Origin of the sequence: Enterobacter cloacae complex sp. 302F9 (genome assembly GCF_050030335.1) — a bacterium.
Classification (GTDB): domain Bacteria; phylum Pseudomonadota; class Gammaproteobacteria; order Enterobacterales; family Enterobacteriaceae; genus Enterobacter; species Enterobacter hormaechei_C.
On sequence record NZ_JBLGUC010000001.1, the window covers coordinates 4,225,455 to 4,340,797 of the forward strand.

The 115,343-nt window shown below is 54.4% G+C and carries 107 protein-coding genes, 2 tRNA genes, 4 rRNA genes and 4 pseudogenes (2 of these 117 cut by a window edge); 51 read left to right on the top strand and 66 right to left on the bottom strand.

What is annotated here, in order from left to right; genetic code table 11:
• The 4 genes in view from mlaC to mlaF are tightly spaced (at most 18 nt apart) and all read right to left on the bottom strand, a layout consistent with a single transcriptional unit that may run on beyond the window.
• A protein-coding gene (gene mlaC / locus ACQG0T_RS20510; protein WP_003861845.1) for a phospholipid-binding protein MlaC crosses the window boundary here: on the bottom strand, positions 1-386 show its 5' portion. Its footprint begins 250 nt before the window's first position; only the first 386 of its 636 coding nucleotides appear in the window; its start codon is at positions 384-386; the stop codon falls past the left edge of the window.
• Positions 387-404: 18 nt separating this feature from the next.
• Positions 405-953, bottom strand: coding sequence for an outer membrane lipid asymmetry maintenance protein MlaD (gene mlaD / locus ACQG0T_RS20515; RefSeq protein WP_006812131.1), 549 nt, complete (start codon positions 951-953; stop codon positions 405-407).
• Positions 954-957: 4 nt separating this feature from the next.
• A complete protein-coding gene (gene mlaE / locus ACQG0T_RS20520; RefSeq protein WP_003861848.1) occupies positions 958-1,740 on the bottom strand; it encodes a lipid asymmetry maintenance ABC transporter permease subunit MlaE in 783 nt (260 codons plus the stop codon).
• 7 nt (positions 1,741-1,747) lie between these two features.
• The gene (mlaF, locus tag ACQG0T_RS20525; protein WP_017382730.1) at positions 1,748-2,560 is read right to left on the bottom strand and encodes a phospholipid ABC transporter ATP-binding protein MlaF; all 813 of its coding nucleotides are present in this window, start codon (positions 2,558-2,560) and stop codon (positions 1,748-1,750) included.
• A gap of 227 nt (positions 2,561-2,787) precedes the next feature.
• Here mlaF and ACQG0T_RS20530 point away from each other — a divergent pair, with 227 nt between their 5' ends.
• From ACQG0T_RS20530 to npr, 11 genes are all read left to right on the top strand, one after another.
• The gene (locus ACQG0T_RS20530; protein WP_003861852.1) at positions 2,788-3,765 is read left to right on the top strand and encodes a calcium/sodium antiporter; all 978 of its coding nucleotides are present in this window, start codon (positions 2,788-2,790) and stop codon (positions 3,763-3,765) included.
• A 13-nt stretch (positions 3,766-3,778) separates the two neighbouring features.
• Positions 3,779-4,765 carry an arabinose-5-phosphate isomerase KdsD gene (gene kdsD, locus ACQG0T_RS20535; RefSeq protein WP_003861853.1) on the top strand — a complete coding sequence of 329 codons (987 nt, stop codon included), beginning with the start codon at positions 3,779-3,781 and terminating at the stop codon, positions 4,763-4,765.
• 14 nt (positions 4,766-4,779) lie between these two features.
• Complete coding sequence (gene kdsC / locus ACQG0T_RS20540; protein WP_017693909.1) at positions 4,780-5,346, top strand: 3-deoxy-manno-octulosonate-8-phosphatase KdsC; 567 nt, start codon at positions 4,780-4,782, stop codon at positions 5,344-5,346.
• The gene (gene lptC / locus ACQG0T_RS20545) at positions 5,343-5,918 is read left to right on the top strand and encodes an LPS export ABC transporter periplasmic protein LptC (RefSeq protein WP_032103286.1); all 576 of its coding nucleotides are present in this window, start codon (positions 5,343-5,345) and stop codon (positions 5,916-5,918) included. Before kdsC ends, lptC begins: the two co-directional genes overlap by 4 nt.
• A complete protein-coding gene (lptA, locus tag ACQG0T_RS20550; protein ID WP_006812136.1) occupies positions 5,887-6,441 on the top strand; it encodes a lipopolysaccharide ABC transporter substrate-binding protein LptA in 555 nt (184 codons plus the stop codon). Before lptC ends, lptA begins: the two co-directional genes overlap by 32 nt.
• A 6-nt stretch (positions 6,442-6,447) precedes the next feature.
• The gene (gene lptB, locus ACQG0T_RS20555; protein WP_023304493.1) at positions 6,448-7,173 is read left to right on the top strand and encodes an LPS export ABC transporter ATP-binding protein; all 726 of its coding nucleotides are present in this window, start codon (positions 6,448-6,450) and stop codon (positions 7,171-7,173) included.
• Between the two features lie 47 nt (positions 7,174-7,220).
• Positions 7,221-8,654, top strand: coding sequence for an RNA polymerase factor sigma-54 (gene rpoN / locus ACQG0T_RS20560; protein ID WP_003861864.1), 1,434 nt, complete (start codon positions 7,221-7,223; stop codon positions 8,652-8,654).
• 22 nt (positions 8,655-8,676) lie between these two features.
• Positions 8,677-8,964 (top strand): ribosome hibernation promoting factor, encoded by a 288-nt coding sequence (gene hpf / locus ACQG0T_RS20565; RefSeq protein ID WP_003861866.1) that lies wholly within the window; start codon positions 8,677-8,679, stop codon positions 8,962-8,964.
• Positions 8,965-9,046: 82 nt separating this feature from the next.
• The gene (gene ptsN, locus ACQG0T_RS20570; protein ID WP_003861869.1) at positions 9,047-9,538 is read left to right on the top strand and encodes a PTS IIA-like nitrogen regulatory protein PtsN; all 492 of its coding nucleotides are present in this window, start codon (positions 9,047-9,049) and stop codon (positions 9,536-9,538) included.
• Between the two features lie 45 nt (positions 9,539-9,583).
• On the top strand, positions 9,584-10,438 hold the full coding sequence (gene rapZ, locus ACQG0T_RS20575) for an RNase adapter RapZ (RefSeq protein WP_003861870.1): 855 nt from the start codon (positions 9,584-9,586) through the stop codon (positions 10,436-10,438).
• Positions 10,435-10,707 carry a PTS phosphocarrier protein NPr gene (npr, locus tag ACQG0T_RS20580; protein ID WP_003861872.1) on the top strand — a complete coding sequence of 91 codons (273 nt, stop codon included), beginning with the start codon at positions 10,435-10,437 and terminating at the stop codon, positions 10,705-10,707. Before rapZ ends, npr begins: the two co-directional genes overlap by 4 nt.
• Positions 10,708-10,746: 39 nt before the next feature.
• On the opposite strand, the gene mtgA is transcribed toward npr, so the two are convergent.
• From mtgA to lptF, 5 genes are all read right to left on the bottom strand, one after another.
• Positions 10,747-11,472 (bottom strand): monofunctional biosynthetic peptidoglycan transglycosylase, encoded by a 726-nt coding sequence (mtgA, locus tag ACQG0T_RS20585; protein WP_015571986.1) that lies wholly within the window; start codon positions 11,470-11,472, stop codon positions 10,747-10,749.
• Positions 11,469-12,122 carry an isoprenoid biosynthesis glyoxalase ElbB gene (gene elbB / locus ACQG0T_RS20590; protein WP_015571987.1) on the bottom strand — a complete coding sequence of 218 codons (654 nt, stop codon included), beginning with the start codon at positions 12,120-12,122 and terminating at the stop codon, positions 11,469-11,471. The genes mtgA and elbB overlap by 4 nt, the downstream gene beginning before the upstream one ends.
• Positions 12,123-12,354: 232 nt before the next feature.
• Entirely contained in the window at positions 12,355-14,688 is a 2,334-nt protein-coding gene (gene arcB / locus ACQG0T_RS20595; RefSeq protein ID WP_017382727.1) for an aerobic respiration two-component sensor histidine kinase ArcB, read from the bottom strand.
• Positions 14,689-14,825: 137 nt separating this feature from the next.
• The gene (gene lptG, locus ACQG0T_RS20600; protein ID WP_001147540.1) at positions 14,826-15,908 is read right to left on the bottom strand and encodes an LPS export ABC transporter permease LptG; all 1,083 of its coding nucleotides are present in this window, start codon (positions 15,906-15,908) and stop codon (positions 14,826-14,828) included.
• Positions 15,908-17,008: an LPS export ABC transporter permease LptF gene (gene lptF, locus ACQG0T_RS20605; RefSeq protein ID WP_003861881.1), complete on the bottom strand. Its 1,101-nt coding sequence runs from the start codon at positions 17,006-17,008 to the stop codon at positions 15,908-15,910. The genes lptG and lptF overlap by 1 nt, the downstream gene beginning before the upstream one ends.
• A 265-nt stretch (positions 17,009-17,273) precedes the next feature.
• On the opposite strand from lptF, the gene pepA reads away from it, so the two are divergent.
• From pepA to ahr, 5 genes are all read left to right on the top strand, one after another.
• Positions 17,274-18,785: a leucyl aminopeptidase gene (gene pepA, locus ACQG0T_RS20610; protein ID WP_003861882.1), complete on the top strand. Its 1,512-nt coding sequence runs from the start codon at positions 17,274-17,276 to the stop codon at positions 18,783-18,785.
• A gap of 117 nt (positions 18,786-18,902) precedes the next feature.
• The gene (gene holC / locus ACQG0T_RS20615) at positions 18,903-19,346 is read left to right on the top strand and encodes a DNA polymerase III subunit chi (protein ID WP_003861884.1); all 444 of its coding nucleotides are present in this window, start codon (positions 18,903-18,905) and stop codon (positions 19,344-19,346) included.
• On the top strand, positions 19,346-22,201 hold the full coding sequence (locus ACQG0T_RS20620; protein ID WP_017382726.1) for a valine--tRNA ligase: 2,856 nt from the start codon (positions 19,346-19,348) through the stop codon (positions 22,199-22,201). Before holC ends, ACQG0T_RS20620 begins: the two co-directional genes overlap by 1 nt.
• 123 nt (positions 22,202-22,324) lie before the next feature.
• Positions 22,325-22,828 (top strand): GNAT family N-acetyltransferase, encoded by a 504-nt coding sequence (locus ACQG0T_RS20625; protein ID WP_003861887.1) that lies wholly within the window; start codon positions 22,325-22,327, stop codon positions 22,826-22,828.
• 83 nt (positions 22,829-22,911) lie between these two features.
• On the top strand, positions 22,912-23,931 hold the full coding sequence (gene ahr / locus ACQG0T_RS20630) for an NADPH-dependent aldehyde reductase Ahr (protein ID WP_015571992.1): 1,020 nt from the start codon (positions 22,912-22,914) through the stop codon (positions 23,929-23,931).
• A 92-nt stretch (positions 23,932-24,023) separates the two neighbouring features.
• Here ahr and ACQG0T_RS20635 read toward each other — a convergent pair whose 3' ends face one another.
• Complete coding sequence (locus ACQG0T_RS20635; protein WP_023304495.1) at positions 24,024-25,670, bottom strand: dihydroxyacetone kinase subunit DhaK; 1,647 nt, start codon at positions 25,668-25,670, stop codon at positions 24,024-24,026.
• 137 nt (positions 25,671-25,807) lie between these two features.
• Here ACQG0T_RS20635 and ACQG0T_RS20640 point away from each other — a divergent pair, with 137 nt between their 5' ends.
• A complete protein-coding gene (locus tag ACQG0T_RS20640; RefSeq protein ID WP_017693906.1) occupies positions 25,808-27,310 on the top strand; it encodes a helicase HerA-like C-terminal domain-containing protein in 1,503 nt (500 codons plus the stop codon).
• Here ACQG0T_RS20640 and ACQG0T_RS20645 read toward each other — a convergent pair.
• A complete protein-coding gene (locus tag ACQG0T_RS20645) occupies positions 27,290-28,231 on the bottom strand; it encodes a TIGR01212 family radical SAM protein (protein ID WP_096152317.1) in 942 nt (313 codons plus the stop codon). The two genes, ACQG0T_RS20640 and ACQG0T_RS20645, sit on opposite strands and share 21 nt — an antisense overlap.
• Positions 28,232-28,918: 687 nt before the next feature.
• On the opposite strand from ACQG0T_RS20645, the gene gltB reads away from it, so the two are divergent.
• From gltB to ACQG0T_RS20665, 4 genes are all read left to right on the top strand, one after another.
• The gene (gene gltB, locus ACQG0T_RS20650) at positions 28,919-33,379 is read left to right on the top strand and encodes a glutamate synthase large subunit (protein ID WP_017382722.1); all 4,461 of its coding nucleotides are present in this window, start codon (positions 28,919-28,921) and stop codon (positions 33,377-33,379) included.
• Between the two features lie 9 nt (positions 33,380-33,388).
• Positions 33,389-34,807, top strand: a complete 1,419-nt coding sequence (gltD, locus tag ACQG0T_RS20655) for a glutamate synthase subunit GltD (protein ID WP_017382721.1) — start codon at positions 33,389-33,391, stop codon at positions 34,805-34,807.
• A 187-nt stretch (positions 34,808-34,994) separates the two neighbouring features.
• A complete protein-coding gene (codB, locus tag ACQG0T_RS20660; RefSeq protein WP_017693905.1) occupies positions 34,995-36,245 on the top strand; it encodes a cytosine permease in 1,251 nt (416 codons plus the stop codon).
• Entirely contained in the window at positions 36,235-37,527 is a 1,293-nt protein-coding gene (locus ACQG0T_RS20665) for a cytosine deaminase (protein WP_015571997.1), read from the top strand. Before codB ends, ACQG0T_RS20665 begins: the two co-directional genes overlap by 11 nt.
• A gap of 89 nt (positions 37,528-37,616) precedes the next feature.
• On the opposite strand, the gene nanQ is transcribed toward ACQG0T_RS20665, so the two are convergent.
• The 10 genes from nanQ to zapE form a co-directional block, all read right to left on the bottom strand.
• Positions 37,617-38,084, bottom strand: coding sequence for an N-acetylneuraminate anomerase (nanQ, locus tag ACQG0T_RS20670; RefSeq protein ID WP_023295505.1), 468 nt, complete (start codon positions 38,082-38,084; stop codon positions 37,617-37,619).
• Complete coding sequence (nanK, locus tag ACQG0T_RS20675; protein WP_015571999.1) at positions 38,084-38,956, bottom strand: N-acetylmannosamine kinase; 873 nt, start codon at positions 38,954-38,956, stop codon at positions 38,084-38,086. The genes nanQ and nanK overlap by 1 nt, the downstream gene beginning before the upstream one ends.
• Positions 38,957-39,044: 88 nt before the next feature.
• Positions 39,045-40,535, bottom strand: a complete 1,491-nt coding sequence (locus tag ACQG0T_RS20680; protein WP_047719139.1) for an MFS transporter — start codon at positions 40,533-40,535, stop codon at positions 39,045-39,047.
• 62 nt (positions 40,536-40,597) lie between these two features.
• Positions 40,598-41,491: an N-acetylneuraminate lyase gene (gene nanA, locus ACQG0T_RS20685; RefSeq protein ID WP_047719140.1), complete on the bottom strand. Its 894-nt coding sequence runs from the start codon at positions 41,489-41,491 to the stop codon at positions 40,598-40,600.
• 122 nt (positions 41,492-41,613) lie between these two features.
• A complete protein-coding gene (gene nanR, locus ACQG0T_RS20690) occupies positions 41,614-42,396 on the bottom strand; it encodes a transcriptional regulator NanR (protein ID WP_017382717.1) in 783 nt (260 codons plus the stop codon).
• Positions 42,397-42,498: 102 nt separating this feature from the next.
• Positions 42,499-42,996 (bottom strand): ClpXP protease specificity-enhancing factor, encoded by a 498-nt coding sequence (gene sspB, locus ACQG0T_RS20695; protein ID WP_026080566.1) that lies wholly within the window; start codon positions 42,994-42,996, stop codon positions 42,499-42,501.
• 5 nt (positions 42,997-43,001) lie between these two features.
• Positions 43,002-43,640 (bottom strand): stringent starvation protein SspA, encoded by a 639-nt coding sequence (gene sspA, locus ACQG0T_RS20700; protein WP_003860438.1) that lies wholly within the window; start codon positions 43,638-43,640, stop codon positions 43,002-43,004.
• Between the two features lie 307 nt (positions 43,641-43,947).
• Positions 43,948-44,340, bottom strand: a complete 393-nt coding sequence (gene rpsI / locus ACQG0T_RS20705; protein ID WP_003860436.1) for a 30S ribosomal protein S9 — start codon at positions 44,338-44,340, stop codon at positions 43,948-43,950.
• Positions 44,341-44,355: 15 nt separating this feature from the next.
• Positions 44,356-44,784: a 50S ribosomal protein L13 gene (rplM, locus tag ACQG0T_RS20710; protein ID WP_003860434.1), complete on the bottom strand. Its 429-nt coding sequence runs from the start codon at positions 44,782-44,784 to the stop codon at positions 44,356-44,358.
• Positions 44,785-45,076: 292 nt separating this feature from the next.
• The gene (gene zapE / locus ACQG0T_RS20715) at positions 45,077-46,201 is read right to left on the bottom strand and encodes a cell division protein ZapE (protein WP_017693899.1); all 1,125 of its coding nucleotides are present in this window, start codon (positions 46,199-46,201) and stop codon (positions 45,077-45,079) included.
• A gap of 189 nt (positions 46,202-46,390) precedes the next feature.
• On the opposite strand from zapE, the gene zapG reads away from it, so the two are divergent.
• The 3 genes from zapG (at position 46,391) to degS (ending at position 49,487) form a co-directional block, all read left to right on the top strand.
• Positions 46,391-46,789: a Z-ring associated protein ZapG gene (zapG, locus tag ACQG0T_RS20720; RefSeq protein WP_003860432.1), complete on the top strand. Its 399-nt coding sequence runs from the start codon at positions 46,391-46,393 to the stop codon at positions 46,787-46,789.
• 170 nt (positions 46,790-46,959) lie between these two features.
• Positions 46,960-48,327, top strand: coding sequence for a serine endoprotease DegQ (gene degQ, locus ACQG0T_RS20725; RefSeq protein ID WP_015572006.1), 1,368 nt, complete (start codon positions 46,960-46,962; stop codon positions 48,325-48,327).
• Between the two features lie 92 nt (positions 48,328-48,419).
• Positions 48,420-49,487, top strand: a complete 1,068-nt coding sequence (degS, locus tag ACQG0T_RS20730; RefSeq protein ID WP_003860430.1) for an outer membrane-stress sensor serine endopeptidase DegS — start codon at positions 48,420-48,422, stop codon at positions 49,485-49,487.
• A gap of 51 nt (positions 49,488-49,538) precedes the next feature.
• Here degS and mdh read toward each other — a convergent pair whose 3' ends face one another.
• Entirely contained in the window at positions 49,539-50,477 is a 939-nt protein-coding gene (gene mdh, locus ACQG0T_RS20735; protein ID WP_003860429.1) for a malate dehydrogenase, read from the bottom strand.
• Between the two features lie 397 nt (positions 50,478-50,874).
• Between mdh and argR the strand changes: the two genes are divergently transcribed.
• Both argR and yhcN read left to right on the top strand, forming a co-directional pair.
• Positions 50,875-51,345, top strand: a complete 471-nt coding sequence (argR, locus tag ACQG0T_RS20740) for a transcriptional regulator ArgR (protein ID WP_003860428.1) — start codon at positions 50,875-50,877, stop codon at positions 51,343-51,345.
• A 378-nt stretch (positions 51,346-51,723) separates the two neighbouring features.
• Positions 51,724-51,987, top strand: coding sequence for a peroxide/acid stress response protein YhcN (gene yhcN / locus ACQG0T_RS20745; protein ID WP_006812160.1), 264 nt, complete (start codon positions 51,724-51,726; stop codon positions 51,985-51,987).
• 59 nt (positions 51,988-52,046) lie between these two features.
• Here the strand turns inward: yhcN and ACQG0T_RS20750 are convergent, their stop codons facing one another.
• From ACQG0T_RS20750 to aaeX, 5 genes are all read right to left on the bottom strand, one after another.
• Complete coding sequence (locus tag ACQG0T_RS20750; protein ID WP_003860424.1) at positions 52,047-52,319, bottom strand: barstar family protein; 273 nt, start codon at positions 52,317-52,319, stop codon at positions 52,047-52,049.
• A gap of 45 nt (positions 52,320-52,364) precedes the next feature.
• Positions 52,365-53,819 carry an NAD-dependent succinate-semialdehyde dehydrogenase gene (locus ACQG0T_RS20755; RefSeq protein ID WP_017382714.1) on the bottom strand — a complete coding sequence of 485 codons (1,455 nt, stop codon included), beginning with the start codon at positions 53,817-53,819 and terminating at the stop codon, positions 52,365-52,367.
• 86 nt (positions 53,820-53,905) lie between these two features.
• On the bottom strand, positions 53,906-55,873 hold the full coding sequence (gene aaeB / locus ACQG0T_RS20760) for a p-hydroxybenzoic acid efflux pump subunit AaeB (RefSeq protein ID WP_015572008.1): 1,968 nt from the start codon (positions 55,871-55,873) through the stop codon (positions 53,906-53,908).
• A 5-nt stretch (positions 55,874-55,878) separates the two neighbouring features.
• Positions 55,879-56,811 carry a p-hydroxybenzoic acid efflux pump subunit AaeA gene (aaeA, locus tag ACQG0T_RS20765; RefSeq protein ID WP_017382713.1) on the bottom strand — a complete coding sequence of 311 codons (933 nt, stop codon included), beginning with the start codon at positions 56,809-56,811 and terminating at the stop codon, positions 55,879-55,881.
• A 7-nt stretch (positions 56,812-56,818) separates the two neighbouring features.
• On the bottom strand, positions 56,819-57,022 hold the full coding sequence (gene aaeX / locus ACQG0T_RS20770; protein WP_003860416.1) for a p-hydroxybenzoic acid efflux pump operon protein AaeX: 204 nt from the start codon (positions 57,020-57,022) through the stop codon (positions 56,819-56,821).
• Between the two features lie 179 nt (positions 57,023-57,201).
• On the opposite strand from aaeX, the gene aaeR reads away from it, so the two are divergent.
• Together aaeR and ACQG0T_RS20780 are read left to right on the top strand one after the other, a co-directional pair.
• Positions 57,202-58,128 carry an HTH-type transcriptional activator AaeR gene (gene aaeR, locus ACQG0T_RS20775; protein ID WP_017382712.1) on the top strand — a complete coding sequence of 309 codons (927 nt, stop codon included), beginning with the start codon at positions 57,202-57,204 and terminating at the stop codon, positions 58,126-58,128.
• Between the two features lie 219 nt (positions 58,129-58,347).
• Positions 58,348-58,962 carry a YagU family protein gene (locus tag ACQG0T_RS20780; protein WP_017382711.1) on the top strand — a complete coding sequence of 205 codons (615 nt, stop codon included), beginning with the start codon at positions 58,348-58,350 and terminating at the stop codon, positions 58,960-58,962.
• Between the two features lie 45 nt (positions 58,963-59,007).
• Here ACQG0T_RS20780 and tldD read toward each other — a convergent pair whose 3' ends face one another.
• The 8 genes from tldD to csrD all read right to left on the bottom strand — a co-directional run bounded on the left by tldD (position 59,008) and on the right by csrD (position 71,281).
• Entirely contained in the window at positions 59,008-60,453 is a 1,446-nt protein-coding gene (gene tldD, locus ACQG0T_RS20785; RefSeq protein ID WP_252051954.1) for a metalloprotease TldD, read from the bottom strand.
• A gap of 83 nt (positions 60,454-60,536) precedes the next feature.
• Entirely contained in the window at positions 60,537-64,343 is a 3,807-nt protein-coding gene (gene yhdP, locus ACQG0T_RS20790; RefSeq protein ID WP_400211476.1) for an AsmA2 domain-containing protein YhdP, read from the bottom strand.
• A gap of 42 nt (positions 64,344-64,385) precedes the next feature.
• Positions 64,386-65,855, bottom strand: a complete 1,470-nt coding sequence (rng, locus tag ACQG0T_RS20795) for a ribonuclease G (protein ID WP_003860405.1) — start codon at positions 65,853-65,855, stop codon at positions 64,386-64,388.
• Positions 65,845-66,438, bottom strand: coding sequence for a Maf family protein (locus ACQG0T_RS20800; protein WP_003860403.1), 594 nt, complete (start codon positions 66,436-66,438; stop codon positions 65,845-65,847). The genes rng and ACQG0T_RS20800 overlap by 11 nt, the downstream gene beginning before the upstream one ends.
• Positions 66,439-66,447: 9 nt before the next feature.
• Entirely contained in the window at positions 66,448-66,936 is a 489-nt protein-coding gene (gene mreD, locus ACQG0T_RS20805) for a rod shape-determining protein MreD (protein ID WP_003860402.1), read from the bottom strand.
• Positions 66,936-67,952 (bottom strand): rod shape-determining protein MreC, encoded by a 1,017-nt coding sequence (gene mreC, locus ACQG0T_RS20810; RefSeq protein ID WP_003860400.1) that lies wholly within the window; start codon positions 67,950-67,952, stop codon positions 66,936-66,938. Before mreC ends, mreD begins: the two co-directional genes overlap by 1 nt.
• A gap of 62 nt (positions 67,953-68,014) precedes the next feature.
• Complete coding sequence (mreB, locus tag ACQG0T_RS20815) at positions 68,015-69,058, bottom strand: rod shape-determining protein MreB (RefSeq protein WP_000913396.1); 1,044 nt, start codon at positions 69,056-69,058, stop codon at positions 68,015-68,017.
• 282 nt (positions 69,059-69,340) lie between these two features.
• On the bottom strand, positions 69,341-71,281 hold the full coding sequence (gene csrD, locus ACQG0T_RS20820) for an RNase E specificity factor CsrD (protein WP_017693893.1): 1,941 nt from the start codon (positions 71,279-71,281) through the stop codon (positions 69,341-69,343).
• A 184-nt stretch (positions 71,282-71,465) separates the two neighbouring features.
• Here csrD and ACQG0T_RS20825 point away from each other — a divergent pair, with 184 nt between their 5' ends.
• The 14 genes from ACQG0T_RS20825 to ACQG0T_RS20890 all read left to right on the top strand — a co-directional run bounded on the left by ACQG0T_RS20825 (position 71,466) and on the right by ACQG0T_RS20890 (position 83,888).
• Positions 71,466-72,440, top strand: coding sequence for an MDR family oxidoreductase (locus ACQG0T_RS20825; RefSeq protein ID WP_017382706.1), 975 nt, complete (start codon positions 71,466-71,468; stop codon positions 72,438-72,440).
• Positions 72,441-72,517: 77 nt separating this feature from the next.
• Positions 72,518-73,519 (top strand): protein-methionine-sulfoxide reductase catalytic subunit MsrP, encoded by a 1,002-nt coding sequence (msrP, locus tag ACQG0T_RS20830; protein ID WP_015572016.1) that lies wholly within the window; start codon positions 72,518-72,520, stop codon positions 73,517-73,519.
• Complete coding sequence (msrQ, locus tag ACQG0T_RS20835) at positions 73,520-74,119, top strand: protein-methionine-sulfoxide reductase heme-binding subunit MsrQ (RefSeq protein WP_003860393.1); 600 nt, start codon at positions 73,520-73,522, stop codon at positions 74,117-74,119.
• Between the two features lie 234 nt (positions 74,120-74,353).
• Positions 74,354-74,806: a type II 3-dehydroquinate dehydratase gene (aroQ, locus tag ACQG0T_RS20840; protein ID WP_003860391.1), complete on the top strand. Its 453-nt coding sequence runs from the start codon at positions 74,354-74,356 to the stop codon at positions 74,804-74,806.
• Between the two features lie 21 nt (positions 74,807-74,827).
• Entirely contained in the window at positions 74,828-75,292 is a 465-nt protein-coding gene (gene accB, locus ACQG0T_RS20845) for an acetyl-CoA carboxylase biotin carboxyl carrier protein (RefSeq protein ID WP_015572018.1), read from the top strand.
• A gap of 10 nt (positions 75,293-75,302) precedes the next feature.
• On the top strand, positions 75,303-76,652 hold the full coding sequence (accC, locus tag ACQG0T_RS20850) for an acetyl-CoA carboxylase biotin carboxylase subunit (RefSeq protein WP_003860388.1): 1,350 nt from the start codon (positions 75,303-75,305) through the stop codon (positions 76,650-76,652).
• Positions 76,653-76,760: 108 nt separating this feature from the next.
• Positions 76,761-77,003, top strand: coding sequence for a YhdT family protein (locus tag ACQG0T_RS20855; protein ID WP_003860385.1), 243 nt, complete (start codon positions 76,761-76,763; stop codon positions 77,001-77,003).
• The gene (panF, locus tag ACQG0T_RS20860) at positions 76,993-78,444 is read left to right on the top strand and encodes a sodium/pantothenate symporter (protein ID WP_032104509.1); all 1,452 of its coding nucleotides are present in this window, start codon (positions 76,993-76,995) and stop codon (positions 78,442-78,444) included. Before ACQG0T_RS20855 ends, panF begins: the two co-directional genes overlap by 11 nt.
• Positions 78,445-78,455: 11 nt before the next feature.
• Positions 78,456-79,337, top strand: coding sequence for a 50S ribosomal protein L11 methyltransferase (gene prmA, locus ACQG0T_RS20865; RefSeq protein ID WP_047732326.1), 882 nt, complete (start codon positions 78,456-78,458; stop codon positions 79,335-79,337).
• Between the two features lie 137 nt (positions 79,338-79,474).
• Positions 79,475-80,215, top strand: coding sequence for a carbonic anhydrase (locus tag ACQG0T_RS20870; protein ID WP_040118165.1), 741 nt, complete (start codon positions 79,475-79,477; stop codon positions 80,213-80,215).
• 329 nt (positions 80,216-80,544) lie between these two features.
• Positions 80,545-81,510, top strand: coding sequence for a tRNA dihydrouridine synthase DusB (gene dusB, locus ACQG0T_RS20875; protein WP_426723868.1), 966 nt, complete (start codon positions 80,545-80,547; stop codon positions 81,508-81,510).
• A gap of 23 nt (positions 81,511-81,533) precedes the next feature.
• Positions 81,534-81,830, top strand: a complete 297-nt coding sequence (gene fis, locus ACQG0T_RS20880) for a DNA-binding transcriptional regulator Fis (RefSeq protein WP_000462905.1) — start codon at positions 81,534-81,536, stop codon at positions 81,828-81,830.
• 620 nt (positions 81,831-82,450) lie between these two features.
• Positions 82,451-82,780, top strand: a complete 330-nt coding sequence (locus ACQG0T_RS20885) for a type II toxin-antitoxin system RelE/ParE family toxin (protein WP_063613760.1) — start codon at positions 82,451-82,453, stop codon at positions 82,778-82,780.
• The gene (locus ACQG0T_RS20890; protein ID WP_271040472.1) at positions 82,773-83,888 is read left to right on the top strand and encodes a helix-turn-helix domain-containing protein; all 1,116 of its coding nucleotides are present in this window, start codon (positions 82,773-82,775) and stop codon (positions 83,886-83,888) included. The genes ACQG0T_RS20885 and ACQG0T_RS20890 overlap by 8 nt, the downstream gene beginning before the upstream one ends.
• 108 nt (positions 83,889-83,996) lie before the next feature.
• On the opposite strand, the pseudogene ACQG0T_RS20895 reads toward ACQG0T_RS20890, so the two are convergent.
• The 8 genes and pseudogenes from ACQG0T_RS20895 to ACQG0T_RS20930 all read right to left on the bottom strand — a co-directional run.
• Positions 83,997-84,227: pseudogene (locus ACQG0T_RS20895) on the bottom strand (terminase TerL endonuclease subunit); the annotation flags it as partial.
• A gap of 89 nt (positions 84,228-84,316) precedes the next feature.
• Positions 84,317-84,931, bottom strand: a complete 615-nt coding sequence (locus ACQG0T_RS20900; protein WP_039273152.1) for a tail assembly protein — start codon at positions 84,929-84,931, stop codon at positions 84,317-84,319.
• 11 nt (positions 84,932-84,942) lie between these two features.
• A complete protein-coding gene (locus ACQG0T_RS20905; RefSeq protein ID WP_271040473.1) occupies positions 84,943-86,604 on the bottom strand; it encodes a terminase large subunit in 1,662 nt (553 codons plus the stop codon).
• Positions 86,588-86,944 (bottom strand): phage terminase small subunit P27 family, encoded by a 357-nt coding sequence (locus ACQG0T_RS20910; protein ID WP_000113647.1) that lies wholly within the window; start codon positions 86,942-86,944, stop codon positions 86,588-86,590. Before ACQG0T_RS20910 ends, ACQG0T_RS20905 begins: the two co-directional genes overlap by 17 nt.
• A 111-nt stretch (positions 86,945-87,055) precedes the next feature.
• Positions 87,056-87,208 (bottom strand): annotated as a pseudogene (locus tag ACQG0T_RS20915) (phage head closure protein); the annotation flags it as partial.
• Complete coding sequence (locus ACQG0T_RS20920) at positions 87,205-88,440, bottom strand: phage portal protein (RefSeq protein WP_271040474.1); 1,236 nt, start codon at positions 88,438-88,440, stop codon at positions 87,205-87,207. The pseudogene ACQG0T_RS20915 and the gene ACQG0T_RS20920, both read right to left, overlap by 4 nt.
• A 1-nt stretch (position 88,441) precedes the next feature.
• The gene (locus tag ACQG0T_RS20925) at positions 88,442-89,002 is read right to left on the bottom strand and encodes an HK97 family phage prohead protease (protein WP_019077813.1); all 561 of its coding nucleotides are present in this window, start codon (positions 89,000-89,002) and stop codon (positions 88,442-88,444) included.
• 51 nt (positions 89,003-89,053) lie between these two features.
• Positions 89,054-89,962, bottom strand: a pseudogene (locus ACQG0T_RS20930) (phage major capsid protein); the annotation flags it as partial.
• Here ACQG0T_RS20930 and ACQG0T_RS20935 point away from each other — a divergent pair.
• The 3 genes and pseudogenes from ACQG0T_RS20935 to ACQG0T_RS20945 all read left to right on the top strand — a co-directional run.
• Positions 89,961-90,527: pseudogene (locus ACQG0T_RS20935) on the top strand (efflux RND transporter periplasmic adaptor subunit); the annotation flags it as partial. The pseudogenes ACQG0T_RS20930 and ACQG0T_RS20935 overlap by 2 nt on opposite strands.
• Before the next feature lie 11 nt (positions 90,528-90,538).
• Complete coding sequence (locus ACQG0T_RS20940; RefSeq protein ID WP_017693888.1) at positions 90,539-93,652, top strand: efflux RND transporter permease subunit; 3,114 nt, start codon at positions 90,539-90,541, stop codon at positions 93,650-93,652.
• Positions 93,653-93,900: 248 nt separating this feature from the next.
• A complete protein-coding gene (locus ACQG0T_RS20945) occupies positions 93,901-94,122 on the top strand; it encodes a lipoprotein (RefSeq protein WP_003860364.1) in 222 nt (73 codons plus the stop codon).
• A 335-nt stretch (positions 94,123-94,457) separates the two neighbouring features.
• Here ACQG0T_RS20945 and rrf (ACQG0T_RS20950) read toward each other — a convergent pair.
• The 6 genes from rrf (ACQG0T_RS20950) to ACQG0T_RS20975 all read right to left on the bottom strand — a co-directional run bounded on the left by rrf (ACQG0T_RS20950) (position 94,458) and on the right by ACQG0T_RS20975 (position 99,804).
• Positions 94,458-94,573: ribosomal RNA gene (gene rrf / locus ACQG0T_RS20950) — 5S ribosomal RNA — on the bottom strand.
• 43 nt (positions 94,574-94,616) lie between these two features.
• Positions 94,617-94,692: transfer RNA gene (locus ACQG0T_RS20955), tRNA-Thr, on the bottom strand.
• A 14-nt stretch (positions 94,693-94,706) separates the two neighbouring features.
• A 5S ribosomal RNA gene (gene rrf / locus ACQG0T_RS20960) occupies positions 94,707-94,822 on the bottom strand.
• 192 nt (positions 94,823-95,014) lie between these two features.
• Positions 95,015-97,919 (bottom strand): 23S ribosomal RNA (locus ACQG0T_RS20965).
• 183 nt (positions 97,920-98,102) lie between these two features.
• Positions 98,103-98,178, bottom strand: a tRNA-Glu gene (locus ACQG0T_RS20970).
• A gap of 84 nt (positions 98,179-98,262) precedes the next feature.
• Positions 98,263-99,804, bottom strand: a 16S ribosomal RNA gene (locus tag ACQG0T_RS20975).
• The 16S, 23S and 5S rRNA genes sit together here with 2 tRNA genes alongside, the layout of an rRNA operon.
• 477 nt (positions 99,805-100,281) lie before the next feature.
• On the opposite strand from ACQG0T_RS20975, the gene ACQG0T_RS20980 reads away from it, so the two are divergent.
• Positions 100,282-100,836 (top strand): gamma carbonic anhydrase family protein, encoded by a 555-nt coding sequence (locus tag ACQG0T_RS20980; protein ID WP_003863357.1) that lies wholly within the window; start codon positions 100,282-100,284, stop codon positions 100,834-100,836.
• Here ACQG0T_RS20980 and ACQG0T_RS20985 read toward each other — a convergent pair.
• From ACQG0T_RS20985 to dprA, 6 genes are read right to left on the bottom strand one after another with little or no spacing between them, the layout of a single operon-like run.
• Positions 100,812-101,060, bottom strand: coding sequence for a DUF1488 domain-containing protein (locus tag ACQG0T_RS20985; protein WP_015571398.1), 249 nt, complete (start codon positions 101,058-101,060; stop codon positions 100,812-100,814). The genes ACQG0T_RS20980 and ACQG0T_RS20985 overlap by 25 nt on opposite strands.
• On the bottom strand, positions 101,057-101,875 hold the full coding sequence (aroE, locus tag ACQG0T_RS20990) for a shikimate dehydrogenase (RefSeq protein ID WP_015571399.1): 819 nt from the start codon (positions 101,873-101,875) through the stop codon (positions 101,057-101,059). The genes ACQG0T_RS20985 and aroE overlap by 4 nt, the downstream gene beginning before the upstream one ends.
• A gap of 4 nt (positions 101,876-101,879) precedes the next feature.
• The gene (tsaC, locus tag ACQG0T_RS20995) at positions 101,880-102,452 is read right to left on the bottom strand and encodes an L-threonylcarbamoyladenylate synthase type 1 TsaC (RefSeq protein ID WP_017693886.1); all 573 of its coding nucleotides are present in this window, start codon (positions 102,450-102,452) and stop codon (positions 101,880-101,882) included.
• Positions 102,445-102,999 (bottom strand): DNA topoisomerase family protein, encoded by a 555-nt coding sequence (locus tag ACQG0T_RS21000; protein WP_252051793.1) that lies wholly within the window; start codon positions 102,997-102,999, stop codon positions 102,445-102,447. Before ACQG0T_RS21000 ends, tsaC begins: the two co-directional genes overlap by 8 nt.
• Positions 103,000-103,025: 26 nt before the next feature.
• The gene (smg, locus tag ACQG0T_RS21005) at positions 103,026-103,499 is read right to left on the bottom strand and encodes a DUF494 family protein Smg (RefSeq protein ID WP_000460665.1); all 474 of its coding nucleotides are present in this window, start codon (positions 103,497-103,499) and stop codon (positions 103,026-103,028) included.
• Positions 103,471-104,595, bottom strand: a complete 1,125-nt coding sequence (gene dprA / locus ACQG0T_RS21010) for a DNA-protecting protein DprA (protein WP_017693885.1) — start codon at positions 104,593-104,595, stop codon at positions 103,471-103,473. Before dprA ends, smg begins: the two co-directional genes overlap by 29 nt.
• A gap of 127 nt (positions 104,596-104,722) precedes the next feature.
• Here dprA and def point away from each other — a divergent pair, with 127 nt between their 5' ends.
• The 5 genes from def (at position 104,723) to mscL (ending at position 109,502) form a co-directional block, all read left to right on the top strand.
• Positions 104,723-105,232, top strand: coding sequence for a peptide deformylase (gene def / locus ACQG0T_RS21015; RefSeq protein WP_015571402.1), 510 nt, complete (start codon positions 104,723-104,725; stop codon positions 105,230-105,232).
• A gap of 24 nt (positions 105,233-105,256) precedes the next feature.
• Entirely contained in the window at positions 105,257-106,204 is a 948-nt protein-coding gene (fmt, locus tag ACQG0T_RS21020) for a methionyl-tRNA formyltransferase (protein WP_271040475.1), read from the top strand.
• Between the two features lie 52 nt (positions 106,205-106,256).
• Positions 106,257-107,543, top strand: a complete 1,287-nt coding sequence (gene rsmB / locus ACQG0T_RS21025) for a 16S rRNA (cytosine(967)-C(5))-methyltransferase RsmB (RefSeq protein WP_045907658.1) — start codon at positions 106,257-106,259, stop codon at positions 107,541-107,543.
• A gap of 22 nt (positions 107,544-107,565) precedes the next feature.
• Positions 107,566-108,942 (top strand): Trk system potassium transporter TrkA, encoded by a 1,377-nt coding sequence (gene trkA, locus ACQG0T_RS21030; protein WP_003863337.1) that lies wholly within the window; start codon positions 107,566-107,568, stop codon positions 108,940-108,942.
• A gap of 146 nt (positions 108,943-109,088) precedes the next feature.
• The gene (mscL, locus tag ACQG0T_RS21035) at positions 109,089-109,502 is read left to right on the top strand and encodes a large-conductance mechanosensitive channel protein MscL (RefSeq protein WP_003863335.1); all 414 of its coding nucleotides are present in this window, start codon (positions 109,089-109,091) and stop codon (positions 109,500-109,502) included.
• On the opposite strand, the gene ACQG0T_RS21040 is transcribed toward mscL, so the two are convergent.
• The 11 genes from ACQG0T_RS21040 to rplO all read right to left on the bottom strand — a co-directional run.
• A complete protein-coding gene (locus ACQG0T_RS21040) occupies positions 109,503-109,718 on the bottom strand; it encodes an alternative ribosome-rescue factor A (protein WP_017383729.1) in 216 nt (71 codons plus the stop codon).
• A gap of 57 nt (positions 109,719-109,775) precedes the next feature.
• Complete coding sequence (gene zntR, locus ACQG0T_RS21045; RefSeq protein ID WP_003863328.1) at positions 109,776-110,201, bottom strand: Zn(2+)-responsive transcriptional regulator; 426 nt, start codon at positions 110,199-110,201, stop codon at positions 109,776-109,778.
• A 2-nt stretch (positions 110,202-110,203) separates the two neighbouring features.
• Positions 110,204-110,572, bottom strand: a complete 369-nt coding sequence (locus ACQG0T_RS21050) for a DUF1992 domain-containing protein (RefSeq protein WP_023295520.1) — start codon at positions 110,570-110,572, stop codon at positions 110,204-110,206.
• A 107-nt stretch (positions 110,573-110,679) separates the two neighbouring features.
• On the bottom strand, positions 110,680-111,063 hold the full coding sequence (rplQ, locus tag ACQG0T_RS21055) for a 50S ribosomal protein L17 (RefSeq protein WP_001216368.1): 384 nt from the start codon (positions 111,061-111,063) through the stop codon (positions 110,680-110,682).
• A gap of 40 nt (positions 111,064-111,103) precedes the next feature.
• The gene (locus ACQG0T_RS21060; RefSeq protein ID WP_002919219.1) at positions 111,104-112,093 is read right to left on the bottom strand and encodes a DNA-directed RNA polymerase subunit alpha; all 990 of its coding nucleotides are present in this window, start codon (positions 112,091-112,093) and stop codon (positions 111,104-111,106) included.
• Positions 112,094-112,118: 25 nt separating this feature from the next.
• Complete coding sequence (gene rpsD, locus ACQG0T_RS21065; RefSeq protein ID WP_003863314.1) at positions 112,119-112,739, bottom strand: 30S ribosomal protein S4; 621 nt, start codon at positions 112,737-112,739, stop codon at positions 112,119-112,121.
• Between the two features lie 32 nt (positions 112,740-112,771).
• Positions 112,772-113,161 (bottom strand): 30S ribosomal protein S11, encoded by a 390-nt coding sequence (gene rpsK, locus ACQG0T_RS21070; RefSeq protein ID WP_003863312.1) that lies wholly within the window; start codon positions 113,159-113,161, stop codon positions 112,772-112,774.
• A 16-nt stretch (positions 113,162-113,177) separates the two neighbouring features.
• The gene (gene rpsM / locus ACQG0T_RS21075) at positions 113,178-113,534 is read right to left on the bottom strand and encodes a 30S ribosomal protein S13 (protein WP_003863308.1); all 357 of its coding nucleotides are present in this window, start codon (positions 113,532-113,534) and stop codon (positions 113,178-113,180) included.
• Between the two features lie 146 nt (positions 113,535-113,680).
• Positions 113,681-113,797, bottom strand: a complete 117-nt coding sequence (rpmJ, locus tag ACQG0T_RS21080) for a 50S ribosomal protein L36 (RefSeq protein ID WP_000868187.1) — start codon at positions 113,795-113,797, stop codon at positions 113,681-113,683.
• Positions 113,798-113,828: 31 nt separating this feature from the next.
• Entirely contained in the window at positions 113,829-115,160 is a 1,332-nt protein-coding gene (gene secY / locus ACQG0T_RS21085) for a preprotein translocase subunit SecY (RefSeq protein WP_003863305.1), read from the bottom strand.
• Between the two features lie 7 nt (positions 115,161-115,167).
• Positions 115,168-115,343, bottom strand: partial view of a 50S ribosomal protein L15 gene (gene rplO / locus ACQG0T_RS21090; RefSeq protein ID WP_003863304.1) — the 3' end only. The gene runs 259 nt beyond the window's last position; the window shows 176 of its 435 coding nt (coding positions 260-435); its start codon lies beyond the right edge, outside the window — the gene reads right to left on this strand; the stop codon is at positions 115,168-115,170.

The following is a 115,343-nucleotide window of genomic DNA, read 5'->3' on the forward strand; positions in this document are numbered from 1 at the left end:
GTGGCATCGCCCAGCGGCTGTTCAGGGGCAATCTGATAGGTCTGCCCGTGGTACATCGCCAGCGCCTGGCCGTAAGCCTGTTTCAGGTATTCACGGAACGCCGCAAAGTAAGCCTCGCGCTGCGCCGGGGTCGCGTCTTTGTAGTAACGGCCCAGCACCAGTGCGCCCGCATACTTGATCTGCACATACGGCAGCAGTTCCTGATCCACCACATCACGCAGATAATCCGGGTTAGAACGGATTTTTGGCTGTTCGTTTTTAAGACGGTCGAAGGTTTTCTTCGCGGCCTCATTCATCAGTTTGTACGGGTTACTCTGATCCGCAGCGTGCGCCGCGGTAAGAGGGGCAATGACCAGCATGGCAACCATTAACAGTCGTTTAAACATGAATAACTTCTCCTGAAATTAATTCGTCGCGCCTGGCGTCGGTTCGACGTTGGTGTGGTCTTCACTCTGCGCAGGGGCATCGTCAGACTTTTTATCATCCCCTTTACTGTTGTAAAGGAACTGACCAATCATATCTTCCAGCACCATCGCTGACTTGGTATCCTGGATTACGCTACCGTCTTTAAGGATAGTCGTTCCCAGCTCAGGATCTTCAAAACCAACGTTAAGGGCCAGATATTGCTCCCCCAGCAGGCCAGAGGTGCGGATAGAAAGCGAGCTGGTGTCCGGAATGTGGTTATAGCGCTCTTCGATATCCATCGCGACGCGCGGCAGATAGGTTTTCTCATCAAGCGTAATGTCAGCGACACGTCCGATAACGACGCCACCAATACGCACCGGTGAGCGCGCTTTCAGGCCGCCGATGTTATCGAAAGTCGCGTAGACACGATACGTCGGCTCGGCGCGAACAGAGGTGATGTCCGCCGCTCGCAGGCAGATGAACAGCGCGGCCAGCAGCGCCAGAAGCAGAAACACGCCAACCCAAATTTCATTTTTTCTCGTTTGCATGAACTCAATTCCCAAACATCAGTGCGGTGAGCACAAAATCCAGACCTAAAACGGCCAGCGACGAATGTACGACAGTACGCGTCGTTGCACGGCTAATGCCCGCCGACGTCGGAATGGCATCGTAACCATTAAACAACGCAATCCAGGTAACCGTCACAGCGAAAACCACGCTCTTGATCAGACAGTTCACCAGATCCATCCGCAGATCGATGGCGTCCTGCATGGCAGACCAGAAGAATCCGGCATCAATGCCTTTCCAGTTAACGCCAACCAGCGCGCCTCCCCAGATACCTACCGCCACAAAGAGGATAGTCAGTAACGGCAAGGAGATAACCCCGGCCCAGAAGCGCGGCGAGATTACCCGGCGCAGCGGATCGACTGCCATCATCTCCATACTGGAGAGCTGCTCGGTGGCGCGCATCAGGCCAATTTCCGCCGTCAACGCTGACCCGGCACGCCCGGCGAACAGCAGCGCGGCAACCACCGGCCCGAGTTCACGCAGCAGCGAGAGCGCCACCAGCATGCCAAGGCTGGTTTCCGCGCTGTAGGTTGTCAGCACCAGATACCCCTGCAACCCCAGCACCATGCCAATAAACAGACCCGACACGATGATGATAAGCATCGACAGCACGCCGACGTTATAAAGCTGCCGTACCAATAACGGCGCATGCTTGCGGAACTCCGGTTTGCCGACCAGCGCGTTGAACAACATTAATCCGGCACGCCCGAACGTACTGATGGTTTTTAGGCCACGGTGTCCAAGACCCGCCAACGCATTTAACAGCATGAGTGGCTTAACTCCCTATTCCGAGTAAATCGTCATGATAGTCGCCCGCCGGATAGCGGAAAGGCACCGGCCCATCTGCGATACCGTCCAGGAACTGCCGCACGCGCGGATCGCCATTCTCCTGCAACGCCTGCGCGCTGCCGTGGGCGACGATCTTTTTGTCAGCCACAATATAGGCGTAATCAGCGATACTCAGCACTTCCGGCACGTCGTGGGAAACCACCACGCAGGTGACGCCAAGGGCGCTGTTCAGCTCCGAAATTAACTTCACCAGCACGCCCATGGTGATGGGGTCCTGCCCGACGAACGGTTCATCGAACATGATTAAATCGGGTTCCAGGGCAATAGCACGCGCCAGCGCGGCGCGGCGCGCCATCCCACCCGAGAGTTCGGACGGCATGAGTTTCGCAGCCCCCCGCAGCCCCACGGCTTCAAGCTTCATCATCACCGTACTGTGCAACAGCTCAGGAGGAAGATGGGTGTGCTCACGCAACGGATAGGCCACGTTGTCAAAAACGTTCATATCCGTGAACAGCGCGCCCGACTGAAAGAGCATGCTCATCCGTTTGCGAACCGTGTAGAGGCGCGAGCGAGACATCGCCGGGACATTTTCGCCGTCGAAGAGAATTTCGCCGCTGTCAGGGGGGATTTGCCCGCCGATAAGACGCAGCAACGTGGTTTTACCGATCCCTGACGGCCCCATGATGGCGGTGATTTTACCGCGCGGCACGGTCAGCGAAATATCATCAAATATTAACCGGTTGCCGCGAGAAAAACTGACGCCCCGGACATCGACTATATTCGCCATCGTTTGGCTCATTTATGGTTCCTTACTTACCTTGCTTCACGGCTGGCATGAAGCGTAAATCAGCCCTAAACCCCGCATTTTTACAGAATATTCACTATTGGGGTTAGCGAAAGCTGGCATTTGTTTTACTTTTCCGGCGCATAAAGTCAAAATTAGGAATTCGTTACGTCTCAGACTTCATCTGGCGCCAACATTCGTGCGCAGTGGACCAGCGAGTATACCTGAAGAAAGGACTTTTGATGCTTTTAGCAACAGCACTGTTAATAATTGGTTTACTGTTGGTGGTCTACAGTGCTGACCGTTTGGTCTTTGCCGCATCCATTCTCTGTCGACTCATTGGCATGCCGCCCATCATTATCGGCATGACGGTGGTCAGTGTAGGCACATCGCTTCCTGAAATCATCGTTTCTGTTTCAGCCTCGCTGCATGGGCAAGTCGACCTCGCTATCGGCACCGCGATTGGCTCTAACATCGTCAATATCTTACTGATTTTAGGCTTAGCCGCATTACTGCATCCATTTCGCGTGCATTCTGATGTTTTGCGCCGGGAATTGCCGTTAATGTTAGTCGTCAGTCTGCTGGCAGGCTACGTACTTTATGACGGGGTGCTGAGCGTCGGTGACGGTATATTCCTGCTCGCCCTGGCCGTGATCTGGTTGCTTTACAGCGTGAAGATCGCACGTCTGGCGGAAAAACAGGGTAACGATAGCCTTACGCGTGAGCATCTCGCCGAGCTGCCCCGGGAAGGGACCTTACCCGTCGCCCTGCTGTGGCTGGGCGTCGCGCTGATCATCATGCCAATGGCCACGCGGATGGTGGTCGATAACGCGACGGTGCTGGCGAACGCGTTTGCGATGAGCGAACTGACAATCGGTCTGACGGTAATCGCCATCGGCACCAGCCTGCCAGAGCTGGCCACCGCCATCGCCGGGGCGCGTAAAGGGGAAGATGATATCGCCATCGGCAATATCATTGGCTCGAATATTTTCAATATCGCAATCGTGACAGGGCTGCCGGCGCTAATCTCGCCGGGGCCGTTTAACCCTATGGTTTTCACGCGCGATTACGGTGTGATGCTGCTGGTCAGCGTGATTTTCGCCCTGCTCTGCTGGCGGCGAAAAGAGCAGATCGGCAAAGGCGCAGGCGCGCTGCTGACGGGTGGATTTATCGTATGGCTGGCGATGCTGTACTGGCTTTCGCCTCTTCTCTCTGGGTAAACGGAAACGCATTATGTCGCAAATAGAATTGCAGCCGGGTTTTGACTTTCAGAAAGCAGGCAAAGACGTTCTGGAGATTGAACGTGAAGGTCTGGCGCAGTTAGATCAGTACATTAATCAGGATTTTAGTCTGGCCTGTGAGAAGATGTTTTACTGTGCCGGCAAAGTCGTGGTGATGGGGATGGGCAAATCCGGCCATATCGGACGCAAAATGGCGGCGACCTTTGCCAGTACCGGCACGTCGTCATTCTTCGTCCATCCCGGTGAAGCCGCGCACGGTGACCTCGGCATGGTTACGCCGCAGGACGTGGTTATTGCGCTGTCCAACTCCGGGGAATCGAATGAAATCCTGGCGTTGATCCCGGTGCTGAAGCGTCTGCACGTACCGCTGATTTGCATGACCAGCCGCCCGGAAAGCAGTATGGCGCGTGCGGCGGATATTCACCTGTGCGTGAAGGTGCCTAAAGAAGCCTGCCCGCTGGGGCTGGCGCCGACCTCCAGCACAACCGCCGCGCTGGTGATGGGCGATGCCCTTGCCGTTGCGCTGCTGGAAGCCCGCGGTTTTACGCCTGAAGATTTCGCCCTGTCTCACCCCGGCGGCGCGCTCGGGCGTAAACTGCTGCTGCGGGTTAACGATATTATGCACACTGGAGATGAGATCCCGCACGTGAGCAAAGAGGCCTCTTTGCGCGACGCGTTACTGGAGATCACCCGTAAAAACCTGGGCATGACGGTTATCTGCGACGATCTGATGAAGATTCAGGGCATTTTCACCGACGGCGACCTGCGCCGGGTATTCGATATGGGTGTGGATGTCCGAACGCTGGGCATTGCTGATGTTATGACGCCAGGCGGGATCCGCGTCCGTCCGGGCACGCTGGCGGTAGATGTGCTGAACCTGATGCAGTCCCGTCATATTACCTCAGTGATGGTTGCCGATGGCGACCAACTGCTGGGTGTGGTACATATGCATGATCTGCTGCGCGCTGGCGTAGTGTAATGAAGGATAAGACAATGAGTAATGCGGGTGCATCCCTTGCAACCTGTTATGGCCCGGTGAGCGCCCACATGATGGCAAAGGCGGAAAATATCCGCCTGCTGATCCTCGATGTGGATGGTGTGCTCTCCGACGGTCTGATTTATATGGGCAATAACGGCGAAGAGCTGAAAGCCTTTAACGTTCGCGACGGTTACGGTATCCGCTGTGCGCTCACGTCCGGTATTGAAGTTGCTATCATCACCGGGCGGAAAGCTAAACTGGTAGAAGATCGGTGTGAAACGCTGGGCATTACCCATCTCTATCAGGGGCAGTCTGATAAGATGGTAGCTTTCCGGGATCTGCTGGGAAAACTGGCCATTGCACCAGAGAATGTGGCATACGTCGGGGATGATTTGATCGACTGGCCAGTGATGGCGGAGGTGGGTCTGAGCATCGCCGTGGCTGACGCGCACCCGCTGCTGATCCCGCGTGCTGATTACGTTACCCATATTCACGGTGGCCGCGGCGCCGTCCGTGAAGTCTGCGATCTGCTTCTGCTGTCGCAGGGCAAGCTTGATGAGGCGAAAGGGCAATCGATATGAGTAAAACCAGACGTTGGGTTATCATTCTGCTTGCGCTTGCCGCCCTGGTACTGATTGGCGTCAACCTCGCTGACCGCGATGATACGCAAGCGGAAGTGGTTAACACGAGCGACCCGACCTACAAAAGCGATCACAGCGACACCGTGGTCTATAGCCCGGAAGGCGCGCTGAACTATCGCCTCGTTGCTCAGCATGTAGAATATTTTTCAGATGACGGTACCTCGTGGTTTACCCAACCGGTCATGACCACCTTTGATACGGACAAAGTGCCGACGTGGTCTATCAAGTCTGACCGGGCAAAACTGACAAATGACCGTATGCTTTACCTGTATGGTCACGTTGAAGTCAACGCCCTGACCGCTGACGCGCAACTGCGAAAAATTACGACGGATAACGCCCAGATCAACCTGGTCACCCAGGATGTCACGTCGCAGGATCTAGTCACCCTGTATGGCACAACATTTAATTCCAGCGGTTTAAGAATGCGCGGGAACTTACGCAGCAAAAACGCCGAGCTGATTGAAAAGGTTAGAACCTCCTATGAAATTCAAAACAAACAAACTCAGCCTTAAAGTTGTTATCGCCAGCGCGCTGCTGGCGGCCAGTCTTCCCGCGCTTGCTGTGACTGGCGACACCGAACAGCCGATTCATATTGAATCCGATACCCAGTCTCTGGATATGCAGGGTAACGTCGTCACCTTTACCGGCAACGTCGTCATGACCCAGGGCACCATTAAAATCAACGCCGACAAAGTGGTCGTTACCCGTCCGGGCGGCGAGCAGGGCAAAGAGATTATCGATGGTTATGGCAACCCGGCCACCTTCTACCAGATGCAGGACAACGGCAAGCCGGTGAAAGGCCATGCCTCGCATATGCACTATGAACTGGCGAAGGATCTGGTCATCCTGACCGGTAATGCTTACCTGGAACAGCTGGACAGCAATATCAAAGGCGACAAGATCACCTATCTGGTGAAAGAGCAGAAAATGCAGGCCTCCAGCGAAAAAGGCAAACGCGTCACGACCGTGCTTGTGCCTTCGCAGTTGCAGGACAAGAACAACGGTCAGGCTCCGGCACAGAAAAAGAGTAACTAATTCGTTATGGCAACTTTAACTGCAAAAAACCTCGCGAAAGCGTATAAGGGCCGCCGCGTCGTCGAAGATGTCAGTCTGACCGTCAACTCCGGCGAAATCGTGGGTTTGCTTGGCCCTAACGGGGCGGGTAAAACCACGACCTTCTACATGGTGGTGGGCATCGTCCCGCGTGACGCCGGCAACATCATCATCGATGATGAAGATATCAGCCTGCTGCCGCTGCATGCCCGCGCGCGTCGTGGCATCGGCTATTTGCCGCAGGAAGCGTCTATTTTCCGCCGCTTAAGCGTGTTCGACAACCTGATGGCCGTGCTCCAGATCCGTGACGATCTGACCAGCGAGCAGCGCTCTGACCGTGCGAACGAGCTGATGGAAGAGTTTCATATCGAACATCTGCGTGACAGCCTCGGCCAGGCGCTGTCCGGTGGTGAACGCCGCCGCGTTGAGATTGCGCGCGCGCTGGCAGCAAACCCAAAATTCATCCTGCTGGATGAACCGTTTGCGGGCGTTGACCCCATCTCCGTTATCGATATCAAACGTATCATTGAGCACCTGCGCGACAGCGGGCTTGGCGTACTGATCACGGACCACAACGTTCGTGAAACGCTGGCCGTGTGTGAGCGCGCCTACATAGTGAGCCAGGGCCATCTGATTGCCCACGGTACGCCGCAGCAAATCCTCGAAGATGAGCATGTTAAGCGCGTGTACCTTGGGGAAGACTTCAGACTCTGATAGGGTAGAGGTTAAGTCACGCCGAACCGGAGAAAAACGCTCTGAACATGAAGCAAGGTTTGCAATTACGGCTCAGCCAGCAACTGGCCATGACGCCGCAGCTACAGCAGGCAATCCGTCTGTTGCAGCTGTCCACGTTAGAACTCCAGCAGGAGCTCCAGCAGGCGCTGGACAGCAATCCGCTGCTGGAGCAAACCGATCTTCATGACGAGGTAGACGCCCAGCAGACGCAGGACACAGAAACGCTCGACTCCGTAGATGCGCTCGAACAGAAAGAGATGCCGGACGAACTGCCGCTGGATGCCAGCTGGGATGAAATCTACACCGCGGGTACCCCTTCCGGGACGCGTGCAGACTACCAGGACGATGAACTCCCGGTCTACCAGGGCGAAACCACCCAGTCGCTTCAGGACTACCTGATGTGGCAGGTAGAGCTGACTCCTTTCTCCGATACCGATCGCGCCATTGCCACCTCGATTGTCGATGCCGTTGACGACACGGGCTATTTGACCGTGACGCTGGACGAGATTCTTGAAAGCATCGGCGATGACGAGATTGAACTGGAAGAGATCGAAGCCGTTCTGAAACGCGTTCAGCGTTTCGACCCGATAGGTGTCGCCGCGAAAGATCTGCGCGACTGCCTTCTGATCCAGCTTTCGCAGTTTGCCAAAGAGACACCGTGGATTGACGAAGCCCGGCTCATCATCAGCGATCATCTGGATCTGCTGGCGAATCACGACTTCCGCACCCTGATGCGCGTCACACGCCTGAAAGAAGAGGTGCTGAAGGAAGCGGTGAATCTGATCCAGTCGCTCGATCCGCGTCCGGGGCAGTCGATCCAGACCAGCGAACCGGAATATGTCATCCCCGATGTGCTGGTGAGAAAACACAATGGCCGCTGGGTCGTTGAACTGAACGCCGACAGCATTCCTCGCCTGCAAATCAACCAGCAATACGCCTCCATGTGCACCAGCGCCCGTAACGACGCTGATAATCAATACATTCGCAGCAACCTTCAGGAAGCACGCTGGTTGATCAAGAGCCTGGAGAGCCGTAATGACACGCTGCTGCGCGTCAGCCGCTGTATTGTCGAACAGCAGCAGGCGTTCTTTGAGCAGGGCGAAGAGTTTATGAAACCGATGGTGCTGGCGGACATCGCCCAGGCCGTCGAGATGCATGAATCAACCATTTCCCGCGTGACCACGCAGAAATATCTGCACAGCCCACGCGGTATTTTTGAGCTTAAGTATTTCTTCTCCAGCCACGTGAACACCGAAGGCGGCGGCGAAGCCTCGTCAACGGCTATTCGCGCACTGGTGAAGAAGTTGATCGCCGCGGAGAACCCCGCGAAGCCACTCAGTGACAGTAAGTTAACCACCATGCTGTCCGATCAGGGTATTATGGTGGCACGTCGTACTGTCGCGAAGTATCGAGAGTCTTTATCCATTCCGCCGTCTAACCAGCGTAAACAACTGGTTTGACACAACCGATAAGGAAGACACTATGCAGCTCAATATCACCGGACATAACGTCGAGATTACTGAGGCTTTACGCGATTTTGTAAACACTAAGTTTGCGAAACTCGAGCAGTATTTCGAGAGGATCAACCAGGTCTATGTTGTGTTGAAAGTGGAGAAAGTGACGCATATCTCGGATGCGACCCTGCACGTCAACGGAGGGGAACTCCATGCCAGTGCGGAAGGGCAAGACATGTACGCGGCTATCGACGGCTTGATTGATAAGCTTGCGAGACAGCTCAATAAACATAAAGATAAACTGAAACAACACTAATTGTCCGGGCAGTTAACGGGTGCAGGACGGCCTGTTGTGAAACACAACAGGCCATTTGTACAGTTAGCGCTTAGGTGAAATTATGATAAACAACGATTCCGCTCTTCAACTGAGCAATGTCCTTAACCAGGATTGTACCCGCAGTGGCGTTCACTGCCAGAGCAAAAAACGTGCGCTGGAAATCATCAGTGAGCTGGCCGCAAAACAGCTGGGTCTGCCGCCGCAGATCGTGTTTGAAGCCATTCTGACCCGTGAAAAAATGGGCAGTACCGGCATCGGCAATGGCATTGCGATCCCGCATGGCAAGCTGGAAGAAGATACGCTGCGTGCCGTGGGGGTGTTTGTGCAACTGGAAACGCCTATCGCTTTTGACGCCATCGATAACCAGCCTGTGGATCTGCTTTTCGCGCTGCTGGTTCCTGCCGATCAGACCAAAACCCACCTGCACACGCTGTCGCTGGTTGCCAAACGTCTGGCGGATAAAACCATTTGTCGTCGACTGCGCTCAGCCCAAAGTGATGAAGAGCTTTATCAAATTATCACTGAAGCAGAAGGCAATCAGGATGAGGCATAATCGGGAAAGGGCCTTCAGTACGGCTGCCCTGAGGAGAAACGGAACATGGTGCTGATGATCGTCAGCGGTCGTTCGGGGTCCGGGAAGTCCGTGGCCCTGCGCGCGCTGGAAGACATGGGATTTTACTGTGTAGATAACCTGCCGGTAGTGTTGTTACCCGATCTGGCGCGGACGCTGGCGGACAGGCAAATCTCTGCCGCCGTCAGTATCGACGTGCGTAACATGCCGGAATCGCCGGAAATCTTCGAGCAGGCAATGAACAGCCTGCCGGAATGCTTCTCGCCTCAGCTCTTGTTCCTGGATGCTGACCGCAACACGCTGATCCGTCGCTACAGCGATACACGTCGTTTGCATCCGCTCTCCAGTAAAAATCTTTCGCTGGAAAGCGCCATCGATAAAGAGAGCGATCTGCTTGAGCCGCTGCGTTCCCGGGCCGACCTGATTGTCGACACTTCCGAAATGTCCGTCCACGAGCTGGCGGAAATGCTGCGTACGCGCTTACTCGGCAAGCGCGAGCGCGAACTGACGATGGTGTTTGAATCCTTCGGCTTTAAGCACGGCATACCTATTGATGCGGATTACGTTTTTGATGTGCGTTTCCTGCCGAACCCACACTGGGATCCGAAACTGCGTCCGATGACCGGTCTGGATAAGCCGGTGGCAGCGTTCCTCGACAGACACACAGAAGTACACAATTTTATCTACCAGACGCGAAGCTACCTTGAGCTATGGTTACCTATGCTGGAAACAAACAATCGCAGCTACCTGACGGTGGCGATTGGCTGTACCGGCGGTAAACATCGTTCGGTCTACATTGCCGAACAGCTGGCCGATTACTTCCGCTCACGCGGGAAGAACGTTCAGTCCCGTCATCGCACGCTGGAAAAACGCAAAACATGACCGTAAAACAGACCGTCGAAATCACCAACAAGCTGGGCATGCATGCGCGCCCGGCGATGAAGCTGTTTGAACTGATGCAGGGTTTTGATGCTGAGGTGCTGCTGCGCAACGACGAGGGAACCGAGGCAGAAGCCAACAGCGTGATTGCGCTACTGATGCTGGATTCTGCCAAAGGCCGTCAGATTGAAGTTGAAGCCACCGGCCCGCAGGAAGAAGAAGCGCTGGCGGCAGTGATTGCCCTGTTCAACGCCGGGTTTGACGAAGACTAACGTTCGCCATGTCGGCGGGTAGCGCTGCGCTTACCCGCCCTACCTAAGATTATTTCGCTCCATAAACCCTTCCCCACCCAGCTGACGCATCTGGCGCATAATCCACGCCTGGCGGCTTCGCACGTAGCCTGACGGGGCGCTGGCCTTAAAACGCAGCGGGTTCGGCAGCACGGCGGCAAGCAGTGCCGCTTCGGACATAGTCAGCCTGCTGGCGGGCTTGCCAAAATAGCGCTGCGATGCCGCTTCGACACCAAATACGCCGTCACCAAATTCCGCGATATTCAGGTAGACGGTTAAAATGCGTTTTTTGCTCCACACCGTCTCGACGCCCAGCGTCAGCCCGGCCTCCAGCCCTTTTCTCACCCAGCTGCGACCGTCCCATAAGAACAGGTTTTTTACCGTCTGCTGAGAAAGCGTCGATGCGCCGCGGACGCGGTTTTCATGACGTTCATTATGATCCAGCGCCTTCTCGATAGCCGCCACGTCAAAACCCCAGTGCTCCGGGAATTTCTGATCTTCTGCCGCAATGACCGCCAGCCCCATCCACGGCGAGATTGCATCCATGCTGACCCAGTCAGAATGGGCAACATAGCCAAAATCCCCAGAGAGCCAGGCGCTAATCTGCCGCTCTGCCATCACGGCCGAGAACGGGACGGGCAGGATGCTGAACAGCGCAATACCGCCGCCCCAGAACACAGCCAGGACCAGCACAATACGCAGCAGGATCCGTTTTAACCACCCGCCGGGGGAGAATTTACGACTCATTCGGTCAGGACCAGCACTCTGTCCACCAGCTTTTCAATGCCTGCGGCAGCCTCGGCGATGTTCTGCGCCAGCATATACGCTGGCGTGGTGATGATCTTGTTGTCCTCGTCCACCACAATGTCGTCTACCGGACATGGCACGTGTTCGCCGCCCATATCCTCGACAATCTCAGCGGTATCAATGTCGGTTCCGATCGTGAGCCGCAGCGGGAAATCAAAAATCTTCGGCAGCATGGCCGGCGCAATGCAGATAAAGCCCTGCGGCTTACCTGCCGCATGCATCGCCAGCGATAGCGCTTTCAAATCGGGATCGACATGACACGCCGTGCCTTCCGTTGCAAACGTGCTCAGGTTTTTCGCCGCGCCAAAACCGCCCGGCACGATGAGCGCATCAAGTTCAGCGGCATCGGCCTGTGCCAGCGGGTGAATATCGCCGCGCACAATACGCGCCGCTTCAATCAGCACGTTACGGCTTTCCGCCATTGGCTCGCCGGTGAGATGATTAATCACGTCTGCCTGGGTTTTATCCGGGGCGAAGCAGATAACGTCTGCCCCCTGGCGCGATAATGCCAGCAGCGTTAATACGGTTTCATGTATCTCTGAACCATCGTAAACACCACATCCGCTCAGCACGACACCAATCTTTTTCATTCTGACGATCCTTCTATGCAACTCGCTGAAGCACATTAAAAATTCTGATTAAAACGCTATGCTTCACACATTTCACTGATTCATGTAACAAACTGTTTAAGATTTGCTATCTTATCTGCGTGCGGCCTCAATTTTCAGGCGGCGTCCATGCGAAAACAACCCATAAAAATCAGGCGCAGCCACGATTTCCCTGGTGTTGGCGCAGTATTCGCGCACCCCGGTATAGCCGGGGTCATTTTTTTCTGGCGTCCACCCAGGCTTTCAGCACTGCCACATCGTTTTGCCACTCTTGTTTCATCTCTTCGACCCAATCACCTACGTTATCTTCCCAGGCAGGTAAATCAGGAGACTGAATCTGTTGGCCCAGCTGCTGGAGATGGCGTAACCCGACAGATCCTGCCGCGCCTTTGATTTTATGTCCCTCTTCGACGATGCCCTTCTGGTCACGCGCCGTCAGGTTGGATTCGAGCACGTTCAGATAGCCCGGCATCATTTTTTCGAACACGGCGAGGCCATCGGTGATCAGTTTTGGTCCCACCAGATCGATATACTGCTCCAGCATGGCGGTATCCAGTATCGTTTGGGCTTTAGCGCTATCAACAGACGTCATGGTGCTCTCCTCTTCATCACAGGTATCCCAGAACTTCTTGATCATCGCCGTCAGGGCGGGTACCGCCAGCGGCTTGCTGAGCACATCGTCCATACCGGCCTCGAGATACTCTTTTTTATCTTTCAACACGTTTGCGGTCAACGCCACCAGCGGCGGCAGCTCGTCAGGAGCATATTTGCGCGTCAGCTCGCGGGAGATATCCAGCCCGGTCATGTCCGGTAGCTGAATATCGAGCAGCACCAGGTCATACTCGCCCGGCGTGAACATCTCCAGCGCGGCTTTCCCGGTCATCGCCACATCCACGCTGTTACCGAGTTTTTCCAGTACCGACCGAGCGACAATGACGTTCAGCTCAATATCTTCCACCAGCAGAACGTGCAGGGCTGGCAGCGGCATATCGTCGTTCTCAAACGTATCTTCCACCTCTTCCGCCACGGCAGGCGCGTGGACGGTAAGCGTAAAGGTGGAGCCTTTACCCGGCTGGCTGGCAACGGTGATATCCCCGCCCATACTTTTCGCCAGACGTTTCGACACCGCCAGTCCAATGCCCGTACCGGTCGCCGGTTTACCGCCGTGGCTGTCTTTAACCTGATAATACATGGCGAAGATCTTATCCTGCTCCTCCTGAGGAATGCCGATACCCGAGTCCTCAACTTCAAAGTGCAGCATGTCGCCTTCGTCATAGCGAATGCGCACCGCAACCTGCCCCTTCTGGGTAAACTTCACGGCGTTGCTGATGAGGTTCCACAGGATCTGCCGCAGACGTGTGCCGTCCGTCACCACTTTATGCGGCAACGGCAGCGTTGGCTCCATCACAAAGCTCAACCCTTTTTGCTGAGCCTGTAAACCTGACAGGTTTTCCAGGTCCGCGAGGAAACCGGTAAAATCAACCGGCTGGTTGTCGAGCTGAACTTTACGGCGCTCCATCTTATCCATGTCGATAATATCATTGAAGATATTACCCAGCGTGACCGCCGAGACGTGGATCGTTTTCAGGTATTTTTCCTGCTCGCTGGTCAGCTCGGTATCCAGCAGAATGCGGCTCAGCCCCACAATGCCATTCAGCGGGGTGCGCAGTTCATGGCTGATGGTGGAGATGAAGGTTGTTTTATCCCGGCTGGCGCGCTCCAGCGCATCCTGATAGCGCTTACGCTCGGTGATATCGCGGCCAAAGCCCATCAGACCATGACGTTTCCCCACCCGGTCGTAATAAGGCACTTTGCGGATCTCAAAGCAGGCTTTGCGCCCGTCAGGATAGTCCAGCCACTGCTCATAGGTCAGCGAAACGTTATGGCGGAAGACCTTTTCATCCGTCTCCATCACTTTTGCTGCCGCCTCTTCGGAATAGACATCCTGAGGTTTCAGGTGGATCAGCTGCTTTTCGCTTTTCCCGGTCAACAGTTCCATGGCCCGGTTACAGCCGGAGAACTCTTTATCTTCATTACGGTAGAACACCAGATCCGGCGACGCATCGAGGAACGAGCGCAGGAAAGAGGATTGCTGTTCAAGCTGGATCTGCGTCACTTCACGCTCTTTCATCTCAACTTTTAGCTGCTCAAGCGTGGTCTGACGCTCGGCTTCCGCCTTCTCACGGTCTGAAATTTCCTGATTCAGCTGGGCAATGTTGTCCTTGAGCTGGACGTTGAGTTTGAGATCGCGCTCGCGCATCTCTTCCAGCTTATCCACCAGTTTCGATAAACGCTGTCGGGACTCTTCCAGTTGCTCAACCACCACGGAGAGAAAATAGACCGCCCATGGGGTAATCAGCAGGCCAAAGAAAATAGAGCGGATCACGTCGATGCTCTCGACCTGACCATGCAGAACCATGGTCACGGCCATTTGCACGACGATGGCCAGAACGACCAGCGCCAGCGCCAGCAGCATGGAAAAACGCACCAGCCCGAGCTTCATCATCAGGTCGACGTAGTACTGGGCCAGCATTCGAATTTGCTTCATAGAGGATCCCTTCACGACTTTATCGCTCAATAATACTCAAATTCACGGCGAGGCGTTGAAGGTTGTGAGAAAAAGTGCGGGGTGAAACAGGAGATTAGCCTCGCCCCCGGGCAACCGGGAGCGAGGAAGAAGGTTTATCAGGAGCGTTTTAGCAGCATCCAGAGGCTGATCAGGAAGAAACTGGCGCTCGGCAACAGCGCGCCGATAATTGGAGGAATGCCATACACCAGCGTCAGCGGACCGAAAATCTGATCGAGGACGTAGAACACGAAACCAAAGCTGATACCGGTTACCACGCGAACCCCCATCGGCACGCTACGCAGCGGTCCAAAGATGAACGATAGCGCCATCAGCATCATCACGGCCACGGACAGCGGCTGGAAGATTTTGCTCCACATGTTGAGTTGGTAACGCCCCGCATCCTGTCCGCTCGATTTCAGATACTTCACGTAATTATGCAGACCGCTGATGGAGAGCGCATCGGGATCGAGCGCTACCACCCCAAGCTTGTCCGGCGTCAGGTTGGTTTTCCAGGTACCGCTAACGGTCTGCGAACCGGTGATCTGTTTCGGGTTCGTCAGGTCAGATTCATCAACCTGGGATAACCGCCACAGCTTGTTGTTCGCATCAAATTTAGCGGAGGCGGCATAACGCACCGACTGTAAACGACGATCGTTATTGAAGGCATAGATACTCACGCCGCCCAGTTCATCGTCCCCTTTCACGCGTTCGATATAGACAAAGTTCTGACCATCTTTCGCCCATAATCCCTGCTGCGTGGAGAGCAGTGAACCGCCGTACATAGCCTGAGCACGGTAGTTACGCGCCATCTGTTCGCCCTGCGGCGCGACCCATTCGCCAATCGCCATGGTCAACAGCACCAGCGGGATCGCGGTTTTCATCACCGACAGCGCAACCTGCATACGGGTAAAACCCGATGCCTGCATCACCACCAGCTCGCTACGCTGAGCCAGCATCCCCAGGCCCAGCAGCGCCCCCAACAGGGCCGCCATCGGGAAGAAGATCTGCACATCTTTTGGTACGCTGAGCAGGGTATACATCCCGGCGCCCAACGCGTCGTAACTCCCCTGCCCGGCTTTTTTCAGCTGGTCGACAAATTTGATAATGCCCGAGAGCGACACCAGCATGAACAGGGTCATCATGATGGTGGTGAAAATCGTTTTACCGATATAGCGGTCAAGTACGCCAAACGCCTGCATTAGATGGCTCCTTTACGCGTAAACCGGGCACGAAGACGACGCACAGGCACCGTGTCCCACAAGTTGAGTCCGACTGCCAGCAGCAGATACAAACCATTCACGACCCAGGTCCAGATCATCGGGTCAATTTTTCCTTTCCCGCCGTTAGACTTGATTGAGGTTTGCAGCAGGAAGAACACCAGATACAGCAGCATCGCTGGCAGCATCGACAGCACGCGGCCCTGGCGCGGGTTTACCACGCTCAGCGGAACCACCATCAGCGCCATCATAAATACGGTGAATACCAGCGTGATACGCCAGTGCAGTTCAGCACGCGCACGATCGGTATCGGTATTCATTAAGGTGCGCATATCCATCTGCTCAGTATCCGTGGGATCGAGCGCGACGGCCTGATGGCCAATGATGGCCTGGTAGTTCTGAAAATCGGTAATACGGAAGTCGCGCAGCATAGCCGTGCCTTCGAAACGCGTTCCTTTGTTCAGCGTGACAACCTGAGAGCCGTCTTTACGCTGAGACAGCTGACCGGAGTCCGCCACCACCACAGAAGGCCGAGCGTTACCTTTCGGGCGCAGTTGAGCAAGAAACACGTCATTGAAGCGGTTGCCATCGACGCTTTCGATAAACAGTACGGAGTTACCGTCGGTAGCCTGCTGGAACTGCCCCTGCGCCAGCGCCGCCAGCCCTGGGTTAGCTTTTGCTTCCGCCAGCACCTCATCCTGATGACGAGAGGAGGTCGGCCCCGCCCACATGACGTTAACCGCGGCAACAATGCCCGTAAACAGCGCCAGCACCATGGCTGCTTTTACCAGTACGGCTTTACTGAGGCCGCAGGCATGCATCACGGTGATTTCACTTTCGGTATAGAGCTTACCCAGGGTCATCAGCAGACCAAGGAACAGGCTTAACGGCAGGATAAGCTGCGCCATTTCCGGCACGCCAAGCCCGAGCAGGGAAAGCACCAGATTCGTTGGGATTTCGCCATCAACCGCCGCGCCGAGGATCCTGACCAGCTTCTGACAGAAAAAGATCAGAAGGAGGATAAAGAGGATCGCCAGTTGGCTCTTCAGCGTCTCCCGAACCAGATATCTTATGATTATCACTTTAAATACGCCCGTTAAAACTCGTCTTATGCAGGAATTTAGCTTGTTTCATGGCTTAAACGTCATTTATTCTCTTGAGTCGTCGAAATCATCGCTAAGATTAAAAAACCCGGCGGATTCGCGCTTCATGACATTTATTGACGTGTCGAAACCGTAGTAACGTAAGATTAACACGAAGTCACCACAACGGCGGACATGAGTTACGAAAGGTTTCAATTCTATCCGTAGCCGCCGCCGTTGTCTTTAAGATTCAGGAGCGTAGTGCATGGAGTTCAGTGTAAAAAGCGGTAGCCCGGAGAAACAGCGGAGTGCCTGCATCGTTGTGGGCGTCTTTGAACCACGCCGACTCTCCCCGATCGCCGAGCAACTCGATAAAATCAGCGACGGTTATATCAGCGCCCTGCTGCGCCGTGGCGAACTGGAAGGCAAACCAGGGCAGACCTTGTTGCTGCACCATGTTCCGAACGTCCTGTCCGAGCGTATTCTGCTGATTGGCTGTGGTAAAGAACGTGAGCTTGATGAGCGCCAGTACAAGCAGGTTATTCAGAAAACCATTAATACACTGAATGATACTGGTTCGATGGAAGCCGTCTGCTTCCTGACGGAGCTGCACGTTAAGGGCCGCAACACGTACTGGAAAGTGCGCCAGGCCGTCGAAACCGCAAAAGAGAGCCTCTACAGCTTTGATCAGCTGAAAACCACCAAAAGCGAGCCGCGTCGCCCGCTGCGTAAAATGGTCTTTAACGTGCCGACCCGTCGCGAGCTGACCAGCGGCGAGCGCGCCATTCAGCACGGTCTGGCCATTGCCGCCGGTATTAAAGCGGCAAAAGATCTTGGCAATATGCCGCCAAACATCTGTAACGCCGCGTACCTGGCGTCTCAGGCGCGCCAGCTGGCTGACGCCTACAGCAAGAACGTCATCACCCGCGTTATCGGCGAACAGCAGATGAAAGAGCTGGGGATGCACTCTTATCTGGCGGTCGGTAACGGTTCCCAGAACGAATCCCTGATGTCGGTCATTGAGTACAAGGGTAATCCGTCTGAAGATGCGCGTCCCATCGTGCTCGTCGGTAAAGGGCTGACCTTCGACTCCGGCGGTATCTCCATCAAGCCTTCAGAAGGCATGGATGAGATGAAATACGACATGTGCGGCGCGGCGGCGGTTTACGGCGTCATGCGCATGGTCGCGGAACTTCAGTTGCCCATCAACGTGATCGGCGTGCTGGCGGGCTGCGAAAACATGCCTGGCGGCCGCGCTTATCGTCCGGGTGATGTGCTGACCACCATGTCCGGCCAGACCGTTGAGGTGCTGAACACCGACGCCGAAGGCCGTCTGGTGTTGTGTGACGTGCTGACCTACGTTGAGCGTTTCGAACCTGAAGCGGTTATCGACGTGGCTACCCTGACCGGCGCCTGCGTGATCGCGCTGGGCCATCACATCACCGGCCTGATGTCGAACCACAACCCGCTGGCGCATGAGCTGATCGGCGCGTCCGAGCAGGCCGGCGACCGCGCGTGGCGTCTGCCGCTGGGGGACGAGTTCCAGGAACAGCTGGAGTCTAACTTCGCAGACATGGCGAACATCGGCGGTCGTCCTGGCGGAGCTATTACCGCGGGCTGCTTCCTGGCGCGCTTTACCCGCAAGTACAACTGGGCGCACCTGGACATCGCGGGGACCGCATGGCGCTCCGGTAAAGCCAAAGGCGCGACCGGACGTCCGGTGGCGCTGCTGTCGCAGTTCCTGCTCAATCGTGCGGGTTTTAACGGCGACGAGTGATGTAAAACGCCGGGTGGCGGCTACGCCTTACCCGGCCTACACGCCACTCAACCGTAGGCCGGGTAAGCGAAGCGCCACTCGGCTTTGCATTTAAATCCACGACAAGAAGCCCCATATATGAAGAATGCAACGTTCTACCTTCTGGACAATGACACCCATCAGGATGGCCTCAGCGCCGTTGAACAGCTGGTGTGTGAAATTGCCGCAGAACGTTGGCGCGCAGGTAAACGCGTCCTGATTGCCTGTGAAGATGAGCAGCAGGCGATTCGCCTGGATGAAGCGCTATGGGCGCGCCCGCCGGAGAGTTTTGTTCCGCATAACCTGTCGGGCGAAGGTCCACGCGGCGGGGCACCGGTGGAGATTGCCTGGCCGCAAAAACGCAACAGCAGCGCGCGCGACATTCTCATTAGCCTGCGGACAGACTTTGCAGATTTTGCCACCGCTTTCACAGAAGTGGTAGACTTTGTCCCTTACGAAGAATCCTTGAAACAACTGGCGCGCGAACGCTACAAAGCGTACCGCCTGGCCGGTTTTAACCTGAATACGGCAACCTGGAAATAATGGAAAAGACATATAACCCACGCGATATCGAACAGCCGCTTTACGAGCACTGGGAACAGCAGGGCTATTTCAAGCCTAACGGCGACGAAAGCAAAGAGTCCTTCTGCATCATGATCCCGCCGCCGAACGTCACCGGCAGTTTGCATATGGGGCATGCTTTCCAGCAGACCATCATGGATACCATGATCCGCTACCAGCGCATGCAGGGCAAAAATACCCTGTGGCAGGCGGGGACTGACCACGCGGGTATCGCGACCCAGATGGTGGTTGAGCGTAAAATTGCCGCTGAAGAGGGTAAAACCCGCCACGACTACGGTCGCGACGCGTTCATCGACAAAATCTGGCAGTGGAAGGCAGAATCCGGCGGCACCATTACCCGTCAGATGCGCCGTCTCGGCAACTCCGTAGACTGGGAGCGCGAGCGCTTCACCATGGATGAAGGCCTGTCCAACGCCGTGAAAGAAGTCTTTGTGCGCCTGTACAAAGAAGACCTGATTTATCGTGGCAAGCGCCTGGTCAACTGGGACCCGAAACTGCGCACCGCCATCTCTGACCTGGAAGTGGAAAACCGCGAGTCTAAAGGCTCCATGTGGCACATCCGCTATCCGCTGGCCGACGGCGCAAAAACCGCCGACGGTAAAGATTACCTGGTGGTGGCGACCACCCGTCCGGAAACCCTGCTGGGCGATACCGGCGTGGCCGTTAACCCGGAAGATCCGCGTTATAAAGATCTGATCGGCAAATTCGTGGTGCTGCCGCTGGTGAACCGCCGTATTCCGATTGTGGGCGACGAACACGCCGACATGGAAAAAGGCACCGGCTGCGTGAAAATCACCCCGGCGCATGACTTCAACGACTATGAAGTCGGTCGTCGTCATCAACTTCCGATGATCAACATTCTGACCTTCGACGGCGATATCCGCGAAAGCGCAGAAGTGTATGACACCAAAGGCAACGAATCCGACGTTTATTCCAGCGACATCCCGGCTGAGTTCCAGAAGCTGGAGCGCTTTGCCGCGCGTAAAGCCATCGTAGCCGCCGTTGACGCACTCGGCCTGCTGGAAGAGATTAAACCTCACGATCTGACCGTGCCGTACGGCGACCGTGGCGGCGTGGTTATCGAGCCAATGCTGACCGACCAGTGGTACGTGCGTGCCGACGTGCTGGCGAAACCGGCTGTTGAAGCGGTTGAGAACGGCAGCATCCAGTTCGTGCCGAAGCAGTACGAAAACATGTACTTCTCCTGGATGCGCGATATTCAGGACTGGTGTATTTCCCGTCAGCTGTGGTGGGGTCACCGTATCCCGGCGTGGTACGACAACGAAGGCAATGTCTACGTTGGCCGCACCGAAGAGGAAGTGCGTCAGGAAAACAACCTGGGCGCTGACGTTGCCCTGCGCCAGGACGAAGACGTGCTGGATACCTGGTTCTCCTCCGCACTGTGGACCTTCTCTACCCTCGGCTGGCCGGAAAACACCGACGCGCTGCGTCAGTTCCATCCAACCAGCGTGATGGTATCCGGCTTCGACATCATCTTCTTCTGGATCGCCCGCATGATCATGATGACCATGCACTTCATCAAAGACGAAGACGGCAAGCCGCAGGTTCCGTTCCATACCGTCTACATGACCGGCCTGATCCGCGACGACGAAGGCCAGAAGATGTCCAAATCCAAGGGTAACGTTATCGACCCGCTGGATATGGTGGACGGTATCTCTCTGGAAGAGCTGCTGGAAAAACGTACCGGCAACATGATGCAGCCGCAGCTGGCAGAGAAAATCCGCAAGCGTACCGAGAAGCAGTTCCCGAACGGGATCGAATCTCACGGTACCGACGCCCTGCGCTTCACCCTGGCGGCGCTGGCCTCCACCGGTCGTGACATCAACTGGGATATGAAGCGTCTGGAAGGTTACCGTAACTTCTGTAACAAGCTGTGGAACGCCAGCCGCTTCGTGCTGATGAACACCGAAGATCAGGATTGCGGCTTTAACGGCGGCGAAATGACCCTGTCTCTGGCAGACCGCTGGATCCTGGCGGAATTTAACCAGACGGTGAAAGCATTCCGCGACGCGCTGGACAGCTACCGCTTCGACATCGCGGCAGGCATCCTGTACGAATTCACCTGGAACCAGTTCTGCGACTGGTACCTGGAGCTGGCGAAGCCGGTCATGAACGGCGGTTCTGAAGCGGAACTGCGCGGCACGCGTAATACGCTGATTACCGTTCTGGAAGGTCTGCTGCGCCTTGCGCACCCGATCATTCCATTCATCACCGAAACCATCTGGCAGCGCGTGAAGGTGATTGCCGGTATTAATGCCGATACCATCATGCTCCAGCCGTTCCCGGCATTCGACGCCGCGAAAGTGGATGAAGCCGCATCTGCGGATACCGAGTGGCTGAAACAGGCGATCGTTGCGGTACGTAACATCCGCGCGGAAATGAACATCGCTCCGGGTAAACCACTGGAGCTGCTGCTGCGCGGTTGCAGCGAAGCTGCCGTTCGTCGCGTCACCGAGAACAACACCTTCCTGAAAACCATGGCGCGTCTGGAAAGCATCACCGTGCTGCCTGCCGATGACAAAGGTCCGGTTTCCGTGACCAAAATCATCGACGGCGCGGAGCTGCTGATCCCGATGGCGGGCCTGATCGACAAAGATGCGGAGCTGGCGCGTCTGGCGAAAGAAGTGGCGAAAGTCGACGTGGAAATTGGCAAAATCGAAAGCAAACTGGCGAACGAGGGCTTTGTGGCCCGCGCGCCGGAAGCGGTCATCGCCAAAGAGCGTGAGCGTCTGGTTGCCTTCGCCGATGCGAAGACCAAACTGATCGAGCAGCAGGCGGTTATCGCGGCGCTGTAATGCTTTTACCCCTTACGCTTCAGGGCGTAAGGGGTATCCTTCCTGAAAACTCCTCGCTTGCACTCCCCTTTCTGCGGTGCTATTAACAGCAGTTGTGTGTCAATTTTTGTCATGAGTAATGCTATGAGCGTGATTACCCCCGTCGCGACGACAATGCGTCGGATCACTGAGCAGGACAACCCGGCTATCGCCGCCGTTATCCGCACGGTTTCTGCCGAATATGGCCTGACCGCCGACAAAGGCTACACCGTGGCCGACCCAAATCTGGACGAACTTTTTCAGCTGTACAGCCAGCCGGGTCATGCCTACTGGGTCATCGAGCAGGACGGCCAGGTCGTGGGCGGCGGCGGCATTGCCCCACTGCTTTGCAGCGAGCCGGATATCTGTGAACTCCAGAAAATGTATTTCCTGCCAACGATACGCGGACAAGGCCTGGCGAAAAAGCTGGCGCTGGTCGCCCTGGAACATGCACGCTCACAGGGCTTTAAACGTTGCTACCTTGAAACCACCGCTTTCCTTAAAGAGGCCATTGGCCTGTATGAACATCTCGGCTTTGAGCATATCGATGCGCCACTGGGCTGCACGGGCCACGTGGACTGCGAAGTCAGGATGCTGAAAAGTCTGTAAGTTTTGTTCCTGCCGTCTTCTGTTAAGCGTCTGTAAACTGAATGCTCTACACTCACAGTTCACACCAAAACAGGGGAAATGCGATGTCGAAGATAAAAAGCTACGCCGCACCGCAGGCGGGTGCAGAACTTGAGCTGTACGAGTACGATGCGGGCGAACTAAAAGCGGAAGACGTCGAAGTACAGGTTGATTACTGCGGGATCTGCCACTCAGATCTCTCGATGATCGACAATGAATGGGGCTTCTCCAGCTATCCGCTGGTGGCCGGGCACGAAGTCATTGGCCGCGTCGTGGCGCTCGGCAGCGCCGCGCAGGACAAAGGGCTGAAAGTGGGCCAGCGCGTGGGTATCGGCTGGACGGCACGCAGCTGCGGCCACTGCGACGCCTGTATCAGCGGCAATCAGATCAACTGCCTTGAGGGCGCTACGCCGACCATCCTGAACAAGGGCGGTTTCGCCGATAAGCTGCGCGCCGACTGGCAATGGGTTATCCCGCTGCCGGACAGCATTGATATCGAATCCGCCGGTCCGCTGCTGTGTGGCGGTATCACCGTCTTTAAACCGCTGCTGATGCATCACGTCACCGCCACCAGCCGCGTGGGCGTGATCGGGATTGGCGGTCTGGGCCATATCGCCATCAAGCTGCTGCACGCGATGGGCTGTGAAGTGACGGCGTTCAGCTCTAACCCGGCGAAAGAGCAGGAAGTGCTGGCGATGGGTGCGGATAAAGTGGTGAACAGTCGCGATCCCCAGGCGCTCACCGCTCTGGCAGGCCAGTTTGACCTGATCATCAACACCGTCAACGTCGATCTCGACTGGCAGCCGTACTTTGAAGCCCTGGCCTACGGCGGTAACTTCCACACCGTGGGTGCGGTGATGAAGCCGCTGCCGGTTCCGGCGTTTACCCTGATCGGCGGCGATCGCAGCATATCCGGCTCTGCTACCGGCACACCATATGAGTTACGCAAGCTGATGAAGTTTGCCGGACGCACAAAAGTGGCGCCAACCACCGAGCTGTATCCGATGTCAAAAATCAACGAAGCGATCCAGCACGTGCGCGACGGCAAAGCCCGCTACCGCGTGGTGTTGAAAGCGGATTTCTGATGTGAGATTGCCGGGGAATGTGCGGCCTGATGCCCTCACCCCAACCCTCTCCCACAGGGAGAGGGCGCAAACACTAAAAACGGTAACGGTTGTTACCGTTTTGCATCTACCATGGTCTTAAACACTTCCGCCACCGCGACCGCCCCCGGATCCATCACCCCGTCCAGATTCTCTTTATTCACGTACGACGAGCGTCCCGCGCCGGCTTTCGCCATTTTCGCCGTTGCTTCAGCCCCTTGCTGCGCGGCCTGCGCTGCCGCCTGAATATTGCCTTTCTGTAACGCCTCCAGCGCCGGTTGCAGGGCATCGATCAGCGTACGATCGCCGAGATCTGCACCGCCATACTGCTTCATCTGCGCCAGTCCGCTCAGCAATGCTTCAGGTAGCGACTGTCCATCGTGAAGCTTTTGTCCTGCCGCAGTGAAGAAGATCGACATCAATACGCCGCTCGATCCGCCCATTACCGTTGCCAGCCGCTCGCCAACCAGCAGGAGTAATGTCGGCACGTCGTTAAGGGGCAGGTTGTTCTCCTCAAGTCGCTGCGCAATATCCCGCGCCCCTTGCGCAAAGGTGGAGCCCGTATCGCCATCGCCTACTTTGGCATCCAGCGCGTTAAGGCGATTTTCCAGCTGGATCAATGTTTTCGTTACCGAGGCGACGGCCTCGCTCACCTGCGGATTGTCCGACGGGGTATATTCCACGCGATCATGAAGGGCGCTATGGGGGACGGTACGCAGGGGCGCGAACGCGACGGGCTTCTGCCAGCCCAGCGTCTCGACCTCGGCGTGAATCGCCTTCTCGAAGAAATCGTTGAGCTTTAACAGCGTTAGCGAAAAGCCTTTCATATCCAGAGCACTCACCAGCGGCGCCGGGCCAATCAGATACGCAATGTTCTCTTTCAACGCCGAATGCGCCAGCTCTTTGGTGAGCAGAGCCATCTCCAGCGCTGACACGCCGCCGAGGTTGTTGATCAGCACCGCAAAGCGCCCGTCACCCGCCTGGGCTTTTAGCGGCATCACCAGCGTATCGATAATCGCCCTGCTGTTCTGCGTATCCACCACCGATGCCCCCGGCTCGCCGTGAATCCCCAGCCCCAGCTCCACGTGGCCTTGCCTGATGCGCCCTTCTTCATCATCGCTACCCGGCAGGTTACAGGTTTGCATCGCAACCCCCAGGCTCCAGAGGTTATCGCAGGCCTGTTGCGCAATATCCCGCACGTCGTTCAGCGATTTCCCCTGTTCTGCCGCATATCCCGCAATCTTATGCACCAGCGCCGTTCCCGCGATACCACGCGGCTGCTTGTTATCCGGTAGGGCGATATCATCCGCCACGATAACCATCTCGACCTTCAGGCCGTAGCGTTTGGCTTTTTCCGCCGCCAGGCCAAAGTTAAGCCGGTCACCGGTGTAGTTTTTCACAATCAGCAGGCAGCCACGATCGCCCGTCACCGCCACAATGGCATTGAGGACCGCATCGACGCTTGGGGAAGCGAACAGATCGCCACACACCGCTGCGGTAAGCATGCCTTTACCGACGAACCCGGCATGTGCCGGTTCATGGCCGGAGCCGCCACCGGAGATCACCGCCACGCGGCTTTTATCCCAGTCGCCGCGTGCCACCACGCGGATGGCCGGATCGATATCCAGTTTGACGAGATTACCGTGCGGCGCCGAGAGAAGTATGCCTTCAATGGCATCGTTGACAAGCTGTTTGCGGTCGTTAAAAAAGAATCTGGACATAGTTTCCCAAAATTTTGTTTACCGTATGCAAAAGCATAGTCCGCACTGGATAATGCGCCGCAAAGTGAGGAATTTACGCAGACATTTTGCCGTCAGGTTGCCTATACTCCACCCAGGACTACGAGAGGACGTGCATCATGAGTACACCATTGTTAATCGCCAGGACGCTGGAAAAAGAGCTGTTTTTACTGCCCGCGATGGCGAACCGTCATGGCCTGATCACCGGCGCGACCGGGACGGGAAAAACCGTCACCCTGCAAAAGCTGGCTGAGTCGTTGTCAGAGACTGGCGTGCCGGTTTTTATGGCTGACGTGAAGGGCGATTTAACCGGGGTGGCTCAGGAAGGTGCAGCGTCAGAAAAACTCCTCGAGCGCCTGAAAAATATCGGCATCACCGACTGGACGCCGCACGGTAATCCGGTGGTGGCCTGGGATATCTTCGGCGAAAAAGGCCATCCGGTGCGCGCCACCGTCTCCGACCTCGGCCCGCTGCTGCTGGCCCGTCTGCTTAACCTCAACGACGTGCAGTCCGGGGTACTGAACATTATCTTCCGTATCGCCGACGATCAGGGGCTACTGCTGCTCGACTTCAAAGATCTGCGCGCCATCACCCAGTACATTGGCGATAACGCCAAATCCTTCCAGAACCAGTACGGCAATATCAGCAGCGCCTCGGTGGGCGCCATTCAGCGCGGGCTCCTGACGCTGGAGCAACAGGGTGCCGAACACTTCTTCGGCGAGCCAATGCTGGATATCAAAGACTGGATGCGTACCGACAGCAGCGGCAAAGGCATCATCAACATTCTGAGCGCAGAGAAGCTCTACCAGATGCCGAAGCTTTACGCCGCCAGCCTGCTGTGGATGCTCTCTGAACTGTACGAACAACTGCCGGAAGCAGGCGATCTGGAAAAACCCAAACTGGTGTTCTTCTTTGACGAAGCGCACCTGTTGTTTAACGACGCGCCGCAGGTGCTGCTGGATAAAATTGAACAGGTTATCCGCCTGATCCGCTCCAAGGGTGTCGGGGTCTGGTTTGTGTCGCAAAACCCGTCGGATATTCCGGACAACGTACTGGGGCAGCTGGGTAACCGCGTGCAGCACGCCCTGCGCGCCTTTACGCCGAGAGATCAGAAAGCGGTGAAAGCCGCGGCGCAAACCATGCGTGCCAATCCGGCCTTTGATACCGAAACCGCCATTCAGGCGCTGGGTACCGGTGAAGCGCTGATTTCGTTCCTCGATGCAAAAGGCAGCCCGACAGTTGTCGAGCGTGCGATGGTGATTGCGCCCTGCTCGCGCATGGGGCCGGTAACGGACGATGAACGCAACGGCCTGATTAATCACTCCCCGGTGTACGGGAAGTATGAAGACGAGGTGGATCGCGAATCCGCGTTCGAGATGCTGCAAAAAGGGGTGCAGGCGACTGCCGAATCGCAGGATGCCCCTGCCGCAAAAGGGCAATCTGTTGCCGTGGACGACGGCATTCTCGGCGGGCTGAAAGATATTCTGTTCGGCAGCACCGGGCCACGCGGCGGCAAACGCGATGGCGTGGTTCAGACCATGGCAAAAAGCGCGACGCGTCAGATTACCAACCAGATAATACGCGGCATGCTGGGAAGTCTGCTAGGCGGCCGTCGCCGGTAGCGGGGGAACCCACGGGCGGCCAAGCGCCGACCCCTGTACGCCGTTCTCCTGTAGATAGCGGTCGATTTCCAGCATCCCCGTCCAGCGGTTCTCACACCAGAGCGGTGCCAGAAGCGTTGGGCGGCGGGCGCTGGCCGAGATGCGGTGGTAAACAATCTCCGGAGGCGTGTGGCGAATCATCTCCCCCGCCGTCACCGTATAGTCGTCGAGTTCGATACCACTTAACCGCCCCGCTTCCCAGGCTTTCGCCATTATGCTGCCCTTCACGATATGCAGCGGATGCAGCTTAATGCCATCCACGCCGGTCTCGACGACTTTTTCCAGCGTTTCCAGCCCGTGCTGCTGCCCTTCTCCTGGCAAGCCGACAATCAGATGCGAGCAGACTTTTAATCCACGCTCACGGGCGAGACGCGTGGTGCGCTGGTAGCAGGCGAAATCATGCCCGCGATTGATACGGTGCAGGGTTTTGTCATGCGCGGTCTGCAAGCCCAGCTCCAGCCAGATCTCGTAGCCCTTCTCTTTGTACTCACTAAGTAAATCCAGCACGGCCTCCGGCACGCAGTCCGGACGCGTCCCCACGCACAGCCCGACAATGTTCGCTTGAGCAACCGCCTGCTGATACATCGAGCGCAGCACCTGCACCTCAGCCCACGTGCTGGTGTAGGCCTGGAAATAGGCCAGATACTGCTTCGCGCGATTCACCAGACTCGCCTGATGGGCGAGCTGTTCAGCGATAGATTTATGCTGCTGGGCCTCGTCAGCAAACGAGGCCACGTTACAGAAAGTGCAGCCACCACGCCCGATGGTGCCATCGCGATTCGGGCAGCTAAAGCCGCCGTGCAGCGTCAGTTTGTGAACCTTTTGCCCATAGCGCTGCAAAAGATCCCCACCAAACATATTGACTAATTTCTGTAACTGCATAATCTGATAGACCGTCCCGAAGAAAGGGGACAAGCCTGCCATTTTTAGCCTCTGTCGGCGATGACCTGGATCAATCGCCCTGGACGGCCTTTATCTGTTTGAATAAATAATCACGATTACCGAGATTTCATTCACCCTGTACGTAATTACTTTTCCTTATGTTCTGATGGTTTTTTTCATTTATAGCGCCAGGACTGAAAAACAGTGATTTTATGCGGGTTTGAATGCAACACCAGATTAATATTCTGCTATAAATCTGCATTTCAGCACGCTGCATCGATAATACCGCTTTCATATAGTGAGTCAGATCACACTCCCCTGCACCTCCCCGGTGCTTTAAGTGGTTGTAAAAATAGTTAAATACATATTAAAAACAAAAAGATAACTACGCTTTAGCACATTTTTGTATAAATAAGATTGCCATTTGACCTGTGTACCAATTCCCGATAAGTTGGAAATCCGCTGGAAGCTTTCTGGATGAGCGGCCTGCTCATCATATTTATGCAGTAATTGAGATTCCCTCTGAAGCAAGTCCTCAAACTTGTTTACCTGCGCGAAAGGATGAAAAAGAGGGCGAATGCGAGGTCCGCGTATGAAACGCTAACCCCGTCGCCATGCTCTTTCTGCGCCTGTGCGCCACGGTAAAGTTCAGTGGGAAGCCCGACGAGCCTGGGGAGGTTCACTGATATGTTGTACGATAAATCCCTTGAGAAGGATAACTGTGGTTTCGGCCTGATCGCCCACATAGAAGGCGAACCTAGCCACAAGGTAGTGCGTACTGCTATTCACGCACTGGCCCGTATGCAGCACCGTGGCGCCATCCTTGCCGATGGTAAAACCGGCGACGGTTGCGGCCTGCTGCTGCAAAAACCGGATCGTTTCTTCCGTATCGTAGCGGAAGAGCGCGGCTGGCGTTTAGCCAAAAACTACGCTGTCGGTATGCTGTTCCTGAATCAGGATCCTGAAAAAGCTGCCGCCTCACGCCGCATCGTTGAAGAAGAACTTCAGCGTGAAACCCTGTCGATCGTCGGCTGGCGCGATGTGCCAACCAACGAAGGGGTGCTCGGTGAAATCGCCCTCTCCTCGCTGCCTCGTATTGAACAGATTTTTGTCAATGCGCCTGCGGGCTGGCGTCCGCGTGATATGGAACGCCGTCTGTTTATCGCCCGCCGCCGCATTGAAAAACGTCTTCAGGATGATAAAGAGTTCTACGTCTGTAGCCTCTCTAACCTTGTGAACATCTATAAAGGTCTGTGTATGCCGGCTGACCTGCCGCGCTTCTACCTGGACCTGGCGGACCTGCGTCTGGAATCGGCCATTTGCCTGTTCCACCAGCGCTTCTCCACCAACACCGTTCCACGCTGGCCGCTGGCGCAGCCGTTCCGCTACCTGGCGCATAACGGCGAGATCAACACCATCACCGGCAACCGCCAGTGGGCCCGCGCCCGTACCTATAAATTCCAGACGCCGCTGATCCCGGACCTGCACGATGCCGCGCCGTTCGTGAACGAAACCGGCTCGGACTCCAGCTCCATGGATAACATGCTGGAACTGCTGCTGGCGGGCGGGATGGACATCGTGCGCGCCATGCGTCTGCTCGTGCCACCGGCCTGGCAGAACAACCCGGATATGGACCCTGAGCTGCGCGCGTTCTTCGACTTTAACTCCATGCACATGGAGCCGTGGGACGGCCCGGCGGGCATCGTTATGTCCGACGGTCGTTTTGCCGCCTGTAACCTGGACCGTAATGGTCTGCGTCCGGCGCGCTACGTTATTACCAAAGACAAGCTCATCACCTGTGCCTCTGAAGTCGGGATCTGGGATTACCAGCCAGACGAAGTGGTCGAGAAAGGCCGCGTCGGACCGGGCGAGCTGATGGTGATCGACACCCGCGGTGGGCGTATTCTGCATTCCGCCGAAACCGACAACGATCTGAAGAGCCGCCATCCGTACAAAGAGTGGATGGAGAAAAACGTGCGTCGTCTGGTGCCGTTTGAAGATCTGTCGGACGAAGAAGTGGGCAGCCGCGAGCTGGACGATGACACCCTCGCGAGCTTCCAGAAGCAGTTTAACTACAGCGCGGAAGAGCTGGACTCGGTTATCCGCGTGCTCGGTGAAAACGGCCAGGAAGCGGTCGGCTCAATGGGTGACGATACCCCGTTTGCCGTGCTCTCCAGCCAGCCACGCATTATTTATGACTACTTCCGTCAGCAGTTTGCGCAGGTCACTAACCCGCCAATCGATCCGCTGCGCGAAGCCCACGTCATGTCGCTGGCCACCAGCATCGGCCGTGAGATGAACGTCTTCTGTGAAGCTGAAGGCCAGGCGCACCGTCTGACCTTTAAATCACCGATCCTGCTGTACTCCGATTTCAAACAGCTCACCACCATGACCGAGGAGCACTATCGCGCCGACACGCTCGATATCACCTTCGACGTGACCGAAACGAGCCTCGAAGAGACGGTGAACGCGCTGTGCGATAAAGCCGAGCAGATGGTGCGTAACGGCACCGTTCTGCTGGTGCTGTCTGACCGCAACATCGCGAAAAACCGTCTGCCGGTGCCTGCACCCATGGCGGTGGGGGCTATCCAGACGCGTCTGGTGGACAAGAGCCTGCGCTGCGACGCCAACATCATCGTTGAAACCGCGAGCGCGCGCGACCCGCACCACTTTGCGGTGCTGTTAGGCTTTGGCGCCACGGCAATCTACCCGTATCTGGCCTACGAAACGCTGGCCCGCCTGGTAGATACCCGCGCGATCGACAAAGACTACCGCGCCGTGATGCTGAACTACCGTAACGGCATCAACAAAGGTCTGTACAAAATCATGTCCAAAATGGGCATCTCGACCATCGCCTCTTACCGCTGCTCGAAGCTGTTTGAAGCGGTCGGCCTGCATGACGACGTCGCCAACCTCTGCTTCCAGGGCGTGATCAGCCGTATCGGCGGCGCCGGTTTTGCTGACTTCCAGCAGGATCTGGTGAACCTGTCGAAACGCGCCTGGCTGGCACGTAAGCCTCTGGAACAGGGCGGCCTGCTGAAATATGTCCACGGGGGTGAGTATCACGCTTATAACCCGGACGTGGTGCGCACGCTGCAACAGGCGGTGCAGAGCGGCGAGTACAGCGATTATCAGCAGTATGCAGAGCTGGTGAACAACCGTCCGGCAGCGACGCTGCGCGATCTCATTGCCCTCAATCCGGGTGATGAAGCGGTCAGCATTGACGAGGTTGAACCCGCGTCTGAGCTGTTCAAACGTTTCGACACCGCGGCGATGTCTATCGGCGCGCTGAGCCCGGAAGCCCACGAAGCGCTGGCGGAAGCCATGAACAGCATCGGCGGCAACTCCAACTCCGGCGAAGGCGGTGAAGATCCGGCCCGCTATGGCACCAATAAAGTGTCCCGTATTAAGCAGGTGGCGTCTGGTCGCTTTGGCGTAACGCCTGCGTACCTGGTTAACGCCGACGTGATTCAGATTAAAGTCGCGCAGGGTGCGAAACCGGGTGAAGGCGGTCAGCTGCCGGGTGATAAAGTCACCCCATACATCGCTAAGCTTCGCTATTCAGTGCCGGGCGTGACGCTGATCTCCCCGCCGCCGCACCACGATATCTACTCTATCGAGGATCTGGCGCAGCTGATTTTCGACCTGAAACAGGTCAACCCGAAAGCGATGATCTCCGTGAAGCTGGTTTCCGAACCGGGCGTTGGCACCATTGCCACCGGCGTGGCGAAAGCCTATGCGGATCTGATCACCATCGCCGGTTACGACGGCGGCACCGGCGCAAGCCCGCTCTCCTCCGTGAAATACGCGGGTTGTCCGTGGGAGCTTGGCCTGGTGGAAACCCAGCAGGCGCTGGTCGCTAACGGCCTGCGTCACAAGATCCGTTTGCAGGTGGACGGCGGACTGAAAACTGGCCTCGACATCATCAAAGCGGCGATTCTGGGAGCGGAAAGCTTCGGCTTTGGTACCGGCCCGATGGTTGCGCTCGGCTGTAAATACCTGCGTATTTGCCACCTGAACAACTGTGCAACGGGCGTTGCTACCCAGGACGAAAAGCTGCGTAAAAATCACTACCACGGCCTGCCGTTCAAAGTGACCAACTACTTTGACTTCATCGCCCGTGAAACCCGCGAGCTGATGGCGCAGCTGGGCGTGAAGCGTCTGGTAGACCTGATTGGCCGTACCGACCTGCTGAAAGAGCTTGAGGGCTTCACGGCCAAGCAGCAGAAGCTGGAGCTGTCTAAGCTGCTGGAAACCGCTCAGCCGCATCCTGGCAAAGCGGTTTACTGTACCGAGAACAACCCGCCGTTCGACAACGGCGTGCTGAACGCACAGCTGCTGCAACAGGCGAAGCCGTATGTGGATGAGAAGCAGAGCAAAACGTTCTGGTTTGATATCCGCAACACCGACCGTTCCGTGGGTGCGTCCCTCTCCGGTTATATCGCGCAAACGCACGGTGACCAGGGTCTGGCGTCGGATCCGATTACCGCGCACTTCAGCGGTACCGCGGGTCAGAGCTTCGGCGTGTGGAACGCAGGCGGAGTTGAGTTATACCTGACCGGCGATGCCAACGACTACGTCGGAAAAGGCATGGCGGGCGGTCTGCTGGCGGTGCGTCCTCCGGTTGGTTCAGCCTTCCGCAGCCATGAAGCGAGCATCATCGGCAATACCTGTCTGTACGGCGCAACCGGCGGTCGTCTGTTTGCCGCGGGCCGTGCGGGCGAACGTTTTGCGGTGCGTAACTCCGGCGCCATCACCGTGGTGGAAGGCATCGGCGATAACGGCTGTGAATACATGACGGGCGGAATTGTGTGCGTCCTGGGTAAAACCGGCGTGAACTTTGGCGCGGGCATGACGGGCGGTTTTGCCTACGTCCTGGATGAAGACGGTGAGTTCCGCAAACGTGTGAACCCGGAGCTGGTGGAAGTGCTGGACGTTGATACGCTGGCCATCCACGAAGAACACCTGCGCGGTTTAATTACCGAACACGTGCAGCATACCGGTTCTTCGCGCGGCGAAGAGATCCTGGCCAACTGGCCGGCGTTCTCTGCGAAATTCGCGCTGGTGAAGCCGAAGTCCAGCGATGTTAAAGCCCTGTTGGGTCACCGTAGTCGTAGCGCAGCAGAGCTGCGCGTGCAGGCGCAGTAAGGAATTCAGATGAGCCAGAACGTTTACCAGTTTATCGACCTTCAGCGTGTTGATCCGCCAAAGAAACCGCTGAAGATCCGTAAAATTGAATTTGTTGAAATCTATGAGCCGTTTTCAGAAGGCCAGGCCAAAGCACAGGCAGACCGCTGCCTGTCCTGCGGTAACCCTTACTGCGAATGGAAGTGTCCGGTCCATAACTACATCCCGAACTGGCTGAAGCTGGCCAACGAAGGGCGTATTTTTGAAGCCGCCGAGCTGTCTCATCAGACCAACACCCTGCCGGAAGTGTGCGGCCGCGTGTGCCCTCAGGATCGTCTGTGTGAAGGCTCCTGTACGCTGAACGACGAGTTTGGCGCGGTAACCATCGGCAACATCGAACGCTATATCAACGATAAAGCGTTCGAGATGGGCTGGCGCCCGGATATGACCGGTGTGCGTCAAACCGACAAGCGCGTAGCGATTATCGGCGCGGGCCCGGCAGGCCTGGCCTGTGCGGACGTGCTGACCCGTAACGGCGTGAAGGCGGTGGTCTTTGATCGCCACCCGGAGATTGGCGGCCTGCTGACCTTCGGTATCCCGGCCTTCAAGCTGGAGAAAGAGGTGATGACCCGCCGCCGCGAAATCTTCACCGGCATGGGCATTGAGTTCAAACTCAACACCGAAGTGGGCCGCGACGTGCAGCTCGACGACCTGCTGAAAGATTACGACGCCGTGTTCCTGGGCGTAGGCACTTATCAGTCCATGCGCGGTGGTCTGGAGAACGAAGATGCGCCAGGCGTGTACGACGCGCTGCCGTTCCTGATTGCGAATACCAAACAGCTAATGGGCTACGGCGAGACCGCCGATGAGCCGTTCGTCAGCATGGAAGGCAAACGCGTGGTGGTGCTGGGCGGCGGTGATACCGCGATGGACTGCGTGCGTACCTCCATTCGCCAGAATGCGGCGCATGTCATCTGTGCCTACCGTCGTGACGAAGAGAACATGCCGGGCTCTAAGCGCGAAGTGAAAAACGCACGTGAAGAGGGCGTCGAGTTCCAGTTCAACATCCAGCCTCTGGGTATTGAAGTGAATGCCAACGGTAAAGTGAGCGGCGTGAAGATGGCGCGCACGGAGATGGGTGCGCCAGATGCGAAAGGCCGTCGTCGCGCGGAGATCGTGGCCGGTTCTGAACACGTGATCCCGGCTGACGCCGTGGTGATGGCGTTTGGTTTCCGTCCTCACAGCATGGAGTGGCTGGCGAAGCACAGCGTAGAGCTGGACTCTCAAGGCCGCATCATTGCGCCAGAAGGCAGCGATAACGCGTTCCAGACCAGCAACCCGAAAATCTTCGCCGGTGGCGACATCGTTCGCGGCTCTGACCTGGTGGTCACGGCGATTGCCGAAGGCCGTAAAGCGGCTGACGGGATCATGAACTTCCTGGAAGTGTAAGCCCCTCTGACTCCCCGGCAGAAGCATAAAGCGGAACGCTGGGGAGCCTGTTTTCAGTAGCCTACCCTTAAGTTAATGGTGCCTTTTTAAGCAAAAAAGCAGCGTAAATCCCGACGTAAACGTTTGCTTTCGTGAAAAAAATGTATATTATGCGGCGGATTTTTTGGCCAAAATTCAAGGAGGCATTGTGTCGCAAGATAACAATTATAGCCAGGGCCCCGTCCCTCTGGCGGCGCGGAAAGGCGTGGTTCCACTCACTTTTGTGATGTTAGGGTTAACGTTTTTTTCCGCCAGTATGTGGACCGGAGGCACGCTCGGTACCGGTCTTTCCTATAATGATTTCTTCCTCGCAGTTCTCTTCGGCAATCTCCTCCTCGGTATTTACACTGCTTTTCTTGGCTACATTGGCGCAAAAACCGGCCTCTCAACCCATCTTCTTGCGCGTTACTCGTTCGGTATAAAAGGTTCCTGGCTTCCCTCCATGCTTTTAGGCGGTACGCAGGTAGGGTGGTTTGGCGTCGGCGTAGCGATGTTTGCCATCCCGGTGAGTAAAGCCACGGGCATCGACGTGAACATCCTGATTGCAGTTTCCGGCCTGTTGATGACGTTAACCATTTTTTTTGGCATCTCGGCACTGACGATTTTATCCATCATCGCCGTACCCGCTATCGTCATCCTGGGTAGCTACTCCGTGTGGCTGGCGGTGGACGGCGTGGGAGGATTGGACCACCTCAAATCCATTGTGCCGCAGACGCCGCTCAACTTTTCCAGCGCGCTGGCGCTGGTCGTAGGCTCGTTTATCAGCGCAGGCACGCTGACCGCCGACTTCGTCCGCTTTGGCCGCAATGCCAAAGGTGCCGTTCTGGTGGCGATGGTGGCATTTTTCCTTGGCAACTCGCTGATGTTTATCTTCGGTGCGGCAGGCGCTGCCGCCGTAGGACAGGCCGATATTTCTGACGTGATGATCGCCCAGGGACTGCTGCTGCCGGCCATTGTCGTTCTTGGCCTGAATATCTGGACCACCAATGACAACGCGTTGTACGCCTCTGGTCTGGGTTTCGCCAATATTACTGGTCTTTCCAGCCGTACGCTGTCGGTGGTTAATGGCATTATCGGTACGCTGTGCGCGCTGTGGCTATACAACAACTTCGTTGGCTGGCTGACCTTTTTGTCGGCAGCGATTCCGCCGGTTGGCGGGGTGATTATCGCCGACTACCTGATTAATCGCCGCCGCTATGCCAGCTTCGACCACGCAAAATTTGTGTCCGTTAACTGGATTGCCATTTTCTCGGTCGCCCTGGGTGTTGCTGCCGGGCACTACATTCCGGGAATTGTCCCCGTTAACGCAGTATTGGGTGGCGTCTTCAGCTATTTGGTGTTAAACCCATTCGCCAAACGTACCCTTGCTAATCCTTCGGAGGTTTCCCATGCAGAATAATTCCCTCACTATCCGTCAGGCCCGTTTGCAGGGGCAAGAGGGTTTATGGCAAATCACGATTGAGGACGGACGCTTCAGCCGTATCGATCCTCAGGAAACCGCCTCTGCGCCAGTCGGTCAGGTGCTGGACGCCGAATGCGGGCTGGTTATCCCTCCTTTCATCGAGCCGCATATCCATCTGGATACAACGCAAACGGCGGGTGAACCGAACTGGAACCAGTCCGGCACGCTTTTCGAGGGAATCGAGCGCTGGGCCGAACGCAAGGCGATGCTTACCCACGAAGACGTTAAAACTCGCGCGATGCAGACCCTGAAGTGGCAAATCGCCAACGGCATTCAGTACGTACGTACACACGTTGACGTCTCGGACCCCACCCTTACGGCACTGAAAGCCATGCTGGAGGTGAAGCAGGAAGTCGCCCCGTGGGTCGATATGCAAATTGTGGCATTCCCGCAGGAAGGCATTCTTTCTTATCCGAACGGTGAAGAACTGCTTGAGGAAGCCGTGCGTTTAGGGGCGGATGTCATCGGCGCAATCCCCCACTTTGAATTTACGCGTGAATATGGCGTTGAGTCGCTGCATAAAACGTTTTCCCTGGCCAGAAAGTACGACCGACTGATCGATGTCCACTGTGATGAAATTGATGATGAACAATCGCGCTTCGTTGAAACCGTTGCCGCACTGGCACATCGTGACGGAATGGGTTCACGCGTGACCGCCAGCCATACCACGGCGATGCACTCCTATAATGGCGCGTATACGTCCCGACTGTTCCGCCTGTTAAAAATGTCAGGCATTAACTTCGTGGCAAACCCGCTGGTTAACACGCATTTGCAGGGCCGTTTCGATACCTATCCCAAACGCCGAGGCATCACACGCGTCAAAGAAATGCTGGAAGCGGAGATCAACGTCTGCTTTGGTCATGACGACGTTTTCGATCCGTGGTATCCGCTGGGAACCGCGAATATGCTTCAGGTTCTGCATATGGGGCTGCACGTTTGCCAACTGATGGGTTACGGGCAAATAAATGATGGGCTTAACCTGATCACTACCCACAGCGCGAAAACGCTCGATTTGCAGGACTATGGCGTGCGCGTTGGGAATACAGCAAACCTGGTGATTCTCCCGGCAGAGAATGGGTTTGATGCAGTTCGTCGCCAGACGCCGGCACGATACTCTGTTCGCCACGGCAAGGTGATTGCCGAGACGGTGCCCAGCCAGACAACCTTGCACCTGACGCAGCCGGAAGCGGTGACGTTTAAGCGCCAGAATATCGAATAACATTGCCGGATGGCGGCTGCGCCTTATCCGGCCTGCAAATTACGTTATGCCCGCAGGCCTGATAAGCGAAGCGCCATCAGGCCTATAAACTACGTATCCAGCAAGCGGGCGCGTACCTTCACCACGACTTTCTTTATCTCGCCTGGCTCAAGGATTGCGCATCCTGGCTTATGTGGCTCTCCCGGCATAAATACGGCGCACATCCCCGGCCGGAGGGTGACACACTGTTCACCTGCAATCTCACTGCACAACTGATAATCTTCTTCAGGATGAAAATCTTCACGCTGGCGTGCCGAGCCCGTCACGCCAAAGAGGATGCGCTCTTCTCCCGTCAATAACACCTGGATATCAATATATTGCTCATGCAGTTCCGCTTTCTTCTGGTCTGGAAACTGCGTGGCAAACGTCATCACGTTCATGAAGATATCCTCACCGCGAAGCTCATAACGTCCTGCCGCTTTTTCCAGCGGACGGGCAGCCAGCGCGAGGGTTAGCGCCTCCAGAAGAACGGGATGCAACCCCGTGGAGGGAAGCGTCCGAATCTCACCAAAAAACATCATCTTTCTCCCTGAGCCAACAGCGCCGCGCCCAGTAAGCCCGCATCGTGTCGATAGTGCGCGGCGGTTAATTCAACGTGATAAACAGAAGGATGCTCCTCAAGATACGCGCGGACCCGCGCCAGATACCCTCCTGCCAGCCCGATGCTGCCGCCAATCACCACGCGCTGGCAGTCCATCACCGCTTTCGTGTCGGCAATAAGCCGCGCCAGTACCTGTGCAGAACGTTGGACCAGTTCCGCCGCCTGTTTATTTCCCTCTGCCGCGCGCGCAAAAATCGTTTTTGCATCGCATCCTGCAAGCTCTCCCCTGGCTGCGGCGGCAATACCGCGACCAGACGCGATGGCTTCCACGCACCCCACGCGACCACAGCCGCATTGCGGGCCGTTTGGATCGGCGAGCGTATGCCCAAGATGCCCAGCCAGTCCGCCGCTTCCGGTCACGAGTTTCCCGTTACTGACTACGCCGCCCCCCACGCCCGTTGAAACAGTCAGGAATACCATGTCTTTAATTTCCTTCGCACTAACGTGATATTCCGCCCATGCCGCAGCCTGAGCATCATTGATCGCCAGGGTCGGCAAACCAGCAATGTCTTCGAGCGTCTGCACCAGCGGAAAATGGTGCAATCCTCCGAGATTTTGCGGGTTAATCGCCAGCAGATTGCCGTCCTGAATGATTCCGGTTGAGGCAATGGCCGCACGCGTTGCCTGGGTCTGTAACGGCTTGACCAGCTCAGCCAGCGCCTCACGCAGTGCGTCAGGCGTCTTACTGGCGGGCGTAGGGCATTCGCGTCGCGCGTGGATCTGTAAACCGTCATCCACCAGGGCGGCGGCAAGTTTAGTTCCACCTATGTCTATCGCCAGTGTCGTCATAGCACCGCCCCGCTCGGAAATGTTTTTATCCCGTTGTGACATACCTCATCCCTTACGAATGTGCCCGGTACAGGTCCGGGCAAGCGGATTAACTTTTGCTTTTCGCTAAAGCGCTTTTATCGCCGCCAAACGGGACGGCTCCGCTGAAAGGTTTACCGTCAATAGCGTCATGCGTACGCAGGGCTTCTGGCCTGATCCAGCGCTGAACGCGGGAGGGCATATCCAGACCAATAAGCAAGATCACCACAAACGTCAGGCCAAAAGAGAGCGATCCCAGGGCCGTGCCCAGCGCCATATCCTGCGACAGCAGCGCGCCAATCACCGGGGCAATCGCGCCGCCCAACGCGCCAACGTTGTAGGTAAAGCCCAGACCCGCCGCACGCTGGTCGGTATCGAAATAGCCGCCGATGAGTTTGGGTAAGATCCCGGAGATCCCCTGCCCCAGCATCTGCTGGAAAAAGAGTAACAAGCCCAACACCCAGACATTGGCGCCGCCGATCGCAAAGACGGGAACAATCAGGAGCTGTGAGGCCAACAGGCTACAGACATAGGCCTTGCGGGTGCCAAGCCAGTCACCGAGAAAACCACCCACGCAGCAGCCTACCGCCGCACCGAAGCCGCTAAAGAACAGCACCTTCGCCACCGTTGACGGATCATAGGCCAGGTCGGTTTTCAGATAAGTGGGTAATAGCGCCTGAATCGGCCAGGAGTAGAGAAAGGCGAAGAGCACGACAACCATCAACGTGACGCCCGTCGGCCAGCGTTTACCGCTGCTTTGCACCATAAAGCTGATAAAGACGATGGCGCAAAGCAGGCCGAGAATAACGACCAGCCCCGCGTTGTTGAGTTCGCCTGCAAAACAGAACCACAGCGCCGTACCGGCAAACAGCGTCATCGCCATATTGATGACGCGGTATTTGCCGCGATACAGAATATCAACCATGGTGCGCACCGGGACTTTGCCTTCGTGCTTCGCTTTCCAGTCCTCAGCTTCCGGAATATTTTTCCGCAGCCACAGGGCAAAGACGATGGGCAGAATGCCGATAAAGAACAGCGCCCGCCAGCCCCAGACGGGCACGACAAGGCTGTAGACCTGGGCCGCAACCACGGCGCCGACGGAGAAACCGGAAATCAGAAAACCACTCGCCTTGTTGCGCAGGTGCTTTGGCCAGCTTTCAATCACATAGGTTGCGCTGGAGCCATATTCCCCCGCCATCCCCATGCCTATCACCATGCGGGCGATAAACAGGGTGACGTAACCCGGCGCAAAACCGCAGGCCAGCGTACCGCAGGAAAAGAGCACGATGCTGGTGATCATCGCCAGCTTGCGGCCATAGCGGTCGCCCATGGCGCCCAGCAGCAGGCCGCCGAACCAGCGCGATATAAAGGCCGCCGAAATCAGGCTCGCCGCTTCCACTGTCGTCAGGGCAAACTCGCTTTTTATTTCTGTCAGGACTAAGGCTATCAATACAAAATCGAAGCCATCAAGCAGATATCCCAGCCAGGCGGCGGAGAAGGCGCGCCACTGAGGACGGGTAAGATGGCGGTACCACGGGATGCTTTGGGTAGACTTACTCATTTCACTCTCCCGACGATTTCTCTGTCGTTTTGCCGGATGGCGGCTGCGCCCCCGGCGATGTGTTAGCGTTTTTCCGCCATTAGCTGCTCCGCCAGCGCTTTCAGCGCTGGCGCGAATTTTTCATCCACAGGGGCAAACGGCTTACGGCACAGCGGCACGGATACCACGTCCATATAGTGCAGAACCGTTTTCAGACCACGGAACACCCCGGCTTTAATCAGCAGATCGATCACCTTGTTGCATTCGCTTTGCAGGCGCTGTGCGGTGGCGTTATCCCCTTCACGAACCGCTTTAGCGATCGCCTGGTAGCGCCAGCCCATAATGTTGTAGGTGCTGCCGATCCCCCCGTCCGCGCCGGCCAGCAGGCCGGAGGCGAAGATCTCGTCATAGCCGTTGTAGAGCACCAGATCCGGATGTTCGCGACGGATCTGCTCCATCTGGAAGAGATCGCCGGAGGTTTGCTTCAGCGCGCCGACGCCGGGGAGCGTTACCAGCGTGTTGATCTGATCCAGGCTTAACTTCACGCCGCTTAACGCCGGAATGTTATAGACCACCATCGGCAGACCATCCGCCGAATCAATAATTGCACGGTAATGATCGCAATGTTCTTCAAAGCTAAAGGGATAGTAAAACGGTGTGACGGCGGATACAGCGTCAAAACCGAGGCGGGCGGCGGCCATGGCTAACTGCTGGCTTTCCGCCGTGCTGACGCAGCCAACATGGGCGATGAGCGTGATTTTCCCCTTCGCCTCTTCCGCCACAATCTCCATCACCTGCTCTCGTTCCGAAAGGCTCTGTACAAAGGCCTCTCCCGTTGAACCGCCGACGTACAGCCCATCGATACCCTGTTCAATATTGAACCGCACCAGACGGCGCAGGCTTTCTTTATCCAGCATCTGCTCAGAGTTAAACGGGGTCAGGAGTGCGGCCATTACGCCGCGTAATTGCGTTGCCATAGTTACCTCAATCGATCGTGTGTTTGTTATAACGACATACCTTTATACCTGTTATACCAGATCAATTAAGCAGCAGTAGAATACAGAACGCTTATATTGCGATCTGCTTCACTAAAGGATCGTTATTTTTTGGCTTTTGAATGCTGGCCGAAAGCGTGCCAGGTGGCGGAGACGCTGTTAAGGTGAGTTTGCAACGCCCGATCCGCTTCATCGGGATCGCGGCGGCGGATCGCATCCACAATTGCGATATGCTGGCGATAGCTGACTTCATTATGCTGATAAAGCTCTGCGTCCGGCACTTTAGGACGCGCCGCAATTAACCAGTCAAGCAGCGCAACGTGGATCGCATTGAAGATCGGATTGCCGGGGATCTCCGCCAGCACGCGGTGAAAATCGACATCGGAACGAATAAATAGCGTGTTGTCATCCAGGGACTGGCTGTTGATCTCCAGGGCTTTCGTGAGCTGCGCAATCTGATCGTCAGTGGCATATTCTGCGGCATAACGAACAAGGCTGGATTCAAAGAACAGGCGAAGCTGCTCGAAATGGGCAATACCGCCGGGCTGGGTCAGAAAGTCTTTCGCCATTCCCGACAATTCACTGATGATGGTATCGGCAGACGGCATGGTTACGCGGGCACGTTCACCGTTGTTAATCTGCACCAGCCCTTTACGCTTTAGCGCCGCCAGCGCTTCGCGCACCGAGGGGCGACCCACGTTGAAGAACTCCATCAGTTCGCGCTCGGAGGGTAACTGCTCTCCCTGGGCAAATTCCTTCCGACGGATCATCTGCTCCAGCTCTTCTTCCACCATATCAGACAGTTTTTTGCGCGCCAGCGGCCGACGGCGCAGGCTGCGACCAATGGTTTCATCAGAGTTTTCAGCTTTAAGATCAGTCGGTTTCATTGCAGTCCGGTGCCATTGAAGGAAAACAGTTCATCATAACACAGGAAATTAGAGGGGGCGAAAAGGGACCGAAAGCAAAACAGGCCCGTCGGGCCTGTTGGTTTATTTCACAACGCGCAGTGCGGGACGACCACCGCGTGGTGGTGGCTCGTCATCCGGATCGGTGTCATCATTATGATCGGGTTTATCGCCATCGATGACAGACATTACCGTGTCGCTTTCGCGTTCATCGGATGCCTCATCATCATTCAGGCTGGCAACCTCTTCATCATAAGCCGCTTCCGGCTCAAACATGGTGCCCGCACCGTTTTCACGGGCGTAGATAGCCAGCACAGCTGCCAGCGGCACGGAAACCTGACGCGGCACGCCGCCGAAGCGCGCATTAAAGCGCACTTCGTCGTTCGCCAGCTCCAGGTTACCCACTGCGCGTGGCGCAATATTCAGTACAATCTGTCCGTCGCGCGCGTATTCCATTGGAACCAGCACGCCCGGCAACGTCACATCCACAACCAGGTGCGGCGTGAGCTGGTTATCCAGCAGCCATTCATAGAAGGCGCGCAGCAGATACGGACGGCGTGGTGAAAGTTGTGACATTTCCACAGTCATTAGCCTCGGCCGAGACGCATTTCACGTTCCGGTTCAGTTAAAGATGCCAGGAAAGAGTCGCGTTCAAAGACGCGAGTCATATAGCCTTTCAGCTCTTTCGCGCCAGGGCCGCTGAACTCTACGCCCAGGGTTGGCAGACGCCACAGCAACGGAGCCAGGTAGCAATCGACCAGGCTGAACTCATCGCTCAGGAAGAAAGGCTTCTGACCAAAGACTGGCGCGATTGCCAGCAGCTCTTCACGCAGCTGTTTACGTGCAGCATCCGCTTCAGAAGAGGAACCGTTGACGATAACATTCATCAGCGAGTACCAGTCTTTCTCGATACGCTGCATGTACAGGCGGCTTTCACCACGCGCAACAGGATAAACAGGCATCAGCGGCGGATGCGGGAAACGCTCATCCAGGTATTCCATAATGATACGGGATTCCCACAGGGTCAGCTCGCGATCCACCAGCGTCGGTACGCTTTGGCTCGGGTTGAGATCGATCAGATCCTGAGGCGGGTTATCCTTTTCCACATGCTCGATCTCAAAACTGACACCCTTCTCGGCCAGCACGATACGAACCTGATGGCTATAAATGTCAGTAGGACCAGAAAACAGCGTCATTACCGAACGTTTGTTGGCAGCGACAGCCATGAAAACCTCCAGGTATATTCAGAATTTTTACTGCTACCAGCCCAACGGGGCCAGCCAGATGATGTATCGCCCATCCCAGAGAAGACACATTGTTCAAGAATCGAACAAAAATCGAGTATTCACCGATATTTGGGCAGAAAATTGGATGATAGTTTACCAGATTTTGATGGCTTTGTGGTGAGGGGATTCCGGAAATGTGGAAAAAGAGAAGATATATGAAATGTTACTGTGGATAACCTGCGCATTATCCATAAAAAAACCCGCCGAAGCGGGTTTTTCGCCAATCGTTCTGCGTAAGCAGAATGGATTAACGTTTGGAGAACTGTGGACGACGACGTGCTTTACGCAGACCCACTTTCTTACGTTCAACCTGACGAGCGTCACGAGTAACGAAGCCAGCTTTACGCAGTTCAGAACGCAGGGATTCGTCGTACTCCATCAGCGCGCGGGTGATACCGTGACGGATCGCACCTGCCTGACCGGAGATACCACCACCTTTAACGGTGATGTACAGATCCAGTTTTTCTACCATATCAACCAGTTCCAGCGGCTGGCGAACTACCATGCGGGCAGTTTCGCGACCGAAGTATTGTTCCAGAGAACGCTGGTTGATTACGATTTTACCACTGCCCGGTTTGATGAAAACGCGAGCTGCGGAACTTTTGCGGCGACCAGTGCCGTAGTATTGATTTTCAGCCATTGCCTATAATCCCGATTAGATGTCAAGAACTTGCGGTTGCTGTGCCGCGTGGTTGTGCTCGTTGCCTGCGTAAACTTTCAGTTTACGGAACATAGCACGACCCAGCGGGCCTTTTGGCAGCATGCCTTTAACCGCGATTTCAATCACACGCTCAGGACGGCGGGCAATCATCTCTTCAAAGGTCGCTTCTTTGATACCACCGATGTGGCCGGTGTGGTGGTAGTACATTTTGTCAGTACGCTTGTTGCCGGTAACAGCAACTTTGTCAGCGTTCAGAACGATGATGTAATCACCGGTATCAACGTGCGGAGTGTATTCCGCTTTATGCTTACCGCGCAGGCGACGAGCCAGTTCAGTAGCCAGACGGCCCAGAGTTTTACCGGTCGCGTCAACAACATACCAGTCGCGCTGTACGGTTTCTGGTTTAGCTGTAAAAGTTTTCATTAAAAGCTTACCCAAATAATAAGTTACACGTTGGTGAACACCCAAACGTTTAGTCAGTTGAGGTTCACACGACAAAGTCCGGCAAACCTACCCCTTCGAATAGCACATGCCGACACATAGAAAGTTTCGGGAAAAAAACCTTCTCGTAACGTGGGGTCGCAAGATTATAGAGAAGTTGAGGTCAAAGATCGACCCTTAAATGTGATTTGGAATGGGTTTTTCGGGGTCAGGTATTGTGCGGTCTGGTGCCCTCACCCCCAGCCCCTCTCCCACGGGGAGAGGGGAGCATTTATTATGGCATATGCTCACGCTTGAGGTACTCTTCGCTCTGCATCTCTTGCAGGCGCGACAGGCAGCGCTGGAACTCAAACTTCAGGCGCTCGCCCTGATAAACCTCATATAAAGGCACCTCGGCGCTGACCACCAGCTTAACGTGGCGCTCGTAAAACTCATCTACCAGCGCGATGAAGCGGCGCGCTTCGCTCTCCATGAGTGGGGTCATAACGGGCACATCCCACAACATAACGGTATGGAACAGACGCGAAAGTGCAATGTAGTCATGCTGGCTGCGGGCGTCCACGCAGAGCGTTGCAAACGAGACGGCCAGCGTCTGGTTTTCTACGCCAAGCGTCGGCAACGGACGATGATTAATCTCCAGCGCTGGCGCGTTATCCCGCGGCGCTCCCGCCAGCGCCAGCCACAGTTTATCCATCTCGCGGGCTGTGTCGGCGTTCAACGGCGAAAGCCACAGGTGTGCCTGCGTTAATGTGCGCAGTCGATAATCGACGCCGGCATCGACGTTCATGATGTCGCAGTGCTGTTTGATAGCATCAATGGCCGGCAGGAAACGCGCCCGCTGGAGACCATTGCGATAAAGCTCATCCGGCGGGATATTGGAGGTCGCCACCAGAGTGATCCCACGCGCAAACAGCGCTTTCATGAGGCCCCCCAACAGCATGGCATCCGTAATATCGGAAACGAAGAACTCGTCGAAGCAGAGCACGTCCGTTTCCGCCTTAAAGCGATCGGCCACAATGTCCAGCGGGTCGGTTTCGCCCTGGAGCGCCGTCAGCTCTTCATGGACCCGCAGCATAAAACGGTGAAAGTGCAGGCGCTGCTTACGCGTGCCGGGCAGGCTCTGGTAGAACATGTCCATCAGCCAGGTCTTACCCCGCCCAACGCCGCCCCACATATATAAGCCACGAACCGGTGCGTTTACCGTGGGCTCTTTTTTGCCCAGTAAACGGCCGAATGCCGCCTTCAGCCCACTGCTCTGCACCGCATCGGCGGGTTTCGCCAGAAGTTCCTGATAAATCGTGTCCAGGCGGTTAACCGCTTCACGCTGGACATCATCCGGCTGGTGTGTGCCCTCGCTCAGGGCCAGTTGGTAACGCGATGAAGGGGACAGGTTTTGCATGATGTTGTTGTTATTCCTTTAGTTAAACCTCACCAGCGCGCGTGGCTGATGAAAAAAAGGCCGTTCTACACTACGCGATGATGCGTCAGGATTCCACTTCTGCGGAAATAGCGGTTATAGTGGCATAATCAGGCACAGGCAGGAGCCGAGCCAACACCCTACGGAACAACAAGACAACGGGAGAAGTTCATGACCTGGGAATATGCGCTAATCGGTTTAGTCGTCGGCATCATCATTGGTGCTGTGGCCATGCGTTTCGGTAACCGCAAATTGCGTCAGCAGCAGTCACTGCAATACGAACTGGAAAAGAACAAAGCCGAACTGGAAGAATATCGCGAAGAGCTGGTCAGCCACTTTGCCCGTAGCGCTGAGCTGCTGGACAACATGGCGACAGATTATCGCCAGCTCTACCAGCACATGGCAAAAAGCTCCAGCAGCCTGCTGCCGGAAATGACCGCGGAGACCAACCCCTTCCGCAATCGTCTGGCTGATTCTGAAGCCGGTAACGATCAGGCTCCGGTTCAGATGCCACGCGACTATTCAGACGGCGCGTCCGGCCTGCTGCGCGGTGGCGTAAAACGCGATTAATCGCACAACCTGAATAAATTTTACGGGCGCACCTTATGCGCCCATCCTTTCTTCCCGTCCCCAGCTATTATTTAGTCAAACACCTCATTGTTCAGCGGTTGAAAATTCAATAACATCAAGATGTTTTTGGGGCCGTTCTTTTTCATTCCAGGATACGAGAGTCAGCATCAATGAAGAAAAAAAACCAGCTGTTGAGCGCCTTAGCGTTAAGTGTCGGGTTATCTCTCTCGGCGTCCTTCCCCGCCAGTGCGGCACTGCCTTCGCAGGTGCCTGGACAAGAAGCCATTCCCAGCCTTGCGCCGATGCTTGAAAAAGTCCTGCCTGCGGTAGTCAGCGTTCAGGTGGAAGGGACGGCACGCCAAAGCCAGCGTATTCCTGAAGAGCTGAAGAAATATTTTGGCGAAGACGCGCCGGATCAGCAGGCTCAGCCGTTTGAAGGCCTGGGCTCAGGGGTGATTATCGACGCGGCTAAGGGCTATATCCTGACCAATAACCACGTGATCAGCCAGGCCGATAAAATCAGCGTTCAGCTGAACGATGGTCGGGAGTTTGACGCCAAACTGATCGGCGGTGACGATCAGAGTGATATCGCCCTGCTACAGGTGCAAAACCCCAGCAACCTGACCCAGATCGCCATTGCAGATTCCGATAAGCTGCGCGTCGGTGATTTTGCCGTCGCGGTCGGTAACCCGTTCGGTTTAGGCCAGACCGCCACCTCCGGGATTGTCTCCGCCCTGGGGCGCAGCGGCCTGAATCTCGAAGGGCTGGAAAACTTCATCCAGACCGATGCCTCCATCAACCGGGGCAACTCCGGCGGTGCGCTGCTTAATCTGAACGGCGAGCTGATCGGCATCAACACCGCTATCCTCGCGCCAGGCGGCGGCAGCATCGGGATTGGTTTTGCCATTCCGAGTAACATGGCGAAAACCCTGTCTCAACAGCTGATTCAATTTGGCGAGGTTAAGCGCGGTCTGCTGGGCATCAAAGGCATGGAGATGAGCGCCGATATCGCCAAAGCCTTTAAGCTCAACGTCCAGCGCGGGGCGTTTGTCAGCGAAGTGCTGCCCAACTCAGGCTCTGCAAAAGCGGGCGTGAAATCCGGCGACATTATTGTCAGCCTGAACGATAAACCGCTGAGCAGCTTCGCTGAATTACGGTCACGTATTGCCACCACGGAGCCGGGCGCTAAAGTGAAGCTGGGCCTGATCCGTGAGGGCAAACCGCTGACCGTGGAAGTGACGCTGGACAAGAGCACCTCCTCTTCCGCCAGCGCAGAACAGATCTCCCCTGCTCTACAGGGCGCTACGCTGAGCGACGGTCAGCTTAAAAACGGCACGAAAGGCATTACCGTCACTACCGTTGAGAAGAGCAGCCCGGCCGCGCAGGCAGGTTTACATCAGGACGACGTGATCGTGGGCGTGAACCGCACTCGCGTGCAGTCTATTGCCGAAATGCGTAAGGTGCTGGAGAGTAAACCGGCGGTCATTGCCCTGCAAATTATCCGTGGCAACGACACCCTCTACATTTTACTGCGTTAACCATTTGCGACTCCGGACATCGCCGCTGCGTGTGATGTCCGGATAACTCATGTTATGCTGCAAACCGTTCCTATTTTAACGACACACGCATCATGCTTTTAAAGCTCTTTCGTTCAATTGTCATTGGTTTGATCGTTGCCGGTCTGCTGCTGGTGGCTATGCCATCTTTACGCCAGTTCAACAAACTGTCGGCTCCTCAGTTCGACAGCACGGATGAAACGCCTGCGACGTACAATCAGGCGGTACGCCGTGCCGCCCCCGCCGTGGTTAACGTCTATAACCGCGGGCTTAACAGTTCCGCTCATAACCAGCTGGAGATCCGCACGCTCGGTTCCGGTGTGATCATGGATGACCGGGGCTACATCATCACCAATAAACACGTCATTAACGATGCCGACCAGATTATCGTCGCCTTGCAGGATGGCCGCGTGTTTGAAGCCCTGCTGGTGGGGTCGGACAGCCTGACCGATCTGGCGGTGCTGAAGATCAACGCCACGGGCGGTCTGCCGACTATCCCGATTAATCGCAAACGCACGCCGCACATCGGCGATGTGGTGCTGGCGATCGGTAACCCGTACAACCTGGGCCAGACCATCACTCAGGGGATCATCAGCGCGACCGGTCGAATCGGCCTGAACCCGTCAGGGCGGCAGAACTTCCTGCAAACCGATGCCTCAATCAACCACGGTAACTCCGGCGGTGCGCTGGTGAACTCTCTGGGCGAACTGATGGGCATTAACACCCTCTCGTTCGACAAGAGCAACGACGGCGAAACGCCGGAAGGGATTGGCTTTGCCATTCCGTTCCAGCTGGCGACCAAGATCATGGACAAGCTGATCCGTGATGGCCGCGTGATCCGTGGCTACATCGGTATTGGCGGGCGTGAAATCGCGCCGATGCATACGCAGGGCGGTGGTATCGATCAGATCCAGGGGATTGTGGTCAACGAAGTGGCGCCTGGCGGCCCGGCGGCCAACGCAGGTATCCAGGTGAACGACGTTATCCTTTCCGTCAACGGTACGCCAGCGGTCTCTGCGCTGGAAACCATGGACCAGGTGGCTGAGATTCGCCCGGGCTCCATCATCCCTGTTGAAGTCATGCGTAATGACAAGAAGCTGACGATTCAGGTCACCATCCAGGAATACCCGGCCACTAACTGACGGGCATAAAAAAACGGAGCTTAACGCTCCGTTTTTTTTACCGGGATAAGATCACTTGTTAACGAATTCTTCGCCCAGCGTAATGTCTTTCTTCAGCGTATCCAGCATGCCTTCCATCGCGTTTTGCTCAAACGCGCTCAGCGTGCCGATAGACTTACGCTCTTCAACACCGTTTTTACCCAGCAGCAGCGGCTGAGAGAAGAAGCGCGCGTGTTCACCGTCGCCTTCAACATAGGCGCATTCAACAACGCCTTTTTCGCCCTGCAACGCGCGAACCAGAGACAGGCCGAAACGTGCCGCCGCCTGGCCCATAGACAGGGTTGCAGAACCGCCACCCGCCTTCGCTTCCACCACTTCGGTGCCTGCGTTCTGAATACGTTTGGTCAGGTCAGCCACTTCCTGCTCGGTGAAGCTCACGCCCGGGATCTGCGACAGCAGAGGCAGGATGGTCACGCCAGAGTGACCGCCGATAACCGGCACTTCCACTTCCGTTGGCTGCTTGCCTTTCAGCTCAGCCACGAAGGTATTGGAGCGGATGATATCCAGCGTAGTTACGCCGAACAGTTTGTTCTTGTCGTAAACGCCCGCTTTCTTCAGCACTTCTGCTGCGATAGCAACGGTGGTGTTCACCGGGTTGGTGATGATCCCGATGCACGCTTTCGGGCAGGTTTCAGCAATCTGCTGAACCAGGTTTTTCACGATGCCCGCGTTGACGTTGAACAGGTCTGAACGATCCATACCCGGTTTACGCGCAACACCCGCGGAGATCAGCACCACGTCGGCACCCTGCAACGCAGGACGCGCATCTTCACCGGAGAAGCCTTTGATTTTCACAGCTGTCGGGATGTGGCTCAGGTCAACCGCCACACCTGGGGTTACCGGAGCAATATCGTACAGGGAGAGTTCTGAGCCTGAAGGCAGTTGGGTTTTCAGTAGTAGGGCAAGCGCCTGGCCGATACCACCAGCAGCGCCGAGGACTGCGACTTTCATCCTAAACTCCTTATTATGGTTAACTTAAGTATCTGTAACTCCGTTGCGGCGACCATAATTCAGCACGTCATTAATTACAATTTTCATCGCTAAAGAATTTGAGGTCGCACGTCTTTCGCCTTCACCTGAATACTATCGGGATGTAGGCAACAACGAATTAAGAGGGGGTTACAATACACCCTGCCACGCCACCAAAACAACATCATTTTGATAACATTTAATTTACTTTTAAGCTTATTTGCGCGGCGTGACCCAGGCATGTTTTCCGATAACGAAATCTGATAAAATCTCTCCCTTTCATAACATTATTTCAGCCTGGTGCCAGGTAGATAATTTGCATAAAAATTCATCCACATGCATAATAATGTTGTTTCTATCGTCATATTCCGGGTGACTTATGCGAAGCTCGTCTAAGCAAGAAGAATTAGTGAAGGCGTTTAAAGCGCTACTCAAAGAAGAGAAATTCAGTTCTCAGGGAGAAATTGTTCAGGCGTTGCAGGAACAAGGCTTCGACAACATCAACCAGTCGAAGGTCTCTCGTATGTTAACCAAGTTTGGAGCGGTGCGTACGCGCAACGCCAAAATGGAAATGGTTTATTGCCTGCCTGCTGAACTTGGCGTGCCAACGACCTCCAGCCCGCTGAAAAACCTGGTTCTGGACATCGACTACAACGATGCCGTGGTCGTGATCCACACCAGCCCGGGCGCAGCCCAGCTGATTGCCCGCCTGCTGGACTCGCTGGGTAAAGCAGAGGGGATCCTCGGAACTATCGCTGGCGATGACACCATTTTTACCACCCCGGCAAATGGTTTCTCGGTGAAAGACCTCTACGAAGCGATTCTGGTCCTGTTCGAACAGGAGCTGTAATTGTCTGCCCCGTAGCGCCTGGCTGCGGGGATCATTCTGCTCTTGCCTCGTTTTACCCTGCTTTTCTCTGCCTGCTACTTTTGCAAATAGTGCTTTTTACCGCCTGTTAACATTCATTCAGTGAATGATATGCCGCAAAATCGCACTAAAAATCAAATTGTCCTATCCCTTTGATTTACATAATAAAAAACCACAAACCTCGCATTGTGACGCCCTTTTTTATGCATTCTCGTTATAAAAAATGAATTTTTTAACGCGTAATAACAGACGAAACCATTAGTCTGGTATTAATTTTTTGCGTGATTAGTGTATACTTGATTTTGTGATGAGGGTCACAGAACAAAGACCCCAGTAAAATAATTGACGAGGTAAATAATCATGAAAATTAAAACCACTGTAGCTGCCCTGAGCGTACTGTCAGTCCTGTCATTCGGTGCGTTTGCAGCCGACACCATCAATGCTGAACAGGCACAATCCCGTCAGGCTATCGGGACTGTTTCTGTTGGCGCCATCGGTACGTCTCCGATGGACATGCACGAAATGCTGAACAAAAAAGCGGAAGAACAGGGTGCGTCATCCTATCGCATCATCGAAGCGCGCAGTGGCGACCACTGGCACGCTACCGCAGAACTGTACAAATAAACCCTCGTCGTATCTCATCATACGACTTGCCCCTGACCTCCCGGTCAGGGGCTTTTTTATCACTGGCGCACGTTGAAACGCAGTTGCCCTTCCAGCTCCTCCTCCGCTTCATCAAACAATAAAATCAATGCACCAAAGCGTCTGCGTAGTTTTTCAGGCAGATGGGTAAATTCGATTTCCAGCGGTAACGGCAGACGATCGCCGGTAACCACATCCCACAGCATATCAAGATTGCTTACGCTGCCCCGCTCCAGGTCGAACGCCCGAATAAACTCGCGATAGAAGTCTTCCTGACTCTCAATTTCGTCAAAATCAAAGGTATAAATTTTCATTGCCAGCCACCCGGTACAGGCGGGCGGCAAATGCCGCCCTGTCTATTATAATCCCCCGATATGCAGGGTTTTGACTTCCAGAAACTCCTCCAGCCCCAGCACGGACCCTTCGCGGCCCAGCCCGGACTCTTTTACGCCCCCAAACGGACCCAGCTCGGTCGAGACCGCACATTCATTAATTCCGATCATGCCGCTCTCAATGGCCTGCGAGACGCGGAACACGCGCGAGAGATTCTGGGTATAAAAGTAGGCTGCCAGCCCGTAAGGCGTATTGTTAGCGCGCATAACCACTTCGTCTTCCGACGTGAAGCGGAAGCAAGCGGCAACGGGACCAAAGGTCTCCTCTTCTGCCAGCTTCATGCCTTCATGGCAGTCACCGAGTACGGTTGGCATCCAGAAGTTGCCGCCAAGTTCGTGCGGTTTACCCCCAGCCAGCACCGTGGCGCCCTTCGCTACCGCATCTTCGACGTGCTCACGGACTTTTTCGACAGCCGAAGGCTCAATCAGCGGGCCGACAACGACGCCCTCGTCCAGACCGTTACCCACCTTCAGCGCCTTCACCGCATCGGCAAGTTGATTGACAAACTTGTCATAGACCGTCTCCTGAATATAGAAACGGTTTACGCTGACGCAGACCTGCCCGGCGTTACGGAACTTATTGGCAATGGCGCCTTTGACGGCGGCCTCAATATCCGCGTCCTCGAAAACGATATATGGCGCATTACCGCCCAGCTCCATCGATACCTTTTTCATGGTCTCTGCGGAATTGCGAACCAGCGTTTTCCCGACGGCGGTTGATCCGGTAAACGAGATTTTGCGCACGTCATGGCTGGCCATAATGGCGTCACTAATTTCTGAGGTGCTCCCCGCGACCGCATTCAGCACACCATCCGGCACACCGGCCTGCTTCGCCAGCGTCAGCAGCGCAAAGGCGCTCAGCGGCGTGTTGTTTGCAGGCTTGATGACGCCGGTACATCCTGCTGCCAGCGCCGGGCCGAGCTTACGGGTGAGCATGGCCATCGGGAAATTCCATGGCGTGATAGCAGCAACCACCCCGACAGGTTCACGAGTGGCCAGAATACGGGAGCCGGGTTTAACCGGAGGAATGATTTCACCGTTGGCGCGCTTAGCCTGCTCCGCAAACCACTGAATGAAGCTGGCAGCGTAGTCCACCTCACCTTCAGCCTCTTTCAGCGGCTTGCCCTGCTCGGTAGTCATCAGCCGCCCGAGCCAGCTTTTGTTCTCGATAATCAGTTCATACCAGCGATAGAGGATCGTGGAGCGCTCTTTTGCCGTTTTTGCGCGCCATGCGGGAAAGGCCTTCGTCGCGGCCGCAATGGCCTCTTCGGTTTCGGCTTTCCCTGCTTTCGCCACTTTCGCGACCACCTCACCCGTGGCCGGGTTTAGCACATCAAACGTGGTGTCGAGTGTTTTCCAGATACCGTTGACCAGATACCCGGTCTGAAAAAGAATACTGTCCTGAAGAGCCTGGGTTGTCATGTGTCCTCCCTTCCTGAATGTTTGAACCTGCAAGAATAAGTATAGCCACAAAAAAACCGACGCTTTTGGCGTCGGTTTTCTCTTCATTAGCTGTCTGTCAGCGCATTCTGGTAGCGGTGCAGCATAAACACCAGCCTCTCTACCGGCTCGGTAACCTGCGGCGGCGCTTCCCAGATCCGCAGTTTCTCCTGGTAGATATCCAGTTCCTCCAGCAGTTGCTTAAAGTAGCGGCGACGTTTGTCATCACTGGATGCCGATATCACATGGTCCGCCGTTCGCCGTAGCTGGCGGTGGTAGGCGGACAAATCGTCGTTGATCGGCACTGGCGCGTTCCGCAGACGCTGGTGCGCGATAATCATGGTTAACGCCAGGCGGAAGCGGGCGACATCGCCCGGGAATTTATTCAACAACAGGAACAGCTGCTGATAGAGCGCCGGCAGGTGGTTCTCCTTACGCCGCGCGGTGTTGGTAGTCAATGACGATACGGCGGCCGACACAAACTGATTCAGCAGCACACGCCCTGTCCGCGCCTGAGAGTTATCCCGCACCAGCAGGATCACCATCATCGCCAGGAAACAGCCCACCAGCTGACCTAATGCGCTATCCAGGAACTGGCTGAAATGGAAGGTCATCGGGTTATCCAGCACGATGATGTTAATCGTGCTCGCCAGCGCACCCAACGATCCCAGACGGCGTTTTTGTACCTCAATCCCGATAAAGAACGCCATCACCGCCAGGCTGATGCAGAGCAAAAGCATGCTTTGCTGCGTCGAGGGAATAATCACCAGGAAGTAGAGCGCACCAATGGGTAACGCCGCAATGGTGCCGTACAGAAAATCGATAGCAACCATGCGCGGGTTGGGCAGACGCATCGCCAGCGCGGTGACGACGGCAATCATCACCATCGCGCCGCTGCCGGACGTCCAGCCGGTCCACAGCCAGAACAGCGTGCCGAGTATACAAGCCAGGGTGGTACGCCAGAAATTAACCATCGCATGGTGGCGTTCGGCGGACTCCGGTTTGATCACCACTTCGCCCTGCAATACCTCTTCTTCCGCCGCACTGATTTTGGTGTTGCTAATCACGCCGCGTTTCAGGAGCAGGTAGCGCGTTGCGGCGCCAACCCAGGTATAAATGGTGACTGGCGTATCCCGTTCTCCTGTCCAGGCAATCACACGACGCATGCGTTTAAGCTGTCGATGCACGTCCTGCACCGTCTCCACGGGCTCATCAAACAGTTCGCGGAAAGTATCCGTTACCACTTCGGGGCGGGTGTTCTGAATCAGGTAGGTTTCACACGCCTGGGTGATCAGCGTTAACGAGACGGTATTGATCGCTTTCAGACGACGATTGGCCCGCTCCCAGCGGGAAGACTCCATGTTGAGATTACTGCGCATCCCTTCCAGCGCCTGCGTGCGGCGCACCAGCGCGCTCCAGGCCTTGTCGACCTCTTCGCTGTCGCCGTGCTTAATGCACAGCTGCATGAGCTGGTACTGGGCAACAATCAGCGCGTCCAGCTCACGATCGACTTCCTGCTTGATGGATCGCGGAGAGAAGAGCAGATCTGCGACAATCGCGCAGACGATACCAATGACAATCTCGCTACAACGTTCCACGGCGAACTGCGGAGCAAGCAGCGGTTCACTCTGAATGGTGATGATAATAATCAGCGCGGTATACCCCGCCAGACCCCAGGCGTACGAGTTCTCTACCTTCACCAGCGAAGAGACCCAGGTGCAAAAACCTGCCCAGATACAGCACACAATCAGCATCAGCAGCGGCGTGCGGATCATCAGGATGATAATGGTCAGGGCGGCGATACAGCCGATAAAGGTGCCGATAATACGCAGCATCCCGCGATAGCGAATTGCCCCGGAGTAAGGTTCGCCACCCGCCGCGAAGGCAGGACCGGCGGCGACGATCGCGGCGGTCAGAACGGCCCAGCGCGGCGTTTCAAGCTGGAAATGGAAGCCAACAAACAGCGCCAGCACAATGGCGCATGCCAGCTTCACGGCGAAGCGGATGTGCTGGCTGGCGATGGAAAAAATGCCCATAGCGATCAACCAAACTCGCGCAGGCGATGGGCGATTTGACGGAAGATAGAATCCTGGCTGGCATCACGGTCTTTTTCACCCGTGATCACCACCGTCGCGGTGGTGCCTGCGGGCCAGAGGTTGCTCTGCTGCTCATCCAGACGAATGCGTACCGGTACGCGCTGCGCCAGGCGAACCCACTCGAGGTTAGAATCGACGGTCGCCATCCCTTTTGTATCATTGGTACTGCTGGAGTTGGTCACCCCCGCGGCCACGCTGTCCACGGTTCCCTTCAGGACCCGGTTGCTGCCGAGCGGCGTGATTTCGGCGCGATAGCCCGGACGCACGCCTTCCAGCTTGGTCTCTTCCATATAGGCGAGGACGTAGAAGGAGTTCTGTTTCACCAGCGCCACGGCAGTTGAGCCGCGCGTGATAAACTCACCCGCATAGACGTTGAGGTTGGTCACCCAGCCATCGGACGGGGCGCGGATAACGGTACGTTCCAGATCGAGCTTCGCCAGATCGCGCGTCGCCTGCGCTTTTGCCAGCTGATGCAGCACGGTTTGCAGCACGTTATTAGACTGGTCAATCTCTTCCCGGGACATAGCCTGGATGCCCAGCTTGTTACGGCGACCTGCTTCACGGCGTTTTTCAGCGGCCAGCGCGTTGTAATACGCCACGTCGGCTTCCGCTTCTTCCAGCGCTTTTTGATAGCGCGGCTGGTCGATGGTGAACAGCACCTGATCTTTTTTCACCAGTTGGTTATCGTGGACGTTGACCGCCGTAATGAGACCGGCGACATCGGGCGCTATCGCGACCACCTCCGCGCTGAAACGCGCATCGCGCGTCCACGGGGATTCGGTGTAATAAACCCAGGCGCGAAAAATAGCGATGAACGCCAGGATGACCAGCGCCATAGTGATGGCAGTGCGGGAGATTTTTCTTGTTAGCGTTTTCACATCAACCTCAGACAAACATGCGCGATATTAAATAGAACAGGCAGCAATACAGCGCGGTATTGAACAATGCAGGATGCCAGACGAAATCATAAATCCCGGTAGGGACCAGCACCTTGCGCACCAGCCAGAAGATCGCCAGTGATAAAAGAAGCTCGAAAAATATCGGTGGGAACGACAAACCGAACACCACGATAACGGGAAACAGACTCATGTTGACCTTGATTAAAGAGAGTGCAGGTTACTGGATTTTTAAGCTCGCGCCGCCGCAGGAGAGCATGAATTGCCGGGCGAGAGTGGCGCAGCCGTTATGTAATTAATAATATATTAACGTAACTGTTATGCTGTTATCTATCATATGTGATCTAAATCACTTTTAAGCCAGAGTGAATAATGGAACGTCTAAAACGCATGTCCGTCTTTGCGAAAGTGGTTGAGCAAGGCTCTTTTACCGCCGCAGCACGTCAGCTACAAATGAGCGTCTCATCCATTAGCCAGACAGTGTCAAAACTGGAAGATGAGCTCCAGGTGAAGCTGCTCAACCGCAGCACCCGCAGCATCGGGCTGACGGAAGCGGGTAAAATTTACTATCAGGGCTGCCGTCGAATGCTGCATGAGGTGCAGGATGTTCACGAGCAGCTCTATGCCTTTAACAACACGCCTATCGGCACGCTGCGTATCGGGTGTTCTTCAACTATGGCACAAAATGTTCTCGCTGCCATGACGGCGGAAATGCTGAAAGAGTATCCCGGTTTAACCGTTAATCTGGTAACGGGCATTCCGGCCCCGGATCTGATTGCCGATGGGTTAGACGTGGTGATCCGCGTTGGCGCGTTGCAGGACTCAAGCCTGTTCTCGCGTCGACTGGGCAGCATGCCGATGGTGGTCTGCGCGTCGAAAAGCTATCTGGCACAGTATGGCGTGCCGGAAAAACCTGCCGACCTGAGCAACCACTCGTGGCTGGAATACAGCGTTCGGCCAGATAACGAATTTGAACTGATCGCGCCGGAAGGGCTTTCCACTAAACTGCTGCCTGAAGGCCGCTTCGTCACCAACGATCCGATGACGATCTCACGCTGGCTGGTGGCCGGAGCCGGGATCGCCTACGTACCGCTGATGTGGGTGATCAATGAGATCAACAGCGGCGTACTGGAGATCCTCTTCCCGCGTTACCAGTCCGATCCACGTCCGGTCTACGCTCTCTATACCGAGAAGGACAAACTGCCTCTCAAAGTACAGGTGTGTATTAACTATCTGACCGAGTATTTTGTCGAAGTGGCGGAGCTGTTTCAGGGGATGCGCGGCAGAAGAAAGGAGTAATAAAGTAATCGCTATAATCATATCTGGCATGAATATTCCCCGGATGGCACTCACATTCATCCAGGAATATTTCCGCCCTCCTCTCAGGAATGGCTAATTGACACTCCCGCCACCCGCCATTTACCTTATAAGCAGTCTGAACATCAGACTGTTATATATTTGTTACCAATATGAATAATAAAATGTATTTCGCAGGATGACGTTAAACAAGGAAAAGAGATGAATATATTCGAACAAACACCGCCTTCACGCAGGCGCTATGGACTCGCCGCGTTCATCGGTTTAATTGCAGGGATCGTCTCCGCTTTTGTCAAATGGGGAGCCGAAGTGCCACTTCCGCCACGCAGTCCCACCGATTTATTCACCGGCGCATGCGGACCTGAGCAATTAATAAGAGCCGCAAGCCAGATTGACTGCTCCCGCAATTTTTTAAACCCTCCCTATGTATTTTTACGCGACTGGCTGGGCGTTGCTGATCCTAACGCAGCCGTTTATACATTTGCCGGACATATATTTAACTGGGTCGGTGTGACCCATATTATTTTCTCAATCGTCTTCGCTGTTGGGTATTGCGTTGTTGCGGAAGTCTTTCCGAAAATTAAACTCTGGCAGGGTTTGCTGGCGGGTGCGTTAGCCCAGCTTTTTGTGCATATGATCTCCTTCCCGCTGATGGGTCTGACGCCACCGCTGCTTGAGTTGCCGTGGTATGAACACGTGTCAGAGATCGTGGGGCATCTGGTCTGGTTCTGGTCGATCGAAATCATTCGTCGTGACTTGCGTAACCGCATTACTCACGAGCCTGATCCAGAGATACCGCTGGGTAACTTACGTTAAAAAAAAGGCGCTACATCTGTAGCGCCTTTTTTAAGCATCCTAAGATCAGGCCGTGCCGCCCACCGTCAGATTATCCACTTTCAACGTAGGCTGACCGACGCCCACAGGCAGGCTCTGGCCCTCTTTGCCGCAAACGCCCACGCCGTTATCCAGTTTCAGGTCGTTACCGACCATGGAAATCTGCTGCATGGCCTCAATGCCGGAGCCAATCAGGGTTGCGCCCTTCACCGCTTTGGTCACTTTGCCCTTCTCAATCAGATACGCCTCTGAGGTAGAGAAGACAAATTTGCCGGAGGTGATATCCACCTGACCGCCGCCAAAGTTTGGCGCGAAGATACCGTAATCAACGGATTCGATAATCTCCTGCGGCGTGGACTGGCCCGGCAGCATGTAAGTATTGGTCATGCGGGGCATCGGCAGATGTGCGTAGGATTCACGACGGCCGTTACCCGTCGGCGCAACGCCCATCAGGCGCGCGTTAAGCTTGTCCTGCATGTAGCCTTTCAGTACGCCGTTTTCGATCAGCACGTTGTACTGACCCGGCGTACCTTCATCGTCGATAGAAATCGAGCCGCGACGGTCGAGCATGGTGCCATCATCCACCACGGTACACAGCTCTGAGGAGACAAGCTGCCCCATCTGACCGCTGAATACGGACGTCCCGCGACGGTTGAAATCACCTTCCAGGCCGTGACCGACCGCTTCGTGCAGCAGCACGCCCGGCCAGCCTGCGCCCAGTACCACCGGCAACGTACCGGCGGGTGCAGCCACGGCAGACAGGTTGACCAGCGCCATGCGCACGGCTTCTTTTGCCCATGCATTCGCACGGGCTTCGCCGTCGACATCACCCAGGAACCAGTCATAACCAAAACGACCACCGCCACCGCTGGAGCCGCGCTCGCGCTTACCGTCGTCTTCAACCTGCACGCTGATAGAGAGACGCACCAGCGGGCGAACATCCGCCGCCAGGGTACCGTCCGTCGCTGCCACCAGGATCAGTTCATAAACCCCGGTCAGGCTGGCAGAGACTTCCTGCACGCGTTTATCCGCCGCGCGAGCCACTTTGTCCACGCGACGCAGGATGTCCAGCTTCTCCTCGCGGCTCATGCTTTGCAGCGGGTCGATGCTGGTATAGAGCGCAGCGTGCTGCACTTCACCCAGCGTTTTCACCCGTCCGTCGCCCGTATCGCGCACAATGGTTCGCGCCGCCTGCGCGCTCTGCTCCAGCGCGGCCAGGCTTATCTGGTCTGCATAGGCAAAACCGGTTTTTTCGCCGCTGACGGCGCGCACGCCGACGCCCTGGTCAATGTTATAAGAGCCATCTTTAATGATGCTGTCTTCTAAAACCCAGGATTCGTGATAGCTCGACTGGAAATAGAGATCGCCGTAGTCGAGGCGGCGTTCGGTCAGTTGACCAAGAATGGAGAACAGGTCCTGATGGCTCAGGCCGTTCGCTGCGAGCAAATGTTCACTTACCAGGTTCAGACTCATCTATTGCTACTCGTTCGTTGCCGCCAGTGGCGGTATAAAGATCGTATTTATTGAGAGTGAGGCAATTACCTGCCCACGTCAAATCATTGCTGTGCTTCTTTGCGCGGCTGGCGCAGCACCTCATTAATCTGTGGTTTATCAACCGGCCCGGTAATGCGATAGCGCAGAATCGAGACTTTGCTCCAGAGCGGCCCCAGCACTTTACTGGCCGCAAACACCGCCGCCCCGACAATAGGATTGACCACAAAGGCTGCCGCAACGCCCACGCTTGCGGAAATCTCCGGCGCCACCACGGCTTCCATATCCAGCTCGCGGCGCACGAGATCCACTGACCCTTTCATCGCGATATCCGCTTCCAGGCCGTCCACCAGCGTGTCGTCGGTGTGCAGAACGCCGTCTTTGATCCACGCCGTGCTGCGAATGGAATCGTAGTAGAAACCTTCGCTGAAGGTGTCGCTAAAGTCGAAGCGCAGCTTGCGCAGCAGCGCGTCAAAACTCAGCAGACGCAGGATCTGCCCGGCGCGCCCCGTGCTCACATCGGCAATCTCCCCCTTACCGAAGTGGGTTTTCAGGATGCCGTTAAGCGAAGCTTCATCGGGTGTCCATGGCGCTGCGCGCCAGTGCAGATCGTAATTCACATCGAAGGACGATCCGCGAAGCGGCGTGCTAATGCCGAAGAAGTTAGCTGCGGCGTCCAGCTTGTTGCCTTTAATATCGCCTTTCAGCGAGGTGCGCTGTTCACCCGGTTTGTTCACCCATTCGCCAGCGGCAGTCATGCGGCCAAAGCCGGTATCCACCAGCCCACCAGAGAGGCTCAGCGTATTGCCCTGAATAGCAAAATCACCGTCGATACGGCCATATTTTTGCCCCCACAGCCAGCACTCCGCACAGCGCAACTGGAGATCGGGCCAGCCGCTGAAATCCACGCGCGACCTCCCACTGCCACTGACAGGAGAAGCGCTTGTCGACTCTGCTTTAGACGCCGTAAAGGTCGGATTGTAATAGAGATAACGGATAGCCGCCTGCCATGGCGCGTGATCGCGCATGGTCAACGAACCGTTAATCTCACGCCCCTGCGCCTCGACCTTTGAGCCGTTTACCGTCGGCCGGGAGACAATACTCAGGTTGTTCCACTGCTGCCCGCCCAGCGTCAGCGCAGGCGTGCGCAAGGTAATGGACTGTGGGAACTGCGCCGTTTGGTCGACGTTTTGCCCGACACCTTTCTGGAACAGTGCCAGCCACTCTGCGCCATCCATCGGCGGGAGATTCAGTTCAACGCCCGCCTGCTCCGGCAGCGGCGGCGTGGTACGGCTGTCCGTCGTCCAGATCGCTCTGTCCAGCGTCAGCTTGCGGTTAAGCAGCCAGCGGCTGTTGAAGTGGTTTGTTCCACCAGCGTTTCCGGTTAAATCGAAGCTGTTAAGGTTGCCCGCAACCTTAACATTGACGGGCAATGCTTCACCGCTTTTCTTATTCAGCGGCGCGGGAAGTTGGCTGCTGAGGTTTTTCAGATCGCCCGTAATGTCGACGTTATAGCGCGCACCGGCATGATAAGGCAGGTCGATGGCGACCTTGCCATTCCATGACACCGCGCCGTCCACCGCATTCTCAATCGGCTTCGGCAGAACATCCATGCGTGACGGCTGCCAGTTCGCGTCCATATTGACCGCCACCTGGTAGGCTTTATCGCCCTCGGTGGTGGAGAAATCGATATTGACGGGTTGATTGAACCAGGTCGCTTTCAGCGGCTCACTTTTCAGCGTGCCGTTAACAAAGCTGAACTGACCGCTGAGGTTTTTCAGCGTGCTGTCCAGCGGCTTGATATAGAGGCTGTTGTTATTAAGGCTAACGTCGCCTTTGGCGGTGGTCATTTCACCGTCCAGCGGGATATCCAGATGTAAGCGAGCATTCACATCGCCATCTAACTGCAACTGCTGAAGGGTGGCTGCCAGGGAGTCATTCAGCGGCGTATCTTCAAAGTACGGGCCAACCACTTTACCTGGCCCCTTAATATCCGCATCAATCAGCAGTTTCTCTTTGGAGTAATCCGGGATGTTTGCCGTCAGGTTGCTTGCCGTTACGCCGCCCAGCGCAACGCTGTCCGTCTTCATCCACAGGCCGTCATTCAGGAAGTTGAGTTCAATATCCAGATTCTTCAGCGCCGGCCAGTCCGGCTGGAAGGCATAGGTGGCGTTGCGTAGAGGCACCAGAACCTGGAACTGGCCTTCGTTGTGCTTATACGGGAACAGGTGCGGGTTGCCGCCGTAGACCAGCGTGGCGTTATCCGCCTGGCCGCCCTGAATAGCGCCGCTGAGATAGTCCACCAGCGCTTTCCCCATCAGGTTTTCCGGGAAGTAGCGCCACGCCTGCGAACCGTCATCCGTGCTGATGCCCGCCAGAATACCCAACCACGGCTCATCGCCTTCAGGCTGTAGATAACGGAAATTACCGCGGGCATGTACCGCTTTGGCTTTCACATCGATATCGCGGCCATCGAGCTGAAAACCTTTGTCATTCTTCAGCCAGTTGAGGGTGGCATTTCCCTTTTCGATCTCCAGTGGCGCACGGAAGACCGTTTCGTACGGCATTTTCGCGTCCTGCATTTCTGCCGTCAGCCTGCCGTTTTCCACGCTTCCTTCCAGTTTACCGCTGAAGTGTTCAGCACCCGGCAGCAGTTTCCACTGTTTCCAGGCGAGATTTTTCCATGCCGCCTGAAAACGCGTCTTTTCCGTGGCCTGGAGCGGAATATCCAGCGCCAGCCGGTTTATCTGCCCGCTCGGCTGCGTCGCCAGCCAGATTTCGCCCAGCTCCGGGGAGAGTTTTGCGGCCATTGAACGCAGCCCTTCGATCGCCGTCAGATCCAGGTTACTGGCGCGAATACGCAGCTCGTCGCTGCGTTTACCGTTTATCCCGCCGACGTCCTGCTCCGGCATCCACGCCAGCGTCAGCGCGCCGCGCGGCCAGGGTTTGTTATCCATGGAGATGCGCGTATCCGGAATAGCGAACTGCCAGCCGCCTTTATCCTGCGTCACGTGTGCGGTGAGGTTATCCACGGAAAGTTGATGCTGATGGTTTTCCCCCTTCCAGCTCGCGCCCCCCTGCTTAAGCCAGATATCGCCGCTGGCGAACGCCCCGTTCGTCAGGGTCATCCAGCCTTCCAGGCTGAAGCGCGCGGTTTCCAGCTGCATATTCTGCTGTAGCCACTCACCGAGCCACGGCTTCACATCCACGTCGTCTGCCTGTAGCCACACCCTGCCGTTGTTCAGCAGGCCATTGTCGTCGCGCAGATCCATCCGCACCTGCATAACGCCGTGCTGCCCGTTCAGGCTGGAGAGATTCACCTGCCCCTCGGCGCGGTGGCGATCTTTCCCGTTAAGCCAGGTCAGCTGTGGGATCGCCAGCTCAGCGCGCTGCCCGGAAAGGGTAATAAAGCTCACTTCGCTGTCGCGCAGATCGAAATGATCGAACTGGCGGAGGAAGAGATCGCTAAAGCGGTTGGCTTCCAGACCCTGATTATTATCACCGCCCGTCAGCGGAGTATTGGTCAGAAACTGAAGTTGATAAAAGGTGAGATCGCGAAACTGCCAGCGCAGATGCAGCAGGCTTTGCCAGACATCCAGCGCCAGGGTGACGCGTTTGATTTTGAGGTGGCCGCCATCTTTCAGGCTGGCGCGGATATCGCGCGCATCAAGCGTCGGGCCAAAGTTCTGCCAGCTTGCCTCGATATGGCTCACGTCCACCGGCAGGCCGGTGGCGGATTCGATTTTTGCCAGGATCTGCGGCCGCCAGCTGTCCAGATGCGGCAAGGCGAGACGCAGCCCGCTCACGAGCAACGCGACAATCACGACCAGCGTTGCCCCTGTAAGCAGTAAAATCCCCGGCAATCGCCTCACGCGTCTCTCCTTGTCAGCCTTAAATCTCGCAGCGAACTGCGTTTACATCATGACGACGTCAAACTGCTCCTGGTTATAGAGCGGCTCAATTTGCACTTTTACCTGTTTGCCGACAAAGATTTCCACTTCTGCCAGCGCGTGCGACTCTTCCCCTTTCAGGGCCTCCGCCACCGCAGGGGAAGCATAGACCAGAAAACGGTCTGAGTCGTAGGCATGATGGACACGGACAATCTCACGCATGATCTCGTAGCAGACCGTCTCCACCGTCTTTACCGTTCCGCGTCCATGGCAGGTTGGACACTCATTACACAGGACATGTTCCACGCTTTCGCGGGTCCGTTTCCGGGTCATTTCCACCAGACCGAGCTGCGAGAAGCCATTGATGCTGGTTTTCACGCGGTCCTTACTCAGCGCCTGCTCCAGTGAGTGCAGCACGCGACGGCGGTGATCTTCATTGTTCATATCGATAAAGTCGATGATGATAATGCCGCCCAGATTACGCAGACGAAGCTGACGCGCGATGGCCTGCGTCGCTTCTATGTTGGTGTTGAAGATGGTGTCATCGAGGTTGCGATGGCCGACAAACGCGCCGGTGTTGATGTCGACGGTGGTCATCGCTTCGGTTTGATCGATGATCAGATAGCCACCCGATTTCAGCTCAACCTTACGCTCCAGCGCACGCTGGATTTCGTTTTCAACGTCATAGAGGTCAAATATCGGCTGGCGTCCGGTGTAATGCTCCAGCAGCCCCGGCATTTCCGGGATGTACTCGGCGGTGAACTCCAGTAAGGCTTCATACGTCAGACGGGAGTCCACGCGGATGCGGTCAAGCTGGGCGTCGGCGAAATCACGTAATACGCGCTGAGCGAGCGCCAGCTCACCGTACAGCCTGTAGCGGGTCTGGTTGCGTTTTTTACGCTCCATCACTTTGGTCCAGACGCGCTTCAGGTAGGCCGCATCCGAGGCCAGATCTTCTTCGCTGATCCCTTCCGCCGCGGTACGGATAATAAACCCGCCCTGCTCATCGCAGTAGGCGCTGACCACCTTTTTCAGGCGCTCACGCTCGCTTTCGCTCTCAATACGCTGTGACACGCCGACGTGCGACGCCCCCGGCATAAAGACCAGATAGCGTGAAGGCAGGGTGATGTCGGTGGTCAGACGCGCGCCTTTGGTGCCAAGCGGATCTTTTACCACCTGTACCATCAGATCCTGGCCCTGACGCACCAGCTCAGAGATGTCGCGCACGGCAAATTGCTTTTGCTCTTCGCCTGCCACACATTCGGTGTGCGGCATGATATCGGAGGCATGTAAAAACGCCGCCTTATCGAGCCCAATATCTACAAAAGCCGCCTGCATACCCGGCAGGACACGACTGACACGACCTTTGTAGATATTGCCTACGATTCCGCGTCGCGCTTCACGCTCAATATGAATTTCCTGGAGAATGCCACCATCAATGTAGGCCACACGGGTTTCCGATGGCGTTACGTTTACCAACAATTCAGCCGTCATAATTATCCCTTCCCTCACGCAGTGAGTTAAAATTGCTCAGCAACTCATACGTTTCCACCAGCGGTAAGCCGACTACGGCGTGATAGCTGCCATTTATCTTCCTGACAAAACAGCCACCCAACCCTTGAATACCGTATGCACCTGCTTTATCCATAGGTTCACCGCTGGCGATATAGCCGGCGATCTCCTCGTCGGTGAGGACTCTGAACGTCACTTCCGTTACCACAAGGCAATCCAGAACGTACTGGCTATCTGCCAGCGCTACCGCCGTCATCACCTGATGGGTTTGTCCGGACATATTACGCAGCATCCGCGCCGCATGGTCTGCGTCGCGGGGTTTCTCAAGCACCTCACCATTGAGAATAACGATGGTATCCGCACCCAGCACCGGTAAGTCACGCGGCACGCATGCCACGCCCGCCTGCGCTTTTTCACGCGCCAGACGAGAGACATACTGCTGAGCGCTTTCACCCTCAGCACGTTTTTCTTCGATACCGGTAACGATGCGTTCGAAGGAGACACCCAACTGCGCGAGCAGTTCCTGGCGACGCGGAGAACCGGAGGCAAGATACAAAGACGTCATAGAAACCTTTTATTGCACGGCAAACTGCTGGCGAATTTTACGCATCAGCAGGAACAGCCACGGCCAGAGCACACCGTTTACTACACTACTCCAGAACACTTCCGGTCGGAAAGAGACGTTGATCACTAAAAACTCTGCCCAGAAAACAACGATATCCGCAGCGAGCGACAACAACATCACTACCAGCGCCTGTTGCCAGAGCGCAAGGTTACGAAAGAGCTGGAATTTGAGTGCGACGAGATACGCAATAATGCTCATGGATAAGGCGCGGACGCCAAGCGTAGAGCCACTGATAAGATCCAGTATGGCACCCATCACAAAACCTGTGCCGACATTTACGCGGTGCGGCAGGGCAAGGATCCAGTAGAGCAAAATGAGCAATACCCAGTTTGGCCGGAAAACAAGAATGTCGTCCGGCCAGGGCATAATTTGCAGCAACAGTGCAACGAGGAATGAGAGCCAGATTACCCAGCGCCCCTGGCTACGATAACTGGCCACTACTGCCCTCCACCCGAGACTTGCGGCGGTGGGGGCGCATCCGGCAGCGGCTGCGTTAACCCCGTCGCCGGAGCCGGTACGGGTGCAGGTGGTCCCATCGCATCCGGCGCAGGCAGCACCTGCGGCATCATCTGCATCAGGCGTTCGTTGGCCACGCGATGCACATCTTCCGGGGTCATCGGGTTAGCGCCGTTACGATCGGCGCCCCACAGCAGCAACAGGTAGCGCAAACGCTGCAAGCCGGCCGTTGGACGCGCCTGAATCACGGTGTAGGCACGCTGAGTGTCGAGCTTCACGGAAGAGACAACCGCAACCGGGTAGCCCTCAGGGAAACGACCGCCCAGACCGGACGTCACCAGCACGTCGCCCACGCGGATATCCGTGTTGGCAGGCAGGTGTTCCAGTTGCAGATCGTCCGTGCAGCCATTACCGGCGGCAATCACGCGAATATCGTTACGCAGCACCTGAATCGGCAGTGCATGGGTGGCATCGCAAATCAGCAACACGCGGCTGGTCAGTTTGGCAACCGCCACAACCTGGCCCACGACGCCCTTATCGCTGATGACAGGCTGACCTTCGTATACGCCGTTCACGCTGCCTTTATCAATCACCACCTGATCGCTGTACGGATCGTTTACGGTGGAGATTACCTGGGTGACCATTTTCTGTTCATCCTGGCGCAGCGGCGAGCCGAGCAGTTCGCGCAGACGGGCGTTTTCCTGCTTATATTGCCCCAGCATCAGCAGCTCGCTATTTTTCAGCAGCAGTTCCTGGCGTAACGCACGGTTTTCGAGTTCGAGCTGGTCACGCGATGAGAGCGTTTGCGACACGGAGTCGAGCAGTTCACGGGGACCATTTGAAATAAAGTAGAAAGGACTGACGGCGGTATCCATGTACGTTCGGATCTGGCTGAACGTACCGAGGCGGCTATCGGCAATAATGACCCCGAGCGCAACCAGAACCGCCAGGATCAGGCGAAACTGTAGCGACGGGCCACGGCTAAAAATTGGCTTCATAGGCTATGCGTATTCTCGCGTCAGAGAGAAAGGGTAGCAAATTGCTACCCTCTCACACCCGACTACTCTTCGCTAAACAAGTCGCCGCCGTGCATGTCGATCATTTCCAGCGCCTTGCCACCACCACGGGCGACGCAAGTCAGTGGATCTTCTGCAACTACGACAGGAATACCTGTCTCTTCCATTAACAGGCGGTCGAGGTTACGCAGCAGCGCACCACCACCGGTCAGAACCATACCGCGCTCGGAGATATCGGAAGCCAGCTCTGGCGGGCACTGTTCCAGCGCAACCATCACCGCGCTCACGATGCCGGTCAGCGGCTCCTGCAACGCTTCCAGGATTTCGTTGGAGTTCAGGGTGAATCCGCGTGGCACGCCTTCAGCCAGGTTACGACCGCGAACTTCGATCTCGCGTACTTCATCACCCGGATAGGCAGAACCGATTTCATGCTTGATGCGCTCTGCGGTTGCTTCACCGATCAGAGAGCCGTAGTTACGGCGAACGTAATTGATGATGGCTTCGTCGAAACGGTCGCCGCCGATACGCACGGAAGAGGAGTACACCACACCGTTCAGGGAGATAACGGCCACTTCAGTGGTACCGCCACCGATATCCACCACCATAGAACCGGTAGCCTCAGAAACCGGCAGACCCGCACCAATTGCCGCAGCCATCGGTTCTTCAATCAGGAACACTTCACGCGCACCGGCACCCTGAGCGGATTCACGGATCGCACGGCGTTCAACCTGGGTTGCGCCAACCGGCACACACACCAGCACGCGCGGGCTTGGGCGCATGAAGCTGTTGCTGTGAACCTGCTTGATGAAGTGCTGAAGCATTTTTTCGGTCACGAAGAAGTCAGCAATAACGCCGTCTTTCATAGGGCGGATCGCGGCGATGTTGCCCGGCGTACGGCCCAGCATCTGCTTCGCATCATGACCTACTGCGGCCACGCTTTTTGGCGAGCCGGCACGATCCTGACGAATGGCCACAACGGAAGGCTCATTCAATACGATGCCTTGTCCTTTTACATAAATAAGGGTATTCGCGGTACCCAGGTCAATGGACAGGTCATTGGAAAACATGCCACGAAATTTTTTCAACATACTAAGGGATAATCCTGAAAGCTGGGGCGGAAAACAAAATCCGCTTACTTTACCAACCACACGCAGCAGCGACAAGGCGCAAAAATCGTCTGCTACGGTGAAAATTAGTGCAGCACGTTTCCTTTGTTACAAATTCATCCCCTGAATCCCTCAGGGCTGAGTAAACAGCAGCGTCCCTCACTTTCACTTGTAACCCACTAAAGGTCGTTCACTGGCTTTTATGCTCGTCTTACTCAAAGCTACAGGCGCGATATTCTACGTGAAAACAAAGTAAACGGCAGGTCAAACAGAGTATCTTTGCAAATATTTTTTCACATTGGTGTCAAGCGGCTGAGAGGCGGCAAAAAAATCCCCCTGACCGCCCGTCACGCCGCGCTCTGTCAACATCTGCCATTCACTACGTGAACGTACGCCTGTGGCAAATACTTGCGTTTGCGTTCCTTTGCACGCTTCCACCAGGCTTTGTACCAGCAGCTGGTTTTCCGTGCGTTTTTCAATATTCCTTACCAGACCCGGATGCAGCTTCAATAATTCAACATCCAGCTCTTTGATCCAGCGGGTGCTCACCAGCGTCAAACCCGCCTGGGTTACCGCCACGCGAGCCCCAAGCGCATTGATTAAACGCACTACCGGGCGCAACCGGCTGATGTGTTGACCTACATCTGCCTCTGCAAGTTCAAAAATAATGCGTTTGCGTTGCGATTTTTCGCATTGCATTAATGTGTCACGTAACCAGCGCTGGAAACGCGGACGGATCAGCGATTCGACGGTCACCTGTAAAGCCAGATTTTCTTCAGGCCAGTACGATAAAAACGGAATGAGACGGGTGATTTGCTGACGGTCATACTCTTCGGACAATCCGAATTGCAACACCATGGGCAGATATTCCGCGGAGATAACCTCTTCAGTGCCATCAAAAATACGGCACATCAGCTCACGATGATGAACATGACCATTCTTCATGACCGCCGGTTTTTGATAGATGCGCGGTCCGCCCCGGCTCAGCATCTGTTCAATCAGGGTTCGCCAGCGCACGTTGCCGCGCCCTTTCTCCGGCAGCGTATCATCATAGACTGCCCAGCCGTTCGCCCCCTGCAATACGGCGTTACGCGTGGCCGCTTCCGCATGTTCCATCACCTGCTCCGTCGACTGACCGCCGCGCCAGGCACAGATGCCCATATGCACCATATCGTCTCTGTCGAGCATTTTGCTCTGGGGCAGCGCATCGACGGCTTTCAGCAGCTGGCTGGCGATACTCTCGGACTCCTTTAAGGTGCGATGCGGCAGCAAGACGGCAAAATCGCTGCGGTGGTAGCGTGCCAGTAACGCGCCGGGGTAGCGCATAATAAAGGTGGACAGCAGGTTAATCAGCGTAAAGAGGTTCTCTTCCGCCACGCGCTGACCCCAGGTATCACGGAGCAGATCGAAGTCGGGCAGGCGAATCATCATTACCACGCCATGCGTACCCACCTTTTCGGGGTCATCAAGAAGGGTAGCCAGCTGATTATCAAAAAAGAGACGGTTGTTGAGGCCCGTTTTGTTATCCTGCGCGGCGTAAGAGCGAATCAATGTGTCCATACGGCTACGCTGATCGCTGGCAAACTGGATTTCGGAGAGCAACACGTCCAGGGCGCTACTGGTGCGTGATGGCCATTCATAAACCGATCCCCGCACCTGTGGACCCCGTTCGCCATTCAGTATCCGCACGGAGCGTGTTTCCAGCAGCTCCTGGCCGGAAAGTTGACGACGCTGCCAGCGAACGGCGAGGAAAATCAGCAGTACGATAAAGGCAACGGCGATGGTTAAGGGCGCGGTGGTCATAAGCGAGCGTAAATAGTTGCTCATCGGATCCTGGTACATCAGATGAATTGTCATACCCGGATGTTTAAGTGAATTAACCGTGACGTTCCGATACTGATCTACCGTGCCGGCAGGACGATAGCTGCCCTGGCGGGTATGGCTGAAAACGGTCTGCTTCCCCTGTTTAATGTCGATCTGCACGATATCCACAGGCACCATTAACTCATCCAGCTCACGCGAAAGCGCCGGGAAGGAGGTTGCAATCAGGCGAGTGTCGATAACCGATGCAACCGATTCAACCCGGTTAACCAGCTTATCCTGGATGGCATTGTAAAAGCTCAGCGAGCAGCCGATTAGCGTGACAAATATGGTCAGCCCCGTCAGCAAGGTGATAAAAGCTGAGAACTTCGTCGTTAATCGCATCCTTGAGATTACTCCGTGGGTTGAAGGGGGGGGCAAGTGAGCACTAACTTGCATTTCAAATGCGGCATACTACCAAACCTGGCGTATCTGGCAATTTATTGCGTTAAATCGGCACTGCGTTTCATTGAGCGAGTATAGTCATCAGAACATATTTTCCCATCATCAAACCTAGTGAGGACCCAGTATGCAGGCTTTGATCTTAGAACAGCAGGACGGCAAAACCGTTGCCTCAGTGCAAGCCATCGAGGAGAGCCGCCTGCCGGAGGGCGACGTGACCGTAGATATCGACTGGTCCAGCCTGAACTATAAGGATGCGCTGGCCATTACGGGAAAAGGTAAAATCATCCGAAATTTCCCGATGGTGCCAGGAATCGACTTTGCAGGCCGCGTACATACCAGTGAAGATCCACGTTTTCACGCCGGACAGCAGGTGCTGCTCACCGGCTGGGGCGTAGGTGAAAACCACTGGGGCGGACTGGCAGCGCAGGCGCGCGTAAAAGGTGACTGGCTGGTCCCGATGCCGAAAGGCCTGGACGGTCGTAAGGCGATGATCATCGGCACGGCAGGTTTCACCGCCATGCTGTGCGTGATGGCGCTGGAAGAGGCCGGGATCCGCCCTGACTCTGGCGAAATTGTCGTCACCGGCGCCAGCGGCGGCGTGGGCAGCACGGCCGTCACGCTGCTGCACAAGCTGGGGTATCAGGTCGCTGCCGTCTCAGGCCGCGAAAGTACGCATGATTATCTACGTCAGTTGGGCGCAAGCCGTATTCTGAGCCGCGACGAATTCGCCGAGACCCGCCCGCTGGAAAAACAGGTCTGGGCTGGCGCAGTAGATACCGTCGGCGACAAAGTGCTGGCGAAGGTGCTGGCGCAAATGAATTACGGCGGCTGCGTGGCGGCCTGTGGTCTGGCGGGCGGTTTTGCCCTGCCGACGACGGTGATGCCATTTATTCTGCGTAACGTGCGTCTTCAGGGTGTCGATTCGGTCATGACCCCAGCCGAGCGGCGAGCTGAGGCCTGGGAACGTCTGGTGCAGGATCTGCCAGCCTCATTCTTTGACCAGAGCGCCACTGAGATTACCCTGAGCCAGGCGCCAGAGTTCGCCAGTAAAATCATGGACAATCAGTTCCACGGTCGTGCGCTGGTTAAAATCGCCTAATCTTCAAATTTTCGTGACATATTCGCGCTAACCCTCCTCCTCCGTCATGCTTAGAAAAACGCCTGACGGAGGATGCCATGAAAACCCGAAAACTGACGGAAGCCGACGTAACGTCTGAATCTGTCTTTATGCTACAGCGCCGCCAGATCCTGAAAATGCTTGGCATCAGCGCCACCGCCCTGACGCTCACCCCTGCGGCCCATGCCGATCTGCTCGACTGGTTTAAGGGCAACGATCGCCCGAAAGCCCCCTCCGGCGCACCGCTTAACTTCACCAAACCGGCGCAGTGGCAGAATAAACTGGCGCTGACGCCGGAAGATAAAGTCACCGGCTATAACAACTTCTATGAGTTTGGTCTCGATAAGGCCGATCCTGCCGCCAACGCCGGGAGCATGAAAACCGATCCCTGGACGCTGAAGATAGATGGCGAGGTGGCAAAACCGCTGACGCTGGATCATCATGACCTCACCACCCGCTTCCCACTTGAAGAGCGCATTTACCGTATGCGCTGTGTGGAAGCCTGGTCGATGGTGGTGCCGTGGGTAGGTTTCCCTTTGCATAAACTGCTGGCGCTGGTTGAGCCCACCAGCAACGCGAAGTATGTTTCCTTCCAGACGCGCTACGCCCCGGACGAGATGCCAGGCCAGAAGGATCGGTTTATCGGCGGCGGGCTGGAGTATCCCTACGTTGAAGGTTTACGTCTCGACGAAGCCATGCATCCGCTTACGCTGCTCACCGTCGGGGTTTATGGCAAAGCGCTACCGCCGCAAAACGGGGCGCCCATTCGCCTGACCGTACCGTGGAAATACGGTTTCAAGGGCATCAAATCGATCGTCAGCATTAAGCTCACCCGTGAACGCCCCCCCACCACCTGGAACCTGGCAGCGCCTGACGAGTATGGTTTTTTTGCCAACGTTAACCCGCACGTTGACCATCCGCGCTGGTCGCAGGCAACGGAACGTTTTATCGGCTCCGGCGGCGCGCTGGATGTTAAACGCCAGCCAACGCTGCTGTTTAACGGCTATGCGGATGAGGTGGCATCCCTCTACCGTGGGCTGAATTTACGGGAGAACTTCTAAGTGCGTTTAACGGCAAAGCAGATAACCTGGCTGAAGGTACTCCTGCATTTAGCCGGATTGCTCCCCTTTATCTGGCTCTTCTGGGCAGCCAGCCAGGGACAGTTCAGTGCCGATCCGGCGAAAGATATTCAGCATTTTACGGGTCGGATGGCTCTGAAATTTTTGCTGGCGACCTTGCTCGTCTCACCGCTGGCGCGCTACGCTAAACAGCCATTATTGATACGCACCCGTCGGCTTTTAGGGCTATGGTGTTTTGCCTGGGCGACGCTGCATCTCACCAGCTACGCCCTGCTGGAACTGGGCATTAACAACCTGGCACTCCTTGGCAGCGAACTGGTGACGCGTCCCTATCTGACGCTGGGTATCGTAAGCTGGCTGGTTTTACTGGCGCTGACGCTGACATCCACGCAGTATGCGCAGCGAAAACTGGGTCGACGCTGGCAACTGCTGCACAACTTCGTCTATCTTGTCGCGATCCTCGCCCCGATTCATTACCTGTGGTCGGTGAAGATTTTATCCCCTCAGCCGGTCATCTACGCCCTGCTGGCCCTGGCCCTTTTAGCGTGGCGTTACAAGAAGTTCCGCCAGTGGTTGCGATAGTTCACGAAACTGTGCGTTTTCCCGCAGATTATTTATCAACCGCGAATCTTTTTCGGATAGCGGTTGATAATCTTCCCTGATAAGACCAGTATTTAGCTGCCAAATGCTACGAAATCGTTATAATGTGCGACTTCGGTTTTCCGGACAGGGGTTTTAGGCCTCTGAAAGGGTGACAATTGCGCTTTGAGGGTATATGTTGTTTTTTACCCGAAAATCGCAGGAGATAGCGGCACAATGGCTGACAAATTCCAAATTTTAGTATTGAACGGTCCGAACCTGAACATGCTCGGCACCCGTGAGCCAGAGAAGTACGGCACGCTGACATTGAGCGAAATTGTTAACCGTCTGAGTACGGAAGCAGCCTCGCTGAATGTGGATTTGGACCATTTTCAGTCAAACGCGGAGTACGCAATCATCGACCGTATTCATCAGGCTAAAGACACTGTGGACTATATCCTGATCAATCCGGCCGCGTTTACGCACACCAGTGTTGCTATACGCGACGCACTGCTCGCGGTGAGTATCCCGTTTATCGAGATCCACCTGAGTAACGTGCACGCCCGAGAGCCGTTCCGCCACCATTCCTACCTGTCAGATATCGCCGCTGGCGTGATTTGTGGGCTGGGTGCAGACGGCTATTCATACGCTTTACAGACAGCGGTAAAACGCTTGTCACAATCACACTAAACAAGAGTACGGAACCCACTCATGGATATTCGTAAGATTAAAAAACTGATCGAGCTGGTTGAAGAATCAGGCATCTCCGAACTGGAAATTTCTGAAGGCGAAGAGTCTGTACGCATCAGCCGTGCAGCCCCGGCCGCTAGCTTCCCGGTAATGCAGCAAGCTTACGCTGCGCCAGTGCAGCAGCCTGCGCTCTCCGCAGCCGTTGCACCAGTGGCAGCAGAAGCGGCACCTGCGGCTGCAACAGAAATCAGTGGTCACATCGTACGTTCCCCAATGGTTGGTACTTTCTACCGCACCCCGAGCCCGGACGCGAAGGCGTTCATCGAAGTGGGTCAGAAAGTCAACGTAGGCGATACCCTGTGCATCGTTGAAGCCATGAAAATGATGAACCAGATCGAAGCAGACAAATCAGGTACTGTGAAAGCGATCCTGGTCGAAAGTGGTCAGCCGGTAGAATTTGACGAGCCGCTGGTCGTCATCGAGTAACGAGGCGAACATGCTGGATAAAATTGTTATCGCCAACCGTGGCGAGATTGCACTGCGTATTCTTCGTGCCTGTAAAGAACTGGGCATCAAGACCGTGGCCGTGCACTCAAGCGCGGATCGCGATTTAAAACACGTATTGCTGGCGGATGAGACGGTCTGTATCGGTCCGGCTCCGTCCGTAAAAAGCTATCTGAACATCCCGGCGATCATCAGCGCCGCCGAAATCACTGGCGCGGTCGCGATTCACCCGGGTTATGGTTTCCTCTCTGAGAACGCCAACTTTGCTGAGCAGGTTGAACGCTCTGGCTTTATCTTCATTGGCCCGAAAGCCGACACCATTCGCCTGATGGGTGACAAAGTGTCTGCCATCACCGCGATGAAAAAAGCCGGCGTGCCAACCGTACCGGGCTCTGACGGCCCGCTGACCGACGATATGGATGCTAACCGCGCCCATGCTAAACGCATTGGTTACCCGGTGATCATCAAAGCGTCCGGCGGCGGCGGCGGTCGCGGTATGCGCGTTGTACGCAGCGATGCTGAACTGGCGCAGTCCATCTCCATGACCAAAGCGGAAGCGAAAGCGGCTTTCAGTAATGACATGGTGTACATGGAAAAATACCTGGAAAACCCACGCCACATCGAAATTCAGGTGCTGGCTGACGGTCAGGGCAACGCGATCTATCTGGCAGAACGTGACTGCTCCATGCAGCGTCGTCACCAGAAAGTGGTCGAAGAAGCGCCAGCGCCGGGCATTACGCCTGAACTGCGTCGCTACATCGGTGAGCGTTGCGCCAAAGCGTGTGTCGATATCGGCTATCGCGGGGCGGGTACCTTTGAGTTCCTGTTCGAAAACGGCGAGTTCTACTTCATTGAGATGAACACCCGTATTCAGGTTGAACACCCGGTTACCGAAATGATCACCGGCGTTGACCTGATCAAAGAACAGCTGCGTATCGCAGCCGGTCAGCCGCTGTCCATCAAACAGGAAGAAGTTGTGGTTAAAGGCCATGCGGTAGAGTGCCGTATCAACGCCGAAGACCCGAATACCTTCCTGCCAAGCCCGGGTAAAATCACGCGTTTCCACGCGCCGGGTGGCTTTGGTGTGCGCTGGGAGTCCCATATCTACGCCGGTTACACCGTACCGCCGTACTATGACTCAATGATTGGTAAGCTGATCTGCTACGGCGAAAACCGTGACGTGGCCATTGCCCGCATGAAGAACGCCCTTCAGGAGCTGATCATCGACGGGATCAAAACCAACGTTGATCTCCAGATGCGCATTATGAGCGACGAGCACTTCCAGAATGGTGGGACTAACATCCACTACCTGGAGAAAAAACTCGGTCTGAACGAGAAGTAAGAGACCAGTGTTGCTAAAAGGCCGGATTATCCGGCCTTTTTTATTTCTGGGGATCGCTAAGCCCCATCATGTACAATCCCCGCTTTCTTCATCCACAAGGGACAAAAAATGGACAAACGTTTTGTTCAGGCCCATAAAGAAGCGCGCTGGGCGCTGTGGCTGACCCTTCTCTATCTCGCCGCGTGGTTAGTAACTGCTTACTTACCTGATTCGGCGATTGGCATTACCGGCCTCCCGCACTGGTTTGAAATGGCCTGCCTGCTGCTGCCGCTGGTGTTTATCCTGCTGTGCTGGGCGATGGTGAAATTCATCTATCGCGATATATCACTGGAGGACGATGATGCAGCTTGAAGTCATTCTGCCCCTTATCGCTTACCTGTTCCTGGTGTTTGGCCTGTCGGTTTATGCGATGCGTAAACGTTCGACCGGCACCTTTCTGAACGAGTATTTCCTCGGGAGCCGCTCTATGGGTGGCGTCGTGCTGGCCATGACGCTGACCGCCACGTACATCAGCGCCAGCTCGTTTATCGGTGGCCCCGGCGCCGCTTATAAGTACGGGCTGGGCTGGGTACTGCTGGCCATGATCCAGCTGCCTGCCATCTGGCTCTCTCTGGGCATACTGGGTAAAAAGTTTGCCATTCTGGCCCGTCGCTACAATGCCGTAACGCTGAACGATATGCTGTTTGCCCGCTATCAGAGTCGCTTGCTGGTATGGCTGGCAAGCCTGAGTCTGCTGGTGGCGTTTATTGGCGCAATGACGGTGCAGTTTATCGGCGGGGCGCGACTGCTGGAGACGGCTGCCGGGATCCCCTATGAGACGGGCCTGGTCATTTTCGGTGTGAGTATCGCGCTGTATACCGCGTTTGGCGGGTTCCGCGCCAGCGTACTCAACGACACGATGCAGGGGATGGTGATGCTCATTGGCACCCTCGTTCTGCTGGTGGGTATCGTGCATGCCGCAGGGGGCCTGAGCCATGCGGTTGAAACCCTGGAAGCGATCGATCCGAAACTGGTCTCGCCGCAGGGGGCGGATGACATCCTCTCTCCAACCTTTATGACCTCGTTCTGGGTACTGGTGTGCTTTGGCGTGATTGGCCTGCCGCATACCGCCGTGCGCTGCATCTCATATAAAGACAGCAAAGCGGTGCACCGCGGGATCATTATCGGGACAATTGTGGTGGCGATCCTGATGTTCGGTATGCACCTGGCGGGTGCGCTGGGACGCGCGGTGATCCCTGACCTTACCGTACCGGATCTGGTCATTCCAACCCTGATGGTGAAAGTGCTTCCGCCGTTTGCCGCCGGGATTTTCCTCGCCGCACCCATGGCGGCCATTATGTCGACCATCAACGCTCAGTTGCTGCAAAGTTCCGCTACGATCATTAAAGATCTCTATCTGAATTTGCGCCCTGAACAGGTCGAAAATGAGCGACGCCTCAAGCGCATGTCGGCGGTGATTACCCTGGTGCTGGGGGCGTTGCTGCTGCTGGCCGCGTGGCGTCCACCGGAGATGATCATCTGGTTGAACCTGCTCGCCTTTGGTGGGCTGGAGGCCGTTTTCCTGTGGCCGCTGGTGCTGGGGCTCTACTGGGAACGCGCGAATGCCGCGGGTGCATTAAGCGGCATGATTGTCGGGGGCGTCCTGTATGCCGTTCTCGCCACGTTTAAAATTCAGTATCTGGGCTTCCATCCGATCGTGCCTTCGTTACTGGTAAGTTTACTGGCGTTTGTGGTGGGAAACCGTTTTGGTCGACCGGTGCCACAAACTGTCCTGATTTCTACTGACAAATAAAGAGTTTTGCCATGCCGTGGATCCAATTAAAACTGAACACAACCGGCGCGAACGCCGAAGAACTGAGTGATGCGCTGATGGAGGCCGGTTCGGTCTCTATCACCTTCCAGGACACGCATGACACGCCGGTCTTTGAGCCGCTGCCGGGCGAAACGCGCCTGTGGGGTGATACGGACGTTATCGGCCTGTTCGATGCAGAAACCGACATGAAAGAGGTCGTGGCGATTCTGGAAAACCATCCGCTGCTGGGCGTGGGTTTCGCGCATAAAATTGAACAGCTGGAAGACAAAGACTGGGAACGCGAGTGGATGGACAACTTCCATCCGATGCAGTTTGGTCCGCGTCTGTGGATCTGCCCAAGCTGGCGTGAAGTTCCCGATAAAAACGCCGTCAACGTGATGCTGGATCCGGGTCTGGCGTTCGGCACCGGCACCCACCCGACAACCTCCCTGTGCCTGCAATGGCTGGATGGCCTGGATCTGGAAGGCAAAACCGTGATCGACTTCGGTTGCGGATCCGGGATCCTTGCTATCGCGGCGCTGAAACTGGGCGCGGCAAAAGCCATCGGGATCGACATCGATCCGCAGGCGATTCAGGCCAGCCGTGATAACGCCGAGCGTAATGGCGTTTCCGATCGCCTTGAACTGTATTTGCCCGATGCACAGCCAGAGGCGATGAAAGCCGATGTTGTGGTCGCGAATATCCTGGCTGGCCCGTTACGCGAGCTGGCGCCGTTAATCAGCGTGCTGCCGGTTGAAGGCGGTCTGCTGGGCCTGTCCGGTATCCTTGCCAGCCAGGCAGACAGCGTCTGTGAAGCCTACGCCGATCTCTTCGCGCTCGACCCGGTGGTCGAAAAAGAAGAGTGGTGTCGCATCACCGGCCGTAAAAAATAAGCGTTTGGCGTGGTCGTCTGACCACGCCTTTTCCCTTCGGTTTTTTCTCCCGCCTTCTTCCTTTCTTCGATAAAATAACCGCACAAATCATAATGTTAATTGTTGATTTGGATAATAAAATTCACAGGAAGAATATGATGAAACACATTTCAGGCAAGGCAGCGCTGCTGGCGCTGAGCATGATTTCGGCTACGGCTTACGCATCACACTGGAGTTATCAGGGAGAAGGCTCACCGGAACACTGGGGCGAACTGGACGAGGCGTACAAGACGTGTAAAAGCGGAATGTATCAGTCGCCGGTCAACATAGATAACACGGTCAAAGCCCACATCTCTCCGCTGGAAACGCACTATATCGACGGCCCGGTCATTCTGACAAACAACGGCCATACTATCCAGGCAAGTGAAAATGCCGATACACGCGACAGCATCACGCTTGATAAACAGCGCTGGACGTTACAGCAGTTCCATTTCCATGCGCCATCCGAAAACACGGTGCACGGTAAAAAATACGCAATGGAAATGCATCTGGTCCATAAAAACGCTGACGGCGAACTGACGGTCGTTGCCGTTATGTTCGATCAGGGCGCGGCAAACACTGAACTGGATAAACTCTGGGGCGTGATGCCTGGACAGGTTGACCAGAACGTAACGATTAAGCCAACCCTCGATATGAATAAATTACTGCCCACGGATAAAACCTACTGGCGTTTTAGCGGCTCTCTGACCACGCCACCGTGTTCAGAAGGGGTGACATGGCTGGTGCTCAAGCACCCGCTGACCGTCTCTGCTGAACAGCTGCAAAAATTCACTAACACCATGCACCATGAAAACAGCCGCCCGGTTCAACCGCTTCATGGCCGTCTGGTTGTTGAATAAGTCGATTTTGTACGTTGATATCCTGTGCTGAAATGCGACGCAGATCGCAAAGAAGCGTCATAATCTGCTGCTTATAGCAGCAGATTATCCCGGACAATTGATCCATTTATTCAGAAATGATGAGAAGTTACGGGAAATTGTAAGCGCCCACAAAATGTTCATTTATTCATAACACAATGATTTAAATAGCGAATAATCTTATCCGAAAAGAATGACTGGCGATTCCTTGATCTACAACAGAGGATTGTTCAAAGTTTGGCCTTTCATCTCGTGCAAAAAATGCGTAATATACGCCGCCTTGCAGTCACAGTATGGTCATTTCTTAACTCATGCGCATCGGACACCACCAGCTCAGAAATCGCCTGATCGCAGCCCCAATGGCAGGTATTACCGACCGGCCGTTCAGGACGCTGTGCTACGAGATGGGAGCAGGATTAACCGTTTCCGAGATGATGTCGTCTAACCCGCAGGTTTGGGAAAGCGATAAGTCCCGCCTTCGGATGGTGCACGTGGATGAACCAGGTATCCGCACCGTGCAAATTGCCGGAAGCGTGCCTGAAGAGATGGCAGATGCCGCGCGTATTAACGTGGAAAGTGGCGCCCAGATTATTGATATCAATATGGGTTGCCCGGCCAAAAAGGTGAATCGCAAGCTTGCAGGTTCAGCCCCTCTGCAATACCCCGACCAGGTGAAGTCAATCCTGACGGCGGTTGTCAGCGCAGTGGACGTTCCTGTTACGTTGAAGATTCGCACGGGTTGGTCGCCGGAACACCGTAACTGCGTAGAGATTGCCCAACTGGCCGAAGACTGTGGCATTCAGGCCCTGACCATTCATGGACGCACTCGCGCCTGTTTGTTCAACGGTGAAGCTGAATACGACAGCATTCGGGCAGTTAAGCAGAAAGTTTCCATTCCGATTATCGCGAATGGCGACATTACTGACCCGCTTAAAGCCAGAGCTGTGCTCGACTATACGGGAGCTGATGCTCTGATGATAGGACGTGCCGCTCAGGGAAGACCCTGGATCTTTCGGGAAATCCAGCATTATCTGGACACTGGGGAGCTGCTTGCCCCGCTGCCTCTGGCAGAGGTCAAGCGCTTGCTTTGTTCGCATGTTCGGGAATTGCATGACCACTACGGCCAGGCAAAAGGGTACCGAATTGCGCGTAAACACGTCTCCTGGTATCTCCAGGAGCACGCTCCAAATGACCAGTTTCGGCGCACATTCAACGCCATTGAGGATGCCAGCGAACAGCTGGAGGCGTTGGAGGCATACTTCGAAAATCTTGCGTAATGAAATAAAGAGCTGACAGAACTATGTTCGAACAACGCGTAAATTCTGACGTACTGACCGTTTCTACCGTTAACTCTCAGGATCAGGTGACTCAAAAGCCCCTGCGTGACTCGGTTAAACAGGCACTGAAGAACTATTTTGCTCAACTGAACGGTCAGGATGTTAATGACCTGTATGAGCTGGTACTGGCTGAAGTTGAACAGCCACTGTTGGACATGGTGATGCAATACACCCGTGGTAATCAAACCCGCGCTGCCCTGATGATGGGCATCAACCGTGGTACCCTGCGTAAGAAACTGAAAAAATACGGCATGAACTGATACTAATCAGTTAAGTGTTTGTTTAAAAAGGCGCTACTCAGCATAGGGAAGCGCCTTTTTTATTAAATTGACTGCACCACTGACTGCACCTAATCACGAACATCATTAAACATACCTGAACAAAGCAGCGATCAAAGAGGGCTATGGCAGAAACAAAAAAGCAAATACTAAGGCAAGTCATGTTGAAGCTGGATGAGAGAATACAAATGTCCACGATCGCATTGTATTAGAAAATGTAAATACCCGGTGGACGCCACAGTCAAGTACTTTATGCAAGACCACCTTTACTCCAGCAGTAGTAAGCTTTAACAAGGTAACAAATTCCTCTGTTCTCCCATCCCAGTCTTCATTGACCAAGTGTTCCCCATTGCGCTCCAACGTGCATTTTTACTGATCATCTATCAGGATGGGCGAAGAGAACAAGCTAGGCTACGATAATCTCCCGTGCAATCAAATGTTAACTGCATGGCACTGATTAGAAAATTTAATTTATCCTTTGATTATAAAAAGATAATCATCCTATTTGATTTTTGATAGGTTGTGCCTATGAGAGTTATCAGACTATAGATTAGTAGTTTTTATTTACCTAATTGGTAAATTAATGCTAGAGTGAGGTTAGATTGGAAATCGGCTTCAGTAATAAAAAAATTAAAGAGCTTTGTGAAAACAGAGCTAAAGCTACTAAAAAGTTAGGTGCCGACTGCGCGAAAAAGCTATCTACGCGGTTGAGTGAATTGGAAGCTGCGGCTGATGTTAGCGAACTCGTTGCAGGCCACCCCCATCCTCTTATCGGAGATAGGGCTGGGGAGTTCGCTTTAGATTTAAGCGGTGGCTATCGCATAACCTTCTCTCCAAATCATGAACCTTGTCCAACGCTTCCTGATGGTGGGATAGACTGGGCAAAGGTGACTATCATTAGCATTGAATTTATCGGTGATTACCATGACTAATCTGAGTGCAAAATTTGCGCCAGACTGGGTTTCTCCTCCTGGCGATACAATTACAGACATAATTGAAGAAAAAGGCTGGAACCAGCAAGAACTAGCTGAGCGCCTTGGGATGTCTGAAAAACACTTAAGCCATTTGGTTAACGGCAAGGTCCCCTTGACGGATGACGTTGCGAGGAAGCTTGCTACCGTCTTAGGTAGCACTATTGGATTTTGGCTTTCACGAGAAGCAAAATTCAGGGAGCATCTTGCACGTCTTGAAGAGGAAAAGAAATGCATTGAGTGGGTGGATTGGCTCTCATGCCTTCCGGTTAAAGATCTAATGACTACCTCATCAATACCCAAAAGGCGTGTAGATGACAAAAATAAGCCATCTATAGTTAAAGATTGTCTGCAGTTCTTTGGTATTGCCACTCCAAATGAATGGGACAATTATTATTCAGGAATGCAAGTTGCGTTTCGCCGCTCTAGACAAGAACAGAGCGATATTGGTGCTATTTCAGCATGGCTTCGACTTGGCGAAATAGCAGCTGAAAATTATCATAACATACCAAAATATAACAGAGCACGCTTCGAAAAGTCGCTTTCAGAAATCAGAAAATTGACAACTGAAAGAGCTGAAATTTTTGAACCAATTATGAGGAAACTTCTCGACGAATCTGGCGTATTATTGGTACTTGTGCCCGCAATTCCTAAGGCACATGTTAGTGGTATTGCACGTTGGTTAACTCCTACTAAACCAATAATACAAATGTCGCTTTATGGAAAGACAAATGATCGCTTCTGGTTTACCTTTTTCCACGAAGCAGCGCATATTTTACTTCATGCAAATAATGCAGAGGAAAAAAAAGATGTTTTCCTTGATGACCCCTTATCAGCTAAAAGCGATGATCCAAAAGAGAAAGAGGCTGACAATTGGGCCGGTGAGTGGTTGATACCCGAAAAATACACCACTGAACTTATCAAATTAAGTCGAAAAGATGATGTACGACAATTTTCTAAAAAAATTGGAGTTCACCCAGGAATAGTTGTAGGGCGCTTGCAACATGACAAAATAATTCCCCCTTCATGGATGAATGATTTAAAACAGAGCTTTAGATTTGCAAAATAAAACCAACCCGGCTAAAGCCGGGTTTCGTTCTAGATTAGTTGTTCTGACGTTGTAAGCTCTTAAGCCCGAAGCCCGATTAATAGGATTTAATTAACTAGAAGTGCTCTATCAAATTCCATTAAAATTTCTAAGCCGAGATTTGTGACTGTCGCTCATATCGAAAGCAAAATCCTCATGCTCAGCCTGGAAAGTACCGAACGCCATTAGCGCAGATACCGCCGGGTCAATCTTGTTTGAGGATTTCTTTTTGTTGGGCTTGATGTTGGCGTTGGCGTCAGACTCCATCACCACGTTGCCAATCGCCCAGGCCAGAACCGGATCACCGCGATGGCGCACCATAAGATGATCCCGCCCGTTAAGTTCATGGCCCTCGCGACTAGCAATCTCTTCCAGGGCAGCGATAAGTAAAATTTTATTCATATGAGCCTCTATTGCTGATCTTCTGCATAAATCCCGGCAGAGATAATTGCGCCGCCAATTTCCCGTTGCCCATAAAGCAGGGGTACGGGATTACCGGAAGCTGTCGTATTAACGGGGCCACCAAACGCATAGGAAGGTTTGTTATCAGGCTCCTGCCGCATTCGCAGACCAGAGACCTGAGGGGAAAGCATTTGCACTACACCGCCAACGGCCATTGATGCGCCAACAAGGGCAACATTTAATGCTGCGCCCTTTCCTATGAGTGCCGCGCCAGCGGGGCCAAGAGCTATCCCTCCAGCAATTAATGCAGCGCCAAGAACAGCCTGAAACAGCCCTGCACGTTTACTACCACGGATTACCGGGATTATTCGCAGTTCATCACCTGGCCCAAGCGTCTCAAACTCTTCATGCCCAATATTCCGGCGGTCGCGGAATATGACAAAATCCAGGCCCTTTGCCCGAGCCTCGCGCAGGTATGCATCAAATCCATCAATGGTGTTAGATAGCGCCCTGAATACTTCATTGGCAGACGTTAACGCGCGGCGATGTGTCCTGCCAAATCGCTGAGCCATTGAGCCGCTGAGTTTTATCGTGGTTTTCATAGTAGTTAATACCTGTTGCATATTACCCCCTGTCAGATACCGTTAAATGTCGCCAACCGTTGTTTGTGGTTGTCGCTCATATCGAAAGCAAAATCCTCATGCTCGGCCTGGAAGGTGCCGAACGCCATCAGCGCAGATACCGCCGGGTCTATCTTGTTGGAGGATTTCTTTTTGTTGGGCTTGATATTGGCATTGGCGTCGGACTCCATCACCACGTTTCCAATCGCCCAGGCCAGAACCGGATCGCCACGATGGCGCACCACCTTGCGGTTAACAAAAACCTCAAAGGATTTCGCTACCGGGCTGAATTTCAGATAGGTTTGCGGGAACGGCTCCACATCGAGGCCAGCCCCCTGCAACTGAGTGCGCAAGTGTGTGGCGTTCCACGTATCAAAGCCCACCAGCCGGATATTGAAGGTTTCAGCGTCACGCAGGATATCGTCACGGATGCGGTCATAGTCGATACAGTCGCCGGGTGTGGTGCGTATCCAGCCCGCTTTCACCCACTGGCGGTAGATTGCGCGGTTTTTGTTGGCGACGTTAAGCAGTTGGGCTTCCGGCAGATAGTGACGGGTCAACAGGCGGATCTCCCTGTCGAACGGGAAAGCGTAGCTCACACTGGTGATATCACTGGTTGAGGACAGGTCAAACCCGGCATAACATTCCATTCCGACCAGCTCCGCTTCGGTATAATCGAGCGCACAGGCATCCCATGCGCCAGCGCCCATCCACGGCGTGGAGCCCTGGCACCAGATGTTGAAACGTTTGGTGAGCATTTCCACCCACTGCGACGGTATGCCCCGTGCTTTCTGGATGGTGGATTCCAGTTTCGCCGCGTCAACGGACACATGCAGGTTAGGGTTTGCCTTGATCCACATTTCCGGCTGCTCAACCTCGCTTTCGTCGTCCAGCTCGTATATCAGGACAAACAGAGAATCGTTGCTCTCTTCCCCGGCCAGAATCTGACAGCAGTAGTCATAATGCTGCTTACAGGCAGAGACAACGTTACTCCCGGCGGTGGTGATGGCGAACAGGATCGCCTCCGGACGCGCCCCCATCCCCAGTTCAAGCGCGGAATAAACGCCATTATCCGGGTGAAGGTGGTATTCATCGACAATCGCCAGGCTGGGGTTAGTCCCCTCAATGGTGGCCGCTTTCGCCGCCAGCGGCTTTAACAGGCTGTTGCTCTTCGGGAAAATGACCTTGTGCGCCTGAATACTGACGCGCTTTTTCAGCGGTTTTGACAGCAAACACATCTGGCGGGCGTCGTCGAACACGATGCGGGCCTGATCGCGACTCACTGCCGCCGTGTAGATATCCTGCTGTCCTTTCTCCATCACCAGGAACCAGTTAGCCAGCATGGCGGCCACCGTGGATTTGGCGTTCTTGCGCGGCACCTCAATAAAGGCGCTGCTGTACTTACGGCGGCCTGTCTCTCTGACTTTAAAGCCCAGCAGGTTAGCAAAGGCGAACTGCTGCCACGGTTCCAGATCAATTGGCTGGCCCCGAAGCGGGCCTTTGACGTGAGGACAGAGCCGGGAGAACGCAATAAACCGCTCTACAGTCGCCGTATCGAACTCATAACGGGGGTCATTCAGGTCTGAAAAGTACCTTTCAACGGCCTGTTTTACACGCTTACAGGCCGGAGTTTCTCCTGTTTTTATCGCATTTGCGTACTCATTCCAGACGGTCAAGCTCGTCTTCCTCTTCCGTTTCCACCGGGTTACGGCGACGGCTTACCGGATCAAAGCCCAGCAGTGACGACATTTTAATCATGATTTTTTCAGCATCGGCCTTTGCACTCAGTGCCGGATTTCGGCTCTCGCCACCCTGGCTGTTAACAATGCTGAACCCACGGCTGGCAAGGTCTTCCACAGCTTTGCGGTACATCGAATAGTTGACGCAAAAAAGCTCAAGGTTGTTCCAGTCGGCGGGTGTCAGATCGCCACGCTCGGCCAGTTGCTTCGCTTTCGCTTTCCACTGCTGCGCGGCTAACTCATCAAGGTAAGCTGGCGGTTTTGGTGGTCTTGCCATAAAAATTTCTCGTTTCCATCGCGTTTTATTTTCAAAAAAATCACCGTGCGTAAAAATTTGAGGGGGCGGGTGGTTCCTCGCTGAGAGGGGTTTGTCTTTAAAACCTCCCCCACCTGACGCCATTAACTCTCGGCCACTGATCCCCTTAACCTCAGCCCATATGGTTTCCCCGTCTTCCCAGACCTGAACAACCTGACCGGACGGCTCCCTGTGGGTAGTGAATACCCGAATAGTGACGCGGCTTCTCAGCCCCCCGGCTCTCATGCGTCACCTTCCTTGCCGTCTTTGCTGATCTTCACTTCCTGCTTCCATGCCTGGCTGAATTCGTCACCACCTTCACGCGGCGGCATCCCCTCGCGCTCACGGGCTTCGTTCGGGTTCATGATCCCGTTCTTAATGCCTCGCTCATAAGTGGCGTAACGCTCGGTAGGTGTGGCACGGAGAAGGTCAGCAGAGTCAAACTCCACCTGATAGCGGGTTCCCGGAACCGGAGAGGCCACCAGCAGCGCAGATTTGATTTGTTGTTCGAAGTTCGCCAGCCACGGGCGCATTGTCATAGTGAGAAATGCGCGGCTCGCTTCGCTGAAATTGCTGTAGGTGCTGTTGCTGTATTCCTGCAAGAAGATGGGCGACACGTTGAACATGCGGGCAATGTCTTCAATGGTGAAGCGACGGGAGGCCAGCCATTCGGCATCCTGATTGCTCATTCCAAGCTGCTTGTAGTCCATGCCACCTTCAAGGATCGGTGTTTTACCGGCATTTCTGGCGCCCTTGTAGCGATCCAGTGCATCCATCGCCTGTTTGCCCTTCACGCTATCGAGCCACTCTTTAGTGACCACCACGCCAGCCGCCATCATGCCATCTTTCATAATGCTGGCACCGTGGCGCTGCTGTGCCAGACCTAACCCCAGCGCCTCACGGCAGACGGTGATAGGCGAACGCCCCAGAAAGCCATCATCGGTGGAGTAACGCAGGTGCAGAATCTCTTCCTGTAGATAGGTGCGCACAGCCCCGGTAAACGGCTCTGTAACGGTGTATTTGTACTTATGCTGGCCGATACGCTCAGGAACAACCGCCCCCGGCGCATACGGGTGCAGGGATTGCGGCTGGCCGTCGCGGCCCCACGTGATCACCGCATAGGCGTTACCATTCAGCAGACAATGGCGCATCATCGTGCGTTTAAACTGATAAGGCGTCTGGCAGTCGTTCGGCTGCTCGTTCAGGAGAAAATCCACTGGGTGATTACTCAGCCATTCTCGCGCCTCACGACCATTATCATTACGGACGCGGTAGAGATAGCAGGGCATTGTTGCCACCGCCTCACTGATAACTGATACGGCGTTCATGACCGCCGGCAGAGATTCCGCAGTACCCGCAGACACATACTCGCCTGATCCTGTATTTGGAATCCCTGCCATCGCCAGCCACTCATCAATGGTCATACTGCGCTGTTCGGAGGGTTCAGACTTACGGCCAAACGGCCAGATATTCCACATATCAAAGCCCCGCTAATTCAGCCCAGCGGCGACGGTTATCGCCAGCGCGGCGCAGTTCAGGATGTTGGGAGAAAAGCGAACGGTGCGCAATTTCCACGCCAGACTCAGGATAAGCAGGCATAGAGGTAACGGTAATCTCCCGCAGTTCGGCAGCGGTAACAGTGCGCAGGTATGGAGACTGAGCAATATCCCACGCCTCTTTCAGCGCACGAAAACCGAAGCTCATGCCAGAGATATCACCGCGCTCCACCAGCTCCAGCACATCGTTGCCAAGCTGGGTATTCGGCGGGGTCAGCTCGAAGCGCAGCCCGGTATCGTCTTCGGACAGCACCAGCGTGCCGGATTTGGTGCGGCCCAGCAGCTGGGTATAGTTATGCTCGTACAGCGCACGCACATCGCTACCGGATGCCAGGCTGTCTTTAAACGCTCCCGGCGCAAACTGCTCGCGGAACTCGTCCCAGATAATTTCTGAGAGACTGTTCCAGCGCACGGCATAGCCCACCAGCTTTTTGTTGCTGGCGCTCACTTCGGAGGTACGGATTTCAAAATCGATTGTTTTCATTACTGGACTCCACAGAGGGCAAAAAGGGGCCGAAGCCCCTTAAACGTCAAATCAGGAACCGGAGCCGGAAAGCTCAAGCACCTTGATGGCGTTGGAGTCCACTACGCCGCCGCCCAGGTATTTATCGGTATGCACCTTATAGAAACCCGGTTCGGTGATGTTGTCAGGACGGGTACGCACGCCAGTGGTGTGATCTACGATGAAATAGCCGCGCTTGAAGTCGCCAACCGCGAGGAACGCTTTGCCCGCCTCCGCATCCGGCATGGTTTCCAGATACTGAACAGGACGGCCCAGCAGCGTATCGGGAGAACCGGCAACCAGACGATCGCGCCAGATGTAATCCCCGTTGCCGTTTTTCAGCTTTTGCAGTTTGGCGGCGGTGTTGGAGTTCATCACCCATACGGCGTTTTTGCGGTATTTGGATTTCAGCTTATACAGAAGGTCGATCAGGTCATCAGAGGAAACGTCAGAGTAAACGTCAGCAGTTTCCATCTTCTCCAGCGTACCGAAAGGACGGGTTTTATCGGCAGTGGCCGCACGAGGGTAAGACAGGAAGCCTTTGGATTTTTTATCACCGTCGCCGTTTACGAAGTCACTCTCTTCGGTAGCGGTGAAAGTGTCGGCAATTTCAGAAGACAGCCAGCCCAGAATATCCACCTCGGAGAAGTCGAGAATCTCCTGAGTGGTTTTCGGGTAGGCGTAGATCGGGTTGAGTTTGATATCAACGCGCTCCATCTTCGGCGTGCTGGTTTCGGTACGTGGTTCACCTTCGGTGCCGCGATTAACGGTAGTACCGCCCACAGATACCAGCTTCTGGTATTCGTTGGTTTTGGTGGTCTTCACCGTTGCGATGGAGCGCATCACGCTATCATCCTGCAACTGGCGCATGATCTCTTTGTCAAGCTCAGGAATAACGGTATAACCGCCGTCAGCCTGCACCAGCGTGGAGAGAGAGCGGGTAGTCACTAATGGCCAGGCAACTGCACTGGCGACGGTTCAGCAACTCGATCCCATTTATGTCGATGTGACGCAATCCAGCAGCGATTTTATGCGCCTGAAGCAGCAGACGAGCCTGCAAAAGGGAGACACCAGCAGCGTCGAGTTGCTGATGGAAAATGGCCAGCCTTATCCGCTGAAAGGAACGCTCCAGTTCTCTGATGTCACGGTAGATGAAAGTACCGGCTCAATCACCCTTCGCGCCCTCTTCCCTAACCCACAGCATATGCTGTTACCGGGTATGTTTGTCCGTGCGCGCATCGATGAAGGTACGCAACCTGATGCCATACTGGTTCCCCAGCAGGGAGTAACCCGTACACCACGCGGAGATGCCACCGTGCTTGTGGTAAATGAGAAAAACCAGGTGGAATCACGCACTGTCGTTGCACCGCAGGCGATTGGCGATCGCTGGCTGATCACGGAAGGCCTCAAAAACGGCGACCGCGTCATTATCAGCGGCCTGCAAAAAGTTCGCCCTGGCGTCACCGTCGTGGCTATTCCTGATACCGCAGCGACTCCAGCCAGTTAAGGAATAACGACATGGCTAATTTCTTTATTCAACGGCCTGTTTTCGCCTGGGTACTCGCCATCATTCTGATGATTGCGGGCGGGCTGGCCATTTTAAAACTACCGGTCGCGCAATATCCGACCATTGCGCCGCCGGCGGTTGCGGTGACAGCAACCTACCCGGGCGCTGATGCCCAGACGGTACAGGACACCGTCACTCAGGTTATCGAACAGAACATGAACGGTATCGATAATTTGATGTACATGTCGTCCACCAGTGATTCCGCTGGTAACGTCACCATCACCCTGACGTTCGAGTCGGGTACGGATCCTGATATTGCGCAGGTGCAGGTTCAGAACAAACTTCAGCTCGCCATGCCGCTGCTGCCACAAGAAGTGCAGCAGCAGGGGATCGGCGTGGAGAAATCCAGCAGCAGCTTCCTGCTGGTTGCAGGCTTTGTGTCGGACAATAAAAACCTCACGCAGGATGATATCTCCGACTATGTCGCTTCTAACGTAAAAGATGCGATCAGCCGTACTTCCGGCGTCGGTGACGTGCAGTTGTTCGGTGCCCAGTATGCAATGCGCATCTGGCTGGACAGCAACGCGATGAACAAATATCAGCTCACGCCGCTGGATATCATTAACCAGCTAAAAACGCAGAACGACCAGATTGCTGCGGGCCAGTTGGGCGGAACACCGTCCGTACCTGGGCAGCAACTGAACGCCTCAATTATTGCTCAAACGCGTCTGAAATCGCCGGAGGAGTTTGGTCGTGTGACGCTGAAGGTGAACCAGGACGGTTCAATGGTCCACCTGAAAGATGTGGCCCGCATTGAGCTGGGTGGCGAAAACTACAATATGGTCACCAAAATCAATGGCCAGGCAGCAACGGGGCTGGGGATCAAGCTGGCGACTGGCGCAAACGCGCTGGATACCGCTGCCGCCATCAAGAGTAAACTGGCGCAGTTGCAGCCCTTCTTCCCTCAAGGCCTGAAAGTCGTGTATCCGTACGACACTACACCTTTCGTGAAGATCTCAATCCATGAAGTGGTGAAGACACTGTTTGAAGCGATTGTTCTCGTGTTCCTGGTGATGTACTTGTTCCTGCAAAACCTGCGGGCAACGCTTATTCCGACGATCGCCGTGCCCGTGGTGTTACTGGGCACCTTTGCGGTACTGGCTGCGTTCGGGTTCTCCATTAACACCCTGACGATGTTCGGGATGGTATTGGCGATAGGTCTGCTCGTCGATGACGCCATCGTGGTGGTCGAGAACGTAGAACGCGTCATGGTTGAGGACAAGCTGCCGCCAAAAGAGGCGACGCAGAAGTCGATGGAGCAAATCCAGGGCGCTCTGGTGGGCATTGCCATGGTGCTTTCGGCGGTATTTATTCCGATGGCATTCTTTGGTGGTTCAACCGGGGCTATCTATCGTCAGTTCTCGCTGACCATTGTCTCCGCGATGGCCTTGTCGGTACTGGTGGCGTTGATATTAACGCCTGCTCTTTGTGCCACGCTGCTCAAACCGGTTTCCAGCGAACATCATGAAAAGAAAGGTGGTTTCTTCGGCTGGTTTAACGCGCTCTTTGATAAAAGTGTGGAGCATTACAGCAACAGCGTGAGCGGCATTTTACGTAAAACCGGCCGCTATCTGCTGGTTTACGTCATCATCGTCGGCGGCATGGCAGTTCTGTTCCTGCGCCTGCCTTCCTCCTTCCTGCCGGAAGAGGATCAGGGGGTGTTTATGACGATGGTTCAGTTGCCGGCAGGGGCGACGCAGATGCGTACCCAGCAGGTACTGGATCAGGTTCAGGATTATTACCTGACGAAAGAGAAAGCGAACGTTGAATCGGTCTTTACCGTAAACGGTTTTAGCTTTAGCGGACAGGGGCAGAACTCCGGTATCGCTTTCGTCAGCCTGAAGCCATGGGAAGAACGCCCGGGCAAGGAAAACGGCGTTGAGGCGATTGTCAGCCGCGCGACGAAAGCGTTCAGCCAGATCAAAGACGGTCTTGTATTTCCGTTTAACCTGCCTGCCATTATTGAACTGGGTACCGCAACAGGCTTTGACTTTGAACTGATTGACCAGGCAAACCTGGGGCATACGCAGTTAACCCAGGCGCGTAACCAGCTGCTGGGCATGGTGAGAGAACATCCTGACTTACTGGTCCGCGTGCGTCCTAACGGACTGGAAGATACGCCACAGTTCAAGCTGGACGTCGATCAGGAGAAGGCACAGGCGCTGGGTGTGAGCGTGTCTGACGTCAATCAGACGATTTCAACAGCCCTGGGTGGCACCTATGTGAACGACTTTATCGATCACGGACGGGTGAAAAAAGTTTATGTGCAGGCTGATGCTCGCTTCCGTATGCTACCTGGAGACATTAACGGACTGTATGTGCGTAGCGCTAACGGCGAAATGGTGCCTTTCTCTGCCTTTAGCAGCTCTCACTGGGTGTACGGTTCACCGCGTCTGGAACGTTACAATGGGATGCCGTCAATGGAGATCCTCGGTGAGTCTGCCCCTGGCAAAAGTACCGGTGAGGCAATGGCGTTGATGGAAAGCCTTGCGTCAAAACTGCCTTCCGGCATCGGCTACGACTGGACGGGGATGTCTTATCAGGAACGACTTTCCGGGAATCAGGCTCCGGCGCTGTACGCCATCTCACTGATTGTGGTGTTCCTGTGTCTGGCGGCCCTCTATGAAAGTTGGTCAATTCCCTTCTCGGTCATGCTGGTTGTGCCGCTGGGGGTGATCGGCGCGCTTCTGGCTGCATCAATGCGAGGGCTGAACAATGACGTTTACTTCCAGGTTGGTCTGCTTACGACAATTGGTTTATCAGCCAAGAACGCCATACTGATCGTTGAGTTCGCCAAGGATCTCATGGATAAAGAAGGCAAAGGGATTATCGAAGCCACGCTTGAAGCCTCGCGTATGCGTCTGCGTCCTATCCTGATGACTTCCCTGGCATTCATCCTTGGTGTTATGCCTCTGGTCATCAGCAGCGGTGCAGGTAGTGGGGCACAAAATGCGGTCGGGACGGGCGTGATGGGCGGGATGCTGTCAGCCACCCTGTTGGCCATTTTCTTTGTTCCTGTTTTCTTTGTGGTTGTCCGGAGACGGTTTACAAAGCACAAGGATTAATGAAAATCATAAAGGCACCTCTGGTGCCTTTTTTATTTCCTGAAAACAATGTAAAAACACATCCCCTCTTCACATTTCCTCCATTAATAATCAGTGCCCGCGCTTTTTTCTTCATAATTTTTACAATCCACACAAATTGAGATTATTCCCCGTGCTGCATGGTATTAGTGCGGTGGTAAAATAATCATCAGTTCGTTAATTGCTGTATCGGCTCTTTAGCGAATAAGCGATCATATTGAGGTAACATCATGAAAAGATTCCTTTCCGTTGCACTTCTCGCTGCGCTGCTTGCTGGTTGCGCGCACGACTCTCCATGTGTACCGGTATACGACGATCAGGGGCGACTGGTTCACACCAATACCTGTATGAAGGGCACTACCCAGGATAACTGGGAAACAGCAGGTGCGATTGCTGGTGGCGCCGCGGCAATCGCTGGCCTGACACTCGGTATTGTCGCCCTGACTAAATAAGGCTTCTAAAAGCGCGGCCATCGCCGCGCTTTTATTTTTCCCTGATATAAGGAACGTATATTCCTCATCACGAATAGCATCAGATATTAATTAAATTCAATACGCTACCTTACTCCCCGCTATACCCCATACCTGTACATAACATTTAATTGATTTAACGCTGCTGCGAGCCAGCATAATGCATTCCACAACTTCAGTTTCAGTAGGGTAAAACGCTTTAATACGTCCGTAAGGTATTAATGGCGACAGCAGGAATATCGAATGAGGGAATTGGTTTGGCTGGAGCGATAACGCAAAAAGGCCATCCTTTCGGATGGCCTTTCTACTTGTTTGATGTCTGGCAGTTCCCTACTCTCACATGGGGAGACCCCACACTACCATCGGCGCTACGGCGTTTCACTTCTGAGTTCGGCATGGGGTCAGGTGGGACCACCGCGCTAAAGCCGCCAGACAAATTCTTTTACTTCTTGCCGAACTTTAACCTAAGTATAAAGTGGTGCTGATACCCAGAGTCGAACTGGGGACCTCACCCTTACCAAGGGTGCGCTCTACCAACTGAGCCATATCAGCACGCTAAATTTGATGCCTGGCAGTTCCCTACTCTCACATGGGGAGACCCCACACTACCATCGGCGCTACGGCGTTTCACTTCTGAGTTCGGCATGGGGTCAGGTGGGACCACCGCGCTAAAGCCGCCAGGCAAATTCTTGTGCTCTGTCCTGTGTCTTTCGCACTGATACTGCGTTGGCTGCTCTCGTAAAGTCAGTCACATACCTCAGTATGCTCCTTCCTTTCCTTCGTTTGCCGCCTTGTCTCAGCGCAAAATCCTTCGGACTCTGAATCTAAGCTGAAAATCGTGTCTGTCTCTTCGCCAAAACACCTTCGGCGTTGTAAGGTTAAGCCTCACGGTTCATTAGTATCGGTTAGCTCAACGCATCGCTGCGCTTACACACCCGACCTATCAACGTCGTCGTCTTCAACGTTCCTTCAGGAGACTTAAAGTCTCAGGGAGAACTCATCTCGGGGCAAGTTTCGTGCTTAGATGCTTTCAGCACTTATCTCTTCCGCATTTAGCTACCGGGCAGTGCCATTGGCATGACAACCCGAACACCAGTGATGCGTCCACTCCGGTCCTCTCGTACTAGGAGCAGCCCCCCTCAATTCTCCAGCGCCCACGGCAGATAGGGACCGAACTGTCTCACGACGTTCTAAACCCAGCTCGCGTACCACTTTAAATGGCGAACAGCCATACCCTTGGGACCTACTTCAGCCCCAGGATGTGATGAGCCGACATCGAGGTGCCAAACACCGCCGTCGATATGAACTCTTGGGCGGTATCAGCCTGTTATCCCCGGAGTACCTTTTATCCGTTGAGCGATGGCCCTTCCATTCAGAACCACCGGATCACTATGACCTGCTTTCGCACCTGCTCGCGCCGTCACGCTCGCAGTCAAGCTGGCTTATGCCATTGCACTAACCTCCTGATGTCCGACCAGGATTAGCCAACCTTCGTGCTCCTCCGTTACTCTTTGGGAGGAGACCGCCCCAGTCAAACTACCCACCAGACACTGTCCGCAACCCGGATTACGGGTCTACGTTAGAACACCAGCCATTAAAGGGTGGTATTTCAAGGTTGGCTCCACGCAGACTGGCGTCCACGCTTCAAAGCCTCCCACCTATCCTACACATCAAGGACCAGTGTTCAGTGTCAAGCTATAGTAAAGGTTCACGGGGTCTTTCCGTCTTGCCGCGGGTACACTGCATCTTCACAGCGAGTTCAATTTCACTGAGTCTCGGGTGGAGACAGCCTGGCCATCATTACGCCATTCGTGCAGGTCGGAACTTACCCGACAAGGAATTTCGCTACCTTAGGACCGTTATAGTTACGGCCGCCGTTTACCGGGGCTTCGATCAAGAGCTTCGCGTTGCCGCTAACCCCATCAATTAACCTTCCGGCACCGGGCAGGCGTCACACCGTATACGTCCACTTTCGTGTTTGCACAGTGCTGTGTTTTTAATAAACAGTTGCAGCCAGCTGGTATCTTCGACTGATTTCAGCTCCGCCCGCAGGGGCTTCACCTACACATCAGCGTGCCTTCTCCCGAAGTTACGGCACCATTTTGCCTAGTTCCTTCACCCGAGTTCTCTCAAGCGCCTTGGTATTCTCTACCTGACCACCTGTGTCGGTTTGGGGTACGATTTCGTGTTACCTGATGCTTAGAGGCTTTTCCTGGAAGCAGGGCATTTATCACTTCAGCACCGTAGTGCCTCGTCATCACACCTCAGCGTTAATAAGGTACCGGATTTACCTGGAACCTCCGCCTACATGCTTAAACCGGGACAACCGTCGCCCGGCTGACATAGCCTTCTCCGTCCCCCCTTCGCAGTAACACCAAGTACAGGAATATTAACCTGTTTCCCATCGACTACGCCTTTCGGCCTCGCCTTAGGGGTCGACTCACCCTGCCCCGATTAACGTTGGACAGGAACCCTTGGTCTTCCGGCGAGCGGGCTTTTCACCCGCTTTATCGTTACTTATGTCAGCATTCGCACTTCTGATACCTCCAGCATGCCTCACAGCACACCTTCAACGGCTTACAGAACGCTCCCCTACCCAACAACACATAGTGTCGCTGCCGCAGCTTCGGTGCATGGTTTAGCCCCGTTACATCTTCCGCGCAGGCCGACTCGACCAGTGAGCTATTACGCTTTCTTTAAATGATGGCTGCTTCTAAGCCAACATCCTGGCTGTCTGTGCCTTCCCACATCGTTTCCCACTTAACCATGACTTTGGGACCTTAGCTGGCGGTCTGGGTTGTTTCCCTCTTCACGACGGACGTTAGCACCCGCCGTGTGTCTCCCGTGATAACATTCTTCGGTATTCGTAGTTTGCATCGGGTTGGTAAGCCGGGATGGCCCCCTAGCCGAAACAGTGCTCTACCCCCGAAGATGAGTTCACGAGGCGCTACCTAAATAGCTTTCGGGGAGAACCAGCTATCTCCCGGTTTGATTGGCCTTTCACCCCCAGCCACAGGTCATCCGCTAATTTTTCAACATTAGTCGGTTCGGTCCTCCAGTTAGTGTTACCCAACCTTCAACCTGCCCATGGCTAGATCACCGGGTTTCGGGTCTATACCCTGCAACTTAACGCCCAGTTAAGACTCGGTTTCCCTTCGGCTCCCCTATACGGTTAACCTTGCTACAGAATATAAGTCGCTGACCCATTATACAAAAGGTACGCAGTCACCCCATAAAGAGGCTCCCACTGCTTGTACGTACACGGTTTCAGGTTCTTTTTCACTCCCCTCGCCGGGGTTCTTTTCGCCTTTCCCTCACGGTACTGGTTCACTATCGGTCAGTCAGGAGTATTTAGCCTTGGAGGATGGTCCCCCCATATTCAGACAGGATACCACGTGTCCCGCCCTACTCTTCGAGTTCACAGCATGTGTGCTTTCGTGTACGGGACTATCACCCTGTACCGTCGGACTTTCCAGACCGTTCCACTAACACACAAGCTGATTCAGACTCCGGGCTGCTCCCCGTTCGCTCGCCGCTACTGGGGGAATCTCGGTTGATTTCTTTTCCTCGGGGTACTTAGATGTTTCAGTTCCCCCGGTTCGCCTCGTTAACCTATGTATTCAGTTAACGATAGTGCAACGGATTGCACTGGGTTTCCCCATTCGGACATCGCCGGGTCAAGGGTTCATATCACCTCGCCGGCGCTTTTCGCAGATTAGCACGTCCTTCATCGCCTCTGACTGCCAGGGCATCCACCGTGTACGCTTAGTCGCTTAACCTCACAACCCGAAGATGTTTCATCTTCTGATTGCGAAAATTTGAGAGACTCGAACACACATGAGCTGTGTGTCGTTTCAATTTTCAGCTTGATCCAGATTTTTAAAGAGCAAATATCTCAAACATGACTCGCAAGTCAGTTTTGAGATATTAAGGCAGGTGACTTTCACTCACGAACCAGCAAGTGGCGTCCCCTAGGGGATTCGAACCCCTGTTACCGCCGTGAAAGGGCGGTGTCCTGGGCCTCTAGACGAAGGGGACGTACAGTCTCAATCGCAAGACGCCTTGCTATTTACTTTTCATCAGACAATCTGTGTGAGCACTGCAAAGGCAGGTTCTTTAAGGTAAGGAGGTGATCCAACCGCAGGTTCCCCTACGGTTACCTTGTTACGACTTCACCCCAGTCATGAATCACAAAGTGGTAAGCGCCCTCCCGAAGGTTAAGCTACCTACTTCTTTTGCAACCCACTCCCATGGTGTGACGGGCGGTGTGTACAAGGCCCGGGAACGTATTCACCGTGGCATTCTGATCCACGATTACTAGCGATTCCGACTTCATGGAGTCGAGTTGCAGACTCCAATCCGGACTACGACGCACTTTATGAGGTCCGCTTGCTCTCGCGAGGTCGCTTCTCTTTGTATGCGCCATTGTAGCACGTGTGTAGCCCTACTCGTAAGGGCCATGATGACTTGACGTCATCCCCACCTTCCTCCAGTTTATCACTGGCAGTCTCCTTTGAGTTCCCGGCCTAACCGCTGGCAACAAAGGATAAGGGTTGCGCTCGTTGCGGGACTTAACCCAACATTTCACAACACGAGCTGACGACAGCCATGCAGCACCTGTCTCAGAGTTCCCGAAGGCACCAAAGCATCTCTGCTAAGTTCTCTGGATGTCAAGAGTAGGTAAGGTTCTTCGCGTTGCATCGAATTAAACCACATGCTCCACCGCTTGTGCGGGCCCCCGTCAATTCATTTGAGTTTTAACCTTGCGGCCGTACTCCCCAGGCGGTCGACTTAACGCGTTAGCTCCGGAAGCCACGCCTCAAGGGCACAACCTCCAAGTCGACATCGTTTACGGCGTGGACTACCAGGGTATCTAATCCTGTTTGCTCCCCACGCTTTCGCACCTGAGCGTCAGTCTTTGTCCAGGGGGCCGCCTTCGCCACCGGTATTCCTCCAGATCTCTACGCATTTCACCGCTACACCTGGAATTCTACCCCCCTCTACAAGACTCTAGCCTGCCAGTTTCGAATGCAGTTCCCAGGTTGAGCCCGGGGATTTCACATCCGACTTGACAGACCGCCTGCGTGCGCTTTACGCCCAGTAATTCCGATTAACGCTTGCACCCTCCGTATTACCGCGGCTGCTGGCACGGAGTTAGCCGGTGCTTCTTCTGCGGGTAACGTCAATTGCTGAGGTTATTAACCTCAACACCTTCCTCCCCGCTGAAAGTACTTTACAACCCGAAGGCCTTCTTCATACACGCGGCATGGCTGCATCAGGCTTGCGCCCATTGTGCAATATTCCCCACTGCTGCCTCCCGTAGGAGTCTGGACCGTGTCTCAGTTCCAGTGTGGCTGGTCATCCTCTCAGACCAGCTAGGGATCGTCGCCTAGGTGAGCCGTTACCCCACCTACTAGCTAATCCCATCTGGGCACATCCGATGGCAAGAGGCCCGAAGGTCCCCCTCTTTGGTCTTGCGACGTTATGCGGTATTAGCTACCGTTTCCAGTAGTTATCCCCCTCCATCAGGCAGTTTCCCAGACATTACTCACCCGTCCGCCACTCGTCAGCGAAGCAGCAAGCTGCTTCCTGTTACCGTTCGACTTGCATGTGTTAGGCCTGCCGCCAGCGTTCAATCTGAGCCATGATCAAACTCTTCAATTTAAAAGTTTGATGCTCAATGAATTAAACTTCGTAATGAATTACGTGTTCACTCGTTGAGACTTGGTATTCATTTAGTGTCCGAAGACATTAAGAATCCATGTCACTTTGAGTGCCCACACAGATTGTCTGATAAATTGTTAAAGAGCAGTTGCGACGCGCTTCAGCGCTCTGTCGCGAGGTGGCGTATATTACGCTTTCCTCCTTCAGAGTCAACCTGTTATTTCAGGATTTTTTCTCTTCAGCCGACCGGGTTGTCTGTGAAGTGATTCACATCCGCCGTGTCGATGGAGGCGCATTATAGGGATCCCAGTTTTTAGCACAAGTATTTTTTAGATCTTTTTTTCCAACTGATGATTTTCCGTTCTTTTCGCTGAAAACCCACCCGATCCGCTTAAAAATTGACGCATTTTGCCTTGCCTCGATCCAGGAATACGATCAAAGTCTTCTTTAATAGCGCTCATCTGTATCGAGGTAGATATGTTTGCAGTATTACGTCCTTATAAAGATCTGTTCCCCCAAAAAGGCGATCGCGTGATGATCGATGCCAGCAGCGTGGTCATTGGTGATGTTCGCATGGCCGATGATGTCAGCATCTGGCCACTCGTCGCGATCCGGGGCGATGTTAACTACGTTGCAATCGGTGCACGCACCAATATTCAGGACGGCAGCGTGCTGCATGTGACTCATAAGTCATCTTATAACCCTGAGGGCAATCCGCTCATCATTGGGGAAGATGTCACCGTCGGTCATAAAGTGATGCTCCACGGTTGCACAATCGGTAACAGGGTTCTCGTTGGGATGGGATCGATTTTGCTGGATGGCGTCATAGTAGAAGATGACGTAATGATTGGCGCAGGAAGCCTTGTTCCGCAAAACAAACGTCTGGAAAGTGGCTATCTCTATTTAGGCAGTCCGGTTAAACAGATCCGCCCCCTAAAAGAGGCGGAGATCGAAGGATTGAAATACTCAGCGAACAATTACGTTAAATGGAAGAATGACTATCTGGATCAGGATAACCAGACCCAACCCTGATCGTCTTCCTGCTGATCGCGGATCAAATCGCTGGCTTCCTCTTCCAGATCCCAGCGATTTTCGCAAAAGACCGCTAACGGATCTGAACCACCAAAGCGCTGATGCAACGTCTCCCCTTTAATCGCACAGGTGAGCTGCATTCCATGCACCAGCACCGGGAAACAAACCGCTTGCTTATTTTCATCCCAGATTTCTCTGTCGGGAAAATGAATCGCCTGATTCATGCCATCAGTTCCTGTTTCAGCTTTTCGATCACTGGTTCTACAGCAGGTAACACGCCATGCCAGAGTAGCACCGCATGAGCCGCCTGCCCCACCAGCATGCCCAGACCATCAGCCACGTGTTTTGCCCCCTGTTGTTCACACCAGGTCAGAAATGGCGTTTTCCCTTTTTGATAAAACATGTCATAGGCGTAGATGTGGGAATGAACCAGGGATGCAGGAATCGCCGGGATCTCTCCATTAATACCGCTTGAGGTGGCATTAATTACAAGATCAAATTCGTGACCCGCGAGATCGTCAAGTGCTACCGCAGTTACGCTGCCTGTGTGTGCGAACAACGCCGCCAGCTCTTCTGCTCTGGAGAAGGTACGGTTGGTGATTGTCACCGCACAATCCAGCGAAAGAAGAGGAAGCAATACGCCGCGCGACGCGCCACCCGCGCCGATCAGCAGGATCCGAAAGCCTGGTTTAATAAACGACAGTCGTTCCAGATCGCTGAGTAAACCTATGCCATCGGTGTTATCGCCCAGAAGGCGACCATCTTCGAGCCGCTTAAGGGTATTGACGGCACCAGCGAGCGAGGCACGCTCGGTCAGCTCATCCGCGCGCCCGAAAGCCTCTTCTTTAAAAGGCACCGTGACGTTCGCACCTTTACCACCCGCATCAAAAAAGCTATTCAGCGTCGGTATAAATGCATCAACAGGCGCAAGAACCCGACCATACGGGTGATCTATCTGCAATTGCTCTGCAAACAGCTGATGGATCAGAGGCGACTTGCTGTGCGCGATCGGGTTACCAAAAACAGCATAGGTTTCCATAACATTATCCCTGGCGAAAACGTTCGCCGGTCAAGGCATCGCGAATTTCTGACGGGTTAAGACGCCCCCCGGTTTCACCCACGGCTACAGGGAAATCATTCCCGAACTGCGCCAGAACTTCTTCTGTTGTCCGACAAGGGGGAAGCCCGGTCAGGTTGGCGCTGGTTGAAACCAGGGGTTTACCAAATGCCTGGCATAACTCCACCACCAAGGGATGGTCGGTAACGCGTACCGCGAGTGAATCGAAACGCCCGGTTAACCAGCGCGGCGTTGTCGGTTGTGCAGGAAAGACAAACGTAACGGGACCTGGCCACACAGAGAAAATGGTTTCCCGCTGTGCAGGCGTCAGCATGGAATCATCAATATAAGGCTTAAGCTGCTCGTAGTTCGCAGCGATCAAAATCAATCCTTTTTCGACAGGCCGCTGTTTTAGCGCCAGCAGACGGTTAACGGCGACTTCGCTGTCAGGATCGCACCCGACCCCGAAAACGGCTTCTGTTGGATAGGCGATGACTTCTTCTTTTTTCAGGATGTCCACCGCCTGCGCGATGGAGCCTGATGGCAGGTTATTATTCACTGATTTGATCCGCCGAAACCGGCTTTCCACATTGTTTACTGGCGCAAAAGCGTTTCAAGCCTTGCGCGGTTTTCTTTTCTATAAGTAACGGATAATCGCAATGAGGGCAGACGCCCGCTACTGGTTTGAAATTGATAACGAACTGGCATTCAGGATAGCGATCGCACGAATGGAAGGTCTTGCCATAACGAGAGCGGCGCTGCACCAATTGACCACGCTGGCACTGAGGGCAGGCAATTGCCGTTTCATCTGGTTTATCAATTTGTTCCGTATGTTCACATTCCGGATAGCGGCTGCATCCGATAAACATCCCGAACCGCCCCTGCCGCAGCGCCAGTTCGCAGCCACAGAGTGGACAAAGCTGTCCCTCCAGAATTTTGACGATATGTCCGTCCGCCTGGCTTTTCAGGGGACGGACATAATCACATTCCGGATAGTGTGAACAACCGAGAAACGGACCGTGTTTCCCGGACCGAATAACAAGTTCAGCCCCACACTGTGGGCAGGGCTCGTTTTTATGCACCGTGAAGAGTGCTGATTTGGCCATAACAACTCTTGTTGCTGCACATAGAATTAATGCAGCATACCTTCATTCACTTCAAAGAGTAATTCTTCCATTTGCTGATAGGCATTTTCACAGCCTGGGATGTTGAACAGAACCATCAGGATCACCCATTTGAGATCTTCCAGTTCAAATTCAGCAGTATCCAGCGCCATGACGCGCTCTATCACCATCTCTCTCGTTTCGAGGTTTAGCACCTGAATCTGCTCGAGGAATAAAATGAATCCCCGGCAGCTGGCATCCAGCCTTTCACACTCTTCAGCTGTATAGATGCGCACAGACAATGGGTCAGAAGCAAGCTGCATCGGTTCGGCGAGGCCGTCCTGATAATCAGCCAACTTATCCAGCCACATCAACGCATTATAAATATCTTCCCGCTCAAAACCTGCGTCGGTCAGATCCCGTGTTAATTTGTCCTGATCCACCTGCATTTCTGCTTCGTTGTGGATGTAAGTCTCAAACAAATACATCAGTACGTCGAACATGGCATGCCCTCCTTAATCGGACATAGCCGCCGGGTACAGCTGCGATCCACCCTGCTAACTCCAGTTCGAGTAGCTGTGCTACCGTTACTGGCACAGGTTGGCCGGCACGTTCAGCGACAACGTCAACAGGTGTTACCTCATCTCCTACGTTAGCCAGGAGCTTGGGAAATGGCAATGCTACTGCCTCCTGATCCGATGAAATATGTCGCTTTTGGAGATCATCCTGCAACCAATGCAATCCATATTGCAAATTTTCCAGGATATCCTCTTTACAGGTCACCAGCGTCGCCCCCTGTTTTATCAGCCAGTGAGGGCCTTCGCAGCCAGGGTTCCCCAACGGGCCGGGTAGCGCAAAGACTTCACGCCCCTGCTCCAGTGCGCACCTTGCGGTAACCAGCGATCCACTCCGAATCGCAGCTTCGACCACCAGCACGCCCTGGCTTAACCCACTGATGATCCGGTTACGCCGTGGAAAGTTACCCGGTCTGGGCGATGTCGAAAGTGAAAACTCAGACACTATCGCCCCCTCTGAAGCGATAAGTTGCTCAGCCAGAATGTGATGACGACGCGGATAGAGACTAAAAAGACCATTGCCAAGCACGGCGACACTTCGCCCTTTTGCTGACAACGCCGCATGATGTGCCACACCATCGATGCCGCAAGCCAGGCCACTGGTGATCGTAAAGCCACATTGGGACAGCTGTTCACTCAGCATTTTCCCCCACCGCTCGCCATACCACGAGGGCGCACGGCTGCCCACAACCGCAAGCTGCATGCTATTAAGCACGTCAACGCGGCCTCGCACAAATAGCGCCCCGGGAAAATCAGGTATAGAACGTAACAATGGCGGAAAGCGAGGATCATCCGCTGTGAGAAGGTGGTTGTCGGTGTGTTCCAGCCATTCCAGACTACGTTCAAGCTCACTCTCACTGAACGAAAAAAACTTTACGGCATGTTTGGGCGAAAGCCCTGACGCGTTGACAGCTTCAGCATCGACGGTTGCCTGGCGAAGCAGCCTCTGCGCAATCTCCAGCATCGCGTCACCGTATAACGACCCGATGTTTATAAGCCGTAACCATATCTCTGTGGACGTCATCCTTTTCCCTGCCATAAGCAGCCTCAGCAATCTTTGCGATTGGTCACTGATGCTGTCAATCGACCGGGGATTTGTCTAGAATAGAAGTAATATTCTTATCAACTCCTGAACACGACTCTGGAAATTTATGGCAGTTTTGCAAGTGTTACATATTCCTGACGAGCGCCTTCGCATCGTCGCGGAACCGGTTAAAGAAGTGAATGCAGAAATTCAGCGTATCGTCGATGATATGTTCGATACCATGTACGCTGAAGAAGGCATTGGCCTTGCCGCGACCCAGGTAGACATTCACAAACGTATTATTGTGATCGACGTTTCTGAAAATCGTGATGAGCGCCTGGTGCTGATCAACCCTGAGATGCTGGAAAAAAGCGGCGAAACAGGTATTGAGGAAGGCTGTCTGTCTATCCCTGAACAGCGCGCTTTGGTGCCACGTGCCGAAAAAGTTAAAATCCGCGCACTGGATCGTGACGGCAATCCGTTTGAGCTGGAAGCCGACGATCTGCTGGCGATTTGCATTCAGCATGAGATGGATCACCTGGTCGGTAAGCTGTTTATCGATTACCTCTCACCGCTGAAGCAACAGCGTATTCGTCAGAAAGTTGAGAAACTGGATCGTTTACGTTCTCGCGCTTAACGCCCCCCGGATACAAGGAATAACGTGTCTACATCACTACGTATAATCTTCGCGGGTACCCCTGATTTTGCAGCGCGTCATCTCGACGCGCTGCTATCGTCTGGTCATCAGATTGTTGGCGTATTTACTCAGCCTGATCGTCCGGCTGGCCGCGGTAAAAAACTGATGCCTGGCCCGGTTAAAGTGCTGGCAGAAACGCATGGTTTGCCGGTTTTCCAACCTGCATCATTACGACCTCAGGAAAACCAGCAGTTAGTGGCAGACCTGAACGCTGACGTGATGGTAGTTGTGGCTTACGGCCTCATTCTGCCGAAAGCGGTACTCGATATGCCCCGCCTGGGCTGTGTTAACGTTCATGGTTCCTTGCTCCCACGCTGGCGTGGTGCAGCCCCTATTCAGCGCGCTCTGTGGGCAGGCGATGCTGAAACTGGCGTGACAATCATGAAGATGGACGTAGGTTTAGACACGGGCGACATGCTGTATAAACTGGCGTGTCCCATTACCGCAGAAGATACCAGCGCCACGCTGTATGACAAGCTGGCGGATCTCGGTCCGCAGGGGCTGATTGAGACGTTGCAACAGCTTGCTGACAATACAGCGTCACCTGAAGTGCAGGATGAGGCACAGGTGACCTATGCTGAAAAACTGAGTAAAGAAGAAGCCCGGATCGACTGGTCCCTGTCAGCAGCTCAACTCGAACTCTGTATCCGCGCCTTTAATCCATGGCCGATGAGCTGGTTGATGATTGATGAGCAGCCAGTGAAAGTCTGGAAAGCTTCAGTTATTAACGGCAATACTTCGGCAGAGCCCGGTACGATTATCGACGCCAGCAAAAACGGTATCCAGGTTGCGACCGGAGAAGGGATCCTGAATCTTGAATCGCTGCAACCGGCCGGTAAAAAGGCAATGAGCGCGCAGGATCTATTAAATTCCCGTCGTGAATGGTTCATCCCTGGCAATCGCCTTGCCTGAACAAATTTACTCTTAAGGCCCGGTGTTTCCGGGCATTTTTATTTTTACGGTTATGAAAAGACAAAATCTACGCACTATGGCGGCTCAGGCCGTTGAGCAGGTTATCGAGCAGGGCCAGTCACTGAGTAATGTCCTGCCTCCACTGCAACAAAAGGTTTCCGATAAAGACAAAGCACTGCTTCAGGAGCTGTGCTTTGGCGTGCTGCGCACCCTCTCTCAGCTTGAATGGTTAATTAATAAGCTGATGTCACGCCCAATGAGCGGCAAGCAGCGTACCGTGCATTATTTGATCATGGTCGGTTTCTACCAGCTTCTTCATACCCGCATTCCACCTCATGCTGCGCTGGCTGAGACAGTGGAGGGTGCCGTTTCGATTAAACGTCCTCAACTGAAAGGGTTGATTAACGGCGTGCTGCGTCAGTTCCAGCGTCAGCAGGACGAACTGCTGGCAGAATTTGCGCAAAGCGAAGCGCGCTTCCTGCACCCTGAATGGCTGCTGAATCGCCTTAAAAAAGCCTACCCACAGCAATGGCAAGACATTGCTGATGCCAATAACCAACGTCCGCCGATGTGGTTACGCGTCAATCGTAACCATCATACCCGCGACGCATGGCTAGCCCTGCTGGAAGAGGCCGGAATGAGCGGCTTCACACACGCTGCTTATCCTGATGCGGTTCGTTTAGCCTCCCCTGCACCGGTACATGCATTACCCGGTTTTGAAGAGGGCTGGGTAACGGTACAGGACGCATCCGCTCAGGGCTGCATGACCTGGCTTGAACCGAAAGACGGGGAGCAGATCCTTGATCTCTGTGCAGCGCCAGGGGGGAAAACAACGCATATTCTGGAAGTGGCGCCGCAGGCCAGCGTGATGGCCGTGGATGTTGATGAGCAGCGTCTTTCACGCGTCTATGACAACCTCAAGCGTCTGGGTATGAAAGCACAGGTTAAGCAAGGCGATGGACGTAAACCCGCAGACTGGTGTGGTGATACCAGGTTCGATCGTATTTTGCTGGACGCCCCTTGCTCAGCAACTGGCGTGATTCGTCGTCATCCCGATATCAAATGGCTGCGTCGCGATCGTGATATCAAGGAGCTTGCCCAGTTGCAATCCGAAATTCTGGATGCCATCTGGCCGCATCTCAAACCCGGCGGAACCCTGGTGTATGCAACCTGCTCCGTTCTTCCGGAAGAGAACAGTCAGCAAATTGCGGCCTTCCTGAAACGCACCCCGGACGCTACGCTGCATGATACGGGGACGCCTGAGCACCCGGGCCTGCAAAACCTGCCGGGCGCAGAAGAGGGTGATGGCTTCTTTTACGCTAAGCTAATCAAAGAGTGATGTTGAGAACAGGTCACGAAAGATGAAAATTATCATTCTGGGCGCAGGGCAAGTTGGCGGAACGCTGGCGGAAAATCTCGTGGGCGAAAACAACGATATCACCATTGTGGATACCAATGGCGATCGCCTGCGCGTTTTGCAGGACAAGTTTGATCTTCGTGTTGTACAGGGGCACGGCTCTCACCCACGTGTGCTTCGGGAGGCGGGCGCGGACGATGCCGACATGCTGGTTGCAGTAACCAGTTCTGATGAAACCAACATGGTTGCATGTCAGGTGGCCTACTCGCTTTTCAACACACCGAACCGCATCGCCCGCATTCGCTCCCCGGACTATGTCCGGGATGCGGAAAAGCTGTTTAATTCCGAAGCAGTACCTATCGACCATCTTATTGCCCCTGAACAGCTGGTTATCGACAGTATTTATCGTCTGATTGAGTACCCGGGCGCGTTGCAGGTTGTGAACTTTGCGGAAGGAAAAGTAAGCCTGGCGGTCGTGAAGGCGTACTACGGCGGCCCGCTGATTGGTAATGCCCTGTCGACAATGCGCGAGCATATGCCACATATCGATACGCGTGTTGCGGCGATTTTCCGTCACGACAGACCTATTCGTCCGCAAGGGTCCACCATTGTCGAAGCCGGGGATGAAGTCTTCTTTATTGCGGCTTCTCAGCATATCCGTGCGGTGATGAGTGAACTTCAGCGTCTCGAAAAACCTTATAAACGTATTATGCTGGTTGGCGGCGGTAATATTGGCGCAGGTCTGGCGAGACGGCTGGAAAAAGACTACAGCGTGAAGCTGATCGAACGAGATCAACAGCGCGCGTCGGAGCTGGCTGAAAAGCTTCAGAATACTATCGTGTTTTATGGCGATGCTTCGGATCAGGAATTGTTGGCCGAAGAGCATATCGATCAGGTTGATCTTTTTATTGCCGTCACCAACGACGACGAAGCGAATATTATGTCCGCCATGCTCGCTAAACGTATGGGGGCGAAAAAAGTAATGGTGCTTATCCAGCGTAAGGCTTATGTCGACCTGGTACAGGGTAGCGTAATTGATATTGCTATTTCACCTCAGCAAGCCACCATTTCTGCCCTGCTAAGCCATGTACGTAAAGCGGATATTGTCGGCGTGTCGTCTCTTCGTCGTGGTGTTGCTGAAGCCATTGAAGCCGTCGCTCATGGGGATGAAACGACGTCGCGCGTTGTTGGTCGCGCGATCGACGAAATTAAACTTCCACCAGGCACCATTATCGGCGCCGTAGTGCGAGGTAACGATGTCATGATCGCCAATGATAATTTACGTATTGAGCAGGGTGACCACGTTATTATGTTCCTGACCGATAAAAAATTTATTACCGACGTCGAGCGTTTATTCCAGCCAAGCCCGTTCTTCCTGTAATGATTTGGGTGCTCAGACGAGAGCACCCAAATATTAACCTTCTAATTTTCATGCCTTTTATTTTTCATAACGATTATTTATCCCCAATGGCAATTAGCTAATCATTTGTTAAACTTATAGGCGTCAGCTGGCACAAGGAGAACATAATGAGTTTTATTAAAGAGTTTCGCGAATTTGCGATGCGCGGGAATGTGGTGGATTTGGCAGTGGGTGTCATTATTGGTGCGGCGTTCGGTAAGATCGTTTCATCATTAGTCGCCGACATTATTATGCCGCCGTTAGGACTGTTGATTGGAGGCATTGATTTCAAACAGTTCGCCTTCACCCTTCGGGAGGCTCAGGGCGATATCCCTGCGGTTGTAATGCACTATGGCGTATTCATTCAGAACGTATTTGATTTCGTGATCGTGGCATTTGCCATTTTCATGGCGATCAAACTTATCAACAGACTTAACCGTAAAAAAGAAGAACCGGCTGCTGCCCCGCCAGCACCAACTAAAGAAGAAGTCTTACTGACTGAAATTCGCGATCTGTTAAAAGAGCAGAACAACCGCGTTTAATCAGGCGACAGAAACAGAAAGGCCAGTGGTAAAAAAGCGATTAGCTTGCTTGCCACTGGCCTCCCAGTTACCCCGTTGTGCATGTTTACCTTTACGCAGATAACTCCCTTTTCCTTTCTTGTTCTTCTCAACACGCTGTCTGAAAAGCGGGTCGTGAAGCAATGCCTCAATGGCGTTATCCTTAATTTGTCCCTTCGTATGCTGATAGCGGCTCATCATTTCTCCTGAGCATAGTTAATGTCGGCGGGAGTCTAGTCCCTGGCTGATAAAAAATCAACAACCCTGAGTTTCACTACTGGCGCCCTGTTCAAGAGCTTCCAGTATTGAGCAATAAACACTGCTATGAGCGGTACCGCAGCACGCGTCATTTAACCTTTGCAGAGATCGCTGCATGGCTTGCAGCTCCTGAATGCGTCCTTCAACTTCATCCAGCCTGGCCTGAACGATGCTTTTAGATTCCTGACACGTATGATGTTCAGGATCGATACGGATCGACAGCAGTTCACGGATCGACTCCAGCGTGAAGCCGAGTTGCCGTGCATAGCGGATAAAACGAAGGCGTTGCAGGTCGTTATCCGTATAAAGGCGAAATCCACCTTCCGTTCTGACCTCATGATCGATCATCTGCTGCTTTTCGTAGTAGCGGATAGTATCCGGCGTTACGTTAGCAAGCTTCGCAAGTTCACCTATGCGGTACATGGCTACTCCTCGTTTATTTTTTGCATTAACCTTTCACTGTACTCACCATGCAAAAAGTCAGTATTCATTCCCGTCTGGCGCAGTTTTAGCTCGATGAGCGCCAACCGACGACTGATTTCGGAGTACCGCGGGTCATTCTTATGAATGCCTTTAAGCAGATCGGCAAGCTCGACGGCTTCATTGCGTTGCTGAAGTTCAGGCGGTAAACAACCTGCGTTTTTCAGTAAGCGATAACCGGCCCGTAATTCAGGGGGAATATGTGAATCATCGTCCAGAATCAGCGGCTCACCGCTACCGGGAAGATTTTCGAACTCGCCTTTGTTTTGGGCATCGCAAATATGGCGTTCAGCCCACTGATCGAGCAACCACATAATGAACTCCAGGGGGTGAGCAGAAAAGATACAGACATTGTAGATAAGTGGAGATTCTGCGGATATAAAAAAACCCGCCGAGGCGGGTTTTTTTACGTTACTACAGATTACTCTGCAGCAGCTTCTGCTTTCTCTGAACGATCAACCAGCTCGATGTAAGCCATCGGCGCGTTGTCGCCTGCACGGAAGCCACACTTCAGAATGCGAGTGTAACCACCGGCACGGCTCGCGAAACGCGGGCCCAGTTCGTTAAACAGTTTTGCCACGATCTCGTTATCACGAGTACGGGCGAATGCCAGACGACGATTAGCAACGCTGTCAGTCTTGGCAAGAGTAATCAGCGGCTCAACTACGCGACGCAGCTCTTTCGCTTTAGGCAGGGTCGTCTTGATGATTTCATGACGAACCAGTGAACCTGCCATGTTGCGGAACATAGCCTGGCGATGGCTGCTGTTGCGGTTCAGTTGACGACCACTCTTACGATGGCGCATGACCTTATCCTTCTCAGTAAAACCTTAACCTGTGATCCGGTTACTCGTCAGCAATGCTTGCCGGTGGCCAGTTTTCCAGGCGCATGCCCAGAGACAGACCACGTGAAGCCAGCACGTCTTTAATCTCGGTAAGAGATTTTTTACCCAGGTTCGGCGTTTTCAGCAACTCAACCTCGGTACGCTGTACCAGATCACCGATATAGTGGATAGCTTCTGCCTTGAGGCAGTTAGCAGAGCGGACAGTCAATTCCAGATCGTCAACAGGGCGCAGCAGGATCGGATCGAATTCTGGTTTCTCTTCTTTCACTTCCGGCTGACGTACATCACGTAAGTCAACGAAAGCTTCCAGTTGTTCTGCCAGGATGGTTGCCGCACGACGAATCGCCTCTTCAGGATCGATTGTGCCATTGGTTTCCATTTCGATGACCAGCTTGTCCAGGTCGGTACGCTGTTCTACACGCGCTGCTTCAACATTGTAGGCAATACGCTCTACAGGGCTGTAACATGCGTCGACCAGCAGACGGCCGATTGGGCGCTCATCTTCTTCCGAATGAATTCGGGCAGAAGCCGGCACATAACCACGACCGCGCTGAACTTTGATACGCATGCTAATAGCTGCGTTCTCATCGGTCAGGTGGCAGATCACGTGCTGCGGCTTGACGATTTCAACATCACCGTCGTGGGTGATGTCGGCTGCAGTCACAGGGCCAATGCCAGATTTATTCAGAGTAAGAATAACTTCATCTTTACCCTGAACTCTCACCGCCAGCCCTTTCAGGTTGAGCAGGATTTCAAGGATATCTTCCTGAACGCCTTCTTTGGTGCTGTACTCATGAAGTACACCATCAATCTCAACCTCGGTCACCGCGCAACCCGGCATCGATGAGAGCAGAATACGGCGCAGTGCGTTACCCAGAGTATGGCCAAAGCCACGCTCTAAAGGCTCAAGGGTCACCTTGGCGTGCGTCGAACTCACTTGCTCGATATCTACCAGGCGCGGTTTTAGAAACTCTGTCACAGAACCCTGCATTGTGTCCTCTCTTTGGTACTAAGCTTTACTTGGAGTAAAGCTCGACGATCAGGTGTTCGTTAATGTCCGCAGACAGATCAGAACGTTCTGGCTGACGCTTGAACGTACCTTCCATCTTGCCAGCATCAACTTCCAGCCAGGTTGGCTTTTCACGCTGCTCAGCCAGCTCCAGAGCGGCTTTCACGCGAGATTGCTTTTTCGCTTTCTCACGAATGCTAACAACGTCATTCGCTTTAACCTGATAAGAAGCGATGTTAACAACACGACCGTTTACCATGATTGCTTTATGGCTAACCAGCTGGCGTGATTCAGCACGAGTCGCGCCGAAGCCCATACGGTATACAACGTTGTCCAGACGACCTTCCAGCAGAGCCAGCAGGTTTTCACCTGTGTTGCCTTTCAGACGTGCTGCTTCTTTATAGTAGTTACGGAACTGACGCTCCAGCACACCGTAGATACGGCGAACTTTTTGCTTTTCACGCAACTGCACACCATAGTCAGACAGACGCGGTTTACGCGCACCGTGCTGGCCAGGAGCTTGTTCAATTTTACACTTGGTATCGATCGCGCGAACGCCAGACTTAAGGAATAAGTCGGTGCCCTCACGACGGCTCAGCTTGAGCTTAGGACCCAAATATCTTGCCATTTTCTATCTCCAACTAACCTAAAAAACGAGCGTTATACGCGACGTTTTTTCGGCGGACGACAACCGTTATGAGGGATCGGAGTCACATCAGTAATATTCGTGATGCGGAAACCAGCGGCGTTCAGAGCGCGAACAGTAGATTCACGACCCGGACCCGGACCTTTAACCATAACTTCCAGATTCTTGATGCCGTATTCTTTTACGGCTTCAGCGCAACGCTCTGCTGCAACCTGAGCTGCGAACGGAGTGGATTTGCGAGAACCACGGAAACCGGAACCACCGGCTGTTGCCCAACCCAATGCGTTACCCTGACGATCAGTAATAGTAACGATGGTGTTGTTGAAAGAAGCATGGATATGAGCCACGCCGTCAGAGACTTGTTTTCTTACACGTTTACGTGCACGAACTGGTGCCTTTGCCATTATTCAATCACCCCGATTATTTCTTGATCGGTTTGCGCGGACCCTTACGGGTACGTGCGTTGGTCTTAGTACGCTGACCGCGCACTGGCAGACCACGACGATGACGCAAACCGCGATAGCAACCAAGATCCATCAGGCGCTTGATGCTCATGCTGATTTCACGGCGCAGATCACCTTCAACGACAAATTTGGCAACTTCGTCACGCAGCGTGTCGATTTGTTCTTCAGACAGCTCACTGATCTTAACATCTTCAGCGATACCCGCTGCAGCCAGAATGGCTTTAGAACGGGTCTTGCCGACGCCATAGATCGAAGTTAATGCGATCACAGCATGTTTCTGATCAGGAATGTTAATGCCTGCTATACGGGCCACTATGCACTCCTACTATTTAATATGTACGCACCATGCTGAAAAGCCCGTTTTCAGGATACTCAAATGGAAACGTACAGACATACAAAAGATTGGCTGGCTAATCTAGCCAGCTCAACCCAACTTTGCAAGAAAAATATGCGAAATAATCAGCCTTGGCGCTGTTTATGCTTCGGCTCGGCACTGCAAATCACACGGATGACACCATCACGCTTAACGATTTTGCAGTTACGGCATAATTTCTTGACGGAAGCACGAACTTTCATTTTTACTCTCCGTAACTTCTCAGGCGACCAGTTAGCGGCCGTAGCCTTTCAGGTTCGCCTTCTTCAATGCAGACTCATACTGACTGGACATCATCAGAGTTTGCACTTGAGCCATAAAGTCCATAATCACGACCACAACGATAAGCAGTGAGGTCCCACCGAAGTAGAACGGTACTTTCATTGCATCACGCATGAACTCCGGGATCAGGCAGATAAAAGTAATATAAAGCGCACCAACCAAAGTCAGGCGAGTCATTACTTTATCGATATACTTCGCCGTTTGCTCTCCCGGACGAATTCCTGGTACAAATGCACCGGACTTCTTCAGGTTATCTGCTGTTTCACGCGGGTTGAAGACCAACGCCGTGTAGAAGAAACAGAAGAAGATGATCGCAGACGCATAGAGTAACACATAAAGTGGTTGCCCAGGCTGCAAATACAGCGAAATTGTTGTCAGCCAGTTCCAACCAGTACCGCCCCCGAACCATGACGCGATGGTTGCCGGGAACAGAATAATACTGGAAGCGAAGATAGCCGGGATAACCCCCGCCATATTCACTTTCAGCGGTAAATGTGTGCTCTGTGCAGCATAGACACGACGACCCTGCTGACGTTTAGCGTAGTTCACCACAATGCGGCGTTGACCACGTTCAACGAAGACAACAAAGAACGTCACTGCAAATACTAATACTGCAACCAACAGCAACAGGAGGAAGTGCAGGTCGCCTTGACGCGCTTGCTCGATAGTATGGGCGATGGCCGGCGGGAGACCCGCAACGATACCGGCGAAGATAATGATTGAGATACCGTTACCGATACCTCGTTCAGTAATCTGTTCGCCGAGCCACATCAGGAACATGGTCCCTGTGACCAGACTTACAACAGCGGTGAAATAGAATGCAAAGCCTGGGTTTAATACCAGGCCCTGCATACCAGGCATATTCGGAAGACCGGTAGCAATACCGATCGACTGGAATATTGCCAGCACCAGAGTGCCGTAACGGGTGTACTGGCTAATCTTACGACGTCCAGACTCCCCTTCTTTCTTCAACTCTGCCAGGGCCGGATGAACGACCGTCAGCAGCTGGATAATAATCGATGCCGAAATATACGGCATAATACCCAGTGCGAAAATAGAAGCACGGCTGAGAGCACCACCAGAGAACATGTTGAACATTTCAATGATGGTGCCTCGCTGTTGCTCAAGCAGTTTGGCAAGTACAGCGGCATCAATACCAGGGATCGGAATAAAAGAGCCAATACGGAACACAATCAGCGCGCCGATTACAAACAGCAGTCTGCGTTTCAGCTCGCCAAATCCACCTTTGGCACTTTGAAAATCTAATCCCGGTTGCTTAGCCATCTGCTACTTATTCCTCAATTTTACCGCCAGCAGCTTCGATAGCAGCACGAGCACCTTTAGTAACACGCAGGCCACGAACAGTTACCGGAGTAGAAACTTCACCAGCCAGGATCACTTTCGCGAACTCGATCTGGATACCGATAATGTTAGCCGCTTTCAGCGTGTTCAGGTCTACAACGCCGC

What these genes read in the sequence shown, in the direction of transcription:
- rplM (WP_003860434.1), bottom strand. Translation starts at nt 44,784, where the DNA reads ATGAAAACTTTTACAGCTAAACCAGAAACCGTACAGCGCGACTGGTAT.
- lptG (WP_001147540.1), bottom strand. Translation starts at nt 15,908, where the DNA reads ATGCAGGCGTTTGGCGTACTTGACCGCTATATCGGTAAAACGATTTTC.
- ACQG0T_RS20910 (WP_000113647.1), bottom strand. Translation starts at nt 86,944, where the DNA reads ATGGCAAGACCACCAAAACCGCCAGCTTACCTTGATGAGTTAGCCGCG.
- trkA (WP_003863337.1), top strand. Translation starts at nt 107,566, where the DNA reads ATGAAAATTATCATTCTGGGCGCAGGGCAAGTTGGCGGAACGCTGGCG.
- smg (WP_000460665.1), bottom strand. Translation starts at nt 103,499, where the DNA reads ATGTTCGACGTACTGATGTATTTGTTTGAGACTTACATCCACAACGAA.
- elbB (WP_015571987.1), bottom strand. Translation starts at nt 12,122, where the DNA reads ATGAAAAAGATTGGTGTCGTGCTGAGCGGATGTGGTGTTTACGATGGT.
- hpf (WP_003861866.1), top strand. Translation starts at nt 8,677, where the DNA reads ATGCAGCTCAATATCACCGGACATAACGTCGAGATTACTGAGGCTTTA.
- lptB (WP_023304493.1), top strand. Translation starts at nt 6,448, where the DNA reads ATGGCAACTTTAACTGCAAAAAACCTCGCGAAAGCGTATAAGGGCCGC.
- accB (WP_015572018.1), top strand. Translation starts at nt 74,828, where the DNA reads ATGGATATTCGTAAGATTAAAAAACTGATCGAGCTGGTTGAAGAATCA.
- rpsD (WP_003863314.1), bottom strand. Translation starts at nt 112,739, where the DNA reads ATGGCAAGATATTTGGGTCCTAAGCTCAAGCTGAGCCGTCGTGAGGGC.
- ACQG0T_RS20920 (WP_271040474.1), bottom strand. Translation starts at nt 88,440, where the DNA reads ATGTGGAATATCTGGCCGTTTGGCCGTAAGTCTGAACCCTCCGAACAG.
- ACQG0T_RS20635 (WP_023304495.1), bottom strand. Translation starts at nt 25,670, where the DNA reads ATGTCCAGATTCTTTTTTAACGACCGCAAACAGCTTGTCAACGATGCC.
- nanK (WP_015571999.1), bottom strand. Translation starts at nt 38,956, where the DNA reads ATGACGACACTGGCGATAGACATAGGTGGAACTAAACTTGCCGCCGCC.
- aaeX (WP_003860416.1), bottom strand. Translation starts at nt 57,022, where the DNA reads ATGAGTCTGTTTCCCGTTATCGTGGTGTTCGGTTTGTCGTTCCCACCG.
- rpoN (WP_003861864.1), top strand. Translation starts at nt 7,221, where the DNA reads ATGAAGCAAGGTTTGCAATTACGGCTCAGCCAGCAACTGGCCATGACG.
- ACQG0T_RS21050 (WP_023295520.1), bottom strand. Translation starts at nt 110,572, where the DNA reads ATGTGGTTGCTCGATCAGTGGGCTGAACGCCATATTTGCGATGCCCAA.
- ACQG0T_RS20940 (WP_017693888.1), top strand. Translation starts at nt 90,539, where the DNA reads ATGGCTAATTTCTTTATTCAACGGCCTGTTTTCGCCTGGGTACTCGCC.
- mdh (WP_003860429.1), bottom strand. Translation starts at nt 50,477, where the DNA reads ATGAAAGTCGCAGTCCTCGGCGCTGCTGGTGGTATCGGCCAGGCGCTT.
- rapZ (WP_003861870.1), top strand. Translation starts at nt 9,584, where the DNA reads ATGGTGCTGATGATCGTCAGCGGTCGTTCGGGGTCCGGGAAGTCCGTG.
- ACQG0T_RS21000 (WP_252051793.1), bottom strand. Translation starts at nt 102,999, where the DNA reads ATGGCCAAATCAGCACTCTTCACGGTGCATAAAAACGAGCCCTGCCCA.
- aroE (WP_015571399.1), bottom strand. Translation starts at nt 101,875, where the DNA reads ATGGAAACCTATGCTGTTTTTGGTAACCCGATCGCGCACAGCAAGTCG.
- mscL (WP_003863335.1), top strand. Translation starts at nt 109,089, where the DNA reads ATGAGTTTTATTAAAGAGTTTCGCGAATTTGCGATGCGCGGGAATGTG.
- ahr (WP_015571992.1), top strand. Translation starts at nt 22,912, where the DNA reads ATGTCGAAGATAAAAAGCTACGCCGCACCGCAGGCGGGTGCAGAACTT.
- rplQ (WP_001216368.1), bottom strand. Translation starts at nt 111,063, where the DNA reads ATGCGCCATCGTAAGAGTGGTCGTCAACTGAACCGCAACAGCAGCCAT.
- ACQG0T_RS20645 (WP_096152317.1), bottom strand. Translation starts at nt 28,231, where the DNA reads ATGCAGTTACAGAAATTAGTCAATATGTTTGGTGGGGATCTTTTGCAG.
- def (WP_015571402.1), top strand. Translation starts at nt 104,723, where the DNA reads ATGGCAGTTTTGCAAGTGTTACATATTCCTGACGAGCGCCTTCGCATC.
- nanQ (WP_023295505.1), bottom strand. Translation starts at nt 38,084, where the DNA reads ATGTTTTTTGGTGAGATTCGGACGCTTCCCTCCACGGGGTTGCATCCC.
- lptA (WP_006812136.1), top strand. Translation starts at nt 5,887, where the DNA reads ATGAAATTCAAAACAAACAAACTCAGCCTTAAAGTTGTTATCGCCAGC.
- ACQG0T_RS20755 (WP_017382714.1), bottom strand. Translation starts at nt 53,819, where the DNA reads ATGACAACCCAGGCTCTTCAGGACAGTATTCTTTTTCAGACCGGGTAT.
- ACQG0T_RS20825 (WP_017382706.1), top strand. Translation starts at nt 71,466, where the DNA reads ATGCAGGCTTTGATCTTAGAACAGCAGGACGGCAAAACCGTTGCCTCA.
- mtgA (WP_015571986.1), bottom strand. Translation starts at nt 11,472, where the DNA reads ATGAGTCGTAAATTCTCCCCCGGCGGGTGGTTAAAACGGATCCTGCTG.
- aaeR (WP_017382712.1), top strand. Translation starts at nt 57,202, where the DNA reads ATGGAACGTCTAAAACGCATGTCCGTCTTTGCGAAAGTGGTTGAGCAA.
- dprA (WP_017693885.1), bottom strand. Translation starts at nt 104,595, where the DNA reads ATGACGTCCACAGAGATATGGTTACGGCTTATAAACATCGGGTCGTTA.
- rpsI (WP_003860436.1), bottom strand. Translation starts at nt 44,340, where the DNA reads ATGGCTGAAAATCAATACTACGGCACTGGTCGCCGCAAAAGTTCCGCA.
- gltD (WP_017382721.1), top strand. Translation starts at nt 33,389, where the DNA reads ATGAGCCAGAACGTTTACCAGTTTATCGACCTTCAGCGTGTTGATCCG.
- ptsN (WP_003861869.1), top strand. Translation starts at nt 9,047, where the DNA reads ATGATAAACAACGATTCCGCTCTTCAACTGAGCAATGTCCTTAACCAG.
- ACQG0T_RS20925 (WP_019077813.1), bottom strand. Translation starts at nt 89,002, where the DNA reads ATGAAAACAATCGATTTTGAAATCCGTACCTCCGAAGTGAGCGCCAGC.
- arcB (WP_017382727.1), bottom strand. Translation starts at nt 14,688, where the DNA reads ATGAAGCAAATTCGAATGCTGGCCCAGTACTACGTCGACCTGATGATG.
- aroQ (WP_003860391.1), top strand. Translation starts at nt 74,354, where the DNA reads ATGGCTGACAAATTCCAAATTTTAGTATTGAACGGTCCGAACCTGAAC.
- mlaD (WP_006812131.1), bottom strand. Translation starts at nt 953, where the DNA reads ATGCAAACGAGAAAAAATGAAATTTGGGTTGGCGTGTTTCTGCTTCTG.
- rng (WP_003860405.1), bottom strand. Translation starts at nt 65,855, where the DNA reads ATGACGGCTGAATTGTTGGTAAACGTAACGCCATCGGAAACCCGTGTG.
- mreB (WP_000913396.1), bottom strand. Translation starts at nt 69,058, where the DNA reads ATGTTGAAAAAATTTCGTGGCATGTTTTCCAATGACCTGTCCATTGAC.
- holC (WP_003861884.1), top strand. Translation starts at nt 18,903, where the DNA reads ATGAAGAATGCAACGTTCTACCTTCTGGACAATGACACCCATCAGGAT.
- pepA (WP_003861882.1), top strand. Translation starts at nt 17,274, where the DNA reads ATGGAGTTCAGTGTAAAAAGCGGTAGCCCGGAGAAACAGCGGAGTGCC.
- csrD (WP_017693893.1), bottom strand. Translation starts at nt 71,281, where the DNA reads ATGCGATTAACGACGAAGTTCTCAGCTTTTATCACCTTGCTGACGGGG.
- gltB (WP_017382722.1), top strand. Translation starts at nt 28,919, where the DNA reads ATGTTGTACGATAAATCCCTTGAGAAGGATAACTGTGGTTTCGGCCTG.
- dusB (WP_426723868.1), top strand. Translation starts at nt 80,545, where the DNA reads ATGCGCATCGGACACCACCAGCTCAGAAATCGCCTGATCGCAGCCCCA.
- zapG (WP_003860432.1), top strand. Translation starts at nt 46,391, where the DNA reads ATGACCTGGGAATATGCGCTAATCGGTTTAGTCGTCGGCATCATCATT.
- msrP (WP_015572016.1), top strand. Translation starts at nt 72,518, where the DNA reads ATGAAAACCCGAAAACTGACGGAAGCCGACGTAACGTCTGAATCTGTC.
- fis (WP_000462905.1), top strand. Translation starts at nt 81,534, where the DNA reads ATGTTCGAACAACGCGTAAATTCTGACGTACTGACCGTTTCTACCGTT.
- ACQG0T_RS20985 (WP_015571398.1), bottom strand. Translation starts at nt 101,060, where the DNA reads ATGAATCAGGCGATTCATTTTCCCGACAGAGAAATCTGGGATGAAAAT.
- mreC (WP_003860400.1), bottom strand. Translation starts at nt 67,952, where the DNA reads ATGAAGCCAATTTTTAGCCGTGGCCCGTCGCTACAGTTTCGCCTGATC.
- sspA (WP_003860438.1), bottom strand. Translation starts at nt 43,640, where the DNA reads ATGGCTGTCGCTGCCAACAAACGTTCGGTAATGACGCTGTTTTCTGGT.
- ACQG0T_RS20900 (WP_039273152.1), bottom strand. Translation starts at nt 84,931, where the DNA reads ATGCAACAGGTATTAACTACTATGAAAACCACGATAAAACTCAGCGGC.
- ACQG0T_RS20890 (WP_271040472.1), top strand. Translation starts at nt 82,773, where the DNA reads ATGACTAATCTGAGTGCAAAATTTGCGCCAGACTGGGTTTCTCCTCCT.
- ACQG0T_RS20800 (WP_003860403.1), bottom strand. Translation starts at nt 66,438, where the DNA reads ATGACGTCTTTGTATCTTGCCTCCGGTTCTCCGCGTCGCCAGGAACTG.
- aaeB (WP_015572008.1), bottom strand. Translation starts at nt 55,873, where the DNA reads ATGGGCATTTTTTCCATCGCCAGCCAGCACATCCGCTTCGCCGTGAAG.
- degS (WP_003860430.1), top strand. Translation starts at nt 48,420, where the DNA reads ATGCTTTTAAAGCTCTTTCGTTCAATTGTCATTGGTTTGATCGTTGCC.
- accC (WP_003860388.1), top strand. Translation starts at nt 75,303, where the DNA reads ATGCTGGATAAAATTGTTATCGCCAACCGTGGCGAGATTGCACTGCGT.
- prmA (WP_047732326.1), top strand. Translation starts at nt 78,456, where the DNA reads ATGCCGTGGATCCAATTAAAACTGAACACAACCGGCGCGAACGCCGAA.
- zapE (WP_017693899.1), bottom strand. Translation starts at nt 46,201, where the DNA reads ATGCAAAACCTGTCCCCTTCATCGCGTTACCAACTGGCCCTGAGCGAG.
- ACQG0T_RS20665 (WP_015571997.1), top strand. Translation starts at nt 36,235, where the DNA reads ATGCAGAATAATTCCCTCACTATCCGTCAGGCCCGTTTGCAGGGGCAA.
- ACQG0T_RS20980 (WP_003863357.1), top strand. Translation starts at nt 100,282, where the DNA reads ATGTTTGCAGTATTACGTCCTTATAAAGATCTGTTCCCCCAAAAAGGC.
- ACQG0T_RS20750 (WP_003860424.1), bottom strand. Translation starts at nt 52,319, where the DNA reads ATGAAAATTTATACCTTTGATTTTGACGAAATTGAGAGTCAGGAAGAC.
- tldD (WP_252051954.1), bottom strand. Translation starts at nt 60,453, where the DNA reads ATGAGTCTGAACCTGGTAAGTGAACATTTGCTCGCAGCGAACGGCCTG.
- mlaF (WP_017382730.1), bottom strand. Translation starts at nt 2,560, where the DNA reads ATGAGCCAAACGATGGCGAATATAGTCGATGTCCGGGGCGTCAGTTTT.
- mlaE (WP_003861848.1), bottom strand. Translation starts at nt 1,740, where the DNA reads ATGCTGTTAAATGCGTTGGCGGGTCTTGGACACCGTGGCCTAAAAACC.
- ACQG0T_RS20680 (WP_047719139.1), bottom strand. Translation starts at nt 40,535, where the DNA reads ATGAGTAAGTCTACCCAAAGCATCCCGTGGTACCGCCATCTTACCCGT.
- nanA (WP_047719140.1), bottom strand. Translation starts at nt 41,491, where the DNA reads ATGGCAACGCAATTACGCGGCGTAATGGCCGCACTCCTGACCCCGTTT.
- ACQG0T_RS20870 (WP_040118165.1), top strand. Translation starts at nt 79,475, where the DNA reads ATGAAACACATTTCAGGCAAGGCAGCGCTGCTGGCGCTGAGCATGATT.
- zntR (WP_003863328.1), bottom strand. Translation starts at nt 110,201, where the DNA reads ATGTACCGCATAGGTGAACTTGCGAAGCTTGCTAACGTAACGCCGGAT.
- panF (WP_032104509.1), top strand. Translation starts at nt 76,993, where the DNA reads ATGCAGCTTGAAGTCATTCTGCCCCTTATCGCTTACCTGTTCCTGGTG.
- ACQG0T_RS20625 (WP_003861887.1), top strand. Translation starts at nt 22,325, where the DNA reads ATGAGCGTGATTACCCCCGTCGCGACGACAATGCGTCGGATCACTGAG.
- rpmJ (WP_000868187.1), bottom strand. Translation starts at nt 113,797, where the DNA reads ATGAAAGTTCGTGCTTCCGTCAAGAAATTATGCCGTAACTGCAAAATC.
- ACQG0T_RS20945 (WP_003860364.1), top strand. Translation starts at nt 93,901, where the DNA reads ATGAAAAGATTCCTTTCCGTTGCACTTCTCGCTGCGCTGCTTGCTGGT.
- npr (WP_003861872.1), top strand. Translation starts at nt 10,435, where the DNA reads ATGACCGTAAAACAGACCGTCGAAATCACCAACAAGCTGGGCATGCAT.
- rsmB (WP_045907658.1), top strand. Translation starts at nt 106,257, where the DNA reads ATGAAAAGACAAAATCTACGCACTATGGCGGCTCAGGCCGTTGAGCAG.
- nanR (WP_017382717.1), bottom strand. Translation starts at nt 42,396, where the DNA reads ATGAAACCGACTGATCTTAAAGCTGAAAACTCTGATGAAACCATTGGT.
- degQ (WP_015572006.1), top strand. Translation starts at nt 46,960, where the DNA reads ATGAAGAAAAAAAACCAGCTGTTGAGCGCCTTAGCGTTAAGTGTCGGG.
- lptC (WP_032103286.1), top strand. Translation starts at nt 5,343, where the DNA reads ATGAGTAAAACCAGACGTTGGGTTATCATTCTGCTTGCGCTTGCCGCC.
- kdsC (WP_017693909.1), top strand. Translation starts at nt 4,780, where the DNA reads ATGAGTAATGCGGGTGCATCCCTTGCAACCTGTTATGGCCCGGTGAGC.
- ACQG0T_RS20640 (WP_017693906.1), top strand. Translation starts at nt 25,808, where the DNA reads ATGAGTACACCATTGTTAATCGCCAGGACGCTGGAAAAAGAGCTGTTT.
- argR (WP_003860428.1), top strand. Translation starts at nt 50,875, where the DNA reads ATGCGAAGCTCGTCTAAGCAAGAAGAATTAGTGAAGGCGTTTAAAGCG.
- secY (WP_003863305.1), bottom strand. Translation starts at nt 115,160, where the DNA reads ATGGCTAAGCAACCGGGATTAGATTTTCAAAGTGCCAAAGGTGGATTT.
- ACQG0T_RS21060 (WP_002919219.1), bottom strand. Translation starts at nt 112,093, where the DNA reads ATGCAGGGTTCTGTGACAGAGTTTCTAAAACCGCGCCTGGTAGATATC.
- yhcN (WP_006812160.1), top strand. Translation starts at nt 51,724, where the DNA reads ATGAAAATTAAAACCACTGTAGCTGCCCTGAGCGTACTGTCAGTCCTG.
- ACQG0T_RS20620 (WP_017382726.1), top strand. Translation starts at nt 19,346, where the DNA reads ATGGAAAAGACATATAACCCACGCGATATCGAACAGCCGCTTTACGAG.
- kdsD (WP_003861853.1), top strand. Translation starts at nt 3,779, where the DNA reads ATGTCGCAAATAGAATTGCAGCCGGGTTTTGACTTTCAGAAAGCAGGC.
- ACQG0T_RS20530 (WP_003861852.1), top strand. Translation starts at nt 2,788, where the DNA reads ATGCTTTTAGCAACAGCACTGTTAATAATTGGTTTACTGTTGGTGGTC.
- ACQG0T_RS20855 (WP_003860385.1), top strand. Translation starts at nt 76,761, where the DNA reads ATGGACAAACGTTTTGTTCAGGCCCATAAAGAAGCGCGCTGGGCGCTG.
- ACQG0T_RS20780 (WP_017382711.1), top strand. Translation starts at nt 58,348, where the DNA reads ATGAATATATTCGAACAAACACCGCCTTCACGCAGGCGCTATGGACTC.
- ACQG0T_RS21040 (WP_017383729.1), bottom strand. Translation starts at nt 109,718, where the DNA reads ATGAGCCGCTATCAGCATACGAAGGGACAAATTAAGGATAACGCCATT.
- rpsK (WP_003863312.1), bottom strand. Translation starts at nt 113,161, where the DNA reads ATGGCAAAGGCACCAGTTCGTGCACGTAAACGTGTAAGAAAACAAGTC.